Below are 115343 nucleotides of genomic sequence, written 5' to 3'. Positions count from 1 at the left end.
TCGACGTCTTGACAGCGAGCCGAATCTGAATCAGATTCTCATTCATGTTACGCGGACGGACCACGGGAAAGCGACCCGGGCGCACGGCAGTTGACCCGGTACCCGCGCCGCCGCCGCTCGGGCGGCGCTTCGCGCTCGTCTGGGCGTCGGTGACGATATCGGCTCTCGGCGACGGGATGCGGTTCGTCGCGCTGCCGTTGCTGGCCAGCCGCCTCACCTCGGACCCGCGGCAGATCGCGGCGGTCGCGCTGGCCGAGCAACTGCCCTGGCTGGTGATCGGATTGCCGTCCGGCGCGCTCGCCGACCGGGTGGACCGGCGGCGCGTCCTGTGGGTCACCGACAGCTGCCGTGCGCTGGTCGCCGCGGTGCTCGCGGTCGCCGTCGCCACCGGCCGGGACTCGGTCGCGCTCCTGGTCGGCTCGGGGATCCCGCTGGGCTGCGGGCAGGCGCTCTACAACGGCGCCTGGGCGGGCATCGTGCCCGCGCTGGTGCCGCGGTCCCAGTTCGCCCGGGCCAACGCCCGCATTCTCGCGGGCGTGCTGACCGCCGAGACGCTGCTCGGCACACTGCTGGGCGCCGTGGTGTTCGGGGCGGCCGCGTCCTTGCCGTTCTTCGTCGACAGCGGGTCGTTCGGGGCCGCGGCGGGGCTGGCGCTGCTGGTCGGGGGAAGCTTCCGGCCCCGGGGCGGCGCGGGGGACCCGGAAGGCCCCGAGCCGGAACCCGAGACCGGCGGGCCCCGCGGAACCGGGGAGGCGGCCGCGGACACCGGTACGCCGTCCGCCGGGCGGACGCTCCGGCAGGATGTCGCCGAAGGGGTGCGCTGGCTGCTCCGGCACCCGACGCTGCGGCTGCTGTGCGCCGTCGCGGGGCTGCTCAACCTGGCCAACGGCGGGATGGTCGCGATCCTCGTGGTCTACGCGCGGCAGGCGGTCGGCCTGGGATCCGTCGGCTTCGCCCTCCTCGTCGCCGGGTACGCGGTCGGCGGGCTCGGCGGAACCGCCGGGGCCGCGCGGCTGACCGGGCGGTTCGGCCCGACCCGCGTCCTCCCGTGCGCGATGGCCGTGGCGGTGGCCGCCATCGCCGTGGTGAGCGGGGCGCGTTCCGCCGCGATCGCCGCCGTCGCGATCGCCGTGTTCGGCGCGGCCGATCTGCTGTGGAACGTCACGGCGGTGTCGTTGCGGCAGTCGCTCGTGCCGCACGCGATGCTCGGGCGGGTCACCATGGCCTACCAGCTCGTCACCAACGCCTCGGGGGCACTCGGCGCGCTCGGCGCGGGATACCTCGCCCACGGCCTCGGGGTCCGCGCGCCCTTCTGGTGCGCGGCCCTCGTCCTGGGCGCCGCCACCGTCATCCAGCTGCCGTTGCGCGGAGCGCAGTTCGCGACTTCCGGCACCAGATCCGAGTAGCGCGCGACCCGGTGGCCCCGGGGAGGCGGCTCCCCCGCGTACCGGGGGCCGACCGCCCCGCGCCGTAGGGCTATTCGTCGGGCTGGGGGCGGAGCAGCTGCTCCAGGAGGCGCTCGTCGGCGGCGGAGAGTTCGGAGACGAATCGGCTCAGCACGGCCGCGCGGTCGCCGACCTGGTCGAGCAGGTCGCGCATCCCGGCGGCGGCGTGGCCCGCCTCGTCGCGGACGGGTTCGTACAGGTGGGTGCGGCCGCTGGGGCGGCGGGTGAGCAGGCCCTTGGCGTGCAGCCGGGTCAGGATGGTGAGCACCGTGGTGTGGGCGGGGTCGCCGGCGAGCTGCTCGCGGACCGCGGCGGCGCTGAGCGGCTCGCCCGCCGCCCACAGCGCGGCCAGCACGGCGGCCTCCAGTTCGCCGCGGGCCCGCCGTCCGGCCGCCGGGCCGTCCGCTCCGTCGCGCACGTCGCTCGCTCCCCTCGCCGTCGGCTCGCCAAAGGACCTCACGATACTACGGAGCGGAGAGCGCCATCTCGGCCGCGGCGGCCCGTTCGGCCCGCTCGCGCGCCGCGAGCCACGTGACGAGTGCCGCGATCAGGACGGCCAGGACCAGGCTGACGGGTCCGGTGCCCCAACCGAGGCCGCCGTGCTCCCTGGACGCCCCCATCCAGTCGGCGAACGAGGCGCCGAGCGGCCGGGTCAGCACGTACGCGGCCCAGAAGGTGGCGACCGCGTTGAGCCGGAAGCCGAGCCCGGCGATGGCCGGCACCGCGATCAGCGCCGCGAACATCACGCCGGAGGAGAAGTAGCCCAGGTGCAGGCCGCCCGCGGTGAGGTCGCCGACCGCGGTGCCCAGCGCGAAGGTCGCCAGCACGGTGCCCCAGTAGAACCGCTCGCGCCGCCGGGTGCGGATGCTGTGGATCGACAAGGTGCCCTCGCTGCGGTACCAGGCGACCAGGACGACGGTCAGGATCACCGCGAAGGCGACCGTGGAGACCGCGTACGGGACACCCGCCACCACGTGCACGACGTCGGCGGCCATGGTGCCGAACACGCTCACCATGACGATCGCCGACCAGTACGTCCAGGCCGAGTAGCGGGGGGCCCGGAACTGGAGCATCAGCAGGCCGACCAGCCCGAACAACCCGATGGCGCCGGCCCCGACCGGGCCCAGGACCCGGGCGAGGAAGTCCGACGTGGTCTCGCCCATGCCGGTGGTGAGCACCTTGGTCACCCAGAACAGTGCGGTCACCTCGGGCACCTTGCTCAGCGCCGCACCCGACACCGCGCCTGCCGCGCCGCCGCTCGCGTTCCCCGCCGGTCGGCGGTGCCGGGCCGGCGCGGCGCCGCCCACCTCGGTCCCGACCGCGCCACCGCCGTGGTGTCCGGGCTGCTCCACGATGCCGCCACCTTCCTGGCGCCACGCGGCGCCCGTTCTGCCGTCTCCACGACCCATAATTGACTACAAGACTGTAGACGGTATGGCGCCGATGTGCGTTCCCGCACCTGGCTCCGCACGGTGTCGAACTCCCGCGGCCGGCCCGGTGCGGGGGACGTCAGGCGTCCCGGCGCCCGAGCAGCACCGCGGAAGCGGCCAGCGCGACCACCGCGTACACGCAGAAGACCGTGAACCCGGTCCAGGGGGCGAGCGGGTGCGCCTCGCGGGGCAGCGAGATCAGCGCCTGGCCGGCGTTGCCCGGGAGGTAGGGGCCGAACCGGTTGCCCCAGGAGGAGGGCAGCGCCTCCGCGAGCGCGGGCAGGACCAGCAGCACGCCGAAGAGCGTGGCGATGCCGCCCGCGGTGTTGCGGATCAGCGCGCCGATGGCGACGCCGAGCAGCCCGACGACCGTGAGGTACAGACCCGTGCCCAGCACCATGCGGGTCACTCCGGGGGCCGACAGCGAGGTGCCGAGGTGCCGGGAGGACAGCACGCCCTGCCCGATCAGGAAGGCGGCCAGCGCGCCGACGGTCATCAGCACCCAGGTGACCAGCGAGTACAGCGCGGCCTTGGCCCACAGCACGGGCAGCCGGCGCGGGACCGCCGCGAGTGTGGCGCGGATCATCCCCGTGGCGTACTCCCCGGTGATCACCAGGACGCCGAGCACGCCGACGGCGAGCTGGGCGAGGAAGTAGCCGCGCAGGCTGGTGAGGGCGGGGTCGAAGCCCGCCTTGTCGCCCGCGCTCATGTGCGGCCAGCGGTTGGCGGTGATCGCGCAGAACAGCGCGCCGAAGCCGATCAGCGAGACGGTCGCGGCGATCAGCGTCCAGAACGTGGACCGCAGCGTCCGGAGCTTGATCCACTCGGAGTGCAGCACCCGGCGCTGGGTGACGCGGGAGTGCACGGTGGCGGCGGGACCGGGGGCCGCAGCCGCCGGGGATGACGTCATGGCGCTCACGCAGGCTGTCCTTCCGAGGTCGGGACGGGAGCCGGATCGAGGTCCCTGGCGGGCGGGCGGAACTCCACGTCGTCGCGGGTGAGTTCCATGAACGCCTGCTCCAGGGACGCCTGCTGCGGGGTGAGTTCGGACAGCGCGATGGCGTGCTGCGCGGCGATCCGGCCGATCCGCTCGCTGGTCAGCCCGGTCACCTCCAGCACCCCTCCGCCCAGTGCGGCCACGTCCACGTCGGGTCCGGCCAGCAGCGCGGTCAGCGCCACCGCGTCGTCGCACCGCACCCGGACGGATCCGCCGGGGGTGGCGCGGACGAACTCGCTGACGGAGGTGTCGGCGATGAGGCGGCCGCGGCCGATGATGATGAGGTGTTCGGCGGTGAGGGCCATTTCGGACATGAGGTGGGAGGAGAGGAGGACGGTTCTGCCTTCGGCGGCGAGGTCCTTGAGGAGGGTGCGGATCCAGAGGACGCCTTCGGGGTCGAGGCCGTTGACGGGTTCGTCGAGGACGAGGGTGGCGGGGTCGCCGAGCAGGGCGGTGGCGATGCCGAGGCGTTGGCCCATGCCGAGGGAGAAGCGGCCGACGCGGGTGCGGGCGGCGTCCTGCAGGCCGACGGTGTCGATGACCTCGTCGACGCGGCGGCGGGGGATGCCGGTGGTGGCGGCGAGGGCGAGCAGGTGGTTGCGGGCGCTGCGGCCGGTGTGGATGGCGCGGGCTTCGAGCATGGCGCCGACCTCGTGCAGGGGGGCGGGGTGGTCGGCGTAGCGGCGGCCGTTGACGGTGACCTGTCCGGAGGTGGGGGCGTCCAGTCCGAGGATCATCCGCATGGTGGTGGACTTGCCGGCACCGTTGGGGCCCAGGAACCCGGTCACCGCGCCCGGCCGCACGGTGAAACTCAGGTCGGAGACCGCAACACGCTCGCCGTAGCGCTTGGACAGGGCATGGGCTTCGATCATCTGCGTTCCTCGGGTGGTCGGGGCAGACTGGGCCGCGGCGGGCGCGCACGGTCGGCGACGACCGCCGCCGCCAAGCTACTACACCTTGTAGGAGGCGGCTCGCCGGAGCGCGCCGCCATCGGGGTGCCCCGGCCCCGCCCGGCGCCCCCTCCCCCTACCTGAGCACCGGGTGCGGGCGCCTCGACGCGGCCGCCGCCGCGCGGGTCTGCCGCCGGACCACGACGGTGGCCGCAGCGGTGTCGAACGTGCTCTGGTGGTAAGGGCGTTCGCGGAGCACCCCGCCCAGCCGGGCGAGGACGACGGCGACGTTCAGCAACGGGACCAGCCAGCCCATCACCGCGAGGAAGCGGGCCCGCCGCACCGCCTGCCGCCACCCCGGCCGCGTGTGGCCCTCCCAGGCGCGGGCCACCCGCAGCCCGGTGAGCAGCAGCCCGGGCGTGCCGCCGCACAGGACCACGAAGGCGGCGCCGTAGAGCGTCAGCCAGACGAAGCCGAGCATCCAGAGCGCGAGCAGGAAGCAGATCCGGCCGCCGGGCTCCACCGCGCACTGGACCGCGCAGGCGAACGGCGCGGGCACCGCGAGGGAACACGCGGCGAGTGCCAGGTCGACCACCGCGGCGGTGAAGCGGCGCCCGACCGGGGCGAGTTCGACCACGACGGCGTCGCCCGCGGCGGGCAGATGACCGGCCACCCCGGTACAGACGTAGGCCGTCTGGAATCCCTTCGGCGGCACCGCCGTGAGCGGGTTCCGCCGCCACCGCGTCTCATGAGCCGGCTCCATCCGCGCAGTCTGGCGCGTCCGGCCGGTGGAAGCCCACCCGTCCTCCCACGTCTCCATCGTCCCCACCCTTGACGCCACAGACGGTGCACATTTTGCTCCGCGTCGCCGGCTGGAGATCCTGACATGATCTTGCTGCCGCGCACACCATGAGCGCGCCAAGAGTGCGCCACGTCCCGCCCCGGGACCGGGGGAGCGCCCCGGAAGAGGGTGGGGCGCGAGGTTCGACACGGGGTCCGGGGCCCGATCCGGTGCCGGGTCGGACGTCGGGTGCGGCCACGGAGTTCGGCACGGGATTCGACGCGGAGTTAGGGGGTGGATCACCGCGGAGTTCGGGCGTGGAACGCGCCGCGGAGTTCGGGCCGAGCAGATTTCACACAGCCGTCATGAAGGAACTCATTGCCAGTGGCCCGCCGCCCGAATAGTTTCGTACCGTGCGTCAAAGGACGAGGCTGGTCACCCGCGTTCATGTCGACCTGATGCGGTCGGCCACCGCGCTGTGTCGTTAGTTCCCGCGTTTTTCCGCCCCTTCGCACCCCACCCCCGAACCGTCGTCGTGCCTGCGTGTGCGGCCTGAGGGCATCCCTCCGGTTCGGCCGCCGGCCCCTCGCGCGCCGGGCCCGCACGGTTCCGTACCAGAATTCCGCCATCCCGGAACCGCGCGGCCCGGCTCGCGCCCGGCACCGCAGAGAATCGGAGTTCTGACATGAGTGCGGAATATCTCTGGTACATCCCCAACACGGTCGAACCCGGCCACCGGGGCGACGACACGACCCACGGCTGGGGAACCCTCGAATTCTCCACCGAACTCGCCCGCGCGGCCGAGGACCACGGCTGGGGCGGCGCCCTCATCGGTACGGGGTGGGGCCGGCCGGACACCTTCACCGTCGCCACCGCGCTGGCCGCACGCACCACCACCTTCAAACCCCTGGTGGCCGTCCGGCCCGGCTACTGGCGGCCCGCGCACTTCGCCGCCGCCGCGGCCACCCTCGACCGGCTCAGCGGCGGGCGCCTGCTGGTGAACATCGTCAGCGGCCTGGACAACCCCGGCGCCTACGGCGACGGCGAGAGCGAGCCGGCCCGACGCTACGACCGCACGCGGGAGTTCCTGCACCTCGTGCGCCGGCTGTGGACCGAGGAGAACGTCACGTTCCGCGGCGAGTTCTTCGGCGTCGAGGAGTCGACGGTGAGCCCGCGGCCGCACGACGCCGGCAGCGGCAGGACCCCGCGGCTCTACTTCGGCGGCGCCTCCGCGGCGGCGGAGCGGGTCTCGGCCGCCGAGGCGGACGTCCAGCTCTTCTGGGGCGAACCGCTGGACGGCGTCGCCGAGCGGATCGACCGGCTCAAGGCGCTCAGCGCGTCCGTCGGCAGGGCCCACGCCCCGCTGGAGTTCGGCCTGCGCATCACCACCCTGGTCCGCGACACGACCGAACAGGCCTGGCACGACGCCCAGGAGAAGGTCGCCGCGATGGCGGACCGCGCCGCCGACTCGACCCTGACCGCGCAACGGCGCCTCGCCGTCGGCCAGCAGCGGCTCTACGATCTCGCGCGGCGCGGCGAGGTGCTGGACTCCTGCCTCTACACCGCGCCCGGGCGGTTCGGCGGAGGCGGCGCGGGCAGCACCTGGCTGGTCGGCTCGCCCGACGACGTGGCCGCGGCGCTGCGCGCCTACCGCGACCTCGGAATCACCCACTTCGTGCTGTCCGACACCCCGTACCGGTCGGAGATCGTCCGCGTCGGGGACGAGTTGCTCAGCCGGCTGCGGGAGCCGAGCCCGGTGTGAGGCCACGCGGTGGGTCCCGCGACGGCGCGGAGCCCGCCGCGTCCGCCCGGGACTCCACGTGCGTGGGGCCCACGTCCGTGGGCTCGATGTCCGCCGTCCGCGGACGGAGTTCTCCCGCGGCCCTCAACTCTGAGTCGGCTCATCGACGTTCATCCGCGGAGACCTCCCGTGGTGTCCTCCGGCAGCGGACCCTGGCGGAACGCGAGGGGTGGCGCTACGCTTCCCGCGATGATGACTCCTCGCAGATTGGGGGACCCGTCCGCGCAAGGTGAGTGCTGATGCACTCCGAGATCGCGCACGGGGATACCCGTCCTTCCTTCTGGCCGCGCGTGCGCGAGTTCGCCGTGCCGCCCTCCATGATCGAGACTGCGACCGCCCGCCGGCATGCCGGTGACTGGGCCGGGGCATGCGCCGCCGCCCGGGTCGACGTCGATCTCGATCTGCGCTCCGTGGCCCGTACGCACGGCCACGACCTCGCCGCCCGGATCCGGGCCGACCTTCGCCATCTGGCTCCCGACCTGCTGCGCTGGCACCTGCCCCGGATCGCCCCCGACGGGTTGCTGCGCCCGGGCCTGACCCTGGCCCTCGCGCGGTACGCCAACGGGCCCGGGGACACGCCCGATACGGGCGCCGGCCCGCCCGGCGAGCACCCGGTGCACCTCGTGGTCCGTACCCCGCCCGCCTGGGCGGACGCCGGGCAGCGGATCAGCCTCGCGCTGTGGGCCGGGCCGGGCGCCGAACTCGGCGCCGAACACTGCCCGCACCCCCGCCCCCGCCCCCATCCGCGGTTCCGGCTCGACCTGCACCGCCACCTGTGGGACGCGCGCAGGAGCGGGGAGTTGCGGGTGCGGTCCGGGGCCGATCAGCCGACAACGCGGGGCGGTTCCGGCCTCCTCGCGGCTCCGCCGGACTTGGCGGACGACGCGCCGTCGACGCTCGGCGCGGCCACCGCGGAGCCGCACTGGGCGGTGGACCGGTGGGCGGCCGAGGCGGCGATCCTGCTCCGCGCCGAGGGACGGGCCGCCGGAACCGTCGCCGTACGCCTCGGAGTTCGGCAACGGCTCCTTCTGGCGGTGGACTTGGACGACGAATCCACGTCGTCCACGGACCCAGGACTCGCGGGCGAGGCGTCCTACGTCCACGAGGCCCACCTCCAAGGCGCTTTCGACCACGGCGCGTTCGGCGCGCGGATCGTGCCCGAGGGAGCGGAGAGCGGCGGGGCGCTGCCGGTCCTGCCCGACGCGGCCACGTGGGTGCCGCCCGATCTGGCGCTGCTCCGCGCCGGGTTGACCGAGCTGGACCGGCTGCACCCGTTGGTCGCCGCCGCGTTGGCACCGGACGGATACGGTCCGGCAGCCGATGCCCCTGCCGTGCGCGGCGGGACAGCTGTGTCCGAGGGCCGGCCGCGCCTCGTCGAGTGCCGTGGAGCCCTGCACCGGATCGGCCTGGTCGACGGGGTGCTGTCCGCGCTCGACCACGACCCGGCCGAGATCGCACGGGAAGAGCTGCTCGCCTCGCTGACCGGTACCGCGCTTCCGTGCCTGCGGGCGATCGACGACGCGCACCGCCGACCCGCGTGCCTGCCCGACGTCCGCGCCCGCCTCGACCACGGCGACCTCGCCGGAGCGCTGGCCGCGGTCGAGGCGCTGCTCGGCCCGGAGGCCCGGCTGCGCGGCGGCGCCCTGCGGGACGAGCTCGAAGCGGCCGCCCGGCGCAGGATCTCCCACGGCCTGTTCCGCGCGGGCCTGTTCGGACCCGGGCCGGGGCCCATGCGCGGCCCCGTGCCCTCACCCGCCCCCGCCGCTGTCCCGCGCAACCGCCGTACCCCCCGACCAGGACGCGCCCACCCGCGCCACACGTTCCTCCGCTGACCCGGCCCGCCGACCGTCCCGGGTGCGCCCGCGCGCCCATGTCCACGGCGACGTCCGGGCCCGCACCCGCACCCGTACGCCCTCCGACATGCCCTCACGAACCCCAAAGGTGACCACATATGCCTACTTGCACCCCGTCCTTCCGTTCCGAGGCCGACCTCCTCTCCCCCGCCGACACCCCCTCCGGAGTCGCCCCCTCCGGAGCCTTCCACGGCTCCCAACTCGACGTCGCGGACGCCCTGCTGACCCTGCTGGGCGCGACCGGCACCGAACCCCGCCCCGACGTCCAACTGGAGGCGCTCACCCTGGCCGTGGCCGCCGACCTGCCCGTCCTGCTGTGGGGGGAGCCCGGGATCGGCAAGACGGCGGCGCTCACCCAGCTCGCCGCCGCGCTGGATCTGCCGCTGACCACGGTGATCGCGAGCGTGCACGAACCGTCCGACTTCTCGGGCCTGCCCGTCATCGGTGACGACCCCGCGGAGCAGGGCGTGCCGATGGCCCCGCCGGACTGGGCGGTGCGCCTGGTCCGGGCCGGGCGGGGGCTGCTCTTCCTCGACGAGCTGTCCACCGCTCCCCCGGCCGTGCAGGCCGCGCTGCTCCGCCTCGTCCTGGAGCGGCGGATCGGGGCGTTGCGGTTGCCGCCCGCCGTCCGGATCGTGGCCGCCGCGAACCCGCGGTCCTCGGCGGCCGACGGATGGGAGCTGAGCGCGCCGCTGGCCAACCGGTTCGTCCACCTGCAGTGGACCCACGACCATGACGTCGTCGTCCGCGGCCTCGGCGGCACCTGGCCCCGGGCGGCACTGCCCCGGCTCGACCCCGAGGAGCTGCCCGCCGCGGTGGACTTCGCCCGCCGTGCCGTGACCGGGTTCCTGACCGCGCGCCCCACCCTCGTCCACCAGCTGCCCGCCAACGAGGCCCGGCGCGGCGGTGCCTGGCCGTCGCCGCGCAGCTGGGAGATGACGCTGCGCCTGATCGCCTTCGCGACCGCGGCCGGCTCCTCCCGCGAGGTGCTGGCCCTGCTGGTGCGGGGCACGGTGGGGGACGGTCCCGGCCTGGAACTGCTCGCCGCCGTGGACCGGATGGACCTGCCGGACCCCGAGTCGCTGCTCGCCGACCCGGCGGGCGCCGTCCTGCCCGAGCGGGGGGACCTGCGGCAGGCGGTCCTCGACGGCGTGGTGGACGCGGTCCGCAAACGCCCGGAGCGCACCCGCTGGGACGCGGCCTGGGCGCTGCTCGCCCGGGCGATGGAGACCGGCGCGCCGGACCTGGTGGTCGTTCCCGCCACCACGCTGGCCACGCTGCGCCGCGAGGACTGGGACGTCCCGGCGTCGATCGAGCGGCTCTCCGGCGCGGTGGCCCTGTCCCGGCGGGCGGATCGCGCGGCGGCGCGGATCGCCGGCGCGGCGAAGGCGGGAACGGCGAAGGCGGGCCGATGAGTACGGACCACGCAGGGGCGAAGGCGGCCGCGGAGGAGGCCCGGCCGGGGAAGGCCACGGGCGCACCCCGGCACGAACCCCGGCCCGGGCCCCGGCACGGACCGGTCCTCGACCTCCCCCTCGACCTCGACAAGCTCTTCGCCGCGCGGCTCCAGGCGGTCCGGGCCCGCCCCTACCTCGCGGCGGCGCTCTTCGCCCTGCACACCGTGGAGTCCCCCCGGGTACCCACGATGGCCGTCGACCGCCACTGGAGGTGCTACGTCTCCCCGGCCTTCGTGGCCCGCACCTCCGTGGAGGATCTCGCCGCCGTCTGGGTGCACGAGGTGTCGCACCTGCTGCGCGACCACCACGGCCGCAGCGAACGCCTCGTAAGGGAACGGGGGTTGACCGGCCCCGCGGAACGGCTGCGGATGAACATCGCCGCGGACTTCGAGATCAACGACGACGCGTTCGGGGACGGGCTGGCCCTGCCGGAGGACGCCGTCCATCCGGCGAAGCTCGGGCTGCCCGAGGGCCATCTGATGGAGGACTACCTGCGCTGGTTCCAACTCGGCCCGCGCACGCACGACCTGGCCTGGCTGGAGTGCGGCAGCGGCGCCGACGGCCTGGACCGGGACTGGGAATGGGGGCCCGACGGCGCGGACGGGCTCAGCACGCAGGAACGCGACGCGGTCCGCTTCCGGGTCGCGCAGGGCATCAACGGCCGCCCGGGCAGCGCCTCGCGGGGGTGGCGGCGCTGGGCGGAGGAGGCGTTCCATCCCCCGCAGCCCTGGCGGCAGTTGCTGGGTGCCGCGATCCGCTCGGCGGTGTCCGGCGGCGGGGCCGGCGAGGACTACACGTACGGCCGGCCGTCCCGCCGCTCCGCGGGGGTGCCCGGCGCGGTCCTGCCGAGCCTGCGCCGCCGGCCGCCCCGGGTCTGCATCGTCATCGACACCTCCGGATCGGTCAGCGACGCGGAACTCGGCAGCGCGCTGCTCGAGGTCACCGCGATATCGCGCGCCGTGGGCGGCCGCCGCGACCTGGTCACCGTGGTCCCCTGCGACGCCGTCGCGCAGCTGGCGCACCCGCTGTGCCGCAGCGAGGGCATCCCCCTGACCGGCGGTGGGGGCACGGACCTCAGGAGCGGGTTCGCCCGCGCCCTCAGGACACGGCCGGGCCCGGACGTCATCGTCGTGCTGACCGACGGGTACACCCGCTGGCCCGCCGCGCGGCCGCCCTGCCGGACCGTCGTCGGCCTCTTCCCCCGCCTGCCGCCCACCGGCTCCTGGGACGAGGACGATCCCGCCTACATCCCCGACCGCCCGCCGGAGTGGGCGCGGACGGTCACGCTCGGCGCCGCCGCGGCGCCGCGCTGACCCGTCCGCCGGTAAGCGTGCGGCCAGTGACGACGGTGACGCCGGACCGTTGGGGTGGCGCCCCATGGGGACAGCGATCATCACCGTCGCACCGGCGTTCGCGGGCCGACTCGTCACCTATCCGAACAGCCAGCGACTCACGCAGCGGCAGGCGGCGCTTCTGGGAGACCGCCGGGCCCGCGCCTGACCCGGTCCCGGCCCTGTCCGCGGTCACGCGGACCCGCCCGCACGGAGACGGTCAGGGTGCGGTCAGGACCGCGATCAGGACTGGAGGAACGCCAGGACCGCCAGGACGCGGCGGTGGGTCTCCTCGGCCGGCGGGAGGTCGAGTTTGGTGAGGATGTTGCCGATGTGCTTGCCCACGGCAGCCTCGGAGACGACGAGGGCGCGCGCGATCGCCGCGTTGGAACGCCCCTCGGCGACCAGGGCGAGCACCTCGCGCTCGCGCGGGGTCAGCCGCTCCAGCGGATCGCGGCGGTGGCGCAGGAGTTGCCGGACCACCTCGGGGTCGACCACGGTGCCGCCGTCCGCGACCTGGTGGAGCGCGGTGAGGAACTCCTCGACCCTGCCGACCCGGTCCTTGAGGAGGTAGCCGATCCCGGTGCCGTCGCCGGTCTCCAGCAGCTCGGTGACATAGCTGCGCTGGACGTACTGGCTGAGCACGAGGACCGGCAGCTCCGGCGCTCTGCGGCGCAGTGCGACGGCCGCGCGCAGCCCCTCGTCGGTGAAGGTGGGCGGCATGCGGACGTCGGTCACCACGAGGTCCGGGCGGTGGGCGGCGACGGCGGATTCCAGCGCGTCCGCGTCGGAGACGGCGGCGACCACCTCGTGGCCGAAGCGGGCCAGCAGCCCGGTCAGGCCCTCCCGCAACAGCACGCTGTCCTCGGCCAGCACTAGCCGGAGGTGACGGTCGGCAGCGTCATCTCGCACGGAAGCTCCACACGCAGCAGGGTCGGTCCGCCGGGCGGGCTGGACAGTTCGAGTCTGCCATCCACCACGGAGACCCGGTCGGCCAGGCCCACCAGGCCCGATCCCTTCCCGGCCGAGGCGCCGCCGCGCCCGTTGTCGCTCACCGCGACGGTGAGGCGCCCGTCGGCGTAGCCGCCCACGACGGTGGCGCGCGTCGCCCCGCTGTGCCGGGCGATGTTCGTCAGCGCCTCGCACACCACGAAGTACGCGGTGGCCTCGACCGCGTCCGGCATCCGGCCCGGCAGTTCGACCCGGACGTCCACCGGCACCGACGACCGCTCCGCGACGTCCGGGATCGCCGCCGCCAGCCCGTAGTCGGCCAGCACCTTCGGGTGGATGCCGCGGATCAACTCCCGCAGTGAGACCAACACTTCGCCGGCCTCGTCGTGGGCCTTGGCGATCAGGTCGGCGACCGGTCCCGGCGGCGCGTCCAGCCGGGCCAGGCCGAGGGTCACGGTCAGCGCGACGAGCCGCTGCTGCGCGCCGTCGTGCAGGTCCCGCTCGATCCTGCGCCGCTCCGCCTCGAAGGCGTCCACCAACCGGCCCCGGGAACGGGTCAGTTCGTTGATCCGCCGGCCGAGGGCGTCCTCGCGGGGCGAGGTCAGCAACCGGGTCAGCGCGCCGCGCGCACCCGCCAGCGGACCGAGCACGTATCCCGCGACGCCCAGCAGGACCAGGCCCAGCAGGGCCAGCGCGAACGCCTCGGGGTACGACGACACGGTCCACGTCTTGAGCACGGTGCCGCCGTGCCCGTGCCCGAACGTCGCCATCAGGACGGGGGTCGCGACCAGGCCCAGCGGGAGCGACAGCGCGATGCCCGCGGTCAGCAGGTCCAGCGGCCACAGCACCACCGCGAACAGCAGCGCGTAGGCCAGCTCCCACCAGGTCGCCTGCTCCCGGTACCGGGTGCGCAGCAGGGCGACGAGGCCGGGCCGGTCGGGCATCCGGTGCCCGCCGGGGGCCGGGTCGGTGTCGATCAGGCGCAGCCGCCACCGCTCGACGGCCGCGACCGGCAGTCCCGCCAGGCCGAGGAGGGCCAGCAGCGGCAGCCCGACCACCACGAGGGACAGTCCCCCGGCGATCCCCGTGGCCACCAGCATCCCGACCAGCGTGACCAGCCCGACCGGGGCGCTGCTCAGCAGGTACCCGGCCGACCGCCACGGCCAGGAGGTCAGCAGGAAGTCCGGCCGGGCCAGGGCCTGCCAGACGGTACGGGAGGTCATGCGCCCACCGTAGAAGCGGCTGCGCCGCCGCGGCCAACCCGCTGGGCCGACCTCCGGGGTAGTGCCTGCCCCACCCCGCAGCGGGTGGGCCGGGCCCACCCGAGGACACCCTCCTGCCCTCCTGCGGCCGGCCGCGCCCGGCGGTTGGCTGGACGGCATGGAGATCGATGCGATGCAACTGCGCTCGGTGAGCAGGACGTACGGGTCCGGGGACACCGTGGTGACCGCGCTCGACGGCGTGACGCTGGGCTTTCCGACCGGGAGTTTCACGGCGGTCATGGGGCCGTCCGGGTCGGGCAAGTCGACGCTGCTGCAGTGCGCGGCGGGGCTCGACCGGCCCACCTCCGGCAGCGTCCTGCTCGGCGGCACCGACCTGACCGGGCTGAGCGGGACCCGGCTGACCCTGCTGCGCCGGCAGCGGATCGGCTTCGTCTTCCAGTCGTTCAACCTGCTGCCCTCGCTGACCGCGGAGCAGAACGTGGCGCTGCCGCTGCGGCTGTCCGGGCGGCGCCCGGCGAAGGGAGCCGTGCGGGACGCGCTGGCCCGGGTCGGCCTTGCCGACCGGGCCCGGCACCGCCCCTCCGAGCTGTCCGGCGGGCAGCAGCAACGGGTGGCGCTGGCCCGGGCGTTGATCACTGAACCGGAGGTGCTCTTCGGCGACGAGCCGACCGGTGCGCTGGACTCCGCGGCGGGCCGCCGGGTGCTGTCGGTCCTGCGCGGCATGGCCGACGAGGACGGCCGGACCGTGGTCATGGTCACCCACGACCCGGTCGCCGCGTCCTTCGCCGACCGGGTGCTCTTCCTCGCCGACGGGCGGCTGAGCGGCGAACTGCGCGCCCCCACCGCGGAGTCGGTCGCCGCCGGCATGGCGCGGCTGGAGGCGGTGTCGTGCTGAGCGTCGCGCTGCGGACCCTGCGGACCCGCTGGACCGCCTTCGCCGCGAGCTTCGTGGCCCTCGCCCTCGGAGTCGGGCTGATCACCATGATGGGCCTGGTGCTCGCGTCGAGCGCGCACGCACCGCAGCACGCCCCGGAGCGCTTCCGGGCCGCGCCGGTGGTCGTGCACGGCGCCGACACCCTGCGGGTGCGGACGCCGTCCGGGGTACGCACGGCGCCGCTGTCCCCACCCCGCCCGGTCCCGGCCGGGTTGGTCGCCAGGCTGGGCCGGATCGGTGCGGTGACCGCGGACCGGTCCTTCGCGGTGAGTCCGGCCGGCGGCCCCTCCGGTACGAACGGGTCCGCCCGAGCGGCGGATCGGACCGGGCTGACCGGCCATCCGTGGGCGTCCGCGGGCTTCGCCGGCTACCGGCTGACCGCCGGGCACCCGCCGGCCGCACCGGACCAGGTGGTCGTCGCGGGCGCCTGGGCCCACCCAGGTCAGCGGGTCGCGCTGCGCGCGGCCGGGGGGACCGTACGGGACTGGACCGTGGTCGGCACGGTCGCCGCCCTCCCCTTCGAGCGGGCCGTGTTCTTCACCGGCGCGGAGGCCGCCCGGCTGTCCCCGGCGTCCCCCCGCGACGTGGTGGTGGACGCGCCCGCCGCCGCCGTGACCGCCGCGGTCGCCGCGGACCCGGCCGCCACCGGCGTCCGCGTGCTCACCGGCGACGACCGGCGCCTGGCCGACCCCGACCGGGACGGTGACCACGAGGCGCTGGTCACCGTCGACGCGCTGCTGGGCACCGCGGGCGGCGTCACCTGCTTCGTGTCGGTGTACGTGGTCGCGTCGACGTTCGCCTTCTCCGTCGCCCAGCGCCGGCGCGAGTGGGGCCTGCTGCGGACGGCCGGGGCGACCCCGCGGCAGGTCCGCCGGATCGTGCATGCCGAGGCCCTCGTGGTCGGTTCGTCGGCGTCCGCCACCGGGTGCGTGCTCGGCCGGTACGGCGCCCCGAGACTCGCCGGGGCACTGGTCCAACGACACGTCGCACCCGTGTGGTTCGGGATCGGCGGCGCCACCTGGCCCTACTGGACGGCCTTCGGCACCGGCCTCCTCGTCGCCCTGGCCGGGGTGTGGGCGGCCGGCCGGCGGGCCGGGCGGGTCCCGCCGGCCGAGGCGCTGCGGGACGCGGCCGTCGACAGCAACGCGATGGCTCCCGGACGCCTGCTGGCGGGCGGCGCGCTCCTGCTGGGCAGCGGCTACCTGGCGGTGTCCGCGCTGGTCGCCGACCCGGGTGAGGTGTTGCACCGCAAGACGTACACCGTGCAGCCCATGGTGCTGGTCACCGCGGCCGCCCTCCTCGCGCCGCTGCTCGTCCGGCCGCTGGCCCGGCTCCTGGCGTGGCTTCCCGCCCAACTGCTCGGCGCGACCGGCATGCTGGCCGGGGAGAACACCGCGACCGCCGTCCGGCGCACCACGGCCGTCGCGGCGCCCGTGCTGGTGAGCGTGGCGCTCGCCGGGTCGCTCCTGGGCACTACTGCGACGATCAACGCGGCCAAGGCGGCGGAGCTGCGCGGCCGGACCGGGGCCGACTTCGTGATCACCGCCGGCGGGGCCGGGTTCACCCCGGCGACGGTCGCCCGGGTCGCGGCGGTGCCCGGCACCGACACCGCCGCGTTCGCCGCCACGACCGTGCACACCCTGGAGGACCAGGTGGCCCTCACCGGTTCCCCCGCCGAGGCCGCCTCCCCCGCCGCGCTGGCGACGGTGACCCGACTGCCCGTCGTCGCGGGCAGGTTGGGCGATCTCGACGACCACGGCATCGTCGTCAACCAGGAGTGGGCCCGGCACACGGTGGGCCAGTACGTCCGGGTGTGGCTCGGCGACGGCACGCCCCGGACGCTGCGGATCGTGGCGGTGCTGCGCCAGGGAACCGGCGACAACGGCGCGTACGTGACCCCTGCCAACGCCCGCGGCGCAGCCGTGGACCGGATCGACGTGGCGCTGCGCCCGGGCGCGGACCGGACCACCGCCGCGGCGTCGCTCCGGAACGCCGTCGCCCCCTCCGGCGGGCTCGTCTTGACGGACCGTCAGTGGGTCGCAGCGCAGCACCCGACGACGAGCCGGCAGACCCGGATCGGATTCTGGCTGGTGCTGGGCATCGCCCTGCTCTACACCGCCATCGCGCTGGCCGGGACCATGGTCATGGCGACCTCCGAGCGGACCCGCGACCTGGCCGTGCTGCGGCTGGCCGGCGCGACGGTACGTCAGGTGCTGCGCCTGCTGGGCGCGGAGGCGGTGCTGGCCGTCACCGTCGGCGCGGTCATGGGCGCCATGGTGACGGGCGTCGACCTGGCCGTCGTCCGGGTGGCGCTCGCGCTCCTCTCGGTGCCGGGCCCGGTCACGGTGCCCTGGGCCGCCCTCGGCGCGGTGACGGGGACGTGCGCGGTGGTCGCCGTGACCTGCGCGGTGGTGCCGGGCGCGCTGATGCTGCGCCGCCGGGGTCCGGCCCCGGTCCGCGCGTGAACAGGGCGCGGGCCGCTCCGTACGCCCCCGGGAGCGCGCCGGCCCGCCGGGCGCCGCCCCTCCGCGGGTCCGGCGGAGCGGCGCACCGTACGGTCGGGTCAGTGATCGACGCGCGCGCCCGGGAGGCCGCCGATCATCAGGCCGAGGGTGAAGTCGAAGCGGTCGTCCACGGTTCCGGCGGTGAGCTCGGCGGCGTAGCGCTTGGTCCGGGGGAAGGTGTCGGGCAGCGCGGCGAACCGGCGCAGCAACTCGTCGCGGCTGACCACCCATTCGTCGTCCTTGCGGTCGAGCCGCCGGTCCGCCAGGGAGACTTCGAGACTGTAGGCGTTGACGTAGAGCGCCAGGGAGTCGACCGCCCAGGCGGCGGCCTGCGGCTCGATGCCGCCGGCGAGCAGGATGGCGAGCATCCCCTCGGCGACCCGCAGGGTGTCGAGGTTGGACGGGGCGGCGGCGAAGGCCGCCCGGGAGATGCCCGGGAACCGCAGGTACTGGTCCCGCAGTTGGGTGCAGACGCTGATGATCTGCCGGCGCCAGGTGGCGGGGTCCGGCTCGGGCAGCTCGATCTCGGCACACAGCCGGCCGATGAGCAGCTCGTCCAGGTCCTCCTTGTTGACCACGTGGGCGTAGAGCGACGACGGTCCCGTCTCCAGGGCGGTGGCCACGCGCCGCATCGTCAGGGCCTCGTACCCCTCGCTCGCCACGATGCCGAACGCGGTGCCGATGATCGCGTCGACGGTGATCGGCTTCTTCCGACCGCCGGAGGGTCCTCGCCGGGCCGCGGGTGCGCTCGCGCCGGTGTCGAGCTGGTGCCGAGCTGCACGCCGTTCCTGCGGGGTCGGTGACATAGGAGCAGTCTAGCGGCCTGGGGAACGGTGTTCCACGTCATGAGGAACATCGTTCGCCTTGCTCAGAACATCGATCGCCTGTAGAACAGTGTTCGTGTCCGTCATCCAGCGCCCGTCCGAGGCGCCCACCACCGCGACCACGCTGCCGCTGCGCACCGCGGCGCTCGTCCTGGCCGTCGTCTTCCTGGCCGACCTCATGGACCTGATCGACTCCAGCGTCGCCAACCTCGCCGGCCCGTCCATCCGCGCCGAGCTCGGAGGCGGCCAGGTGACCGTCCAGTGGGTGCTCAGCGCCTACACCGCGGCCTTCGCGCTCGGCCTGGTCACCTCGGGCCGGCTCGGCGACCTGCTCGGGCGCCGGCGGCTGTTCCTGCTCGGCATGACCGGCTTCACCCTGGCCTCGCTGGCCTGCGGCCTCGCGCCGAACGTGGGCTTCCTGATCGTCGCCCGCACGCTGCAGGGACTGTGCGGGTCGGTCATGATCCCGCAAGGCCTGGCCCTGGTGAAGGTGGTCTTCCCGCCCCAGCACCTGCGCAAGGCGCTGACCCCGATCGGCCCGCTGATGGGCCTGGCCACCGTCGCCGGCCCCATCCTGGCCGGCTGGCTGCTGCACCTGAACCTGTTCGGCAGCCAGTGGCGCTCCATCTTCCTGATCAACGTGCCGTTCGGCGTCGTCGCGGCCGCGATCGGCCGGCGCGTGCTGCCCCACCGCGGCGGGGAGGACCCGACCGCCCGCCTCGACCTGGCCGGTATCGGCCTGCTCACGGCGGCCTCGGCGCTGCTCATCATCCCGCTCATCCAGGGACGCGACCTCGGCTGGCCCGCCTGGACCTACGCCATGATGGCCGCGGCGGTCGTGCTGCTCGCCCTGTTCGTCGTCTCCGAACGACACAGCGCGCACCCGGTCATCGCGCCCTCGCTCTTCCGCAAGCGCAGTTTCGTCGTCGGCCTGGCGATCGTCGCCGGGTTCTACGCGTCGCTCAGCTCGTTCGTGCTCGTGCTCAACCTGACGCTCCAACTGGGCCTGCACTGGTCGCCGTTGCACACCGGCCTCACGCTGATCCCCTGGGCCGTCGGGACCGCCGTCGCCGTCCTGCTCGCCGGCGCCGTGCTCGCCGAGAAACTGGGCCGCGCCACCCTGCACCTCGGGCTGTCCCTCGCCGTCCTCGGCCTGCTCGCCGTGTGGTGGTCCCTCGCCCACTGGGGCAGCGGCGTCACCGTCTGGACGCTCGCCCCCGCGCTGCTGCTCACCGGGTTCGGCTCCGGGCTGGTGTTCGTCCCTCTGGTCGATTTCATCATCGGCGACGCCACCACCGAGGAGGTCGGCACCGGAGCGGGCATGCTCAACGCCGTCCAGCAGTTCGCCGGGGCCATCGGCGTGGCCGCCCTCGGCACGGTGTTCTTCGCCCGGGCCGGGCATCTTTCCGCCCACTCCTCCCTGTCGGCGGCGGAGTTGGTGTTCGGGATCACCGCGGGGGTGAACGTCCTGACCCTCCTCCTGGTGGGCTTCCTCCCCCGGCACTCCCAGCAGGCCCACGGTTGAGAGCCGCCCCTTGCCGGGGGCGGTACGGGCGGGCGCGGGTGGGGAGTCGGGGCGCGGCGGGAGTCGGGCGCCGCGGGGTCACTCCTCGTCGCTCTCCAACTCGGGCCTCGGACGGGGTCGTTCCACCTGCGGGCGGGCGCCCCGTCCCGGCCCCCGCCGTCGGGTGGCGAGCCAGTAGACCAGCGCCGCGGGGGGAAACGTGCAGGACAGGATGATCAGCAGCCGCCGGTCCTCCCCGTTCGCGGCCCTCCCGCGCTCCCGCCACCCCGGCAGATCGGCCAGCACCGCTTCGAGTTGCTCCTGGGTGCGCGCCTCGTAGGCGAGGGCCACCCGCGATTCGAGTTCGGGCAGGGTCAATCGGCCCACCGAGTAGTGGTGTTGCAACCACCCCTCCACCCGGCGCCGTTCGGCGTCGGATACGCGCATCGGCTGGCTCGGCACGTGCTCGGCCGGTTCGTTCACGGCGACCCCCGAGGTGGGCGGCTACATCCGGACGAGGCGGCCCGGCGCTGCCACCGGGTGACCGTCCCGGAGCCCCGCGGCGGCGAACTCCCGCGACGGCCGGCACGTCGTACGAGGATGGGCGTCCCGCCCCGCACCGCTCACCCCCACCCCATTGTTCCCCCGGCCCACCGCGGGCGACGCCGCTTCGCGTGAACCGCGACCGCCTCTTCACCCCGCGCCGGGTCCGGCGCCCGAGCCCGCGCGGGCGCACGCCGACCGGGACGGCGGCTCAGGGGGCGATGACCAGCCGGCTGATCAGGTCCCCGTCGAGCGTGAACCCGTACCGGAGGAGGACGGTGTTGCCGGGGAAGTCGCCGTCGAGCCGCTGCACGACGGTCCAGCGGTCCGTCCCCTCCCGCACGGCGTCCACATAGGTGGTCGTGTAGGTGTACTCCGAGGAGGCGCGGCCGAGCCACTTCTCGATGGCGGGCAGCCCGGAGTGGGTGCGCCCGTCATCGGTGACCTGCGCGTCCGGCGTCATGAGCGCCGCGGAGGCAACGGCGTCACCGGAGTTGTGCGCGTCCAGGTAGCGCAGGATCGTGCCGGGCAGCGCGTCGCGCTCCACGGGGGTCGAGGATGCCGGGTCGGTCATCGGAGTCCCGCTTTCCGGGGGCCGGAGTTCCGGGGCAGCCTTCAGGACGCACCCCGGTCACTGCTAAAATAGAACCTAGTGACTTTTACTTTAGCAGTAACTCGGAAGGATGTGTCGCCATGGCGAGCCGGATCAGGCTGGAGGACCGGGAGTGCCCGCTGTCGACCACGGTGCAGCACGTCGGCGAGTGGTGGACGCTGCTGATCCTTCACGACGCCTTCGACGGGTACACGCGGTTCGACCAGTTCCAGCAGAGCCTCGGCATCTCCACGAGCATGCTCACCGCGCGGCTGAAGACCCTGGTGTCCGACGGACTGCTGGAGCGGCGGCCGTACCGGACCCACCCGGTGCGCCACGAGTACGTGCTCACGGAGCGCGGCCGCTCCCTGCGCCCGGTGATCGTCGCCCTCGCGGCCTGGGGCAACCAGCACCTCGCACCCGAGGAGCGGTCGATGGTCCTGGTCGACGTCGCCACCGGCGAGGAGGTCGAGCCGGTCGTGGTGGACGCCCGCAGCGGACGTCCCCTGCACGACAGCGAGGCGTTCGCCTTCACCGCGGGACCGGCCGCCGGTCCCGGCATGCGCGCCCGGTACACCGAACTGGGCCGCGATCGCCGCGCGTCGGCGACCGAATAAGGGGACGCGGCCGCCCGCCCGATCGGCGGGCACCGCGCCCGGGTCGGGCACGGCGCACACTGGGGCCCACCGGCCCCGAGCAGGCCGCCGTACCGCCGTACGGCTGCGACGGACATCACGAGGAGTTCCCATGCGCGCGCTCGTCCTGACGGCGTTCGACACCCCGTTGGAGCTGCGGGAGATCACGACACCGGCCGCCGGCCCGGGCCAGGTGCTGGTCAAGGTGCGCGCGAGCGGCGTGAACCCCCTGGACACCAAGATCCGGGCCGGCAAGGCGGCCCACGCGCGGACCGTCCTGCCGGCCGTCCTCGGTCTCGACCTCGCCGGCGTCGTCGAGGCGGTCGGCGAGGGCGTCACCGGCTTCGCCCCCGGGGACGAGGTGTACGGACTCACCGGCGGGGTCGGCGACCTGCAGGGATCGCTGGCCGAGTACGCGGCCGTCGACGCCCGCCTCCTGGCGGCCAAGCCGGCCGCGCTGAGCATGCGCGAGGCTGCGGTGCTGCCCCTGGTGACCATCACCGCCTGGGAGGGACTGGTGGATCGGGCGGGAGTGGAGCAAGGACAGAAGGTGCTCGTCCACGGCGGGGCGGGCGGCATCGGCCACGTGGCGATCCAGATCGCCCGGGCACGCGGCGCCGAGGTGTTCGCCACGGGTTCGCCCGGCAGCCTCGCCGCCATCGAGGGCCTCGGCGCCACGCCGATCGACCGCACCACCGCGACCGTGCAGGAGTACGTCGACGCGCACACCGCGGGCGAGGGTTTCGACGTGGTCGTCGACACCGTGGGCGGGGCCACCCTGGACGCGTCCTTCACGGCCGTGCGCCACTACACCGGCCACGTGGTCAGCGCGCTCGGCTGGGGCACGCACGCCCTGGCCCCGCTCTCCTTCCGCGGCGCGACGTACTCCGGCGTCTTCACCCTGCTGCCGATGCTCACCGGCCGGGGCCGGGACCACCACGGGGAGATCCTGGCGCAGGCAGCAGCACTGGTGGACAAGGGCCTGCTCGCGCCGCGGGTGGATCCCCGCCACTTCACCCTGGAGACGGTCGCGGACGCCCACCGGGCCGTGGAGACCGGTGGCACGCGCGGCAAGGTCGCGGTCGACGTCGCCTGACGGTCCCGCGGTCCGGATCCGGACACGCCTACCGGCGGCTCCGGCCCTCCGGCCGCCGCGCCCCCGCCCGGCGGACCGCGCCCCGTGGATCAGGGGTATCGAGGCTCCAGCGGTTGCGGCGCCCGCCCCCTCGCCCTCCCATGGGAGAGGGCAAGGAGGAGGCGCTGATGACGTACGGCGCAGGGCTGCGCAGTGGTCGTGACCAGGGCGGACGGGGTGTTCCCGGTTGTGACGTCCCCGCCCGGGGCGATCTCGGCCGGGCAGGGCAGGGAGCCGCGTGATGGCGCAGGCGTCCCCGTACCGGGTGACACCCAATCTCTTCGGCATCGGGTTCGGGACGGCCGGCCTCGCCCAGGCCTGGACGGCGGCGGAGGACACCGTGGACGCGCCGTCGTGGCCGGCGTCCTGCCTGTGGATCCTGGCCGCGGTCATCTGGCTGGCGACGCTGGCCGGCTATCTCCGCAACGCGGCCGCCCACGGACGGCTGCGCACCGACCCGGCGGATCCGGTGCTCGGGCCGTTCACCGCCTTGGCGGTCATCGTTCCGATGCTGCTCGGCGTCGCCCTGGCACCCCACGCGAGGACCGCGGGCGAGGTCGTCTACGCCGTCGGGCTCGTCCTCACCGTGCTGCTGGGCTCCTGGCTGACCGGCTGGTGGATCCGCGCGGACACGCAGCTCGCCCAATGGCACCCCGGCTACTTCCTGCCCACCGTCGCCGGCGGGCTGATCGCGGCGGGCGGCAGCGCGGCACTGGGCTGGCGGACCCTGTCGCACGTCATGTTCGGCTACGGCCTGGTGTGCTGGCTGGTACTGGGCTCCATCATCCTGGTCCGGCTCTTCACCCAGCCCATGCTGCCGCCGCCCCTGCTGCCCACCATCGCGATCGAGATCGCCCCGCCCGTCGTCGCGGGCAACGCCTGGTTCGCGATCAACGGTTCCCGGCTCGGCCTCGGCGCGGAACTGCTGGCGGGCTACGCCGCGTTGATGGCGCTGGTGCAGATCGCGATGGTGGGCACGTACCGCAGGGCGCCGTTCGGGCCGGGCTTCTGGGCCTTCGCCTTCTCCTACGCTGCGGCCTTCACCTTCGGCATCCACTGGCTCGACGTCGAGCACGTCCACGGGCAGAAGGGGCTGACCTACCTGCTGCTGGGCATCGCCACCCTCGCGATGGCGGCACTCGCCGCCCGGACCCTCGTCGGCCTGCGCCGGCGCACCTTCCTGCCCCGGGTCCCGGCCCCGGACACCGCGCCGACCCGCTGAATCCCCCCTCCGCATCGGGGGATTCAGTCGCTGCAGAACGCCGAGCCGTCCGCCACGTTCTGCGGGCCGATCGCGCCCGACCTGACCCGGGAGATCATCCAGGCCGCGTTGACCAGGCCGACGTGGCTGAACGCCTGGGGGAAGTTGCCCAGCAACTCCCCGGTCCTGGTGTCGACTTCCTCCGCCATCAGGCCGACGTCGTTCGCTGTCGCGGCCGCCCGCTCGAACACCCGCTCCGCCTCGTCGACCTCACCCGCCAGGGCCAGCGCGCCCGCCAGCCAGAACGTGCACAGCAGGAACGTCCCCTCGCCGCCGTCCAGTCCGTCGTCCATGGCCGCGTAGCGGTACACCATGCCGCGCGCGTCCGTGAGGTGCGCGTGGATCGCGTGGATGGTGGCCAGCATCCGCGGATCGTCGGCCGGCGCGAAGCCCACCAGCGGCATCATCAGCGTCGAGGCGTCGAGCACGCGGGAGCCGAACGCCTGTGTGTACGCGCCCACTTCGTCGTTCCAGCCCTGCTCCTCGATCGCGGCACGGATCTCGTCCCCGACCCGGCGCCAGTACGGCACCCGGTCCTCCGCACCGAGCAGATCGGCCATCTGGATCCCGCAGCGCGTGGCCATCCAGCACATCAGCTTGGAGTAGACGAAGTGCCGCCGCCCGCTGCGCACTTCCCAGATGCCCTCGTCCGGCTCCTTCCACCGCGCGCACGCGGTGTCCACCAGCGAGGCGAGGAAGTGCAAGGTCGTGGCGTCGGCACGCGGCAGGTACGCGCGCAGGCGGTGTGCCGCGCAGAGGAGTTCCCCGTAGACGTCGAGTTGTCTCTGCTGCCAGGCGTCGTTCCCGATCCGGACCGGGCTGCTGTCCCGCCATCCCGGAAGATGCCCCAACTCCCGCTCGGTCAGGTCGCATTCGCCACGGACCCCGAACACGATCTGCAGGTCGCGCCCGGCCCGGGGATCGGCCGCGGCGGCCTGCGCCATCCAGTCGAAGAAGGCCACGGCCTCGTCCGGGCAGGCCGCGGTCCACAGGGCGTTGAGGGCGAAGGCGGCGTCACGGACCCAGGAGTAGCGGTAGTCCCAGTTGCGGGGACCGCCCATCGCCTCGGGAAGGGAGGTGGTCGGGGCGGCGACGATCGCGCCCGAGGGCCGGTAGGTGAGGGCCTGCAGCACCCGGCCGCTGTGGTGGACCTCGTCCTGCCAGGCGCCCCGGTACCGCTCGTGGAGGGCGGACCAGCCGCGCCAGGCGCCGAGGGTCTCGGCCAGCAGGTCCTCGGTCTCCTCCGGAGTCCTCAGCCGCGGTGTCTGGCCGGCCAGCACGTAGTCCAGGGCGAAGGCGATCCGCTCCCCCGGGCGGACGGTGAACCGCGCGTGCGCGCAGTCGCTGACGTCGAGGGGCACCGGCGAGGAGAGGCCGAGGGCGTGGGGTCCGCCGTGGCACCGCAGCCCGCCGTCCACCGGGATCAGCAGCTGCCGGACCAGCCCGTACTCCGGCCGCGGGGCGAACTCGGCCTCGATCTCGACGTCCCCCCGGATGCCCTCCAGCACGCGGACCAGCACGTGGGGTGCGTCGGCACCGAGCTCGTGCCCTCCCGCGTTCGGCCCGGTGGCGAGGGCGTCGGTGACGGCGACCTCCCCGGCGGGGGTGCGGTACTCGGTGCGCAGCACCAACGACCCCGCCAGGTAGGAGCGTCGGGGCGCGCTCTCCCCCCGCGGGGCGATGGACCAGTGCCCCGCGTCCTCACCGAGCACCCGGGCGAAGACCGCGCGGGAGTCGAAACAGGGCAGGCACAGCCAGTCGATCGCCCCGCCCTTGCTCACCAGCGCCGCCGTCTGGCAGTCCGACAGCAGTGCGTAGTCGCCGATCGCAGTGCGCATCCGACGCGACCCCTCTCCCCGGCCGAGCAGCGTTCACGGGGACATTTCCCACGGTAGAGCGCGGGCGGAGGTCTCGCAGTCCGGCACCCCTGGGATGCGCCGTCTCAGCGGCGGTTGCGCTGCCGGGGAGCCCGGCGCGGCGTGGCGCCCTCGGAACCACCACCCCTGGCCATGGTGTACACCACGCTGGTCAGCACGCCGCCGACGATGATCACGGCGATCCCGACGGTGGTGCTGATGAGGAAGCCCCCGAGGATGAGCAAGGCGTAGATCGGCGGGGTGGCGTTGCGGACGTTTCGGTTCACGGCGGGGGTCCTTCTGGGGGGTTGGCTCCGCGGGCGGAGTCGGCGGGGGTGGCTAGGCTGTGTGGGGAACCGCGATCGGCTGAACCGTCTCCCGTTCCGGCAGGCGTTGGACATCGAGCCGCATGCCGACGTCGTGGAGCGGGCGTCCGCTGCCGTGCCAGACCGAGAGCGAGTACGCGCTGAAGGGGTAGCGGGTTCTCGCCTCGGGCACCTCGATCCGGCCGTGCACCAGACTTTCGCCGGAAGTGGCGGCGGGGGCGCCGCCCGGCACGTCTCCGTACGACCTCAGCAGGTCGAACAGCGCTTCCGGCAGGGCGAAGTCGTGCTGCTCCGCCTTCCCGTGGATTCCCGCGCGGAACACCGCTGCCGCCGCCAGATCCAGACCGGTGACCATGTCGAGGTCGGTGCGGTCCGGCAAGGGGCGCCCTTGGGAGGTGAGCTCTTCGTACAGGAAATCCACGGCAGCCCGAGCATAGCGGGCGGCGCGGTCCTCATCGCCTACCATGCGCCGCAGAATTGCCTGGTAGTGGAGCTCCTCGTGGATCACGGGCCGCCCGATGTTCCGGTACAGCATGTCCCGGTCGAAGCTCTCGGGCTCCCGCCAGACACGGTCGTAGTCAGCCATCAGGAAGGAGATCAGCGGGTCCTCCACCGCCCCCTCGCGCAGGAACGTGCCGAGGAGTTCGACCAGATCCACCGTGCGCGTACCCGAGGTCTCGGCGAGGACCCGCAGGGTCGAGCGGAGCAGGCACTTGTGGAAGAGCGTCAGCGGAATCCGGAAGGCCATCCCGCTCACCCAGTCCTCGAACGTCACCCGGGAGTGCTCGATGACCACGTCCGCCATGAGGTCCGTGTTTCCGGGGTCGCAGGGCAGGTGCCTGGTGCGCAGGCCGTGATCCTCCCGGAAGCGGTCATGCGTGTAGTCGGTGTTGTTGAGCAGCAGCAGCGGGTAGATGACCGGTGATCCGCCCGAGGTGATCGCCTCCTCGATCCCGGTCATGTGGGTGGCGCGCGACTCGCCGGGCAGACCCCAGATGAGGTCGGTGTACGTGGGGATGTTCTGCGCCCGGAACTGGGTCTGCATGCGCCGGTAGTTGTCGACGCGGATGTTGCGGCGGTTGGCGATCTGCAGGACCTCGGCGTCGAAGGACTGTGCCGACAGGGTGATGGCCCCGGTCAGTCCGGCCCGGTAGAGGATCCCCGCGATCTCCACCACCCGGCCGTTGGTGTTCTTCGCCCAGTTCGTCATCACCAGCAGACGCTTGTTGTGGCGCCGGCACAGCTCCACGATGTGGCGCGCGATGTCGACGTCGCGCGCGACGATGCCGAAGTTGGCGTCGGCGATGAAGAGTTGGGTGCCGTTGGCGGCGACCCGGACGATGCGGTCCAGCTCGCTCAGGATCCGTTCCATGGGGAACTGGCGGATCTTGGAGTTGGTGGCCCCGCCCCAGTAGCAGAAGGCGCAGGAGTAGGGGCAGCCACGGTTGGTCTCGTACACCAGCATCCGGGACTGCGCGATGTCCTCGTCGGCCCAGGTGGTCCCGAGCAGCGGCGAGGGCAGTTCGGCGAGGTCCTCGATCCGGGGGGCCGCGGCGGTGGTGACCACCTCGCCGTCGGCGCGGCGATAGCTGATGCCGGGCAGGGTGCCCAACTCGGTGTCGGCGGCGGCCGGTTCCGCGTGGCGCAGGAAGACGTGCAGCAGGTCGCGGAACCGCATCTCGCCCTCGCCGTGGACGAGGACGTCCACCCAGGGGGCCTCGTCGAACACCACCGGCTGGTGCGTCACGTCGTTGCCGCCCACCACGATGCGGCAGCGCGGCCAGCGTTCCTTGATCCGGCGGGCCAGTTCGAGCGTGCCGGGCCGGTTCCAGAAGTAGACGGTGAACGCGACCGCCAGCGGGTCGTCCAGCGCGTCCAGCACCTTGGTGCAGGCGGTCTCGAAGGCGTCCCCGCCCTGCATGTACACGTGCTTGGCGAAGGAGCAGGCCTCGGCGATCTCCGGGTCCGCCTCGGCGGCGGCCTGCAGGTAGCCGAGTACGGCGCTGTAGCGGACACCGGGCATCACGGTCAGCTCGACCAGGTGCACTTGGCGCCGTGCAGCCGGTGCAGAAGGCGCACTGGGCCCGGCCGGGAGGTCGGCTGACGTCATTTCTCGAACCCTTCTGAACGTTCGGTTGCTTGACCGGCGCCGCCGGAATCGCCCGGCCATGACGGACGAGGAGCTCGTCCGTCACGACCGACCGATTCCGGCGGCCACCTTCGGATCAGGTGCAGGTGCAGCAGGGCGAGCAGCAGCAGCAGTAGCTGTCGCCGCCGGCCACGGCCTCAAGGTCGGCCTCGGACAGCTCGCGGTCCTCGATCTGGGGCGACGTCGGCACCCGCAGCTCGTACACACCGGTCGACTTGCCGGCGCCCCAGAGGGTCACCTGGGACTCCAGGTCGGGGTCGCCCCCGATGTCCCGGACGATGCGCACGGTGGCTTCCGCCGGCAGCTCCAGGCCCTGCTCGGCAAGCGCCGTACGCGGGTTGGCCTCGAGCCGGGCCACGTAGGCCTCGTCCGACCATGCAGCGGTCAGCACCTTGGTGTAGGCGCTGACGAACGCTGACCTCTCTCGCGGTTCCATGGATCTCCTTCTTGATCACTACCGGCGTCGCAGTCGACGTCCGGAACATCCCCGCCGGTGAGGCCGGGACGATCCCTGCCGGGAAGGCCGGGAGTTCTGGGGTACGGGCCGCAGGAACGGGGACCTATCCGTCGACAGACAGCAGATAGTCGCTGAAGCCGAGGAGTTGGACCCCGGGGCCCGGTGTGGAGGCGGGCGGGATGACGCTGAGGTACACCTCGAGCCGGTCGATCACGTACTGCGAGGAGTGCGCGCCCTGGGGGCTGCCCGCCATGGCCGCCTCCGGGCTGCCGGGGTCGAGGGCGACCTCGCCCGAGGAGGAGGTCATGGTGTCCTGCACTTTGACCGCGCTGAACGCCAGCACCCCTCCGTCCCGGGTGCGCAGCATGTAGGACGGGTAGTCGTGCGACAGCAGGACGCGGTTCAGCACGCCGCCCCGGGACTTCAACTCCTGTGAGATCGCGTTGAAGTTGCCGGCGAGATCGACGGTGAGCGCCTGGCTCGGAGCCAGTGGCACGTCGGCGTCCTTGTGGCCCCGCGCGAAGTCGTTGTACGCGGCGGCCAGTTCGCCGGGCGGTGCCAGCAGGCCCTTGCTGCTGGTGACTTCCGGCGCGCCGTCGGAGCTGTCCTCTTCCAGCGTCGGCGGCCCGGTGGTGGTGTCAGTGGCCAAGGGGTAGTAGGCGACGCGGTACTTCGCCGACGGCTTGTCCTGGACGAACAGCGTGTACACCGGCTCCGGGGTGACCCGGTCGGACTGGAGCATGGGGGCGATCGCCAGGAAGTAGTGCGGGTAGCTCGTGACGCGCGGGAAGACGAACCGTGGCGTGACGAAGCTTCGGTCCGTCACCGGTATCTTCTGCGCCTTCGCGACCGTCAGGCCGGCCTTGCTCGCCACGGAAGCCGGCGGCTCCTCGATGGTGGACAGCTTGTTGACGTTCCCGACGGTGATCGCGTTGCTGGTCGCCGAGTACTGCTCCAGCAACTTGGTCGCCAGGGGCACGCCGACCGGCGGGGGCGGCGCGGGAGGAGTGGTGGCCTTGGGAGTGGACGAGCCGCTGCCGCATCCGGCGACGAGCACCGCGAGACCTGCCACGGCCGTCCACGTTCTTATCCTGCCGAGCGCGTTCATTTCTTGGCACGCCCCCACTTGAAGGTCGCCAGGCAGAGCAGGAGCCCGGCCAGGCACCACCCGCCGAGCACCAGGGCCGTACGCCCGTGCTCCCAGCTGCCGGCCGCCTCGGACTGCTGGAAGGAGTCGGACAGGAACGCCGACCGCAGCCCCTGGGCCATCCATTTGAGCGGGAAGCATCCCGCGATCACCTGCATGAAGCCCGGGAGGGAGGTGAACACGAAGAACACGCCCGAGATCAGCTGCAGCCCGAGATAGGGCAGTTGCACCACCGGTGCGGCGGCACGCGCGTTGGGTGCCACCCGGCTGTAGGCGATGCCGAGGAAGGAGCAGGCGACGATGCCGAGGACGACCACCCACACGAAGGTGAACCAGCGTGCCCCGGTGTCCGGAAGATGCAGGCCGAACAGGCCCACGCCGACGGCCAGCAGCACCACGGTCTCGAGCACCCCGGTGACGAATGCCTGGGCGACCTTGCCCAGGAAGTACGACACCGGCGACATGGGCGTCGCGGCCAGCCGGCGCAGGGTGCCGTCGTCGCGCTCGACCGCGATGGCGACCGCGAGGCTGGAGAAGGTGGTGCTCATGATGCCGGAGGCGATGATTCCGGCGATCAGCACCTGCTTCATGGGGGTGTGGGTGCCGGGGGCGTTGCCGGAGTAGATGGCGCCGAAGATCAGCAGCAGCACGAGCGGCAGGGCGAAGGTGAAGACCACCGCCTGCCGGTTGCGGAAGTAGCTCCTCAGCTCGATGCCGGCGCGGGCCGCCGCCACCCTGCCGATCGAAGGCGCCCACCGCTCGGGCGTGCGGGACTCGGACCGGTACTCCAGGGCCGTGGTTTCCGTTCCACCGGTCATGCGACGTGCTCCAGTTCGGGTTCGGACGCCGGGGTCGCGGCGTCGGCCGCGATCATCCGGAGGTAGACGTCCTCCAGCGTGGGCCTGGTGACCGTCAGTCCCGGCAGGTCGAAACTGCCCAGCCGGGCGGACCACTCGAGCAGGACACGCAAGGTGGCGGCCGGTGCCGCGGTGCCGATCCGGACCTGGCCCTCCGCCCGTCCGAGCGAGGCGCCGACCTGTTGGACGGTCGGCAGTTCGGCCCCGCGCAGGGGGCCTTCCGCCTGGAACTCGATGACGGCCTCACCGTGGGCGCGCCCGCCGATGTCCGCGGGTGCGCCCTGTTCGGCGACCTTTCCGCGCAGCAGGATCGCGACCCGGTCGCAGAGCACCTCGACCTCGTCGAGGTAGTGGGTGGTGAGCATCACCGTGGTGCCGTCCGCCGCCAGCGCCCGGATCAGGTCCCAGGTGCCGCGCCGGGCCTGCGGGTCCAGGCCCGTGGTGGGTTCGTCGAGGAAGACCAGTTCGGGGCGTCCGACGATGCCGAGCGCGATGTCCAGGCGGCGGCGCTGACCACCGGAGAGCCGGCTGGTGCGTTCGTTCGCCTTCCCGCCGAGTCCGGTCCGCTCGATCACGCTGCCGACCGGCAAGGGGTCGGGGTACAGGGAGGCGAAGTGCGAGACGACCTCCTTGACGGTGAGCTGGTCGAACGAGCCCATGTCCTGGGGGACGATGCCGATACGGGCGCGCCACCGCGACCCCGCACCCGCGGGATCCTCGCCGAGGACGCTGACCGACCCCGCGCTGCGGCTGCTGAAGCCCGTGAGGATCTCCTGCGTGGTGGTCTTTCCCGCACCGTTCGGGCCGAGCAGGGCGAAGATCTCACCGCGTCCCACGTGGAGGTCGACCCCGTGCAGCACGGGTACGGCTCCGTAGGACTTGCGTAGTCCGGACACTCCGATCACTTCCGGTCCGGGCATGGGTATCACCTCGAGGTTCCGCGGGTCTGCTCTGGCGTGTGCTGTGCGCGATCGAAGGACGAAGGTGAAGGGCGCCGCGACTCCACCGGTCGCCGCGACGCCCTCCCCGTCAGGTGCAGGTGCAGCAGGGGCAGCAGCAGCAGCAGTAGGTGTTGTCGCCGCCGGAGACCGCTTCCAGGTCGGCCTCCGACAGTTCGCGGTCCTCGATCTGGGGCGAGGCGGGGACCCTCAGCTCGTACACCCCGCTCTTCGCGCCGGCACCCCAGAGCGCGACCTGAGCCTCCAGGTCGGGATCGCCGCCGACATCCCGGACCACGTGCACCGCGGCATTCGCGGGCAGTTCCAGACCCTGCTCGGCCAGCGCGGTACGCGGGTCCGCCTGCAGCCGCGACACGTAGTCCTCGTTCGACCATGCAGCCGTCAGCACCTTGGTGTAGGCGCTGACAAATGCCGACCTTTCCCTGGGCTCCATGAGCCCCCCTTACTTGTCGATTTTGGCATCAAGCCAGCTTCGAGTTGATGCGGAAATCATCCAGAGCCGACCACCCGCAAGTCAACTGCGCTCTTTGCATTTCGATCCGATTCTTTTTACAGCCGCCCCCGCACCTGCAGAACCTGCCACCTCGTACGGTTCCCGCAGCTCAGAGTGGTCTTAAGGAGGGGACCCGTACGGCTAGGAGGCGACCCCCCTACAGATAAGAAGGCACCCCCGACGGGGGGAAGTCGAGAGCACCGAAAAGATAGCCGGCGGTCACCTTGACTTCCTTGCTCTACCCATCCCAGCGGGTATTAAAGTGTTCGACCAAGTCAAATAATTTTTGGAGGTCGCGGTGGATCTGCCCCGCTTCAAGGCACATCTTGTCCCGCAGGTCGTCGGCTCGGATCGGGTCTTTCTCGTGTCGGAGGAAGGCCACTACCTGGTCCAGGGAAAGGCGGTGGCCGATGTCGTGCCTTTCCTGGACGGAACCCACACGATCGCCGAGATAGCCCAGAAGCTCTCCGACCGATTCACGCTGGGTGAAGTCGTCTTCGCCGTGAGCAAGTACCAGCGGTTCAACCACCTCGCGGAGGGTCCGGTCGGGACCGACCGCGCCGCGGTGGCCGTCTGGGAGTCCCGGGGCGTGGACGCCGCCGAGGCCGCCCGGCGACTGGACGAGGCCCAGGTGGAGATCACCTCGGTGGGCGCGGTGGACGAGGCGGAGGTGGTGTCCGCGCTGCGGACCACCGGCATCAAGGTGCGGCCGGTCACCGCCGCCAAGGCCGGCGCCGCCGCTCCGACCATGGTCGTCGTGCTCGCCGACGACTACTGCAACCCCGAACTCGAAGCCGTGGACGCCCGCCTGCGCGAAGCCGGCATCCCCTGGATGCTGGCCAAGCCCAACGGCGCCGACATCTGGACCGGCCCGTACATGGTGCCCGAGGTCACCGGATGCTGGCGCTGCCTGGCCCAACGCCTCGACGGCAACCGGCAGGTGGAGGCGTACCTCAAGCGCAAGCGGGGCGACAACGCTCCGCTCCTCACCTCGCTGGCGGCCTCTCCCTGGTCGGTGGGGCTCTCGGCGCAGCTGGTCGCCAGCGCCGTGGCCGGCATCATCGGGGCCGAGGCGTCCGACCACCAGGGTGTCCTGGTCTCGGTGCACGTCCCGACCATGCGCACCGAGCGCCACCAGCTGATCCGGCAGCCGCAGTGTCCCGGCTGCGGTGACCCCGCGGTCCTGCACATCGACCCGCGGATCGAACCGGTCGAGCAGACCGTGCGGTTCAGCGCGGACGGCGGGCACCGGACGATGCGCCCCGACGACACCTACAAGCGGCTGGAGAAGCACATCAGCCGGCTGACCGGCGCGGTCAGCTCGCTGCGGCTGCTCAACGACGTCGACAACGGTGTCACCTACAGCTACTCGGCCGGCCACAACTTCGCGATGCCCGGCGACAACCTGGCCATGCTGCGCCGCAACCTGCGCGGCCAGAGCGGCGGCAAGGGCCGCAGCGACATCCAGGCGCGCGTCAGCGGCGTGTGCGAGGCCATCGAGCGGTACTCGGGCGTGTGGCGCGGTGACCGCCGCACCCGCCGTGCCAGCTTCGACGCGCTCGGTCCGGACCTGGCGGTGCACGCCAACGACCTGCTGCAGTACTCCGAGGCGCAGTACACCGGCCGGGAGGTGTGGAACCACACCGGCGCGGGCCGGCTGCACATCGTGCCCGACCCGTTCGACACCAGCCGCGAGATCGAGTGGACGTCGGCGTGGTCGCTGACCCACGACCGGGAGCGCCTGGTGCCGGCGGGATACGCCTGGTTCGGCCACCCCGACCTGGTGGACAACTTCTACTGCTTCAGCGACGGCAACGGCAACGCCGCCGGCAACACCCTGGAGGAGGCGATCCTCCAGGCGTTCTACGAGATCGCCGAGCGCGACGCGGTCGCCCTGTGGTGGTACAACCGGGTGCTGCGACCCGGCTTCGACCTCGACAGCCTGCGCGAGCCGTACATCGACACCCTGCGCGACTTCTACACCGGCATGAACCGCAGCCTGGAGGTGGTGGACATCACCACCGACCTCGGCATCCCCACCTTCGCCGCGGTCTCGCGCCGGACCGACCACCCGGTGGAGGACGTGCTCCTGGGCTTCGGTTCGCACTTCGACGTGCGGATCGCCGTCCTGCGGGCCCTGACCGAGGTCAACCAGTTCCTTCCGGCGGTGATCAACCGCAACGCGGACGGTTCCACCGACTACTGGGAGGACGACCCCGACACGCTCGCGTGGCTGAAGCAGGTGACGGTCGCCCAGGACCCGTGGGTCGCTCCGGCCGCCGACCTCGCCACCACGTCGGCCAGTACCTACGCCGGCCTGTTCTCCGGCGACCTGGCCAAGGACATCCGCAACGGTGTCGAGCGGGTCGAGAAGGCGGGCCACGAAGTGATCGTCCTCGACCAGAGCCTGCCCGACCTGGAGTTGAAGGTCGCCAAGGTCATGGTCCCGGGCATGCGCCACTTCTGGCGCCGGCTGGCTCCGGGCCGACTCTACGACGTGCCGGTGAAGCTGGGCTGGCTGTCCGAGGCGACCGCCGAGGACCAGATGAACCCCCGCAGCGTCTTCTTCTGATCGGTCGGGTCCGTCGGTCCGTCGGTCCGTCGGTCCGTCGGTCCGTCGATCCGTCGATCCCTCGGTCCTGATCCGTTGATCCGTCTCTCATGCCGTCGTCCCGAGCGGGCTCCCGCCGGGGTGGCGGCCTGAACGTCATGGCCTTGCCCAGTAACAGGGCTTTCCCCACCGCAGTCTCCCTGGAGATGACATGACTGGTCCCGACGCCTCCGGCGTCATCAGCAACCACCCACCCGCACCGGTGCGGGTCGGTGAACTCCTGCGGCTCCACCCGGGCGCTCGGGTCGTCCCCGTCCCCAGCGGCGCGACCCAGATCTTCATCGGGCAGCGCGGCACCTCGCTGGGTGCCCTGTCGCCGGGACTGGCGGCGGCCGTCGAACTGCTCGGCACCAAGCCGGTCAGCAGCGACGAGCTGCTGGACGTCGTCCGGAGCCACGAGGGCGAGCTCGGCATGCTCAAGACGCCCAAGCTGCTCCAGCGGCTGCGCGCGGGCGGCTGGCTGGCGGTCACCCTGGAGGCCGCGGGGGAGCCGCTGTTGACGTTCCGGCCGCTCGGCCCCGCCGTCCCGCCCGCTCTCAAGCACGACGGTGACCCGGCCGAGCTGCGGATGTCCCGCTTCGCCGTCCTGCGCGCCGAGAGCGCCGGCATGGTGCTGGAGTCGCCGCTGGCGCACGTCGCCGTCGAACTGCACGATCCCGCGCTCGCCGGGCTGCTGGCCTCGCTGCCCACGCAGCAGGCTTCCCCCGACACCGAGGGTGCGCGGACCCGCCTGCTTGACCAGCCGGAAGTGGTCTCCGGGCTGCTGAGCGCGCTGGCCCGGCACGGCTTCCTGGTGCCGCGGAGCGGTGCCGCCGAGGAGGACTTCCGCTTCGCCCAGTGGTCGCCGCACGAGCTGTGGTTCCACAGCCGGACCCGCGTCGGACGCCACGACCTTCCGTACGGCGGCACGTACTGGGCCAAGGGCACCGCCGAGCCGCTGCCCGCGGTCCGGCCGTCCTTCGAAGGCGTCTCGGTGGAACTGCCCCGGGTGGACCTGGAGGCGTTGCGCGCGAGCGACCGGACCCTCACCGAGGTACTGGAGGACCGGCACTCGCTGCGGGTGCACGACAGCGCCTCGCCCCTCACCGCCGCGCAGTTGGGCGAGTTCCTGTACCGGAGCGCACGCAACCGGGCCCAGTACGACGACGGTTCCCAGCAACTCGGCGACCGCCCCTATCCGTCCGGCGGCCGGGCGTACGAGCTGGAGATCTATCCGCTGATCGACCAGGTGGACGGTGTGGCACCGGGCCTGTACCACTACGACCCCGAGGGGCACCGGCTGGAACTGGTCGCCGAGCCCGGGCCGGCACTGACCCGCCTCACCGAGATGTCCCGCGCGACCGCGCAGATGTCCGCCGCCCCGCAGGTGACCCTGCTGGTCACGGCGCGCTTCGGGCGGGTGATGTGGAAGTACTCCACGATGGGTTACGCCCTGGTGCTCAAGCACGTGGGGGTGCTGTACCAGGTGATGTACAGCGTCGCCACCGCGATGGGGCTCGCGGGCTGCGGGCTCGGCGGCGGCGACTCCGACGCCTTCGCCGCCGCTTCCGGGGTGCCCTGGGAGAGCGAGTCCACCGTCGGCGAGTTCCTGCTCGGCAGCCGCGGAGAGGAGGGCGGCAGTGGAGTTCCGGCGTAAGGCACTGGAGAACCTGCGCGCACCCGACGACCTGGACAGCCCCGTGCGCCTGGCCCGGCCGCGGGCCTGGGCGGTGCTGGCACTCGTGGCGGTGCTCATCGCGGGCGGCCTGGTGTGGTCCTTCAACGGCGACCTGGCCCGCAACGTGAACGTGCCGGGCATCCTCACGCATCCGCTGGGGGTGTCCAAGGTCGAGAGTCCGCAGAGCGGGCTGGTGTCCGACGTCTTCGCCCAGACCGGGAACCCGGTGACCAAGGGCGCTCCGGTGCTGTCGCTGGTCGACGCGCACGGTGCCACCCAGATCGTCCGGGCCCCCTTCTCCGGCCGGACGATCGCCCTGCTGGTCGACAACGGGCAGTACGTCAACGCGGGCGCGACGTTCATGACGGTGGAGCGCACCGACGACAAGAACGACCGGCTGGTGGCCGTGCTGTTCGCCCCCGCCGACAAGGCGGGCCAGCTGCAGATCGGCGACGACGTGGACATGGACGTGTCGTCGGCCCCCGCGCAGGCGTTCGGCCTGATGCGCGGCCACGTCACCGCGGTGGACGCCTTCCCGCAGACCGAGCAGCAGGTGCTGGACTTCCTGGGCGGAAACCAGCTGCTGTCCACGCAACTCCTGGACAAGGGCGGACCGGTCCGCATCACCGTCGACCTGGACACCGACTCCAAGGTCACCAGCGGCTACCGCTGGACCTCCAATTCGGGCCCCCCGTTCCGGATCAACTCGTGGACCCAGGTCACCGGTTACGGACGCCTGCCCGGTGAGCGTCCCATCGATTGGCTGCTGCCGAAATGACGACTCAATCCACGCCCCCCCTGCCCGCACCCGGCCGGAAGGCCGACTCGAAGGCGGCGGCCGGACCGCCGTCCCGCGGCCGCGGACGCCGGCGCGATCGCAGCGAGCGCGCCCGGAACCGGATGCGCGTCAAGACCCCCACCGTGATCCAGCTGGAGGCGGTCGAATGCGGCGCCGCCTCACTGAGCATGGTGCTGGGCTTCTTCGGGCGCTTCGTCCAGCTGGAGGAGCTGCGCACTGCCTGCGGCGTCTCCCGTGACGGCGCCAAGGCCGTCAACCTGCTCCGCGCGGCCAGGAGTTACGGCCTGCTCGCCAGCGGCCGGCAGATGGAGGTGGAGAAGCTCAAGAAGCTGCGGCCGCCGACGATCCTGTTCTGGAACTTCAACCACTTCGTGGTCTACGAGGGCATGGGCACGCGGCTCGGCCGGCCGGTGGTCCACCTCAACGACCCGGCCTCCGGCAAGCGCACGGTCACCATGGAGGAGTTCGACAAGAGCTTCACCGGCGTCGTCCTGACCTTCGAGCGCGGGCCCGACTTCAAGCGCGGCGGACGCCCCCCGCGCATATCCACCGACCTCTACTCCCGCTACCGCCGCAACGGCGGGGCGCTGATGCTCGCGCTCCTCGCCAGCATCCTGCTGATCATCCCCGGCGTGGCGGTTCCCGCGTTCACGCGGGCCTTCATCGACCGGGTGCTGACCAACGGCGACCACTCCTTCATCACCCCGCTGATCGGCGCGATGGCCGTGGCCTCGGTGCTGACCGTGGTGCTGACCCTGCTCCAACAGACGCATCTGCTGCGGGTGGAGTCGTCGACGGCGATCCGAAGTTCCGCCCGGGTCGTACGGCACCTGCTACGCCTACCCGTGGTCTTCTTCACCCAGCGCAACCCGGCGGAGATCTCCCAACGGGTCGCCTCCAACGACAGGATCGCCGAGATCCTGTCCCGGGACGTGGCGACCGCAGCGGTCAGCGCGCTGCTGGTGGTCTTCTACGCGATCCTGTTGTGGACCTACGACGTCCAACTGACCCTGATCGGCGTCGGTGTGGCCCTGCTGAACATCGTGGTGCTGCGCCTGGTGGCCCGGCTCCGCAGCGACGCGGTGTCCAAACTCCGGGCCGACCGTGCGCGGTTGACCGCGGCGTCGTTCAACGGCCTGCAGCTCATCGAGACGATGAAGGCGTCGGGTTCCGAGAACGACTACTTCGGGCGCTGGGCGGGCTTCCAGGCCAAGGTGGCGTCAGGGTCGCAGGTCCTGGGCACTCCCACCGCGCTGCTCGCCGTCGTACCGCCGTTCCTGGCGGCGGTGGACAGCGGCTGCATCCTGCTGATCGGCGGGCACAAGGCGATCGACGGGCAGATCTCCATCGGTCTCCTGGTCGCCTTCCAGACGCTGGTCACGAACTTCACCCGCCCCGTCTCCCAGTTGAGCAACCTGGGGCCGCGGGTGCAGGACGTGGCCGCCGACATCAACCGGCTCAAGGACATCGAACGGTTCCCGCTGGCCTCCGACTTCACCAACAAGGTGCTCGACGCCGCCCCGGCCGGCGGAGCAGGCCAGGCACCGGTGCCGCAGGATCCGCAGGGGCAGTACGGGCAACACGGCGCAGGCCAACCCGCACCGCGCAAGTCCTCCCGCCGGCCCACCAGCGTGGCCAGCGTGAAGATGATCGATGTCACCTTCGGCTACAGCCCGTTGGGGGATCCGCTGCTGCGCGACTTCGACCTGACCGTGCTGCCCGGCCAGCGGGTGGCGCTGGTGGGCGGCTCGGGCAGCGGAAAGTCCACGGTGAGCCGGCTCATCGCCGGCCTGTACGAGCCGCGGTCCGGTCAGATCCTCTTCGACGGCCGGGAACGCCGGACCTACACCCGCGACACCCTCGGCAACTCGGTGGCCTTCGTCGACCAGGACATCTTCCTCTTCGAGGGAACCGTCCGGGAGAACGTCACCCTGTGGGACACCTCCATCCCCGACGAGCGGATCGTCGCGGCCCTGCGCGACGCGGCCGTCTACGACGTCGTGGCCTCCCGGCCCGGCACCCTCAACAGCCTTGTCTCCGAGGGCGGCACCAACTTCTCGGGCGGTCAGCGGCAACGTCTGGAGATCGCCCGCGCACTGGTGCGCGGGCCCAGCGTCATGGTGCTCGACGAGGCCACGAGCGCCCTCGACGCGGAGACCGAGAAACGCATCGACGACAACCTCCGCCGGCTCGGCTGCGCTTGCGTGATCATCGCCCACCGGCTGTCGACGATCCGGGACAGCGACGAGATCCTCGTGCTCGATCACGGCCGGGTCGTGCAGCGCGGCACGCACCACGCCCTTGCCAAGGCAGAAGGACTGTACGCCGACCTGATCCGGGAGCAGTGACGCAGTGACCACATCCCACTTCTCGATCAAGTACGGCCCTGACGCGATGGATCTGCCCGAACTCGCGGCCGTCCTCACCCCTCGGACCGATGGCGTCTTCGCGCTGGCCGACCCCGGGCGCATCTGGTTCGTCACCGAGGGCATGCTCGACCTCTTCGCCGCCAGCGAGGAGGAGGGCGGGCGCTGGACCTTCCTGTGCCGGGTCGGGACCGGCAGCGTGCTGTGCGGCGCCCGGCTGGACGGCCCGACCCTGGTCGGCAAACCGCTGCCCGGGGGCGCCGTGCAGTCCTGCATGCTGGGCGAGGCGCTCGACGTCGCACTCCCCCGGGTCGGATACGGTGCCGGTGAGCCGACGAGCCGGCTGGCGAAGCAACTGGCGGACGGACTGGACGCCGGGTTCGTCGCACTGGCCGACGCCGTGCGGACCGAGCTGCCGCCGCGGGAGTTCGTCCCGCTGGAAACGGACAGCGCCAGCGGGTCGCGACGCGCCCTGCTGCCGCCCGGGGCCATGGCACGCTCGGTCGACGGTGTGGTGTGGATCGAGGTGATCCGCGGTTCCGTCGCACTGGCGCTGACCGACTTCGACGAGACCGACGGGTCCGCCCGGCCCGCCGCTCCCCCGGCACCGCCCGCACCGCCCGCACAGCCCGCGCCGCCCGCACCGCCCGCTCGGCCCGCACCGCCCGCCCATGACCCGTTCGCCACCATAGGCTGGCCCGGCCGGGGCGTCACCAAGCGGTTCCTGGTCACCGAGTCGGACTGGGTGCGTTCCGCGGACGGCGCGACGGTGGGCGTCCTGCGTACCCCGGAGGTCATGGTCGATCCGGGCTTCGCCGAAGAGGTGCTGTCCCAGCAGCGCCTCCTCATGCGCCGGTTGACCGATCGGATGCACAGCCGACGGTCCACGGCCCGCCGCGAGATGAACCAGCGGCGGAAACTGGACGCCGAGACGCTCCAGCGTTCCTCGCAGGCTCTGGCATCGGTGCTCGACCCGTTCCGGCTGTCGGGGAGCGGCGATTTCGACCCGGCCGACCAGGACGCCTACCTGGCGGTGGCCCGCGTCGTCGGGCACGCCTCGGGTGTCGAGGTCACCCGGACCTCCACGTCGGAGGCGTCGGACGCCCGGCTGGGCGCCGTGGAGCGGATCGCGGTGTCCTCGCGCTTCCGCACCCGCGAGGTCCGCCTGGACGGCGACTGGTGGCGAACGGACCTGGGCCCGCTCTTCGCCCACCTCGGTTCGGATGCGACCGAGGGGCCCGGGGGGCCGTCGGACATCAACGTCAGCAAGCGCACCCCGGTGGCGCTGATCTGGCACCGTGGCCGGTACCAGGTCCGGGAGCCGGGCGGCAGGACCACGAGGGTCGGCCGCTCCTACGCCGCCCGGTTGGAGCCGATCGCGTGGATGTTCTACCCGCCGCTGCCGGACGAGCCCCTGGACCGGCGCGCGCTGATCCGTTTCGGGCTGCGCGGCAGCGCCCGGGACGCGGCGGTGATGATCGGGCTCGGGCTGGCCGCGGCACTGCTCGGCCTGCTGGTCCCGGTGCTCACCGGTAAGGTGCTCGGCGTCCTGGTGCCCCATGCCGACCGGGGGCCCCTGACGCAGGTGTGCGTGGTCCTGTTCGCCGCGGCCCTGCTCTCGGCGGTCCTGTCGGCGGTGCAGAACCTGTCGCTGCTGCGGCTGGAGGGACGGTTCGAGGCGCGGGCCCAAGCCGCGGTGTGGGACCGGCTGTTGCGGCTTCCCACCTCGTTCTTCAACAAGGTCTCCACCGGAGAGCTGAGCAACTCCGCGATGGGCATCAGCACCATCCGGGACGTGCTGTCCGGCATCACCACCCAAGTGGTGCTGGGCTGCCTGATGTTCATCACCAACATGAGCCTGCTGTTCTTCTACAGCGTCCCGCTCGCCCTGATGGCGCTGGCCCTGGCACTCGGCGGCGGCCTGATCTGCCTGATCGTGGGGATCAAGCAGATCAGGTGGCAGAAGCTGCTGACCGAGCACGACCACAAGCTGGCCGGCATCCTCTTCCAGATGCTCGGCGGTCTGTCCAAGCTGCGCGTCGCCGTGGCGGAGGACCGGGCGTTCTCCCACTGGGCACTGGGATTCGCCGGCTCACGGCGGCTGTCGTCCCGCGCCCGCCGCTTGCAGAACGTGGTCACGATCTTCAACTCCGGCTATCTGCTGGTGTGTACGTTGCTGCTGTTCGCGCTCGTCGGCGGTCCGGCCAGTCACCAGCTGTCCACCAGCGCGTTCCTGACCTTCAACAGCGCCTACGGCATGATGCTGGCGGCCTGCATCCAGATCACCGGGAGCGTCACCATGGCGTCGGCCGTGGGACCGCTCTTCGACGGCCTGCAGCCGGTGATCTCCGAGGTGCCGGAGGTGTCGTCCGCCAAGGAGTCGCCCGGCGACCTCTACGGCGAGATCGAGGTCAGCAACGTCAGTTTCCGCTACCACGACGACCAGCCGCCGGTGCTGCACGATGTCAGCTTCCAGGCCAGGCCCGGTGAGTTCGTCGCCATCGTCGGGCCGACGGGGTGCGGGAAGTCGACGCTGCTGCGGCTGCTGATCGGTTTCGACGAGCCCACCACCGGAGCTGTCCTCTACGACGGCATGGACCTGTCGTCGCTCGACGTGACGGCCGTCCGCCGGCAGTGCGGCGTCGTGCTGCAGAACGGGCAGCTGTTCGCCGGCAGCATCCTGTCCAACATCTGCGGCATGGGCAACTACTCGCTCGACGAGGCATGGGAGGCCGCCGAGATGGCCGGCCTCGACGAGGATCTCGGACGGATGCCGATGGGCATGCACACCGTCCTGTCCGAAGGGGCGACGACGCTGTCGGCCGGCCAGCGGCAGCGGCTCATGATCGCCCGTGCGTTGATCGGCCGGCCCCGCATCCTCTTCTTCGACGAGGCCACCAGCGCGCTGGACAACCGCACGCAGGAGATCGTCACCCAGAGCATGCGGCGGCTGAACGCGAGCCGCATCGTGATCGCCCACCGGCTGTCGACGGTGATGCGGGCCGACCGGGTGCTGGTGCTGGACGCCGGCCGGCTCGTGCAGTCCGGCAGCCCGGACGAACTGCTGCAGGACAAGGACGGCATGTTCTACCGCCTCGTCCAGCGGCAGATGTCCTGACCTGCTGCCATCTGCGGCCTGCCCGGTCCCGCCGGCACGGCCCGCGGCGCCGCCAGCGCCGGCATGCGGCCCCCGAGCCGTCGTGCCGGCGCCCGGCACCGCCGGTGCCGTGGCCGGCCGTGCCGGGCGCCTTCTCCCCGACCTGCCCGTTCCGAAGGAGACTTGTCATGCCCCGCCCCTCCACGTCCGGCGTCATCCCGGCAGCCGGCTCCGACGATCGCCCGCCAGGACCGGCCGAGGACCTGGAGCTTGCCGGCATCCGTGCGGACCCGCTCATCTTTCTGCAGGACCTGGTCGGCGAGTACGGCGACCTGTGCAGCCATCGCACCCGCGGCCAGAACGTGTGGTTCGCCAATACGCCCGAACTCGTCCAGCACATTCTCAAGGACAACTACACCAACTACACCAAGGCCGGCACGCCGGACGACTTCATGCTGACCCCGCTGCTCGGGAAGGGGCTGCTCACCAGCAACGGCGCGCAGTGGGAACGCCAGCGGCGGCTGTCCGCGCCGTCCTTCCGGCGGGTGGCCGTCGAGTCGTTCGACGGCCTGATGGTCGAGGCGGCCGACGACCTGGCCACCGCCTGGGGCGAGGCGGCCGACCGGGGCGAGGCCGTGCGCGTGGACCACGACTTCACGGCGCTGACCCTGCGGGTGGTGGCCTCCGCGCTGCTCGGCTCCGAACTGACGGCGGCCGGCCGCGGGTTCGGGCAGGCTGTCGACGACATCAACCGGTTCATCGGCCACTTCGACGGGACCCCGCCCCAGGACGCGGACTTCCGGGCCCGGCTCCGGGCGTACACGGGCGCGAAGGGCTTCCTGGACCGGGTGGTCCGCACCATGATCGGGGCCCGGCGGCTGACCGGCTCCGACGGGCATCACGGGGACCTGCTGGACGCGATGCTGGGCGCCCGGGACGAGCACGCCAACGCCTTCTCCGACCAGGAGTTGCACGACCAGGTCCTGACCATGGTGATGGCCGGTCACGAGACGACCGCCAAGGCCCTCAGCTGGACGCTCCACCTGCTCGACCGGCATCCCGAGCACGCGGCGCGGGTCCGGGAGGAGATCGACCGGGTCGTGGGGACGCGGCTGCCGACCGCCGCGGACCTGTCCGGACTCGTCTACACCAGGCAGTGCCTCGACGAGGCCATCCGCCTGTTCCCGCCCGTATGGCTGATCTCCCGGCTCGCGGTGGACGACGACATGCTCGGCGGGTTCCGTATCCCCGCCGGCACGCTGGTGTGCGTCAGCCCCTGGACGCTGCACCGGCATCCGGACCACTGGGAGGCGCCGGAGGAGTACCGGCCGGAGCGGTTCGAGCCCGAGCAGCAGCATGCCCGCGCCGGCCACGCGTACCTGCCGTTCGGCGGTGGACCCCGGGTCTGCATCGGGCAGGCGTTCGCCACGACCGAGGCGATGCTCGTGCTGACGGTCGTCCTGCAACGGCTCCGGCTGACCCAGGCACCCGGCACCACGGTCGTCCCCGAGGCGCTGGTGACCTTGCGGCCGCGTGACGGCCTGCTGATGACGGTGGAGCGGCGCCATGGATGACGCGGCACAGCAGGCGGGACCGGCCGCTCGCAGCTACCGTCCCGAAGAGGAACTGGGCGGCTTCGAGCAGGAGGTCGCGCGGTTGGACCACCAGGCCGCGCTGACCTGGGCCCACGAGTGGCGCATCCTGCGGCCCCTGGCGCCTTCCGGCGGCGGGGCGGTGCTGGATGCGGGCTGCGGAAACGGCGCGGTGACCGCGGAGTTGAGTGCCGCGCTGCCGGGAACCCGGATCGTCGGCCTGGACGCGCACCCCGGACTCCTGGAGCGGGCGGGTGCCCGCGGGACGGGCGGACCGGAACCGGAGCTGCTCCTGGGCGACGTCGGCGACACCCCGTTCGCGGACGAGACGTTCGACCTGGTGCTCTCCCGGTACGTCTTCCAGCACCTGCCCGAGCCGATCGGCGTCGCGCGGGAACTGCGCCGGGTCCTGCGCCCCGGCGGGCACCTTGCCGTGATCGACGTCGATGCCGGACTGTGGGGGACGGCGGAGCCCGATCTGTCCGGCTTCTCGGAAGAGGCGTACCGCGCCCTCGGCGCGACGCAGTCCGCGGACGGCGGGGACCGGCTGATCGCCCGGCGGCTGCCCCGCATCCTCAGGGACGCCGGTTTCACGGACGTGACCGTGCAGCCGTTCGCCTACACCAGCGACGAAGTGGGGCTCGCCGCCCTGGCGCCGCAGCTCTCCCCCGAGCGGCTGCTGCCGCTGGTCGAGCGGGGCACGCTCAGCCTGACCGCGTACCTCCGGGCGATGACCGCCTGGCAGAACTTCGTGGCGCGGGACGGCTTCGTCCTGCTGCTGGGGTTCGCCGTGGTCGGACGGCGGTAGGCCCGGGGCGGCCGGAAAGGGCCCGGCGGGCGCGAGCCGGTCGGGCCCGGACGGTGCGGTCCGGCCATGCCCGCGAACCGCATACCGTCAGGACGTGACGCGCTTGTTCCCGCTCCCGGCGCAGTCGACGCCGAGGGCCTCGGCCAGGGCGGTCCGTCCCCGTATGGACAATTTGCCGTAGACGCGGGTGAGATGGACCTCGACGGTGCGCGGGGTGATGTGCAGCAGGTCGGCGATGCCCTTGTTGGTCCGCCCCCGGGCGGCGTGCATGGCGACGCGGTGCTCGGTCGGCGTCAGGGCCGGCACTCCGGACGCCGGGGTGCGGCGAAGCCGTCCCCCCGCCGCGAGCAGCGATTTGCGCGCCTCGGTGGTGAGCCAGTTCGCCCCCGACTCCTCGGCGAGCAGCATCCCCCGGTGCAGCGCTCGCCTGGCCTGCGCGAGAGAGCCGTTGTCCCCGTACGCCTGGCCCGCCGCGACGAGCGAGAGCGCCAACTGGAGCCGGGCGTCGGTCTGTTCGAGCAGGTCCACGGACTCGGCGAAGGCGCGCTCCGACACCGCACCCGAACTCACCTCCCCCAGCGAGCGCAAGGACCGGCCGATCACCGCGGGATCGCCCCAGCGGCGCGCCAGTTCGACCTCCGCCTCCACGAGCTCGCGAGCCTCCTTGTCGTTGCCGAGCCGTTTCCACGCCCGCGCGGCGAGGCTGCGCCAGTCGCTCAGGGCGGGGTTGACGATCCCCAGTGCGTCCAGCCGGTGCCCGCACTCCATCAGGTCCGCGAGTGCGCCCCGCAGGTCACCCAGGTGCAGGCGGAACATCCCCCGGACGCCCAGGCTGCTCGCGGGCAGGTCGTGAAGTCCTTGCAGGAGGCCGACGGCCCCCGCGTAGTTGCCGATCGCCCCGCGCGCCCTGGCGACCTCGGTCACCGCGACGGCACGGCAGCTCTTCACCTCGTGATGCTCGGTGGTGAGCGCCAGCGCCCGCTCGGCCTCGGCGAGCGCCATCGGAAGGTCGCCCATCAGCAACGCGATCTTCGCGCGCTGGCAGAGGGCGATCACCCGCGGGAAGAGCGCGTCCGTGTCCAGCGCTCCGGTCAGCATGTGATCGGCCCAGCGCTGTGCTTCCCGCAGATGGCCCGCCCACGTCAGTACGGTGATACATCGCAGCAACAGCACCATCGAAGCGCTGCCGGACGGCCGCTCGCCCGCCAGCGCCCGGTGCACCAGCTCCAACGGGACGTCGTAGGGCTCGGATCTGCACGCGAGATCGCCGGCGATGGAGGCGAGCAACTCCCGCTCGCCGGGGGTGACACCGAGGTTGTCGCTCAGGGTGGGACCACCGAGCGCCTCCAGTGCCGCCGCCCTGCCCTCGGCGGGGACCGTGTGGGTCAGGGACTGCACGCTCAGGCACAGTTCGGAGTCACCGAGCTCGGCGAACGCCTTGTGGTCGACATGGGCGAGTACGGTCCGGGGCGGGCGCAGCGCCGACTCGGCACTGCCCTGCCGCAGGACCCGCGCGTGGGCACGTTCCACGATCGCCCCCGCCTGGAGCGCGGGATCCGAGAACAGCCGTGCGGCCTCGTCGAGATGGCGGTCGGCGGCCGCGGGCGCGAAGAGCGCCTCGGCGCGGCCCAGCAGCCAGAGCACCTCCGCGCGCTCCTCGTCCGGAATCCTGTCCCGGAGCACGCGCCGCGCGTACTTGGCGCACGTCTTGGGGTCGCCGGTCTTCAGGGCGTCGTCGGCCGCTTCCTTCAGGACGCCGCAGGCCCACGCGTCGTCGGCCATGTCGGCCTGGAGCAGGTGCTCGGCGACCTGCGCCAGCGGGGCCCCCAGATCGCTCAGCCGCCGGGCGGTCCGCATGTGCAGGGAGCGCCGCGCATCGGCCGACATGTCACGGTGGATCAGGCTCCGCAGCTCCGCGCTGCTGAAGCGGTACCGGCCGGGGACGCCCGTCTCGCGAAAGATCTCCACCGGGGTGAGCTCCGCTATGAGCCCGCCGATCGCGTCCCCGTAGAGGTTCAGCATGTCCGCGATCACCGCGCAGTCGCCTTCTTCGCCGAGCACCGTCGCGACCTCGGCGACCTCCCGGAGGTGGACGGGCTGGCGCAGCAGCCGGTCGGCAGCGGCCTCGGCCTCTATGCGTACACCGCAGTGCCGTACCAGATCGACCTGCGACGCCCGAGGGGGCACGAATTCGGCGGTCAGGGACGCCAATAGCCGGTCCAGGCGGGAAGGGCGTCCGCGGGAGGTCTCGGCGCAGACCCGCACGAACTCGTCGTCGCACCCCTGCCCGGGATAGGCGGCCTCGACCACCTCGCGCACGCTGTGGGACGAGAGCGGGCTGAGGGTGAGGGTGAAGCACTGGTCGCGCTTGGATATGTCGTCGGTCAGCTTGCGGTCGACCGGGGTCTCGTCGGTCCGGTAGGCCAGGACCAGCAGGACCGGCAGATTGCTCAAGTGACGTACCAGATAGCCGAACCAGCGCAGGGTGGTCTCGTCCATCCACTGGATGTGATCGATGACGATGACCAGGGGCTGCCGGCGTGCGCCTCGCGCGAAGACTCCCCGCAGGGCTTCGAAGAGCTGATGGTCGATCGGGCCGGCGCCTTCGAGCACGCCGTGCAGGAACTCCTCGTCCTCGGTGGCCCGGTCCTTGTTGGCGACCTCAAGTGCGGCGGCCACGAGCTGCCGAACAACCCCGAGCTCGCTGTGCGCGTCCGAAGGGGAACAGGAAGTGCTCAGTACCATGCTGCCCAAGCGCCGTACCCGTTCGGCTAATTCGCCGAGGAACGCGGAACATCGCATGCCCGAGACGGACCTGACCAGCACGGTGTTGCCCTTGCCCGCCCTGGCACTGCGCGCACGGGTCAGGAGGTCGGAGAGTTCCGACACACGTTCAGGCTGCACGGCGCCTCCTCACCTCAAACCCTGTTGCTCCGTACGCGATGGGGGGACCGGCCGCGATGTTCTTCACTCCGGAAGTACGGACGGCTGCGACGGCGAGTTCACACCATGTGGCCGTCATGCGGAACGTGTTGCCGGTCCACAGGAGAGAGGCGTCGTCAGCCAGGATGTTTTCGCGAACACGGTGCAGGGTCTCGATCTTCCAATGGTCACGGACGAGTTCGGCGGGCTGAAGCGGGTGGCCTGCACGCCGTCAGGACGGGTCCCTCACCATAGGTTGTCATGATGACGGTCCGGCTGTCCCATGGCTACGCGCTCAAGAACCACGCAAAATCTCCTTGATTTGATCACGAAGTGATCGTTTCCGGTGATGCCGGGGGGAGCGCGACTTCGCCCACCGCCCGCCCGGCAAGTGGAAGATCTCCGGACGGGCGAGAAGCCGCCCCCCGTGCCGTCCGCACGGGGGCGACCTCTCACCGGGTTCGGCGATGGGCGGCTACTGCTGAGAGGGCGGGTAGCCGTAGCCCTGTTGCGGGTTGGGCGGCGGATACTGCCCGGGATATCCCGGCTGGCCGGGCTGGCCGGGCTGACCGGATTCCGGGCCGGGGTAGCCGGGCTGCCCCGGCATCGGCGGCGCCTGCGCGGGCGGTGGGTTGGTGCCGTGTTGTGTCCACAGCCCCTGTGCCTGCTGGGCGCGGATGAAGTCCTCGGCGACCATGGCGGAGAGGTTGAAGTACGCCTCGCGGGTCTTGGGCCGCATCATGTCGAGGTCGACCTCGGCGCCTGCTGCCAGGTGCTCGTCGAACGGCACGACCAGCACGCCGCGGCAGCGGGTCTGGAAGTGCGCGACGATGTCGTCCACCTTGATCATCTTGCCGGTCTCGCGGACCCCGGAGATGACGGTGATACTGCGCGCGACCAGTTCGGCATAGCCGTGTGCGGAGAGCCAGTCGAGGGTGGTGCTGGCGCTGGACGCGCCGTCCACGGACGGTGTGGAGACGATGATGAGCTGGTCGGCCAGGTCCAGTACGCCGCGCATGGCGCTGTAGAGCAGGCCGGTGCCGGAGTCGGTGAGGATCACCGGGTACTGGCGGCCCAGCACGTCGATGGCACGCCGGTAGTCCTCGTCGTTGAACGCCGTCGAGACCGCCGGGTCCACGTCGTTGGCGATGATCTCCAGACCCGACGGCGCCTGCGAGGTGAACCGCCGGATGTCCATGTAGCTGTTGAGGTACGGGATCGCCTGCACCAGATCGCGGATGGTCGCACCCGTCTCCCGCCGCACGCGCCGACCGAGCGTGCCCGCGTCGGGGTTGGCGTCGATCGCCAGGATCTTGTCCTGCCGCTCACCCGCGAGCGTGGCACCCAGCGCGGTGGTGGTCGTCGTCTTGCCGACACCGCCCTTGAGGCTGATGACCGCGATCCGGTAGCAGGAGAGCACCGGGGTACGGATCAGCTCCAACTTCCGCTGCCGCTCCGCCTCCTCCTTCTTGCCGCCGAGCTTGAACCGGGACGGCTGCGCGTTCGCGCCGGGCTTCTTCGGCCTCGGCTGATTGCGCAGCAACCGGTCCGAACTCAGCTCCACCGCCGCCGTGTGACCGAGCGGCGCACCCCCTTGCGCGGTGCGTTGACGCTGGTCGGGCGTCACGGTCGGCCAGCCACCGTCCCGGGGATCCAGGGGAGGACCGAACCCCTGCGGGGCTGCGGGCTGCTCGGTCCGCGGGTCGCCGGGCGTGGCAGCCGGCTGCGGGGTGGGCGTCGGTGATTGCGGGGGGCCGGAAGGTGCGGGTGTCGCGGGCGCGTGGGCAGCGGGCATTGCGGGAGCGGCGGGCGCAGCGGGCGGGCCGGGCGCCACCTGAGCCGCCTGCGGGCCGGGCGGCGTTGAAGCCACGGGAGCCGCGGGCCGGTCCGACTGCGGGAACCCGTACCCGCTCTGCGCGGGCAGCGACTGCGGCGCTTCCGCGGTCCCGTACTGCGGCTGCTGGTCAGGGGGTAAACCCGCACCGCCCCGAAGGAGGGGATGGCGCAGAACCTGCGTGCGCGGCTCCTCCTCTTCCTCTTCCTGCTGCGACTGCTGCTCCTGCGGTGCGGCCGCGGGCACTGACGGCGCCGCCCCGGACGTCCCGGGCCCGGGCGCCGCGTCCTCGGGCTCCTCGCTGTCCGGCTCGGCGGTGTCCGGCGCGCTCACCATGTACCAGGTGGGCAGCCGCGATCTGATCGTCAACTCGCTGGTGCGATCGGACTCTGACAGGTCGTCGACAGGGCCGCCCCCGCCTGCCCGGTTGTAGTCCCGATCGCTGCTCACGCTGCCTCCTGGTCTGCTGTTCTCAAGCGCCCCGCACCTTTTCGAACGGTCCGTCGCCGCCCCTGCCCCGTTCAGGGGAAGCCTAGGCAACCGATCGTGAACATCACAGGCCCGAGCATCGCCGTTTGTGTTATAGCGGACGATCATGCGGGAGGGAAGCGCCCTACGGCGGCTGCAAAGTCTTGATCGTTGGGGGGTCTACGCAGGTCGGGTGGGTTGCTGGGGGGATGCGGACGACGACCGTGACCATGAACGTATGTGACGACGGGCAAGATCAGGTGGTCGTGCAGGCCACGATAGCCGGGTAGAGGTGGACGAGAGCCTTCGGGGCGTTGAACTCCGCGTTCTCCGGGTGCTTTCCGCCGTGCGGTGCGCGGCCACGGGGTACGGGGTACGGGGTACGGGGTACGGGTGGACCCGACTCCGTCAGCGCACCGCCGCCGGCCGGCCGTCCCCGGTCCGGGCCGGGACCGGCACGAACCGCGCCGCACTCTCTTACCGGCAGTCGACACAGCCCACGCTGAGCGGGTCCACGCGGGCACGGCCGGGTGCGGCAAGACCGCGCTCGCGTAGACCGTCTTCGACGAAGCCGTCCGGCCCCGCCGTAAAAGGTGGCCGACGGACAGGAGGCTTCCTCAGCGATGCGATCAGTTGATCGGCCCGCGGGCGTCCCCATAGGCATCGCTGACATAGACCCTGGCGGAGTGACCCGGGCCGTCGTAGTACCAGCCACGCGCGATGGTCCCCGGGGTGACGATGAATTCGCTCTCGATCGTGTGAGATTGCGGATGATCTCGGCTTTGCAGCCAATAGCGTTACCATCGGTCACCCAACGGATGCAGTCATGCTTCGGTGATCCCCCAACTCGATCTGCTCGGACCATCGTGCAGCCTTCGAGGCCGTCCTACGGGGGGAGGTCGCACGGTCCACAGGATGGGTGGCGCGCATCACCGGACTCGATCCGAAGTACGAAGTCAAGCGCACATTCCTCGACCGCGGGCGACAGAAGGCGTGGGTGCGCTACAAGCTCACCGAGCGAGGATTGCACGAGTACAGGGTCATCGGCGAGGACGAAGCGGCGGGCCTCAATCGTGATCGACGGGACGTTAGGTCGCAGGCTCCGGTCTCTTGATCGCTCCCAGGCACTGTCCACGCACGAATGAAGGATGGCGCCTGAGCTCCGAGGTGACTGCATCAGCCACCCGACACGGAAGCACTCTTGCGCCGGGCGATGTGGGCGCCCCGGTCCTGCAGTTGATGTCGGCCGCGGCGGGACAGGCCGACGCACACACGAAACACGTCGGCCGATAGACGTTGGCGCAGAACCTCGTCGGCCGGATCACCGTGGGCGAGTGGCTGGACCAGTGGCTCGCCGCCAAGCGCATACGCAAGTCGGGGATCAGCCGGTACGAGACCGACATCCGCATCCACCTCAAGCCGCGCATCGGGCATCTCCGTCTCGACCGGCTCCGTGTCAGCCACCTCAGCGACATGTTCACCGCCATCGCCGACGGCAACGCCGAGGTCCTGGAGCAGAACGCCCAGCGGAAAGCTGCGGTAGCCGAACTGGCCACCGTTCCGTGGAAAGGAGCCGAGCATCGTGCACGCCGCAAAGCGATGAAGGAAGCGATCGACGCCATGCCGGCGATTCGGCGGGTGACTGGTCCGACGACGGGGCTACACGTCAAGGCCACTCTGCGGGCGGCGCTCAACGACGCCATCAGCCAGCAGATCATCACCTTCAACCCGGCCGCCCACGTCGAGATCGACCCCGTACGCAAGCCCAAGGCCCTTGTGTGGACGGACGAGCGGGTCGAGAAGTGGCGCGGGAGCGGCGAAAAGCCGTCCCCCGTCATGGTCTGGACGCCCCAGCAGACCGGCGCGTTCCTGGACTCCGTCGCCGAGGACCGGCTGTACGCGATGTGGCACCTCATCGCGTTCCGCGGGCTGCGGCGAGGCGAGGCGTGCGGTCAGCCCTGGTCGGAGACCAACCTCGACGCGCACCCCCTCACCGTCTCCGCCCAACTCGTCCAGGACGGCTGGCAGGTCGAGACTTCGGAGCCCAAGACGGACAGCGGGTTCCGCGTGATCGCCCTGGACGACGACACCGTGGAAGTGCTGAAAGGGCACCGCGAGCGGCAGGAAGCTGACCGCGAGGAGTGGGCATAGGCCTGGGTAGACACGGGCCTCGTCTTCACACAGGAGGACGGCTCCTGGCTGCACCCCGGCAAGGTCACCGACCTGTTCGAGCGGCTCGTCGCCGCCTCCGGTCTGCCGCCGATCCGGCTGCACGACCTCCGCCACGGCGCGGCCACGCTCATACTCGTCGCCGGCGTCGACGTGAAGGTCGTCTCCGACACCCTCGGGCACAGCGACACCCGGATCACGCGAGACATCTACCAGAGCGTCCTCCTGAGGTCGGCAAGCGCGCAGCCGAAGCCACCGCCAAGCTCGTCCCCCTCCAGCGCAAGACCGAGGCCGAGCAGGCCCGGAAGGCCGCGAAGAAGGCCAAGGAAGCACAGGCCCGGGCCATGAAGAAGGACAAGCGCAAGAAGCCCAAGAAGTAGGTCCACGGGCGACTTCTCTCAAGTAGTCAATCTCAGGGCGCCCAGCCATGTCACGCCGGGACGCCCCGAACATCACAGAGGTCCGGCTCTACCTAGAGGACGATCACGAGGACGATGATCGCCACAATGCCCGCCAGCAGAACCAGGTAGCCCCCGAGCGTCCTCCAGAGCAACGTCCTGCAGAGTCTCTTCGAGGCGCCGATCAGGCCGTGCGGGGACCTGCCGTGCGACCACGCCTCCCAGACGTAGGCCCAGACCGAGAAGGCGATCTGCCGGACCAGCCACCCTCTGTCTCTGGTCGCCCACCGCAGGCTGGAGTCGCCGGCTGCTTTCACCGTCGCGCGGCGGTTGTCGTCAAGCAGCTGCGCATTTGTATTCTTCTTCAGCTGCGCCAGGCTGTCGCGGACCGAGGCGATGGCCGCGTCGGCCGAACGACCTGTCTCGGCTTTCAGGATGGCCCTTTGGAGTTCCATCTCCTTGGCCAGGACGTCGCACTCAGGCATCAGAAGCGGCAGCAGGTGGTGGACCGCGTCCATCCGCCCCCACAAGAAGTCCGACTTCCGCCACTCGTCGTCGATGAACGCGCCGAAGTGGTGGAACCGGGTGCCGTAGAGCTTTCGGTCGCCCAGGTCCTCCGCCCAGTCCTCGTTGAACAGGGGCCCGACGCTGTCGGGCCCCAGACGCAGGAACTCGAAGCGGGGGGTGAGCTTGCCGAACACCTTGGCCGGGGGCGCGAAGGTCTGGGTCAGCACCTCCACCCGCAGCGCGAGGGAGATCACCTGCTTATCGCTCCACTTCGTCGGCGGGGCCGCAAGCGTGGCACCGTCACCGCCCGCGGAGGGTGTCGGGCCGGCCTTCCTCAGCGCCTGCGCGAACTGATTGGCCGCATCCCACACGAGCTCACCGGTCTCGCAGTTCACGTTCATGTCATGGAAGACGTCTTCAACCAGCCGCACCACCTGCTCCTCGCTCAGATCGATGCCGACCGGACGTCTCCGGGCCTCCTCGGCGATCACAGCCTCCGTGATCGCGATCACGCGGCGAAGATGTCTGTCGATGACTTCTGCCTTCTCCATGAGGACCTTCCGGGTGTCCCCGTGCTCGCGTCGCCCCTTCGCGTCGGAAGTACGTTGGAGGCGGGCCTGCAGGTGGTTGCCGAACGTCTGCAGGACTCGTTCTGCCACGATCAGCCCCCACCGCCAGAACTTCGTGTCGCCTCTGCCAGGGTTCGCGATCTCCGCGGGATGGTTTGAGGGGCACCACCGCCACTCCTTCCCCTCGTCGAGGATGGCCGTCAGCGCCTGCGGGCTCGGTGTCTGCGGAGCGGCCAGGACGGTCGCAGCATCCGTATCGGTTCCGACGGCTGGCCGGAGAGCCAGCAGCAGGGCGGCGAGCCGGCTGCGCCGATATTCGCCCAAGAGCCCCTGCGCTTCCGCCAATCTGGGGGGCTCGGGGTCCAGGGCGGCATGCTTCGTCCAGCCGACACCGTCGCCATTCGCGGCTTCCGCGAGAATGAGCCGCTCGAAGAGCTCGTCACGGCCGGCCAGCCCGCTCGTGGCAAGCCGGTCCTCGAGTTCTTCCACGCTGGCACGGAAGTTGGCCTCCTTGGGGTAGTTCGTAGCACTCCACAGTGTCGCGCCGAGGGAGATCTCACCGCTTCGCAGGCCCTTGGCCCGCTCCTCGGCCACCTGGCCGCTGGAGGGTACGACGTAGACGACCACGCGCTGCACGGCGCGCGAGGCCACGCGCTTGGTGATGGCTTCCAGGACGGATCCGAAGGGTTCGTTGTTCAGCACGCCGCCGTCCATCACGCTGCTCGCCGGATACCGCCGGACGTCGTCCGGAATGATTCGGCGGTCGAGTAGCGGGGACTCGTCAACGGGCTGAAACGCGCCGGGGAAGCTCGCTGTTGCACGACCGGCAAGCGTCAGCTGCGGCTCGGCCTCTCTGTCGAAATGATTCTTCTCCCCCTTCTCACAGGGGCCGAACGCGTAGCAGCCGTCCTGCTGCTTCCGGTACGCATATTCTCCCGGTTTGCTCTCGAAGCGATAGACCCGCCGGTGGTCCGCGACGCTGAAGATCCGACCGTAGCCGTCCCGGTAGTTCCTGCAGCGGCCGTCCAGAGCGGTGGCGGTGATGAACAGCGTGACGTCGCCGCCGTCTCTATCGGAACCGTCCCCGATGGACTTCAGTGCCTTGCCGATCTCCTGCTCGAAGTACTGTCCGTTCAGTACGGCGTTTTCCTCCGCAGTAGCCCCCGCCAGTTTCTGTTTCAGCTTCGACGGCCGCTTCAGGAGTTTGTCCAGTGAGGCCGAGGACTGCCACATGTCCCGCAGGTCGGGGAGGGTGGCATTGCGGGCTGTCGCGGTGGCGAGGAAGAGGCCGTTGAGGCCGCCCGCGGAGGTTCCTGACACGATGTCGATCCGTACCTCCTTGTCCATGGACCCGGCCAGGTCATGCCAGATCTTGAATACTGCACTGTCCCGTGTGGTCACCTCGCCTTCGGAATCGCCGGGTCTGGACGCGCGCTGCAGCAAGTCGAGCTCGTGCGTCACGCCGCCCATCCAGACCGCGAGGCTGACGCCACCGTTCATCACCAGCGCGAGACGGATCTGAGTGCCGCGTGGCTGCGCCTGCGTGTTGTTCTCGTCGCTCACGGGAGGCCCTTCTTGGGGAATCGTGCCCGCTCAGGAGGCCCTTCGACCGTCGCAGACAGGTGACGGGCCCGCACCGCGGAAGCTCCCAGGACTCGGCTATTGGGCGGAGCGGCCGACGCGGATCCGCCCGCCAACCCCGCTTCGCGGTCCCCTGCTGGTTGCCGACCTGCTCCCGGGCGACCTCATAGGTCTTGCAAGACCATGAGGCTGACGGTTGGTCGTCGGAGCCCATCTCCAGCCGGGTGGCGCCATCTCGTTGAGGCTGCGGGACCCACCATGCTCCGGGTGTGCCAGCAGGACCAGGAGGCGACGGCCGGGGCTTGTGCAAGAGCAACGTGCGAACGGCCGGACGTTTAGCGGGGGCGAGGGCACACCTTCTCCCGCAGGTTCGCACCGGGAATCGTCGCGAATCTCGTTCCCGCACGGGTCAAACTGCGACCTCGACACCACGCGCAGAACCAAGATCGCCGGACCCGCTCACGCATCTCTCACGCAAGCCGTTCGCCGCCGTCCGAACGGCCGGACGCGACACCCCCCAGAAATGCCAAAAGGCCAGGTCACGGGCTATGTGACCTGGCCTTTGCCGGAGCCGCCTTCGGGATTCGAACCCGAGACCTACGCATTACGAGTGCGTTGCTCTGGCCAACTGAGCTAAGGCGGCTTGGTGCGGGGTGCGCCACTGGGCACAAGGGTGTCAGCAGCAGCGGGGGAAAGTCTACAGGGTTCGGGAGGGTGCTCGGGACCGCGGGGGGATCATGGGGAAGGCCAGGTCAGGAGCACTTCTTGCCGGCAGGGGGGACGGTACCCGCCAGGAGGTACGCGTTGACGGCGGAGTCGATGCAGGCCGATCCACGGGCGTAGGCGGTGTGGCCGTCGCCGTTGTAGGTGAGGAGGTGGCCGGAGCTGAGCTGGGACGCGAGGGACTGGGCCCAGGCGTAGGGGGTGGCGGGGTCGCGGGTGGTGCCGACGACCAGGATGGGGCCCGCTCCGTTCGCCGTGATCTTGGCGGCGTGGCCGGTCGCGGCGACCGGCCAGTAGGCGCAGCCGAGGGAGGACCAGGCCAGCGTGGTGCCGAAGAGGGGGGACGCCTTCCGGAAGGACGGCAGGGCCTTCTCGACCTCGGCCGGGGACTTGAAGGCCGGCGGCAGGTCGAGGCAGTTGACCGCGGCGTTGGCGTACATGAGGTTGCTGTACTTGCCGGAGTCGTCGCGCTCGTAGTAGCTGTCGGACAGCTTGAGGAGGGCGTCGCCCTCGCCCTTGGTCGCGTCGGTGAGGGCGTCGCGCAGGCTCGGCCAGGCGGACTGGTCGTACATCGCGGAGATCACACCGGTGGTGCCGAGGGCCTCGGTGAGGGGGCGGGCCGGGGTGCCGGTCTTCAGGGGGTGCGCGTCGAGGGACTTGAAGAGCGCGGTCAGGCGCTTGCCGGCGACGGCGACGGACTTGGTGCCGAGGGGGCAGTCGGCGCGGGCGACGCAGTCCTTGGCGAACGCGTCGAAGGCGACCTCGAAGCCGCCGGCCTGGGTGCGGCTGCTCTCGAGCGAGCTGATGGAGGGGTCCATCGCGCCGTCGAGCACGACGTGGCCGACGTTCTTGGGGAACAGCCCGGCGTAGGTGGCGCCGAGGAAGGTGCCGTACGACTTGCCGACGTAGTTGAGCTTCGGGTCGCCGAGGATGCCGCGCAGGACGTCCATGTCGCGGGCGGAGTCGACGGTGGAGACGTGGCCGAGCAGCTTGCCGGAGCGGCGGTTGCAGGCGGCGTCGAAGGTGCGGTCCGCGGCGGTGAGGGCCTTGATCTCGGCGGTGTTGTCGGGGGTGGTGTCGACGGCGGTGTACGTGTCCATCTGCTTGTCGGTCAGGCACTCCACGGGCTCGCTGCGGGCGACGCCGCGCGGGTCGACGGCGACCATGTCGTAGCGCGAGGTGACCTCGGAGGGGTAGCCGAGGGCCGCGTACTGGAGGTAGTCGATCGCGGAGCCGCCGGGGCCGCCGGGGTTGACCAGGAGGGAGCCGAGCTTCTTGCCCTTGCCGGTGGCCTTCTTCCGGGCGACGGCGAGCTTGATGTCGTCGGCGGCCACGGGGTGGGCGTAGTCCAGCGGGACCGTCATGGTGCCGCAGTCGAACCCGGCCACGCCGCAGCTCTTCCAGGTGATCTTCTGCTTGTAGTACGAGGTCAGGTCCACGGAGGTGCTGGACGCCGACGGCGCGGCCGAGCCGGCCACGGAGGAGGACGTGGAGGCGCCGGGCGAGGACGCGGCGGCCTTGTGGCCGCTCCCTCCCGAGCATGCGGTCAGCATCAGTCCCGCCACCGCCAGCACGGTGGCGGGGACACGGAGCAGTCGCGTGGGGTGCTTGGCGGCGGGCATCGGCGGCTCGGATCCTCCCGTTGGGTGACAGCGAGCGTATCCGGCGTGAGGGGCCCGCGACCGTCAACCCTGTCGCCTTTTGAGTGATTCCGGGTTCTACGGGTGGATTCCGGGTGTGGCGCGGGGTCTGCCGGGCATCGTGGAGGTGTGCGGGTGCGGTGAAGGGTGGGGTGAAGGGGTGCGGGGCGCGGCCCGCGGGGTTCGCCGGGGTGCGGATGTGGGTGCGGTGGCGGGTTTGTGGACGGGTGCCGGCGGGTGGGTGGTGTGTGCGGAGGAGTGCGGGGAGGCCACGGGAGTGCGCGTCCGTTCGCGGGCCGACCGGGAGGTCGGCGCGGTGACGGAATGGGGTGCGCTCGGGGACGTGCCGGTGGTCGCGGTGCCGTGCGGGGTGCCGTCGGCGGGTCCGGTTCCGGTGGGTACGGCGGTCGGTGCGGCCGACGTGCCCGGTGCGGTGGGCGCCGGGGTGAGGTGCGCCGTCGGGGTGCGGGCCGGGCCGTCCAGTTTCTCGGTGAGGTACGCGGCGACCTGGGCCAGTAGGTCCTGCGCCCGGGGCACCCCGTCGAGCAGGCGGACCTGGTCGCCGGTGGGCCGGAGGGACGTCCGCAGCCGTACGCCGGACGCGCGCTGCCCGGCCTCGGAGGCGGTGGATGCCAGCAGGAGGGAGGGATAGCGGCCGGTCGGCCGGGTGAGGGAGGGATAGCTGCCGGAGATGCCGGCGGCGGCCGCGTAGCGCCCCGGATGGGACAGCGCCTCGCGGACGGCGCAGGGTGCCTGGGTGCCGATCCCGATCACGCCGCGCGCGGCCCGGCCGGTCAGGGTCCGGTAGTGGGCGGCCACTTCGGTGAGCACGGCAGCGGAGTCGGTGCCGCAGGCGGGAGGAGTGACGAGCAGGAAGGAGTTGGCGAGGTGGTGGGCCGCCTGGCCGGCGAAGGCCGAGTAGAGCGCCGTATCGACGAAGGAGGCGGCGGAAGCGGCGGAGGGGGAGACCGAGGTGGAGGCCGAGGGGGAGGAGTCGTGGACGACAACGACGGGATAGGCGATGTCGGCCGCGGCCGGGGTCGTGTAGTGGCGCGGCAGCCAGACGCGGGTGCCGTCGCGGAGTTCCTGCAGGGTGCCGCCGCCGGGGCGGCCGAGGGTGCGCAGTTCCGGCGGCGGGGGCGCGGGTTCGGGCGTGCGCGCGGGTGGTGACGGTCGGCCGCCGGGCTTGCGCGCGGCCACCGCGCGGGTGCGGACCGGGCCGGAGGCAGCGTCGTGCAGCAGCGGTACGGCGACGGTCGCGGCGACCAGCGCGGCCACACTCGACGCGCCCGCGCGCAGCAGGGTGCCGCGATGGTCGACCGGCAGCTCGTACACGCGGCCGGCTCGCTCGCCGTACCAGTGCCGCAGGGCCCGCAGCGCCAGCACCGCGCTCGCACCGGCGGCCAGCAGCAGGAGGAGGACGAGTACGGCGTCGGGCACGGCGGAGCCCCTTCGGGACGGCTGCGGCCCCGCGGGGACACGGCGAGCGGCGGGGACGCTGCATGCACCTTGCATCCGCGGGCGCCCGGCGGGCGGGACCCGGGTGCGCGGGGGGCGCGTGATCACCCGAAGGCAGCACAACGGGGCAGGTCGCGGCCTACCGAGGCGTGCCGTCGTGCCATGCGGACCCCGTCGCCCCGACCCGTACCGGGCGGACCCGTCGTGCCAGCCCGTGCCGTCCGTTCCGGGCCGTTCCGCGCCTACCCGCCCTTCCGGTCAGCCGGAGACGGGCTCGGGGGCGGGGCGGGACGCGTAGTCCTGGCGGGCGGTGAGGATGTCGGCCATGTGGTGCTCGGCCCGCACGCGCATCGACTCGAGCAGGGCGGCAGAGTCGCGGCCCGAATCGGTGAGGGCGTACTCGCCCCGGCGCGGGATGGTCGGGTGGACGGTGCGGATGACCAGGCCGTCGCCTTCGGGGTTGCGCAGCCCTTGGGTGGGGGACTTCTGGGTGATGCCGTCGAGGCGGCGGCGCAGCTCGCCGGACCGGACCGGGCTGGAGGCGCTGGCCGCGCTGGTGGACGAGGGCAGCCGCACGTCTCGGCGACGTTCCCGTTGCGGGACGCGGCGAAGGCGCACGCGGAGCTGGAGTCGGGAAAAGGTGGTGCTGACCGTGAGGTGAGCCCCGCGGTGCCGGAGTGGGGCTCGGCCGACGGAACGGCGGGACATCCCGGGAGCGGTCAACCGGCGCGCAGGGCCAGCGTCATGGCCTCGACGGCGAGGAGCGGCGCCACGTTGCGGTCGAGGGCGTCACGGCAGGCCAGGACCGCGTCGATGCGCCGCAGGCTGTGCTCGGGACGGGAGGCCCCGGCGATCTGCTCGATGCCGTCGAGCACCTCGACGTTGGCCACCCGGTCGCGGGAACCGCCGAGTTGGAGGTTGAGCACGTCGCGGTAGAAGCCGGCCAGGTCGGTCAGGGCGAGGTCGAGGGTGTCGCGCTGGGTGCGGGTCGAACGGCGCTTCTGGCGGTCGGCGAGGTCCTTCATCACGCCGGCGGTGCCGCGCGGCATCCGCCCACCGGTGCCGGCCGCGGCGCCGAGGGCCGTGCGCAGCTCCTCGGTCTCCTTCGCGTCGACCTCCTCCGCGACGGCCTTCGCGTCCTCCCCGGCGGCGTCCACCAGTTCCTGGGCCGCGCGCAGACAGCCGCCGATGTCGGCGACGCGCATCGGCAGGCGCAGGACGTTCGCGCGGCGGGCCCGGGCGGACTCGTCGGTGGCCAGCCGGCGGGCCCGGCCGATGTGGCCCTGGGTGGAGCGCGCCACGCGGGCGGCGAGGTCAGGGTCGATGCCGTCCCTGCGGGTCAGGACGTCGGCGACCGCCTCCGGAGAGGGGGTGCGCAGGGTGAGGAGCCGGCAGCGGGAGCGGATGGTGGGCAGCGCGTCCTCCACGGACGGCGCGCACAGCAGCCACACCGTCCGGGGGGCGGGCTCCTCGATCGCCTTGAGCAGCACGTTCGCCGCGCCCTCGGTGAGACGGTCGGCGTCCTCCAGGACGATCACCTGCCAGCGGCCGCCGGCCGGGGAGAGCGAGGCGCGGCGGACCAGGTCGCGAGTGTCCTTCACGCCGATGGTGAGCAGGTCGGTGCGGACGTACTCCACGTCGGCGTGGGTGCCGATCATCGCGGTGTGGCAGCCGTCGCAGAAGCCGCAGCCGGGGGGCGCGCCCAGCTTCTTGTCCGGGCTGACGCACTGGAGCGCCGCCGCGAACGCCTTCGCCGCGGTGGCGCGGCCGGAGCCGGGTGGGCCGGTGAAGAGCCAGGCGTGGGTCATCCGCGAGGCGTTGGCGGCGGCGCCGGCGGGCCGCTCGTCGCCGTGGTCGGCCGCCACGAGCGCGTCCGCGGCCTCCGCGGCCGAGGCCAGTTCGGCCACCACGCCGGGCTGCCCCACCACGTCGTCCCACACGGCCATCGTGCCCGCACCTCGCCTCGCGTCCGGCATCCGCCCGGCCGGCGTCTGCTCACCTTGTGCCGCTGCCTGCGGCGCCCCGCGTCCGTGGGCGGCCGCACCCGCTCCCCCATTCTGCGGGATGCCCGCGGCCGCCGGGACGGGTACCCGATGTCCGGCTCCGCGTGTTCACGGGTGCACGCCTCTGCGTGTCCACGGGTGCACGACCGCGGCTCCCCCACGCCCCCAGGTGGACAGGTGCAAAGGTCCGCCCGTCGGCCGCGAGCCCACCCGGCTGCCGGCCGCGGCTCCACCCGCACGCACCCACCCGCACGGACGCTCCGCCCCCGCCCGGACCGGCAACCGGGCTCGCCCGGGCACGCGAACCCCCAGGCGCGCGAACCCCCGGGCACCCCGGCAACCACCCGCCCCACCCGCAACGCCCCGCCCTCACAACGAAAGCCGCTGCACCCCTTCGGCCAGCGCGCGCTGCTCCGGCGCGTCCGCCCCCGTCCAGCACGAACCCCGCCGCCCCAGCAGCCGGCGCAGCCAGACCTCGGTGGCGACGATCTCGCCGAGCCCTTCCAGCGCGAGCACCTCACCGATCCCGGCGCCCCGCCCGTCCGCCGAGGCGGCTGCCGCGGCCGCCGAGGCCGCCGCGCGGAACCCTCCGCGCAGCACCCGCGCGTCGACCAGCCCCGCGTCCGCCAGCAGCGGTGCCTCGAACAGGTCGAGCAGCGGGTCGAGCGCGGCGCGCAGCCCCACCCGGGTCGCCGACGACCAGGCGGCCCCCGGCGAACTGCTCCCCCAGCCCGCCGGCAGGCCGTGCACGCCGGCACCGGACAGCGCCACCCGCAGCACCTCCGCGCGGGCCCCCGGGCGGACCCGGAGCGCGCCCGGCAGCGCCTGGCAGGCCCGTACCACCTGGTTGTCGAGGAACGGCGCGTGCAGCCGCTGGCTCGGTACGGTCGCGGCCTGCTCCAGCACCCGGTAGTCCGCGGCGTGCCGGGCCAGCGCGGCGCGGGCGCGGCGCTCGCCGGGGCGTTCCAGCGGCCAGGGCCGGCGCGCCGCCTCCTGGAGGCGAACCGATACTTCGGCCAGTGCCTCGCCGGTGAGCCAGCGCGCCGCCGGCCCGGACCGTACCCAGACCATCGCGGCCAGCGACGCGGTGAGCGCGCCGCCGCCCGGGCCCTCCGGCCCGCCGAGCCCGAAGTCCCGCCGCAGCAGCGCCGCCGCGACGTCCTCGACGCCCTGCCGGTACGGGGTACGGGCCAGCCGTCGCGCGGCGCGGTAGACGGTGACCGGGACGGTCACGGAGGTGAGCGAGCCGGAGAGGGTGCCGCCGCCGTCCGCCCGGGTGAGCGCGGCCACCGGGCGCAGCAGGTGCCGGCGGCGCCGGTCCATCAACAGGTCGGCCAGGCGCGCCGGGTGGGCGTCGAGCACCTGCCGGGCGCCGTGGCCGATCAGGTGGTCGGCGCCGCCCGCGGCGAGCCGGCGCCGGTGGCGTTCGGCGCTGACCAGCGCGGGGCCGGGCTCGTCGGTGAGCGCGCCGATCCCGCCGGAGCCGTCGGACCACCCGGAGAGGAGGTCGGCGTACGGCAGCGCCTCCGGGCCGCCGGGGACGACGATGTGCCGCAGCCGGGGGTCGGCGGCCATCTCCCGGGCCCGTTCGAGTTCGGCCGCCGCGCCGTGCGGCCCGTCGGCGCCGCCGCCGGCCAGGTCGTTGAAGGTGACCGCGAGCAGCCGCTCCCCGGCCAGCGACCCGGGCGCACCGGGCAGGGTGCCGGGCATGCCGGGCAGCCCGGCGGCGAGCAGCGCCAGCGTGGAGGACGCGATGCCGCCGGACAGGTCGGCGCCGATGCCCGGCGCCGGTCCGATCCCGTCCAGGGCGCCGTCGGGCACGAAGCGGGGCTGCGCCAGCCGGACCCGCACCGCGTCCAGCAGCGCGTCGCGCACGCCCTCCACGGCGGCCAATCCCTCGGCGGCGCTGGCCGGTTGATGGCCGGCGGCCAGCGACGCGGTGGGCTCGTAACCGGTGATCTCGGGTGCGCCGTCGCGCAGGATGAGCGCGTGCCCGGGCGGCACCCGGCGCACGCCCAGGTACGGCGTCCCGTCGATCAGCGCCTCGGGTGCGTCCGGGCAGGCCAGGGTGGCCGCGAGGTGGGTGACGTCGAGACCGGCCTCGATCAGGTCGGCCAGCGGAAGGGCGGCCGTGGCGTAGGCGGTGCCGTGCTGCCAGCGGGTGTGGAAGACCGGAAGGGCACCGGCAAGGTCACCCAACACGGTGATGCGGCGGCCGAGTTGGAGTACCGCGGCGTAGCTGCCCGGCCAGGCGGTGACATGCCGCAGCGCGCCGCCCCGGGCCGCGACCAGGCCGAGCCGCAGCTCGGCGTCGGTGGCACCGCACCGCCCGAGCACGGCGAGCCGGGCCACGCCCTGCGAACTTCCGTACGGGGCACCGTTCGTGCCGCGGCGCGTTGCACCGCCGTACCCGTCTCCGTACGGGTCGGCACCTGCGCCGTGGGCACCCGAACCGCGCGCCGGGGCACGTCCGTTGAGGTTCGTGCCGGCGTCGGCGTGCACCACCCGCACCTCGTCGGGGCGCCAATCCCCCACCGCCCACAGCGGATCGGGGTCACCCCACAGGAGTTGGGCGCCGACGGGCTGGAGCGCACGCGACCGCGCGCCGGGCAGTGGACCCGCAGTGGCACTGCTCCACCCCACCAACCACCGCATCGCCGCCTCCACAGGCTGTGGACAGCCGGCGTGGCTCGGCTCCGCTCCCAGTGCCGCTCACCCCGCCGGGCCGCCACGTCTGACGTCCGAAAGACCATGCTGCCACGAGGAAGCGCGCGAGGAGACGCATGGGTGCACCAAGGGGCACCGGGTCGCATGCCCGGGCCGGGTGCGAACCCACCCGGAAACAGCGGGCGGGCCGGCCGGCGGCGGACCGGGGCGAAACGTCTGGTTCGCGCCAAAGTCCGCGGCACATGCCGCAGTTGATATGCCTCGCGGGTGCGGGACGAGCCGTCCCCGGGCGGTCGGGAACGGTCACCGAACGTGTCTCGGGCCGATCATGCGCCCGGGAAACACCTTTACAGAATCGGCCACGGGGTCAACGGCCCGGGAGGCGTTCGGACGCCGCCCGGGCCGGTCCGCCACCCGCGGGGATTGTGGCAGCGGAACCCCGTGGCCCGCTCCACCCCGGCATAGCCGCCTGCCGTGGCCCGCGGGCCGACCCATGGGCCCATGCAAGCGGCACGGCACCGAACGGCACAGAGCGCACGGCCGGGCGCACGGCCACATATACCGGGAGCACACGCCGGATCGTGCGCGCATCGCACGCCGGGCGCCCGGGGGCACCCGACCGTTTCCGGCCATCCGGCACAAGCCTCTTAACGGTCGGGATGCGGCGAACTACGCTGGGTGTACCCGGTTCGCACCCGTACGCGCGGCTCGGGTGTCCGGCACAGGCACCGCACCCGCCGCACCGCGGCTTCCGCGGTGGCTGAATCGGGCGCCAGGGGAGGGTGACCCCCGTACCCCATGACATCACCAGGCCGGGCCGGCCTGCCCCCAGCGGCATCACGAGGTGAACCGCAGTGAACAGAGAACACCGCGGGCCGAACGAGAAGCTCGGCACCCTTCTCGCCATGGCGGGCATCAGCAACGCCGGACTCGCCCGCAGGGTCAACGACCTAGGTGCGCAACGTGGTCTGACGCTGCGTTATGACAAGACCTCGGTGGCCCGCTGGGTCACCAAGGGCATGGTGCCGCAGGGCGCGGCGCCCCACCTGATAGCCGCGGCCATCGCGGGCAAGCTCGGCCGCCCCGTCCCCCTGCACGAGATAGGGCTCGCCGACGCCGACCCCGCACCGGAGGTCGGGCTCGCCTTCCCGCGCGACGTCGGGGAGGCGGTGAAATCGGCCACCGACCTGTGGCGGCTCGATCTCGCCGGGCGGCGCGGTCCCGGTGGCGCGGGGATCTGGCAGAGCTTGGCCGGATCCTTCGCAGTGAGCGCTTACGTCACCCCCGCCTCGCGCTGGCTGATCACCCCGGCCGACGCGACCGTCGCCCGCGACGCCCCCGCGCCCGGCATGGCGCACGTCGGCCACACCGATGTCACCAAGCTCCGCGAGGCCGCGGACGACGCGCGCCGCTGGGACTCCAAGTACGGCGGCGGCGACTGGCGTTCGGGCATGGTGCCGGAGTGCCTGCGGGTCGAGGCCGCGCCCCTGCTGCTCGGCTCCTACAGCGACGACGTGGGCCGCGCGCTGTTCGGCGCGACCGCCGAACTCACCCGGCTGGCCGGGTGGATGGCCTTCGACACCGGCCAGCAGGAGGCGGCGCAGCGCTACTACATCCAGGCGCTGCGGCTGGCCCGCGCCGCCGCGGACGTCCCGCTCGGCGGCTACGTCCTGGCGTCGATGTCGCTGCAGGCCACCTACCGCAACTTCGCGGACGAAGGCGTCGACCTCGCGCAGGCCGCCCTCGAGCGCAACCGGGGCCTGGCCACCGCCCGCACCATGAGCTTCTTCCACCTCGTCGAGGCACGCGCGCACGCCAAGGCCGGCGAGGCCGCCGCCTGCGGTGCCTCGCTGGCCGCCGCCGAGGCGCTGCTGGAGCGGGCCCGCGCCGGGGACACCGACCCGAGCTGGCTCGGCTTCTACTCCTACGACCGGCTCGCCGCCGACGCCGCCGAGTGCTACCGCGACCTGCGCCTCCCGCGCCAGGTCCAGCGCTTCACCGAGCAGGCCCTGGCCCGGCCCACCGAGGAGTTCGTCCGCTCGCACGGCCTGCGCCTGGTGGTCTCGGCGGTCGCCGAGCTGGAGTCCGGCAACCTGGACGCGTGCTGCGCGGCCGGCGTCAAGGCGGTCGAGGTGGCCGGGCGGATCTCCTCCGCCCGCACCACGGAGTACGTCCGCGACCTCCTGCACCGCCTGGAGCCGTACAACGACGACCCCCAGGTGCTCGACCTGCGCGAGCGCGCCCGCCCCCTCCTGGCGGCCCCCGCGTAGGCACGACGGGGCGCCGCGGCGGGCTCCCCCCGTGATCCGCGTCTCGGCCGCCTCCCGCGCCGCCCCCGTAGAATCGGCGGCATTGTGTCGACGTCATCCCCTGCCCCCGCACCTGCCCCCGCCCCCTCCGTGAAGTTCCCGTCCGGTCCCGCCCCCGATCCCGCCGGGTCACGGGGTGAGCACCGCATCCGGAGCTTCCACGCCCGGCGCGGGCGGATCACGCAGGCGCAGGCCGCGGCGATCGACCGGCTCTGGTCGCGGTGGGGGGTGGAGCTGGACGGCTCCGCGCTGGACCCGGGCCGGCTGTTCCCGGCCGGCGAGGGCGGCTCCCGCACCCCGGTCGTCCTCGAGATCGGCTTCGGCATGGGCGACGCCACCGCCGCGATGGCCGCCGCCGACCCGTCGACCGGCATCCTCGCGGTGGACGTGCACACCCCCGGCCAGGGGAACCTGCTGGCGCTCGCCGACCGGGCCGGGCTGACGAACATACGGGTGGCCAACGGCGACGCGATCGTGCTGCTGCGCGACATGCTGCCGCCGGCCTCGCTGGACGGGCTGCGGGTGTACTTCCCCGACCCCTGGCCGAAGGCCAAGCACCACAAGCGGCGGCTGATCCAGCCGGAGTTCGTGACCCTGGTCACCCCGCTGCTGCGGCCCGGCGCGGTGGTGCACTGCGCCACCGACTGGGAGCCCTACGCCGAGCAGATGCTGGAGGTGCTGACCGCGGCCCCGGGTCTCGCCAACCGGTACGGTGCCGGGTTCGCGCCGCGGCCGGACTTCCGGCCGATGACGAAGTTCGAACGGGCCGGGCTCGCCAAGGGCCACGCGGTGCGCGACCTGCTGTTCGTACGGACCTGAGCCGGGTTCCCCCGTACCCTCGCGCGGCGCCGCCCCGCCCCCGTACTGTCGTCATGGTGACGACGTTTTCGTACCCTTCCGCCCCCGACTCCCCCGCCGGGGATGCCGCGGCGGGGGAGCCCACCACGGTGCACTACGGGCCGCGGCGCGCCTTCTGGGAGAGCCGGGCGGTACGAACGGGCGCGCTGTTCACCGCGCTCGCGGTGTGCGGGGTGGTGATCCTCGGGGTGCTGCGGCACCACATCGGCACCGAGCCGTTCCTGGTCGGGATGGCCCTCGCGCTGCTGCCGGTACCGCTGATCGTGTGGGCGTACCTGTGGTTCGACCACGTGGCGCCCAGCCCGTGGCAGAACGTCGTCTTCGCCTTCTCCTGGGGCGCCTGCGCGGCCACGCTGGTGGCGATCTTCGCCAACGAGTACGGCGCCAAGCTGCTGGCCACGGCGTTCTCCGCGTCGCAGACGCAGTCCGACCGGTGGGGCGCGACCTTCGTCGCGCCGCTGGTCGAGGAGACCGCCAAGGGCAGCGCGCTGCTGCTGCTCTACCTCTTCCGCCGCCGCCACATCGAGTCGCTGCTCGACGGGATCGTGCTGGCCGGACTGACCGCGACCGGTTTCGCGTTCACCGAGAACATCCTCTACCTCGGCACCGCCTTCGACCAGGACAAGACGCTGGGCGACGGCGGGATCGGCACCACCGTGGCGACGTTCATCGTGCGGGTGCTGATGACGCCCTTCGCGCACCCGCTGTTCACGTCGATGACCGGCATCGGCTTCGCGCTGGCGGCCACCCTGCGCCCGGGGGTGCACTGGCGCTGGCGCTGGGTGCCGCCGGTGTGCGGCTGGCTGATGGCGATGGTGCTGCACGGCTCGTGGAACGGCAGCTCCGAGCTGTCCCCGATCGGCTTCCTGACGATGTACGTCTCGGTGATGGTGCCGGTGTTCGGGCTGGTGGTGTGGCTGGCGTTCTGGGCCCGCTCCGACGAGCTGCGCACGGTCCGCCGCCACCTGCCGCCGTACGCCGCCGCGGGCTGGCTGCCGGTCGGCGAGCCGAACGCGCTGGGCACCATGCGGATACGCGCGGAGGCCCGGCGCGAGGCCAAACGGCTGGTGGGCGAGCAGGCGGCCCGGGCGGTCCGCGACTACACCACCTTCGCCACCCACCTCGCGTTCCTGCGAGCGGCCGCCGAACGCGGCGCCCCCGAGCCCGACTTCGCCGCGCGGGAGGCCGAACTCCTCTCCCACCTGTGGCACCGCAGGGCGCTGGCGCAGCCCGCGCTGGCCCACGCGGTCGCGCTGGACCGGCCCGCCGTCCGGCAGGGGCCGCCGCCGATCCCGCCGCCCCGCGTCCACGGCTGGGTCCCGCCCGCGCAGTTCGCCGGATGGCCCCCGCAGATGGCGCCGGGCGGGCAGCAGTTCGGGATTCCGGGGCCGACTGGGCAGCCGGCCGACCGGCCGGTGTACGCGCCGCAGCCCCCCGGCGGGCCCGGGCCGTACCCGCCGCCGCCGTACGGCCCGCCGCAGCAGACGCGGCACGAACCGAAGCACCTCTGAACCGTGCTCCGTACGGGACCGTGCGGGCGGTCCCTCACCGCCCGCCGGTCGGGCGCCTCCCTGTCGCGGATGTGCGGGTCGCCGGCGCGGTCCGGGCGAGACGCGGGGGCCGTGGTGCGCGCGCGGCGGCGGGTACGGGCGAGCCGTCGTTCGTGTCCCCGACACTCCCGGCCTCTCCGAGCTCCCCGAACTCCCCCGGCTCCATGAAGACGTCGGGCACCTCGTTGGCGTGCACCAGGCGCCCGAGCAGTACGGCCAGGGCGGCGCGGTCCGGCTCGGCCAGCTCCTCGGGCAACCGCTCGAGCTGGCGGCAGGTCTCGGCGTGGAACCGCTGGGCGAGCGCCGCGCCGCGCTCGGTGAGCTCCACCCGCACCACCCGCCGGTCGACCGGGTCGACCCTGCGCCGCACCAGGCCGCGCCGGGCGGTGCGGTCCACCAGCCCGGTCAGGCTCGACTTCGCCAGCCCCAGCGTCGCTCCGAGCTCGCCCATCCCGTAGGGCTGCGGCATCAGCACGCACAGCAACTGCCCTTGCTGGGGCGTCAGTCCGTAGGTCCGCCCGGACTCGGTGTACACGGCGTTCACCAGGAACGAGGAGCGGACCAGCGCGGTGACGATCCCCATCCGCCCGCCCGCTTCCTTCCCCATCCGGCCAGCGTACGACAGCGCCCGGAGGCGGGGCGGGCCCGCGAAGGCGAAGGCCGCCCGCAGGATGGGGAGATTCCGTGTACGGCGGGACCGCGAGGTGTCCGCACCACGAGCAGGAGGCCACAGTGGTGCGTGCGGGACATGTGAGGCGCGTGGGACGCCGACCGGCACATGAGCCCCCGAGCGCCGCACCATACGCCCCCACTTCACCACTGGAGAGTACTTTCGGGGGATTGATTTCCTGGACGGATTGGGCCTGGAAATCCAGTGATGCCGCTGTAACACTCTGTGCCTGATGGGTCGATTCTCGTCCCACGGGGGGCTCGTGCGCGCGGGGGGACGCCGCTAACGGCAACGCGCGGTGAGCGAGGGAGGTCAGGCCAGATGCATTCCGATTCCGGCGACGATCCGAAGTCCGGGCCAGGCACCGGACACCACACCGAGCCGGTGGGCGACTTGAGGGAAGTCCTGCACGCGGCCACGCATGTCGGGTACCGGCTGGCCATCAACTCCAACCGCCCGGGGGGCTGGAGGAGCACGGAGGCGCACCCGCGCACCGGGACGGACCCGGACGCCGGAGCCGGCACGAGCACGGGGTCGCACCGGTCCTCCGGACAACAGACCGCCGCGGTCGACCAGTTCAGCGGGCCGTACGCCGGCGCGCTGATCCTGCGGGAACTGGCGGCCGGGCTGAGCGAGTCCGTGGACACGCTCTACCAGGTCCCGCCGCCCCTGGACCGGACCGGTGCGCAGTGGCGGCTGGAGGCCGACGCGGCACCCGCCCGGCGCGGGGTACGGGTCCGCGCGCTGTACCCCCGCGCGGTGCTCGGCGACCCGGCGGGCGCCCGGTTCCTCCAGGAACTGTCCGAGGCGGGCGTCATCGTCCGGGTGGTCGACCACACCGCGCACGACATGCTGATCTTCGACCGGCACACCGTCTGCCTGCCTGCGGAGTATCCGTCCGCGGCGCCTGCGGGGCCGGGCTCGCCGGTTCCGCTGCGCCCGGCGCGTCCGGTCGGCCCGGCGGGAACACCCGGCGCGCCCGGCCCCTCCCTGCTCCGGGTCCGCGGCTCCGCCCTGGTCCGCTCGTTCACCGCGATCTACGAGTCGTACTGGCAGCGGGCCACCCCGCTGCCGCTGGCCGGCGCCCGGCTGCGGCAGGCGGCGCTGGGCGAGTTGGAGCGGGCGGTGATCCGGCTGATGACCAACGGGTACGGGGACGACCGGATCGCCCGCAGACTCGGCATCGAGCGGCGCACGGTGGAGGATGTGATGGCCGCGCTGATGGAACGCCTCGGTGCCGGCAGTCGTTTCGAGGTCGGATACAAGCTCGCCCGCGCGCTGGACCCGTCCGAGCTCTCGCCCGGGGCCGGATGAGGGGCCCGGTGGGCGACGTCGGTGGAGGGGGACGCCGTTGCGCGACCGTCAGGCCATGCGCATCCTGCTCGCCCGGGCGCGCGCCCGCCAGGACCCGGGCGCCCTCGGCCTCACGCCGCGCGCCGAACCGCGCGGCCGCAAGGTGGCGGGGCTCACCCACGAGCACATGACGCGCCTGCTGGGCTGGCCCGAGCACAAGTACGGCTACGTGGAGCGCGGCAGGCTCGCCACCATCGACGCCGAGGTCCTCGAACCGATCGCCCGGACGCTGCGCCTGACCGAGCAGGAGTGGGAGGCGCTGGTGCTGTACGCGACCGGCGCCCCGCCCGCCTTCCCGCTCGACCCCGAGGTCGGCCGGGTCGTCCCGCGGCCGTGGCGGCGGGTGCTGGCCGGCACCCCGGAGATCGCGTACGTCAGCGACGCGGCGTGGGACCTCGTCGCGTACAACTCCGCCTTCGCGCGGCTGTTCGGGCGACAGGGGGTGCCGGGCAACATCATGCGGTGGATGCTCCTGGACGCCCGCGCCCGGGAGATCCTCGTCGACTGGGAGAACAGCTGGTTGTCGCTGCTGGTCCCGCAGTTACGGGCGGGGATCACCGCGCGCCCGGCCGACCCGACCCTGCGGCGACTGCTCGCCGACCTGCGGCGCGACCCGGTGGTCGGCCCCCGCTACGACTCCCCGACGACGGAGTACGTCCAGCCGCGCGCCGAAGGCGCCAGACCGCTGCTGCACCCCGAACTCGGGCCCGGATGGGCGACGATGTGCGCGGCGGGACCGTTCGGGGTGCCCGGCGGGCGGCTGATGTTCGTGCTCTTCGACCAGGGCGAGCGGCCGGTGCCGCAGCCGCCGATGCAGGCACCGGCGACCGGTCCGGTCGACCCCGACCCCGACCCCGCCCGTGCCTCCGGCTCCGACGTCCCCGGCCCCGATATCGAACCCCCGACCGATCCGCGAACCGCACCCAGTGAGGCGACATGACCATCGAACCCCCGCGCCGGCTGCACGCGTTGACCCCCGCCGTCCACGCGTGGCTGCCCGACGGGCACGGCACCTGGGGCCTGGCCAACTGCGTCCTGGTCGCCGGCGAGGGCACCGCGCTCCTGGTCGACACCCCCTACACCGCCGACCTGACCCGCCACCTGATGCGCCTGTCCGCCCGCGTCCTCCGGCCCGGCACCGAGATCACCACGGTCGTCAACACCCATGGGAACGGTGACCATTCGTACGGCAACGGGCTGTTCACGGCGACCGGCGCCGAGGTGATCAGCACGGACGCCAACACCGAGCACCTGTGCAAGGAGCCGAGTCCGGCCCAACTGGCCGCCCTGGTCGCCGGAAGCGACCCGGGCACCCCGCTCGGCGCCTATGTCACGCGGCACTTCGGCCGCTACGGCGACTTCGGGGTCAGCGAGGCGGTGCCGCCGACCCGTACCTTCGGAGGCCGGCTGGACCTCGATGTCAGCGGTGTCGCGGTGGAGTTGATCGAGGTCGGCCCGGCGCACACGGTCGGCGACCTCATCGTCCATCTGCCGACCGAGGGCGTGGTCTGCGCCGGCGACGTCATCTTCTGCGACGACCACCCCGTGCACTGGGCCGGGCCGCTCGACGAGGTGCACCGGGCGGTCCAGCGCGTCCTCGCGTGCGACCCGCAGGTCGTGGTGCCCGGGCACGGTCCGCTCATGACGCCCGCGGACGTCGGTGTCTACGCGGACTACCTGCTCCAGACCCGCGACCGCATCCACACCGCCCACGCCGCCGGCCACCCGCTCGCCCAGGCCGCCGCGGAGGTGATCGCCGGCGACACCCACCCCCACTGGAAACTCGCGGAGCGCCTGGCCATCCTCACCGCCGTCGAGTACCGCGCCCTGGACGGCGACACCGCCCCGGTCGACCTGATCTCCCTGGTGGACCTGGCGGCCCGCCACACCGACCCGGTCGCCCTCTAGCGCGGACCGCGCCCCCGCGCTCAACGCCCGCGCCGCGGCGCCCTATTGGCCGTCCGGGACGCGGGGGTCCGGGTGCCCGCGAAGGCCGACGGCCCTGGCGCCGGGGGGGATGGTCGCCAGGGCCGCCGGGGCGGTGGAGCGGGGCGCCGCGGGGTCAGGTCCCCGGCGCCGCCGACCCTCAGACGGTGACGTCGTGGGCGCGCAGCCATGGCAGCGGGTCCACCGGGGCGCCGCCGTCGGGGCGGACCTCCAGGTGGAGGTGCGGCGCGGGCACGTTACCCGTCGCGCCCACGCGGCCGATCGTGTCGCCGGTGGTGACACGGCCCTCGGTGACGACCATGGTCGACAGGTGGCAGTACCTCAACTCGGTGCCGTCGTCGAGGGTGAGCACGACCCGGTAGCCGTCGCTGCCGGCCCATCCCGCGGAGGTGACGGTCCCGCCGTGCACGGCGTGCACGGGGGTGCCGGTCGGCGCGGTGAAGTCCTGGCCGTTGTGCAGGTTGGCCCAGGGGTCGGTCTCGCCGAAGCCCGCGCCGAGCGTGGCGCAGGCGACGGGCTTGATGTACGAAGCGGCCAGCAGGGCGAGGCGTTCGGCTTCGGCGCGGGCCGCCGCGGCGGCCTCCTCGCGGGCCTTTTCCTCGGCCGCGGCCTTCGCCGCGGCGACCTGCTCGCGGACCTTGCGCTCGGCGGCCTCGCGGGCGGCCTGCTCGGCGGCGGCCCTCTCGGCCGCCTCCCGCTCGGCGCGGGCCGCGGCCTCGCGCTGGGCGGTGGCCTGGCCGAGGATGCGGGCGCACAGCGCGGTACCGGGGTCGACGGGCTCGGCGACGGTCCCGGTGGTGTCCGCGACCTCCGCGACCTCCGCGACCTCCACGGGCTCGGGGTCCACAACGGGCCGCGTGAGCAGCGCGGTTGACGCCGCGTCGGCTACCGGTGCGGCAGCGGAGGTGGAGAAGGCCGAGGGGGCGGTGAGCGCCGTCGGGTCGTAGGCGGGGACACCGGCCAGCGACGCGCCGCCGCCCGGTACGGCGTCCGGCAGCGGGATCTTCGCGGGGCGCGCGGCGGGCTCGACGGTGGGAGCCGGGGCCAGTCCGGCCGCGCCCGCGTGGGCGAAGGCGGCGAACGCCGGAGTGGCCGTCGCGCCGGGGGCACCTTGCGCCGCAAGGGCGTTGGAGCGCTGGCGCGGAAGTCGGAAGTCGTCCCGCTCCTGGGCGGTGTCGCCCTCGGGCCGGACGGGGGCGTAGGCAAGCTGGTCGGACGCCACGACGGGCGCTCTCCTTTCCTTCCCTCTCGCCTACCGGGTTAGCTGACGGGTTCGGAGGAAGAAGGTCTCCTACGGGCCTGACTACTGCCCGATTCACCCCATTTTCTCGGGTCCCCGGTTCCCGCGGACGGGATTCGGCAAGCGCGCGGTCCGCCGTCCTGGCGGCGGCGGTGACGACCGCGCTGCGTTATCGAACGTTAATAGAGCCGGAGACGTTTTCCAAGCCGAATCGGAGAGTTGGGCGTAGGAACAAAACGCGCAGGGTATACCCAGAGCAGGCAAACCGGTCAGTCGATGTGGCCGGGCGGTGATGTGAGCGTGCATCAGTCGTTATCCGGACGGGGACAGCATGACTACGTTGGGTGAGTGGACGATCTCGGCCCGCAGGCAGCTGGGGCGGGCCGTGCGGCGGGTCCGCCAGTGGCATGGACCTCTGCCATTGCGCGAAGTGCTTGGCAGGCCGCGAACCGGGGCCCCACGATGGGCGAGCCCGACGTTCTTGTCATGGACTCGACCACCCCGCGACCTCTCAGGGAGCCCGCCATGGAACGCCCCAGCAGCCCCCGACTCCCCCACACCCGCCGGTCCTTGCTGCGCGGTGGCCTCGCGCTGGGCGCCGCTGCGGGTACCGCGCTCGCCGGCGAGCTGTGGACCGGCGGCGGCCGGGCCTCGGCGGCCACCACCGTCGACTACCCAGGCGCCGTCTGGGCCCCGGCCAGCACCGCCAACTACACCGCGTCCAACCGCCCCACCACCTACGCGATCGACATGGTCGTCATCCACGTCACCCAGGAGACCTTCGCCGACACCATCACCCTCTTCCAGGACCCGGCCCACGCCGCCGCGGCGCACTACGTCGTGCGGTCCGCCGACGGCGCCATCGACCAGTGCGTGCACGAGCACGACGTGGCCTGGCACGCCGGCAACTGGGACTACAACACCCGCAGCATCGGCATCGAGCACGAGGGCTGGGTCGACGACGCGTCCTGGTTCACCGACGCGATGTACCACGCGTCGGCCGCACTCACCGCCGAGATCTGCGGCAAGTACGGCATCCCGAAGGACCGCGAGCACATCATCGGCCATGTCCAGGTGCCGGGCACCGACCACACCGACCCGGGCCCCAACTGGGACTGGGTGCGCTACATCCGCCTGGTCAACGGCGGCTGACCTCGGCCCGCCCTGCCGTCGGCAGCGGGAAGAGCGCGCTCAGCCGCGGAAGCCTGCGGGCGCACTCCGCCTCGTCGAGGGCGCTCCAGCGGCGCCCCCACGGCCCGTCGGGCCCGGGGGCCGCCGCGTCCGCCGCCACCGCCCCCACGTCCGCCTCAGCCGCCAGCAGCCGCTCGACCGCGGTGCAGAACGACCCGCGCCAGTCGTCCCGGGCGGCGCCGGTCGCGTCGGCGTAGGCGCGGTGCGCCAGTTCGGCCAGCGCGTCCCAGCGCGGCCGGTCCTCGCCCGTCCAGTCCGCGCGGGGCAGCTCGGACAACCGGCGCACCTCCGGCGCCCGCGCGAGGGCGTCGGGGTCGGAGACGGCCGCCTCGTAGACCGGCCGGCCGAGCCCGACCAGCCACCACAGGAAGCAGCAGAACGCGTCGTCGGAGCACCAGCCGCCGAAGATGCGGTCGGCGGCGGCCCAGAGGTTCCAGGTGTGACCCTCGTCGGTGACACACTCCAGGCACGCCTGGAAGCGGACGATGCGCCGGGCCGGGAGCCGGGTGAGCGCGTCGCGGAGCCACGCGGTCCGCCGGGCGGTGCCGGACCCGTGCGTACGGCAGTCCTCGATCAGAGCCCAGAAGGAGTCGGTCTCCATGGCCCCGGACTATGTCAGGGGCCCCGCTGCCGCACGCACAATTCCATGGGGTGGAACACGAGTTGACCGTGCGTCAGGAAGCCTTCCTGCCTCGTGACCGTGTGCGGTCAGCGTTCCCGCCGCCGCGGGGCCGGGGTGCTCCCCCGGGCGCGTGACACGCCCCGGTGTGTCACGGCGCCGGACGGGGAGCCGAGGGCGGTGTTCGCCTTCACGGTCTCCCCGGCCGGCCGGGTGCGCGCGATCGGCGGGGTGGCGGACCCGGAGCAGGTCGCCGCGCTGGAGGTGGCGCTGCTCCCGGAGTGGGGTGACCCGCACCTCCCCCCGCCTCATCCGGTCAGGGTGCGGCGACCTTGGGAGTGGAGACCACCATCCAGTCCAGCACCGGAGTGCTCTGGAGGTACACGAGCAGGCACATGAAGGCCACGAAGCCGATGCTCCACACGAACACCCGGCGGAAGATGATCCCTTCGCGGCCCTGGTAGCCGACCGCGGCGGCCGCGATCGCCAGGTTCTGCGGGGAGATCATCTTGCCGAGCACGCCGCCGGAGGAGTTCGCCGCGGCCATGAGAACCGGGGAGAGGCCGGCCTGGTGGGCGGCGGTGACCTGGAGGGTGCCGAACAGGGAGTTGGAGGAGGTGTCGGAGCCGGTGACCGCGGTGCCGAGCCAGCCGAGCAGCGGCGACAGGAGGGCGAAGGCACCGCCCGCGCCGGCCGCCCAGAGTCCCAGCGTCGTGGTCTCGCCGGACTCGTTCATGATGTAGCCGAGCGCCAGGACGAGCATCACCGTCAGGATGGCGAACTTCAGCTGGTCCAGGGTGCGGCCGTAGGCGGCCAGCGCCCGGCGCGCCCCGACGCCGAGCAGCGCCATGCTGAGCAGGCCCGAGATGAGCAGCAGGCTGCCGGCCGCCGAGAGGTAGTTCAGCTTGAAGGTGGTGGCGACCGCGGCGCCGCTGGCGTTGGTGATGTGCAGGCCGGGCCAGTTGACGATGTGCGTGATCGACTCGATGCCGGAGCCGGTGGCGCCGGCCTTGGCGGGCGGCTTGCCGGTGATCGCGGGGACCCTGGTGGCCAGGACGAACACCACGATGATCGCCAGGTAGGGCGCGTAGGCCCGGAAGATGTCCAGCCGCGAGTCGGCGGGTCGGGGTTCCGGCCCGGAGGCGACCCGGGTCAGTACGAGGGAGTCGGTGTGCCCGGCGCCCGCGGCCCCGCCGGCTCCGTCGACGCCGCCGCCGGCCGGGCCCATCCCGGTCCCGTCGGTGCCGTCGGTGGCCTCGGGCCCCTCGCTGCCGGTGCCGCCGAGGCCATCCCCCTCGGCGATCTCCTCCTCCTGGTAGGGCTCCTTGGCGTGCCACACCCGGGTCAGTGCCAGCAGTGCGAGCGCGGAGGCCAGCGAGGCGATGATGTCGGCCAGTTGGACGGACCAGAAGTTCGACGACAGGTACTGGAAGACCGCGAAGACGACCCCGCACAGGACCGCCGGCTGCCAGGTCTGGCGCAGCCCGCGCCGCCCGTCCACGATGAACACCAGGGCCAGCGGCACGAACAGCGCCAGGATCGGGGTCTGCCGGCCGACCATGGAGCCGAGGTCGTCCACCGGCATGCCGGTGACCCCGGCCAGGGTGGTGATCGGCACCGCGATCGCGCCGAACGCGACCGGCGCGGTGTTGGCCACCAGCGCGACGGTGGCGGCCTTCAACGGCCGGAAGCCCAGCGTCACCAGCATCACGGAGCACATCGCGACCGGGGTGCCGAACCCGGCCAGCGCCTCCATCAGCGCGCCGAAGCAGAACGCGATGATGACCGCCTGCACCCGCTGGTCGTCGCTCACGGACGCGAACGAGCGCCGCAGCACGTCGAAGTGGCCGGTGCCCACCGTGAGGTTGTAGACCCAGATCGCGTTGATGACGATCCACATGATCGGGAAGAAGCCGAACGCGGCGCCGAGCAGGCCGCTGTTGAGGGCGTCACCGACCGGCATCGAGTAGACCGCGCAGGCGAGCACCAGGGCGACCGCCAGCCCGATCAGGGACGCGAGCCACGCTCGCATGCGCAGCACGCCCAGCAGCACGAACAGCACCAGCAGCGGGAGGATCGCGATCAGCGAGGAGAGCCCGAGGGAGTGCCCGACCGGGCGGTAGTCCTGTTGGTAGTCGGCGAGTCGGAGGAGGGCGGGGTGAGCGGCGAGGGACATGAGAACCCCTTCGTTCTATGACGACGCCTGGGGGGACGGATCGGCGCCGCCGGTGCCGGGGAGCGGCCCGGTGGCGGCCGGAGGGGACGTACGGGGCGGGCCGGACGACGGGGGCGCGAGCGGTGTTCCGGGACCGTCGAGGGCCTGCGCGAGGAGCCGTTCGACGGGCACGCCGCGGATCGCGGCGTCGAGCACCTGCACGGTGTGGGCGACGGGCATCCGCTCCCCCATGCCGGCGAGCGTGGTGGCGACCTGCATCCAGCAGCCCGGGTTGGCGGTGACCATCAGCCGGGCGCCGGTGGACAGCACCGCGCGGGCCTTCCGCTCACCCAACTCCCTTGCCGGCTCCGGGTGCAGCAGGTTGTACGTCCCCGCGCTGCCGCAGCAGATCTCCGCCTCGGGCAGCTCGCGCAGTTCCACCCCGGGTACGCCGCGCAGCAGCCTGCGGGGCTGGTCGCGTACGGCCTGGGCGTGCGCGAGATGGCAGGCGTCCTGGTAGGCGACGGTGACCGGCAGCGGATGGCGGGGGGCGACCGGGCCGAGTTCGTCGAGGAGTTCGGTGATGTCGCGGACCTTGGCCGCCAACGCCCCCGCCCGAGCTGGCCAGTCACCGCCCTCGTCACGCAACAGGTGGGCGTACTCCTTGAGATGGGAGCCGCAGCCGGCCGCGTTGACCACGACGGTGTCGACGCCGGACGCCTCGAAGGTCTCGATGGCGTGCCGGGCGAACCGCACCGCCTCCGGGGCGCGCCCGGCGTGCGCGGACAGCGCACCGCAGCAGCCCTGCCGGCGCGGGACGACGACGTCGCAGCCCTCGGCGGTCAGCACCCGTACGGTGGCGGCGTTGACGTCGGGGAAGAAGGTGCCCTGGACGCAGCCGGTGAGCAGCCCGACCGTCCGGCGCCGGGTGCCGCTCGCCGGGATGCGGGCGGGCAGCGCGGGAGCCGGTCCCAGCCTGGGGGCCAGCGCCTCCATCGCCCGGAGCGCGGCCGGCAGCCGGCGCAGCAGCCCGGTGCGGGCGAGCAGGGTCCGCAGGCCCGAGGACTGGTAGGCGCGCAGCGGGCCGCGCAGCACGCGCAGCCGGCGGGGGTGCGGGAACAGGCCGTAGACCAGGGCCCGGAGCAGCCGTTCGCGGCGCGGGCGGGTGGTGCGGCGTTCCAGCTGGGCGCGGGTGGCCTCGATCAGCCGGTCGTACTGCACGCCCGAGGGGCAGGCGGTCACGCAGGCCATGCAGCCCAGGCACTGGTCGAGGTGGCGGACCGCGGCGGCGTCGAACGCCTCGCCCTCCAGGCCGCCCTTGATGAGGTCGATCCGGCCGCGCGGGCTGTCCATCTCCTCGCCCCACAGCACGTAGGTGGGGCAGCTCGGCAGGCAGAACCCGCAGTGCACGCAGTCGCCGACCAGTGCGGCGTCCGGCGGCTGGTGGGCGTCGAACGCGCCGCCGGGCGCGCCGAACCCGGGCATGCCGAGGCCGATCGTGGGCCGGGCCCCGCCGGCCGTCGCCGCGTCCGCGCTGGCCGCGACCGTGGCACCGAGCGGCGGCGCGGGCGGGCGCGCGCCCTCGCCCGACCCGGGCGGGCCATCCGGCCTGGCCTTCTGCCCACCCGGGTCGTCCGGTGCCGTCGCTGCCGTCATCACAGTCCTCCCAGCAGTCGTCCGGGGGAGAGGCGCCGCTCCGGGTCGAACCGGTCCTTGACCCGGGTCATCAGGCCGAACGCGTCGCCGGTCGGCCCCCAGTGGTCCAGCCCCGGGCGCAGCTCCGGGTCCGCGGCGAGCACGACGGCCGATCCGTCCCAGCGGGCCAGGGCCGCGCGCAGGGCGGCGAGGTCGATGGCGGGCGGCACCGCCGCGTACGCCACGCCCACCGCGGCGGAGGCGGTGCCGCGGGAGCCCGGCGGCAGCGCGTCGAGGACGTACGGCAGCGCGGACGGCGCGAAGGCCAACCGCAACACCAGCTGTCCGACGGGACGTTCACCGAACCACGCGGGGGGCGCGGCACCGATGCGCACGGCCTCGTCTCCCCGGGTGGTCCGCGCCTCGGGGTCCGCCGCCTCGCTGCCACGGCCCGCATCCTCCTCGGCCAGCAGCGCGGCGCAGCGCGGCGCCTGGTCGCGGACCGACGCCGGGATGCTCTCGAAGAGGGCCACCAGCTCTCCCGTGGTGCCCGACTCCCCGCGCTGCCAGCGCAGTTCGAGGGCGGTCGGGGTCAGGGTGGAGCGGGCGACGCGGGCGGTGAGCCGTCCGGCCGCCGCGCTGCCGCGCACCGGGGCGGTGACGGTGGCGGCGGCCGGGGGCCGCGGGTGCAGCCGCCAGGTGGTGGAGACGACGATGCCGAGGCCGCCGTGCGCACCGGTGTGGAGCTTGCCGAGGTCGTAGCCGGCGACGTTCTTGACCACCTTCCCGCCGGAGCGGGCGACGGTCCCGTCGGCGAGCACCACGGTGACGCCGATCAGCAGGTCGCGCACGGTGCCGTAGCGCAGCCGCCGCGGCCCGGAGGCGTTGGCGGCCAGGATCCCGCCCAGCGTGGCGCCCTGCTCGGGCGGGTCGAGGGCCAGCATCTGCCCGTGCGTGGCGAGTTGCTCCTGCAGCGCGGCCAGCGGCACGCCCGCCTCCGCCACGACCACGAGGTCCCCCGGGGCGTACTCGGTGACGCGGTCCAGTCCGGTGGTGCGCAGCAGCAGGTCGCAGGAGGTGGCGGGAGCGGCCCAGCCGGTCTTGGTGCCGGCGCCCACCGGTACGACGGTGCCGGTGGTGGACCGGAGCAGTTCGGCGACCTCGCCCGCCGAACCGGGCGCGGCGACCTCGCCCGCCGAACCGGGCACGACCGGCGTCGGGTCGGCCGAACCGCGCACGCCGGCCGGGGAGTCGGGGTCCGGCATCTCAGAACACCTCGCCCAGCGCGGGGTCGTGGTCCTCGCTCGCGGCCGTACGCACCCCCGGACGCTCCCCGCACAGCCGCGGGGTGGGGAACTGCTTGCCGGGGTTGGCCAGTCCGGCCGGGTCGAAGGCGCACCGAAGCCGGTGCATGGTGTCCAGGTCGTCGGCGCTGAACTGCACGGCCATCCTGGACTTCTTCTCCACCCCGACGCCGTGCTCGCCGGTGATCGAGCCGCCCGAGGCCACGCACAGGTCGAGGATGGCGAAGCCGAGCTGCTCGGCGGCGTGCGCGGCGCCCTCGACCTTGTCGTCGAAGAGGATCAGCGGGTGCAGGTTCCCGTCGCCGGCGTGGAAGACGTTCGCCACCCGGATGCCGGCGGCGTCCGCCAACCTGCCCACCTCGTCGAGGACTTCGGGCAGCTTGGTGCGCGGGATCACCCCGTCCTGCACGTAGTAGGCGGGGCTGATCCGGCCGACGGCGGCGAACGCGGACTTGCGGCCCTTCCACATCAGCGCCCGCTCGTCCTCGTCGCGGGCGATCCGGGTCTCGAAGGCGTGCCGGGCCGCCGCGATCCGCTCGACCTGCAGGAACTGCTCGTCCACCTCCACGCGCGGGCCGTCGAGTTCGATCACCAGGACGGCCACCGCGCCCTGCGGGTAGCCGCAGCGCACCGCCGCCTCGGCCGCCTCGATCGCCAGGGCGTCCATCATCTCGACCGCCGCGGGCAGGATGCCGCCGGCGATGATGTCGCTCACGGTGCCGGCCGCGTCGGCGACGCTGTGGAAGCCGACCAGCATGGTCCGCACCGACTCCGGTGCCTGGACGGTCCGGACGGTGACCTCGGTGGCGATGCCGAGGGTGCCCTCGCTGCCGACGAACGCGCCCAGCAGGTCGAAGCCGGGGTGCTCGGGCGCGATCCCGCCGAGGTGCACCACCTCCCCGTCGGGCAGCACCACTTCGGCGCCCATGACGTGGTTGACGGTGAAGCCGTACTTCAGGCAGTGCGCGCCGCCCGCGTTCTCGGCGACGTTGCCGCCGATCGAGCAGACCTGCTGGGACGACGGGTCGGGCGCGTACGCCTGGCCGTAGGGCGCGGCCTCGCGGGTCACCCACAGGTTGATCACGCCGGGTTCGACCACCACCCGGGCGTTGCCGGGGTCGACCGAGCGGACCGCGCGCAGGCGGGAGAGCACGATGAGTACGCCGTCGGCCACCGGCACCGCGCCGCCGGACAGCCCGGTGCCGGAGCCGCGCGCCACGAACGGCACGCCCGCCCCGGCGCACAGCCGTACCGCCGCGACGACGTCCTCGCGCCGCTCGGCCAGCACCACGACCGAGGGCGTCACCCGCACCGTGGCCAGCCCGTCGCACGCGTAGGTGCGCAACTGGGCGGGGTCGGTCAGCACCTTGGCGGCGCCGACGGCGGCACGGAGCCGGTCGGCCAGCGCGCCGGCCCGCGCGCCGTCGTTGGCGTCTTCTCGTAGGGGGCGGCGGCCTGGACGATCCTGACGAGTTGACGACACGGATTCCACCTGTCGGTAGGTTCCTATCGAATGGTGGAACGATGCGCGCGTCCTCGCGAGCATGTCAATAACTCGTACCTGATCTCCGCCGATCTTCTGCCGATCTCCCGATTTCCCCGTTCCCTCCGATCCCCCCGGGTTCCCGTCCGATCGCCGCCGCGCCGTCGCCGCTGCCCGCCCGGCCCGCGCCGCCGAGCCGCCGCCGAGCCCGCCCGGCCCGCGCGGAGCGGCCCGGCACCTCACACCCGCCCCGCGCTGCCTGTGCAGCGGGTGTAACCGGGCCCGCTTCGCGCGCGTGACGGCGGCGAAACGGGCCGTTCGTACGGTGCGACGGTCAGTCGTTCGCGAGAGGGGAGACGCGTGTCCAAGGTGCGGACGGTCTGCTCGTACTGCGGGGTGGGCTGCGGGATCGTGCTGGACGTGGCGGCCGGGCCCGACGGGCGGCGCAAGGTGCTCAAGGCGTCCGGCGACAAGGAGCACCCGGCGAACTTCGGGCGGCTGTGCACCAAGGGCGCCACCACCGCGGACATGCTCGCCGCGCCGGGCCGGCTGACCACCGCACTCGTACGCGACGAGCGCGGCGGCGCGGCGACCCCGGTACCGGTCGCCGACGCGGTGGCCCGCACCGCCGAGCGGCTGCGGGCGATCGTCGACGAGCACGGCCCGGACGCGGTCGCCTTCTACGTCTCGGGACAGATGAGCCTGGAGGCGCAGTACCTGGCGAACAAGCTCGCCAAGGGCTTCGTGCGCACCAACCAGATCGAGTCCAACTCCCGTCTGTGCATGGCCAGTGCGGGCAGCGGCTACAAGCTCTCGCTCGGCGCGGACGGGCCGCCCGGCTCGTACCGCGACTTCGAGCGGGCCGACGTCTTCCTGGTGATCGGCTCCAACATGGCCGACTGCCACCCGATCCTGTTCCTGCGGATGATGGACCGGGTCAAGGCGGGCGCCAAGCTGATCGTGGTCGATCCGCGGCGCACCGCGACCGCCGCCAAGGCGGACGTGTTCCTCCAACTCAGGCCCGGCACCGACCTGGCGCTCCTCAACGGGCTGCTGCACCTGCTGGTGGCCGACGGCCGCACCGACCCGGAGTTCATCGCCGCGCACACCGAGGGCTGGGAGGCAATGCCGGACCTGCTCGCCGACTACCCGCCCGCCGCCGTGGCCGGGTTGACCGGGATCGCCGAGGACGACCTGCGGGCCGCGGCCCGGTTGATCGGCGACGCGCGGGAGTGGATGAGCTGCTGGACGATGGGCCTGAACCAGTCCACGCACGGCACCTGGAACACCAACGCCCTGATCAACCTGCACCTGGCCACCGGCGCCATCTGCCGCCCCGGCAGCGGCCCCTTCTCGCTGACCGGGCAGCCCAACGCGATGGGCGGCCGCGAGATGGGCTACATGGGCCCGGGGCTGCCCGGGCAGCGGTCGGTGCTGGTCGCCGGGGACCGCGCGGCCACCGAGGAGTTGTGGGGGCTGCCGCCCGGCACCATCCGCGGCGACGGCTCCGGGACCGGCACCGTGGAGATGTTCCGGCGGATGGCGGCCGGGGACATCAAGGCGTGCTGGATCATCTGCACCAACCCGGTCGCGTCCGTCGCCAACCGCCGGACGGTCATCGAGGGCCTGGAGGCGGCCGAACTCGTCGTCGTCCAGGACGTGTTCGCCGACACCGAGACCACCGGGTACGCCGACGTGGTGCTGCCCGGCGCGATGTGGACCGAGGCCGAGGGCGTACTGGTCAACAGCGAGCGCAACCTCACCCTGGCCCGGCCCGCGCTCGACCCGCCCGGCGAGGCCACCGCCGACTGGCGGCTGATCGCCGACGTGGCCCGCGCGATGGGCTGGGCCGACGCCTTCTCCTACGCCGGCCCCGAGGAGGTCTTCGAGGAGCTGAAGGGCGCCTGGAACCCGACGACCGGCTACGACCTGCGCGGGGTGAGCTACGCCCGGCTGCGCGACACCCCCGTGCAGTGGCCGGCCGCCGACCCGGACGGGCCGGACCGCAACCCGATCCGCTACGCCGGGCCGGACGGACCGCGCTTCCCGACCGCGAGCGGGCGTGCCGCCTTCTTCCCGCGCCCGCACCTGCCGCCGGCCGAACTCCCCGACGACGACTATCCGTTCGCGCTCAACACCGGGCGGCTGCCGCACCAGTGGCACACCCTCACCAAGACCGGGAAGGTGGCGAAGCTGAACCGGCTCGACCCGGCGCCGTTCGTGGAGGTGCACCCCACGGACGCGGAGCGGCTCGGCATCGCCGCGGGCGACACCGTCGAGGTGTCCTCGCGGCGCGGCCGGGCGGTGCTGCCCGCGGTGGTCACCGACCGGGTGCTGCCGGGCTGCTGCTTCGCCCCCTTCCACTGGAACGACCTGTTCGGGGAGTACCGGTGCGTCAACGCGGTCACCAACGACGCGGTCGACCCGATCTCCTTCCAGCCGGAGTTCAAGGTCTGCGCGGTGGCGCTGGCCAAGGTGGCCGCCCCCGCGGCGGACCCCTCGCCGCCGGAGCAGGGGACGCCGCCGCTCTCCCAGGAGGCGGCCTCCTTGCGGAGCCCGACGGGACCCGGGACCGGGCCCGTTCCGGCGGTCGGCGACCACATGGCGGGCGCCGTCGGGCTGTTCGGGCTCACCGATCCGCCGCCGGTGCTGGCGCCGGACGAACGGCAGTACCTCGTCGGCTTCCTGGCCGGGCTGGAGTCCGGTGCCCCCGGGGTTCCGGTGCTGCCGCCGGACGCGCCCTTCTCACCGGCGCACGCGCGGTGGGTCAACGGCGTGCTCGCGGGGATGTACTCGCGGGTGCCGCAGTCCGTGCCGGCGGCCCGCACGGAGAACGGGGTCGCGGCGCCCGACCAACCCCCCTCCTCCACACGGGAGATCGTGGTGCTGTGGGCGTCACAGACCGGCACCGCCGAGGAGTTCGCCGCCGCCGCGGTCGATCGCCTGGCCGGCGAGGGCCACCGTCCGGTGCTCACCGGCATGGACCGGGCCGATCCCCGTGCGCTCCCCGACGCCGCCGACCTGCTCCTGATCACCAGCACCTTCGGCGACGGCGACGCCCCCGACAACGGCTCGGGCTTCTGGGAGGCCCTGGCCGGGCCCGACGCGCCCCGGCTGGAGGGCCGCCGCTATTCGGTGCTGGCCTTCGGCGACTCGTCGTACGACGACTTCTGCGGCCACGGCCGCCGGCTCGACCGGCGGCTGGGCGAGCTCGGCGCGGTGCGGCTGGCCCCCCGCGCGGACTGCGAGCCCGACGGCGAGGACACCGCCGCGGGATGGCTGGACGGCGTGCTGGAGTCCCTCGTGGCGGAGGTGACGGAGGTGGGGGTGGACGCAGCGGCGCGCCCCGCCGGCCCCGGACTGCCCGCCGCCTCACCGCGGCCCGACGACGCGGCGCGGCCCGACGACGCGCCTCTCGACGCCCACGCGAGGACAAACGGTGCGCCGCTCCCCGCTCCCGCCCGGCACGCCGGCTCCCCGCGACCCGGCCCGGTCACCGCGCTGCTGACCGGGAACCGGCTGCTCAGCCGCCCGGGCGCCGCCAAGGAAGTCCGCCGGTTCGCCTTCGACACCACTGGGTGCGCGGTGCCGTTCCGCTACGAGGCGGGTGACGCGTTGAGTGTCAGCCCGGTCAACTCCCCCGGCCTGGTCGCGGAATGGCTCGCCGTGACCGGGCTGGACGCCGCCTCACCCGTGCCGGTCGCCTCGCCCGGCGAACGGGCCGGCAGTGCCGAACTCCCCCTCGGCGACGCGCTGCACCGCCACTTCGACATCACCCGCATCACCCCGGCCCTGCTGCACTTCGTCGCCGACCGTACGCGCGACCGCCACCTCAAGACCCTGCTGCGGGCCGAGGGCGACGACCGGCTCGCGCAGTGGTGCTGGGGACGCCAGGCGGTCGACGTCATCGCCGAACACCCCGTGTCCGCCTCCGCGGAGGAGTGGGCGGGGGTCCTCAAGCGGCTCCAGCCGCGCCAGTACTCCATCTCGTCCAGCCCGCTCGCCGACCCGTACGAAGTCGCGCTGACCGTGGCGGTGATCCGCTACGACACGCCGCTCGGGGGGCGCCGGCAGGGCGTCTGCTCGCCCTTCCTCGCCGACGCGGCGCACGGCACGCCGGTCCCCGTCGCGCTGCGCCGTGCCCCGCACTTCCGGCCGCCGGCCGACCCGTCCACCCCGATGGTGATGATCGGCCCGGGCACCGGCGTCGCGCCCTTCGTCGGCTTCCTCGACGAGCGCCGCGCCCGCGGCGACCGCGCCCCGAACTGGCTCTTCTTCGGCGAGCAGCACCGCGCCACCGACTTCTACTACGAGGAGGAGTTGGCCGCCCATCTCGCCGGCGGCACCCTCGCCCGCCTCGACACCGCCTTCTCCCGCGACCAGCGCGCCAAGGTCTACGTGCAGGACCGGATGCGCGAGCACGGCCCCCGGTTGTGGAGCTGGCTCCAGGACGGCGCCCACGTGTACGTGTGCGGTGACGCGTCGCGGATGGCCAAGGACGTCGACCGGGCGCTGCGCGACGTCGTGGTCGCCCACGGCGGGCTGAGCCCGGAGGCGGCGGCCGTGTACGTCAAGCAACTGGCCGCCGAGAAGCGGTACGTGCGGGACGTGTACTGAGCGGCCCCCGGCCGGCTCCCGGAGCGTACGGCCCGGCCCGACGCATCCCCGTACGGCGCAGCCCCGTGCCGCACGGCGAAAGGTCCGTTGGGGGGCGGTCAGCTGAGGCTCTGCACCGCGAGCGCGTAGTCCTCCGCCTCGGCCGTGGTGAGCACCTGGGAGACCCGGATCAGCGAGTTGCCCAGGTAGTAGTGGTACTCGCCCGCGCTCGCCGAGCCCTGGGCGCCGGCCTCGATGGACTTCGCGCGCGCGTGGGCCTGCGCGACGGTGGCGAACGTCTCGACGCTGCCGCCGCGCACGATCGCGTCGGACTTGGTGCCCTCCACGTCGGCCGGCTGCACCCGGGAGTCGGAGAACGCGACCTTGGACAGGTAGCCCTTGGCCTTGCCGAGCAGGTGGTCGGGGTCGGTCGCCGCCGTGTAGACCACCGTCGTCGTCATGGTGGACACGCTCTCCTCCAGCGTCGACGCCACCTGCTCCGCCGACGTCAGCCCCACCGCGACCGGTTGCTGCGAGGACGACGCGCTCCCCCCGTTCCCTCCGCTCCCGCTCGACGAACACCCCGCCAGCAGGACGCAAGAGGCGACCACCGCCGCGGCAGCGCTGATACGGATGGTGCGAAAGGTGGTGCAGATGCGCATGTTCCCCCCAGATCGGGACGCGAGGGGCACACGGTAACGCCGCCGTCCCGTATCCGGGGGCCTCGGAAAGGCATCCGGTCAGTCAAGACCTCATAACGGTGCGTCGACCACCGACTCCGGGGCGGCACCCGGACGAGGGGGTCCGCACGCCGGCGACCGTCCCGTCACCAGGAAGATCAGCAGGCCGGCGGGTATCAGCGGGGGGCAGGTCGGCGCGGGGCAGCTCAGCTCCGCAGCGGCGCGGCCATCGCCTTCCGCACCCGCGCCCGGGTGAGCAGCCGCCGCGTCTCCCGCTTGCCGGGCTCGTGGTAGATGACGAAGTCGTCGAACCGGTGCACGCCGGGCTTGCCGGCGACGGACCGGGCGGCGTCGCGCACCGCGACCAGTTGGGCGGGCGTCATCCCCGGGGCCCGCTCGCCGGGCTGGAAGGTGGCGCCGAGCGGGAAGTCACGGCCCGGCCGGCGGTGCATCTCGACGTGGCAGCCCAGCACATGGGTCACCCGGTGGGCCTCGGCGAACTCCACCAAGCGGTCCAGCGTGGCGAGGAAGGCCGGGAAGTCGGCGGCATAGAGCCGGCCCGGGAGCACGGTGTCACCGGTGAACAGGATGCCGGACCAGCGGTCGTGGAACGTGACGGCGGAGTCGTGGTGGCCGGGGGAGCCCAGCACGTCGAGCACCCGGCCGCCGAGATCGAAGGTGACCCGGCCGGTGGGCCAGCTCCCGCCGAAGCCGAAGAAGTCCCGCACCGCCGCTGCCTCCTTGGGCACCACGGTGGTCGCGGGGCGGTCGGCGAACTGGACGTCCCCGGCGACGTGGTCGCCGTGCGCGTGGGTGTGCGCCACCACGAGTGCGTAGTCCGCCGCGTGGTCCGCGCGCGGATGCGCGGCCAGCCAGTCGTCGATCAGCCCGTCCACGGTCGCGCGCAACGGGCACAGCAGCGGGTCCCCGGTGGCGCCGGTGTCCAGCAGCAGCGCCCGGTCGTTGCCGAAGAGGAGGAAGACGAAGGGCGCCTCGTAGTTCACCGCCTTGCTCTGCCGCAGCACCAGGGTGTGCTCGTCGTACCGGTGCACCTGGAGGGGCGGCTCGGACCGCTGCCATCTGGTGCGGACGCCGTGCCTCCAGGCCACGTCGAGCGAGCCGGGCCCGGGTGCCCCCGTCACGAAGTCCACCGCGGTGTCACTTCCCGCCATCACGGTCCCCCTTCCCCGCGGACTCGGCCGCGGACTCGTGCGTCGAATCGGGCTCGGGCTCCGGATCGGGCCCGGCCGGCGCCGGATCGGGCCCGGCAGCGGCCGGGTACCCCGTCATCGCATCCGGTGCGGCAAGAGGTGTCGCCGCCATGAAGTACCGCACGAGCCGCCGCTCGGGCTCCCTCGCGCCCTCCGCCGGCCCCTCGGGCGAACCACCGGACGCGGACCGGCCCTCGCCGTCCCCCGCGCGCCGGGCGTCCGCCCGCACGACGTAGGGCGCCAGCAGCTCGGTCCACTTGCGCTCGATCTCGGACAGGTCCTCCGCGGAGACGACCGCGAGCGCGCTCACCATGCCGGCCCTCCCCCGCCACTCCGGGCCCTCCTCGGCGCGGCGTCCCGCGTACTCGAGGATCGCCGCCATCTCCCGCTCCACCACGGTGCGCTCCACCTGCCGCGCGACCGCACCCGCGGCGACCGCCTCACGCGCGGCGACCCCACCCGCACCCGCACCCTCACCCGCGGCCGCCTCCGCACCGGACAGGTCGAAGCGGAACTCCCGGTCCCCCTCGACGAGCCGCCACTTGCGCTCCCGCCGGTCCGTCCCGGAATCCGCCTCCTCCACGAATCCGTACTTGGCCAGCTGCCGCAGGTGGAACGAGCAGTTCGCCTGGGGAACGCCGAGCGCGCGCCCGCACCACGCGGCCGTCGCCGGCCCCGCCGTCGAGAGCACTTCCAGCAGGTCCAGCCGCAACGGGTGCGCCAGCGCCCGCATCGCCTGGGGATCGCTCATCCTCATACTCCAAAGAATACTTTGACATCGTGAGATGTCAACGCCTTCTTTGGAATGTGCCCCGGCGGTGAAGCGGTTACAGCACGGTCACGGCCATCGGCACGCGGCGCGGGGTCGGGCAGGGTGTCGGGATGCGTACCCGTATCGCCGCCGCGGCCGTGGCCGCCGCCGCACTCGCCCTGTTCTGCGCGACCGCGTGCTCGTCCGGCAGCGGCGACAAGGACGCGCCCCCGACGCACGCCACGACCGGGGCAGCCGCCCCGACCACCTCGGCCGCCCCTGCCACCGGCTCACCCCTGCCCCGACCGCCGGCGCCGAAGGGCGCGTCCCGGCAGACCTACCTGGCCGCGCTGAAGGCGATCGACCCGTCCCTCGCGTCCGACCCGGACAAGGTGGTCGACGAGGGCCGCACCCAGTGCACCGAGATCAACACCGACACGCAGACCGCCGACCACCTCGCCGCGGAGCGGTTCGGCAGCCCGGGCCATCCGCTGACCGACGCGCAGGGCGCGGCGATCGACGCGGCGCTGAAACTGACCGTGTGCAAGAGCTGACCGCCGTCGCGCGGCGCCCGCACCGAAAGGCCCACCGAGAGCCGCACCGCAACCCGCGCCGAAAGCCACCCGGGAGCGGCGCCGCGCGCGGGCCGGACCTCCGACGGCCGCGTCACCCACCCGCCGCTGGCGGGAGCCGAGTTGCGCGTGAGGCACTCCGCCAGGTATCCACAAGCCCTAACGCTGCGGGAAGGTGACGCCATGGCAGGACTGACGGACGCCTGGAAGCGGTCCGCGATCGGGCGCTTGTGGAAGCAGGCCGCGCACATCGAACTGATGACCCGTGCGATGGGGTTCGCCGCGCTCGGCTTCGTCACGCTGATGCCGCTGCTCGTGGTGGTCGCCGCCGCGACCCCCTGGGAGAACCGCCCCGGCTTCGCCCAGTGGGTGATCGACGGCATGGGCCTGGACGCCCACGGCGCGCGCAGCATGCGCAGCCTGTTCGCGGCGCCCAACCGCGTGCTGAGCGCGACCGGCGCGTGGAGCCTCGCGTCGGCGGCGTACTTCGGGCTGTCGTTCGTGGCGAACGTCGAGACCGGCTACCGCAAGATCTGGGACCTGCCGTCCGGGCCGTGGCACCGCGACTGGCGCCGCGCGGTGTGGCTGGCGGTCCTCACCGCCTATCTGTTCTGCGAGTCGCAGAGCGCCGCCGTCCTGGGCAGCGGCCCGCTGCCGAGCGCGGTGCGCATCCTGCTCACCTTCGTGCTGGGCGTCCTGTTCTTCGCCTGGGGCCAGAACTTCCTGCTCTACGGCTCCGTCCGGGTGCGCACCGCCCTGCCCGGCGCGGTGCTCACCATGGTGGGCCTGGCCGGACTGCGCATCTTCTCCCACCTGTTCTTCGCGCCGCTCGTCGTCACCAACGCGCTCACCTACGGCCCGGTCGGCAGCGTCCTGACCGTGGTCACCTGGCTGGTCGGCGTCGGCTTCGTGGTCTTCGGCGGCGCGCTCGTCGGCCGCCACGTCCGCGACGGCCGCACCCTGCGCCGAGGCGGCGAGATACCGCGACCGCCGGACCCCAAGGGCTGGTACGAGGTGCCCGAGGAGACCGTCCCCGGCCTGCCCTGGCGCTCGGACGGCGGGGGCGGAACGATCGACTGAGCCGGCCGGACCCGGCTCGGATCACCTGCCGAACGGGCCGGCGGCGCACCGCCGTCGGCCCGTTCCGCGCACCGCCGTGCCCCCGCCGTCCGGGGCACCGGCGAAGCCGCGACGAGGCACAACTCCATTCGTATGCACGGTCATCCGCATGAGACGCTGTCGTCAGCCGGACGTTCGCGGGGGAGGCAGACGTCCTGTCATGTGCTGAGAGGAGCGCATCGTGACCCGGAACGGCTTCCGCGCCGAGGAGATCGACACCAGCAGGCCGCATCCCGCGCGGATCTACGACTACCTGCTGGGGGGCAAGGACAACTACGAGGTCGACCGCGAGGCCGGCGACCGGCTGGTCGACGTCGCCCCCGAGGCGCGGATCGGGGTTCAGGCCAACCGCGCCTTCCTGCAGCGGGCCGTCCGGCACGTGGTCGGTGCGGGCGTCCGGCAGATCCTCGACATAGGCACCGGCCTGCCCACCTCGCCCAACGTCCATGAGGTCGCCCAGGAGGTGGCCCCCGACGTGCGGATCGCGTACGTCGACAACGACCCGATCGTCAACACGCACGCCAACACGCTCCTCACGCGTTCCGCCGCGACCAGCGTCGTCCTCGCCGACCTGCGCGAGCCGCGGGCGATCCTGGACCACCCCGACGTCCACCGGGTCATCGACTTCGACCAGCCGGTCGCCCTGCTCCTCGTCGCGATCCTGCACTTCCTGTCCGAGGCGGACCACCCAGGGCAGATCGTCGCCACCCTCCGCGACGCGCTCCCGGCCGGCAGCTACCTCGTGCTGTCCCACGCCACCGGCGACTTCGCCGACCGCACCGACACCGAAGAGGTCTACAAGAACGCGACGGCAACGATGAACCTGCGCGACCGCGCCGAGGTCGAGCGCTTCTTCGACGGCTTCGAGCTGCTCGAACCCGGCGTCGCCCAGGCCCCGTTCTGGCGCCCGGATGCCACGCCCCCGCGCGGTTCCGCCGAGATCGGCTTCTACGCGGGCGTGGGCCGCAAAGCCCGCTGAACCGGTACGCCGCACCCGCGGTACGACGCTCGTCCCCGCTGCCCCGGTCACCCTCAAGTCGTCCTTGGCAGTACCCTCTTGAGCCTCACGGCCCCGCCTCTGCGGCCCCCGGGGGGTTCCCGGGCCTGCCCGGATCCCGGATGCCCGGCCCGCTTCCTCGGGGGGAGAGGCCACAGGGACGCCGTGAGCCCCGGCAGACCGGCCCGGCTGCCGGCGGGGTCCGGTGACGGAACAGGGCGTCGAGGGGTCGCGAACGGCACCCCTCCTCAAGGGGCAGCGCGAGGGACGGATTCAGGTGGACGACCACGACGGCAAGGGCGCGGACGCGGGCATACCCGGCGGGGACGGCAAGGCGGCCGCGGCACCGAAAGCGGCCGCGCCGGGCCGCCCCCTCGCGAAACCCGCGGTGAGGCCCCCGGCCCGGCCCGCGGCAAGGAAGTCGGCGCCGCGCAACGCGAAGGCTGGCACGGCCGCCTCGGAGGCGGCTCCGGACAGGAAGCCCGAGCCGGAGGCGAACGACGCCACGGTCGAACTGCGGGTCGTTCAGGCCGAGTCCCCGCAGCCCACGGAGCCCGAGGAGCCCGCAGCGCCCACGGAGCCCGCCGAGAACGCCGAGGCCGGTGAGCCCGCCGCGGCACCCCGGTCCACGCCCGGGCCGCAGGAACCCAAGACGGCGGGGACCCGGCTGCCCGCCCAGGGGAAGCGCAAGACGGCAGCGGCCGGGCCCGCCACACGCGGACCCAAGGCAACGCCGAACCGATCGGTCCCGCGGCAACGGACCGCCGGCGCCACGGAAGGGACCGGGAAGGCAGCCGGCCCCAAGGGAGCGGCGCCTGCCGAGCCGCCCAAGCCGGCGCAGTCCGAAGCAGCGCAGCCCAAAACGGCACAGCGCAAGGCAGCGCAGCCCACGACCGCACCGCCCACCGCGGCCGGGAAGCCGGCCGTGAAGACGACCAAGCAGCAGCCCTCCCCCGAGGCGGCCCCGCAATCCCCCGCCGCCGACGGCACGTCCCCGGACGGACCGACCGCGAAGCCGCCGGTGACCGTCGAGTCGCCCGCGCAAGGCGCCAGCGGCGAACCCACCGCACCGCAGCCCGCCCCCGGGGACGGCACCTGGCAGGTGCCCGGCTACCTGCACGAGTCGGACCTCGGCGCCGGACCCTGCGGCCGGACGGTGCGGGCACGGTCCGAGGCGGACGGCACCGCCGTCGCGATCACGTACCTGTCCCCGGAGCTCGCCGAGGACCCCGCCTTCCGCGAGGCGTTCCCGGCCGAGGCCGAACGGCTCGCCGCGCTCGAATCGCCGTACGTCGCACGGCTGTACGCGTTCGTCGCGGACGGCCCGCACGCGGCGGTCGTGCGGGAGCCGGTGGAGGGCGCCGGGCTGGACGCCCTGCTCCGGGAGTCGGGCCCGGCCTCCCCCGAGGCGGCCCTGGCCGTCCTCAAGGGGTCGCTGCGGGGGCTCGCCGCGGTGCACGAGGCCGGTGTCGTCCACGGCGCCGCCCACGAGCCCGCGAACGTGGTGGTCGGCGCCGACGGCGGCGTCCACCTCGTCGAGGTCGGTGTGGCGGCGCGCGGCGCGGACAGCGGCGTGCCCGAGGGCGCCGCCCCGTACACCGCACCCGAGCGCTGGGCCGGCGCCCCGGCCGCCCCGGCGTCCGACCTCTACGCGGCGACGGCCGTCTTCCACGCGCACCTCACCGGCGCGCCTCCGTACCAGGGCGGCACCGCGGACGAACTCGCCTCCCTGCACGCCGAGGCGCCGGTCCCGGCCGACCGGGTCCCCGAACCGGTACGGTCCCTGGTCGTCCGGGGGTTGGCGAAGGTCCCGGCCGAACGCCACCAGAGCGCAGCGGACTTCGCGGTCGAGCTGGAGGCGGTGGCCGTCGCGGCCTACGGCGAGGACTGGGAGGAGCGCGGGCGGGCCGAACTCGGCGCGCTGGCGGCGCCGTTGCTGGCAGCAGCGGCAGCGGAGGAGGCCGACCCCGCGACCGCCCCGGCCGCGACCGTCGCCGCGCCCCTTCCTCCGCCGGCCCCGCAGGCGGCACCGGCGTACTCCGGAACGGGTGCGGGCGCAGGCATCGGCGAAGGCGTGGACGGAGCCGAGCGCGAGCCCCGGTTCGGCCGGCGCGGCAAGATTCTCGCGCTCGCGGTCGCGGCGGTCCTCGTCGCCGGCGCCCTCACGGTCACGGCCGTGGCCACCGGCGGCAAGCACGACGCCGCCGCCGCGGATCCGACGCCGACCGCGACGGTCTCGCCCACCGCTTCCCCGGCCGCCACCTCGGCGTCCCCCTCGGCCGCGCCGACCGCCTCCCCGACGGCCACCACCCCGTCCCCGACCGCCACTTCGGCGGCCCCGTCCACCACGCCCGCCTCGACCCCGTCCACGGCCCCCACCACGGCCGCTGCGACGCACAAGGCCGCTCCGCCGAAGCTCCCGAAGCCGCCCGCCGGGTCGCACGTCACCTCGGTCGCCGTCACCGGCTTCGAGTGCTCCCCGGACGGCCGCACGGCGAGCGCCACGGTCAGCGTCCGCTACGACGGCACCACCGGCGGCACGCTGCACGCCACCTGGTGGCGCAGCGCCAACGGCACCCCGCAGGGCGCGATCACCATGACCTCGCCGCAGGCCGGCCACTTCCCCAAGGGCTCGACCAGCTTCACCTTCACCGACAAGCTGTCCTTCACCCCCGACCCGGCCCACCCCTACATCGGCCTCAGCGTCTCCACCGACCCGGCCGCGAAGTTCGGCGACCACTCCTTCCGCGCCGGCTGCCGCTGACCGGCCCGCACGACCCGCCGCGCCCGCCACCGGGCGCACGCCGGCCCGCCCGCCCAGATCCGCGCGGGCGGGCCGGTGCGGCGTCGGACGCAGGTCAGCGCGGCGACAGCCGGTAGAGCGCTCCCCCGCCGGCCGCGAGCTCCACGCGCAGGGTGGCCGGGCGGCCGAGGCTGCGGTAGGTGCCGGTGGCGGGCGCGAACTGCGCGACGGTGCCGATGTTCGCCTGGTTGACGCCGAGTTGCACCGAGGCGGCGGCGTCCGGGTTCCGGTTGGCGACGAGCAGGAAGCGGGTGCCGTCGTCCTGCGGGTTCCTGAAGAGCCCGAGGACGCTCGCGTCGCCGGTGGCCGCCGTCAGCTGGTCGCCGGGCGTGAAGGCGACGGTGCTGGGCGGCAGCGGGTCGTCGTTGGCGTGCTGGACGGACTCCGAGACCAGCGGCTTGAGTTGGGCGCCGACGGGCTGGAGCCAGCCGCGGTTCAGCTTCCGGGCCGCGCCGTACAGCGGGGTCTGCTTGCCGTCGACGGTGATCAGCGCCTTGGTGAAGCCCTCGCCGCGGGCCGGGTCGGGCGTCCAGTAGGTGAAGTACTGGATGCCCTTGCAGCCGTACGCCAGGCTGATGTTGACCTGCCACGCGAGTTCCGCGGCGGTCGGTACCCGGTGGTTGTTGTAGCCGACGGACTGGATGTAGGTCCAGGCGGGCAGGCCGGACGCGAGGGAGGCGTCGCGGTAGATCGCCCAGTTGTCGAAGTAGTTGAGGTCGATCCCGTCGGTGAGGATCGGGTAGCGGTCGAAGGAGATCAGCGGCGGCTGCACGGTCTCGATGTAGTCCTGGAGCAGCGCCGCGTACCCGGCACCGTTGCCCGGCACGAGGTTGGAGTACGGCAGCAGGCCCGGCGCGACCTGGCGCAGGATGCCGGTCAGTGCCGCCACCGTGGGGAATCTGGACTGGGCCGGCTCGTCGAAGACGTTGAATCCCGCGAACGACGCGTGGCCGGAGTAACCGGCCAGCGCGGAGTTCACCCACGAGGTGGCGTCGGCGGTGGTGAGGGAGGAGGGCACGGTGCGGTCGTCGGTGACCGCCATGTACTGCGCGATCGCCTCCATCCGCGGATCGCCGGCGATCAGCACCTTCAGACCGGTCTGGTCGGCCATCTGGAGCGCGTAGCCGCCGCTTTGGGTGTCGAACTGGTAGTTGCCGGTGATCAGGAAGGTGAAGCCGGCGTCGGCGATCTCCTGGTAGCGGTCGAGCGTCGTCTCGTACGGGTGCGGGGGCCAGAACAGCCCGATCGGGAAGTCCGGTCCGCCGGTCAGCGGAAGGTCCGCGCTGCTCGCGGCGGCCGACACAGTGGATGCCGTACCGGCCGAACTCGCCTCCGTCGCACGGGACTCGGCACTCGCCGGCTCGGCCGACGCCCGGCCCGCGGCCATCCCGCCCGCGGCGATCACCCCCGCCCCCAGGCCCGCGGCCTGGAGCAGCGTTCGGCGGTGCATCGCGTGCGAAGTGCCCGAGGAGGCAGGGGGGTTCTGCTCTGACATGGCCAACTCCGATCGTTGGAACGCGGTAACGAGGAGGGTGGCTCCAGGCTGGCAGACAGGTGATGGTTCAAACAACCACCGTGCGCGCAATCGGTGAATGAATCATGCAGAAGGCAGGGCGGGACTCAGCGCGGACGGCGGCCCTTGACCACGTGCTGGCCGGCGATGTGCCCGGTGAGCGCCATGGACGCGCTCGCTCGGCCGTAGGACAACTGCGCCACGCGCACGTAGAGGCAGTCGATGAGCACCAGCACCGAGTGGCGGGCGCCGATGCTGCCGGCGCGGAAGGACGTCTCCGCGGTCGTGGAGATCAGCCGGACCTCCGCGGCACGCGCCAGCGGCGACTTCGGGTCGGCGGTGATCGCCACGGTGGTCGCGCCCCGCTCCCGGGCCAGCTCGAAGGGCTCGATCGTCTCCCTGGTCGACCCGGAGTGGGAGATGCCGATGGCGGCGTCTGCGGGCGTGAGGAGGGCGGCGGACGTCTTGGCGGCGTGCACCTCGTTCCACCCGCGCACCGCGCATCCGATGCCGAACAGCCGCAGTTCGGTCTCCACAGCCACGGCGCCGCTGCCGCCGACGCCGTACACGTCGATCCTGCGCGCCCGGGCGATGGCCTGGGCCGCGCGTTCCAGCGCGGCGAGGTCGATGGTGTCCAGGGTCCGCTGGACCGCGCCGAGGTCCGCCTGGCCCACGACGGTGACGACCCGGCCGAGGTCGTCGTCCGGCGAGATGTCCGGGCCGATCTCGGAGGAGCCCCAGCTGGCGTCGTCGCCCCGCGCGCCCTCGCGGGCCAGCTCGATCAGCAGGTGCTGGTAGGAGTCGAGCCCCACCGCCCGGCAGAAACGGGTCACCGTCGGCTGCGAGGTGCCGGTGCGCCGCCCCAACTCGGCGGCGGAGCAGCCGATGACGGAGCCGGGGTCGGCGAGGACGAGGTCGGCGACCTTCCGCAGCGAGCCCGTCAGATGCGGCAACTCGGCCCGGATCAGTGCCGTGACGTCCGCGCGTGCGCCGGGGTGGCCGAAGCCCTTGGCATCCATGCGGCTCCCTGATCACTCACGCCTGACGGCACGGCCGTTCGGAGGTCCATGATGTCACGCGATTGCGTCATTCAAACCCCGCGGTCCGCGTGGATTCCACCATTCATCCCGCGGGGCGGCCGGAGCGCCCGGCGGCCGGGAGCGACCCCATCGGCCGCTCCCGGCCGCCGAGTTCGGCACGGCCGGTCAGTGCTCCGTCGGCGGCAACGGCACCCCGCGGCGGGCGAGAAGCGCCTTGAGGGACTGGATGATCGGGAAGACCTCGTTGTTGAGGTCGGCGCCCTGGGCCTCGTAGGCGCGCTGCTCGGCCTCGACGATCGCGCGGTCCTGGCCGAATATCCCCTCGGTGAACAGGGTGATGACCGGCCACAGCAGGTGGATCACCCCGGGGATCGGGGGCTTCTGCACCATGATCAGGCCGTAGGTGTGGTTGTGGTTCTGCGCCCGGTCGGTGGGGACGTAGGCGTTCCACAGGTCCAGGGCCGGCGGTTCCTCGCGCTTGCCGTCGGTCCAGTAGCGCAGCGTCTGGTACGGGTAGCCGGTGCGGATCGTCATCAGGTCCGCGTACTTGTCGGTGCTGGAACTGCCGATGATCAGCCGCTCGCCCAGGGACTGCTTCCCCTCGGTGCGGGAGAAGGAGTAGTCCGCCTCCAGCCAGTCCTCGCCCTCGCGGACGTCCAGCAGCTTGGCGCGTATCCGGCCCATCAGACTGCGGTGCAGGAACTGGTGGTTCATGTCCATCAGGTTCTCGTGCATGAACGAGTAGTGGCACGCGATGTCCCGGTCGAGCACGCGCGTCTTGTACCGGCGGTCGCCGTGGTACGGCAACTCCGGTACGGGGGTGGCCTGCGCCAGTTCCTGGTTGCCCGGGAAGACGAACACGAAGCCGTACGCCTCACGGCACGCGTAGCCGCGGACGCCGTTGGGCAGCGTCCGTCCGCGGTCGAGGTAGGGGATGCTCACGCACGCCCCGGTCCGGTCGTACGCCCAGCAGTGGTAGCCGCACTGCAGTTGCTCGCCCTTCACCACCCCCATGCTGAGCGGGACCTGGCGGTGGGCGCACCGGTCCTCCAGGGCGTACGGCTCGCCCTGCTCCGGCCGCACCAGGGCGATCTCCGTGCCGGCGAACCTGACGGCCAGGGTCTTGCCCGGCTTCAGGTCGCGGGACCGGGCGAAGGGGTACCAGAAGTCGGGGTCGAGTCCGGTGGTGCGGGTGGTGGGGACATCACCCTCGGGGGCCACGTCGCGGTATTTGCGCAGTGGAGGCTTGGTCTTCGGGAGCGTCATGCCGCCGAACGTACCGGCGGTCCCAGATCTCGATCCGCCCACCGTTGCGTATGGAGTTGGTCAAATCTGGTGCGGATCGCGCTCCAGGGCGACCACCGCCATGTCGTCGTTCAGCCCTGCCGCCGCGTGCGCCTCGAGGTCGTCGGTCACCGCCTGGACGAGCAGTGGCGGGTGGTGCGCGGTCCAGCCGGGCGCCCGCTCCAGCAGCGGATAGAAGTCGCCGTTCGCGTCCCGGGCCTCGGTGACCCCGTCGGTGTACATCAGCAGCCGGTCGCCCGGTCCGAAGGCGAAGGTGGTCGGGGTGTAGCCGCCGTCGGCCAGCGCGCCCAGGCCCAGCGGGGGCGCGGGATCCGTGACGTCGAGCGGGGTGACCTTCTCCCGGTGGAAGAGCAGCGGCGGCAGGTGGCCGCAGCTGATCACGTGCACCCAGGGCTCGTGGTCGGGGATCTCGATGACCGCCGCCGTGACGAACCGCTCCGCGGCGTCCGCTCCGTCGGCGGCGTCCCAGTGCTCGTTCAGGCCCCAGCGGACGCTGCCCTCCAGCGAGGCGACCAGCTCGGGCAGCGGCGACTGGCGGTGGGCCGCGGCACGGAAGGCGCCCAGGACCAGCTCGGTGTCGCCGATCGACGCGAGGCCCTTGCCCCGCACGTCGCCGATCAGCAGCCGGGTGGAGTCGGCGGTCCGCGCCACGGCGTACAGGTCGCCGCCGATCGGCGTCCCGACCTCGGCGGCACGGTAGGCGGACGCGATGGAGATCGGCCCGGAACGCGGGGGCAGCGGTCTCAGTACCGCCTCCGACACCCGGCGCAGGCCGGCCAGTTCGAGGCGGCGCCGCTCCAGCAGGCGACTGACCCCCACCAGCACCACCGACAGCAGCACCAGCGAGCCGAGTTGCACGAGCACGTCCTCGGTGGCGAGGGTCATCCGCTCGGCGCCTGCGACGACCAGGGCCAGCACCGCCAGTCCGGCCGTCAGGGCCGCACGCCGCGAACCGACGAGGACCGCGGTCAGCGCGACGGGCAGGACCAGCGCATGGGCGAGGTGGACGTCCGGCGGGACGAAGAGGTCCAGGAGGGGCACCAGCACGATCAGCACGATCGCCGTGGCGGTCCAGGCGCGCTCGCGCCCACCGGTGAGCTTCTCCGACGGCATCTGCCGTCGCCGGTCGCGCGGACGGACTTCTTCCGGGGTCCTCATGGCCCTGACCATGGTCGGCACAGCGCGCACCTCCAGTCAAATATTCCGATTCCGTGACAAATGCCCACCCCTTCTCCCGTTCGATGAGTGAGAAGAACGTCGCAGCAAGTGACATCCGCACGAGGGCCCGCGGCCCCTCCGCGCCCCGTCGGCAGCCACTTCGACGATCCGTGCAACCACTTCGGCCGATCCGGGAGTGAGTAGGTCGGAGAGGGCCCCTCCGCCGGAAAACGAGCGACGCGGGAGGCGCCGGACCCGGCGCCCGGCGGCCTGCCGGACCGGGTTCGGGCGCACGCCACGCGGCGCCGCCGAACTGAGAACGCCGAGGAGCACGATGTACCCGAGCAAGATCGTCACCGCCGCCGTCCTGGCCGCCGCGACCGCCGCCACCCTGGCCACCGCGGGCACCGCGACCGCGGCGGCCGCCCGTACCGGGAACCAGCCGGTCGAGGTGGTCCGCCCCGGCCAGGTGGTGGACACCGGCCACGGCGTCGACCTGCAACTCAACCGGACCGACCGCTGCCTCGGCACCCCCGTGGCGTGGAGCTGCAAGAGCGTCGTCGACGGCAACCAGCCCCCCGGCACCGTCAGCGTGCAGACCCAGGGCGACGCCACCGGCACCGTCTACTCCCCGCTCTACATCGGCTCCGGCAAGGCCGCCCGGATGACCGTGACCGAGGACGGCGTGACCTACGACGTCCAGGTCGTCACCCTCCCCGGAAGCCCGGGCTACGCCACCGGCTGGGCGTGGGGCGCCCCGCAGAGCGACCTGAACGACATCCCGCAGGTGACCGTGTTCGACAGGTCGGGCGCGGTTCTTGCCCAGTCCTGACGCCCCGTCACTGGGGCTGCCGGCCCGGAGCGCCCAGCGCCCCGGGCCGGCGGCCCCGCCCCCGTCCGCGGCGCGGGCGGGAGAGGGGCGCCGCCCGCGTGATCCCGCCGCACCCGCCGCCACGGAACGGACCGGGGCCGGCTGGGACTTCGACAGCTACGCGGCGGCGCGCTGGCCCACGCTCGTGCACACCGCCTACCTGCTCACCGGCGACCGCCACGAGGCGGAGGACGTCGTCCAGGCCACCCTCGCCAAGGTGTACCTGGCCTGGAACCGGATCAGCCGGCTCGACGAACCCGACGCCTACGTCCACCGCGCCCTGGTCAACAACAACCTCAGCCGCTTCCGCAAGCGCCGCGTCGTCCAGCTGCTGACCTCCGTCATCCCCGACCGCCCGCGCGAACCGCCACAGGACCAGGTCGAGGAGCGCGCCTTACTCGTCTCGGCGCTCGCCACCCTGCCGCCACGGCAGCGCGCGGCGGTCGTCCTGCGCTACTGGGAGGACCTCAGCGAGCACCAGGTCGCCGAGATCCTCGGCTGCAGTACAGGCAACGTGAAGAGCCAGGCCAGCCGCGGCCTGCGCAAGCTACGGGAACACCCGGCACTGGCCGCCCTGGCCCATGGAGAGGGGTGACAGGCGTTGAGCACACCACCGCCCGACGGCACGGCAGCGCCCCACGGCCCCCGCGCCGCCTCCAACCGGGAACCCGGCGGCACGTCCGACCCGCGGTCCCGCGGCATGTCCGCCGAGGACCGGGTCCGGGCCGCCCTGCACGACGCCGTACGCGCCGTCGAGCCGTCCCCCTGGCGGTCGGCCGCGGTCAGGCAGCGGGCCGCACGGCTCCGCCGGGCCCGCAGGATCGCCGCGACACTCCCCGTGGTCACCGCGGTCGCGGCCTGCGCCGTCGTCATGGCGGCGGCGAGCCACGACCGGGCGCCCGACAGGCCGGCCCCGCCCGCCGTGTCCACCAGCGCGCCGACCCCGAGCCCCCTGCCCACGACCCCGGCACCCGCCGTGCGCGTCGTCCAGCCGGGGCGGCCCTTCTCCGTCGGCGACGGTGAGCGGATGAAACTGGAACCCACCCGGCGCTGCATCGCCGAGAGCGGCGACGTCTGGCAGTGCGACGACCTCGGCGGAGGCAACCACCCCGCCGGCAGCCTGAGTTCGCAGAACCGCGGCGACGCGCACCACGTCGTCCTCGCCCCGCTGTACACCGGACCCGTGCTTCCGGCGCGGATGACCGTCACGATCGAGGGCCGGAGGTATCCGGTCCGGCTCGTCACCCTGCCCGGCCACCCCGGTTACGCCTCCGGCTACCTCATCGGCCCGCCCCCGCCGGGCCCCGACACGATGCCCGCGATGACGCTCCGGGCCTTCGACGCCGACGGCACCCTCATGGCGACCCTCGTCTCCCCCGCCTCGGGCTCCTCCACCGGCACCCGCTCCTGAACGGACCGCGGGTTGCGTACGGCGGTACCGCGCGTACGGCGCCTCAGGTCACTGCGCGCGTCCCGCGATGCGGAAGGGCGCGGACGGATACACCCCGAGCAGCCGCACCTCGGAGGAGAAGAACTCCAGTTCCTCCAGGGCGAGGGTGACCCGGGCCTCCTGGGGGTGGCCCTCGATCTCGATGTAGAAGCGGCTGGGATACAGCCCCGCGCCCATCTGGTAGCTCTCGATCTTGGTGATGTTCACGGCGTTGCTGGCGAAGCCGCCCAGCGCCTTGTAGAGCGCGCTCGGGATGTTCCGCACGCAGAAGAACAGGCTCGACATGGTGGGGGCGCCGGTGTCCTCGGGCAGGACGGCCTCCCGGGACAGCACGACGAAGCGGGTGGTGTTGTCCGGGTCGTCCTCGACACCGGCCCGCACCACGTCCAGGCCGTACGTACGCGCGGCAGCGGGCGGGGCCAGCGCCGCGTGCCGGGGGTCACCGAGTTCGGCCACCTCGCGCGCGGCGCCCGCCGTGTCCTGCGTGACCAGCGTCCGCCAGCCGCCCTCGCGCAGGACCTTGCGGCACTGGCCCAGCGCGTGCACGTGGCTGCGGACGCACTCGATCCCCTCCCGGGTGCCGCCGGGCACGACGACCAGGTCGAAGCGGATGGGCAGGAAGTACTCCCCGATGATGGACAGGCCCGACTCGGGCAGCAGGTGGTGCACGTCCGCGACGCGCCCGGCGGCCGAGTTGTCCACCGGGATCACCGCGAGGTCCGCGCTGCCGAGCGTCACCGCCTCCAGCGCCTGCTCGAAACTGGTGCAGGGCAGGCCGGTGCTGCCGGGGTAGAGATCGGCGGTCGCGGCGGCCGAGTTGGATCCCGGCTCCCCCTGGTAGGCAATGGTGGTCATGCTGCTGGCTCTCCTGCCCGTTCATCGGTCGCCCCGGTCACCGGCGCCCGCCCATGTTCCCCGGTCACGGTCGCGGCCTCCAACTCCTCTTCCTTCACGCGGTGCCGCGGCCGGCCCCGCGAGGACCTCCGGACCGCCTCTGCGGCCGCCCCGTCAGGGGCGCAGCAGGGTGTCGCCGGCCAGGGCGGCGGCGCCGTCACCGGACTCCCGCACCCGCGCGACGGTCTCCTCGGCTCCCGAGGCGGTCACGCCGGTGCCGACGTTCTCGCGCAGGATCTCGGCCTTGCCGCCCGCGCTCGCGTACACGGTCTTCACCGCGATCCCCGCCTCGCGGGCGATATCGGGGACGGTGACCTGTGCGTATCCCCGCTCCAGGAACAGCCGCCGGGCCGCGTCCACGATGTCGTGCCGCGTGGCGGCGGCAGCCTCGGCGCGTCGCGGGGAGTGGTACGGGCGGCTCACGGACACCTCCGCAGCCTACGCTGTGAGCCGTTGACCTGGTCCGGGCCCGGGCCCCAGGTGAGCGGGCAGGACGCGGTGGGCCGGCCCGCCGCGTACCCGCGACGGCAGCGCTCTCCCTGGCCGTCTCGGCGCCCGGGTCCCTCCCCGCGACCGCGGTCGCGCAGGACGCCGGGCCGACCGCCGGCGACACCGGGGTACGCGGTGGGCCGGCCCGCCGCGTACTCCGCGCTCACCCGGGCCCCGGAGCGGCCTCAGGCGGCGGCGTCGATCACCACGCGGAAGCGGGCCTGCCCGGCGAGCATGCGCGCATACCCCTTCGGGGCGTCCGCGAGGGGGACGGTCTCGATCCGCGGCCGGATCCCGTTGGCGACGCTGAAGGCGAGGTTGTCCTCGTTCTGGATCGGCGTGCCGGTGAGGTGGCCCAGCAGGCTGCGCGAACCGAAGATCAGCTCGGTGGTCCGCACCTCCAGCGGGTCCGGAGCGGCGCCGAGGACGACGAGCCGCCCGCGCGGGGCGAGCCCTGCGACCAGGGGGCTCATGGACGCGCCGCTCGACGCGGTCGCCAGCACCGCCGCCGCACCGCCGAGCGCCTGCAGGGCCGCGGCCGGGTCCTGCGCGCTGCTGTCGATGTAGTGGTGGGCGCCGAGCCCGAGGGCCAACTCCTCCTTCTCGGCGCCCCGGGCGATCGCCGCCACCCGGTGGCCGAGGCTGCGCGCGTACTGCAGGGCGAGGTGGCCGAGTCCGCCGATGCCCTGGACCGCGACGAGCGAACCCGGGGAGGCGCCGGCCTGCTGCAGCCCGGTGAAGGTGGTCAGGCCGGCGCACAGCAGCGGGGCCGCCTCGGCGGGAGCGATGCCCTCGGGCACGCGGACCAGGCCGCTGGTCCGGGCGTGCACGTACTCGGCGTAGCCGCCGTCGACGGTGGTCCCGGTCTGCTCCTGGTCGGTGCAGTTGACGAAGTCGCCGCGGCGGCAGGGGTCGCACTCGCCGCAGTGGCCGGCGAGGAAGCCGACGCCGACCCGCTCGCCGACGTGCCAGGCGCGCACGCCGGGGCCGACGGCGTCGATGACGCCCACGATCTCGTGGCCGGGCACCACCGGCCGGCTCGGGTCGGCCCGCAGGCCCTCGACGGCGAGCACGTCGGTGTGGCACACCCCGCAGTACTCGACCCGGACCCGCACCTCGTGCGGGGCGGGTTCGCGCAGTTCGCGCGCGACGAGCCGGAAGTCGTGGGAGCCGGTGACTTCCAGTGCACGGTAGGTGTTCATGACTGTCCCTCTGTCGGTCGGACGTGGTTCCCCGTTTCAATATGACCGACCATCTTTAAATCCGCAAACGGCTCGGCCGTGGGTCGACGGTGGTGGGTGGCCGAGGGCCATGGAGGACCGCGGAGGCCCGTAGAGGGCGGCGCGGGGCAGCACGGAGGGCTGCCGGGAAGTGTCGGGACCGCCGGGAAGCGCCGGGGACCGCCGAGGGTGCGGGAGCCCCCGACCTCCGCCTCAGCGCAGGACGACCTCGAAGACCGTGCGGAAGAACGCCTCGAAGGGGGCGTACGACTTCTCCGCGCGGGCGGTGAGCAGGGTGCCCTCCCAGGCGCTGAGGAGGAACAGCGAGGTGGCCGCGATGTCCAGCCCGGGCGCGATGTCCCCGGCCTCCCGGGCCTCGGCCAGCACTTGGCGGATGTGCCCGGCCCACGTCGCGAAGCCGTCGCGGAGCGCGCCCCGCAACTCGTCGTTGTGGTCGCCCACTTCGGCGCTGAGGTTGCCCATCAGGCAGCCCTGGGCGTAGCCGCTCTCGACGGTCTCGGCGCCCAGGTGCTCGAAGTGCGCCCGCAGCCGCTGCAGCGGGGGGCGCCCCGGGGCGGTGAGCATGTCGAAGCGCCGGCTCTCGCCGTACCGGCCGATCGCCTCGGCCGCGCTCTCCTCCTTGCTGGAGAAGTGGTTGTAGAACGACCCCTTCGGCACCCCGGCCGCCGTGGTGATGTCGGCGATGCCGGTGGCGTGGAAACCCTGCGCGTGGAACCGCTGCAGGGCTGCCCTGGCGATCTCCTCGCGCTTCGACGGACGCGCCATGACGGCACACCTCCCTCGATCGACTGCCCAATATGGCCGGTCGCCTTCACAAACGCAAACCCGGGCGCTCCGGGCGCACGGGTCCCCCCGGGACGGGGCCGCCCACCTCCTCTCCTCGGCCCCGCCCCAGGGGAGGGTTCAGCGTTTGAGGGTGAAGGTGAAGTCGCCGGAGAGCCGTCCGCCCAGCCGGACCGCCGAGACGATCCTCCCCTCCGCGATCAGCCTCTCGACCTCGGCTCGCGGAAGCGCGCAGCCCTCGGCGATCAGCCGGACCGGCCGGACCGGGATTCGCGCCGCGAACCGCACCGAGACGTCGATCACCTCGCGGTCCAGGTGATCCGATCCGCCGGTGTCGAGGCACCAGGCGCCGTCCCAGTCCAGGGCGATGCGGTTGCGGCGCCGCACGACCGGATCCTGGAGCAACTCGGCCGCCAGGGCGAGGTCGTTGCCATGGAGCCGGTCCAGCAGGTCGGCCGGCACGGAGCGGACGTTGACCCGCTCCAGGACCGTGAGTTTCGCCGTCTCCCCGCAGGCGGTGCACAGCACCAGGAGCCAGACGTCGAGGAGTTTGTGGTGGGCGTTGACACGGAATTTTCCGCCGGCCCGGAAGCGCCCCGACGGGCACGTACGGCAGCGCCGGAGGACGAGAGGCAGGCAGGTGGGCATGACCACCCAGTTTTCGAGCACGGGAGTACACCGGTTCCAGTGAGAAGTCCGCAGCAAAAAGCAGCGCGGCGCGCAGGCGCGACGCGCGACCGATCAGCGCTCGGGAGGTCTCACACGGTGTACAACGGCATGTCCTTGCCTGGACGACGTGGTTCGGCGGCACGCTAGCGGCGCGCGACGGCGGCGTTCCACCGGTTTTCCGGCGCCGGGTCGGAGCAGGGCGGGGCAGGGCGGGGCAGGGCGGGGCGCCGGGCCCCTCGCTCACCGGGTGGGGGCGCTCCCCGGGGCCGCCCCGGCGTGGTGGGCCAGCGCGGCATGGGAGTCCGCGCTGCTCGCTCCGGTCAGGACGGTCCGGCCGTGCTCGACATGCTCGGCGAGCACGGTGTGGCCGGCGGGCTCGGTGTGGTCGGTGTGCACGGTCGCCGCCGTCAGCCGCGGAACGGCGTGGATCAGGGCGTGTTCGGCGTCCACGGCCAAGGCGTGCGCGCGCACCACGGTCAGCTCGGGGTCGACGACGATGTCGGCCTCCGCCCGCAGGGCATGGCCGATCCAGCGCATCCGCACCTGCCCGACGCCCCGCACGCCCGCGACGCCGCGCAGCGCCTCCTCGGCGGCGTCGACCAGCGCGGGGTCGACGGAGTCCATCAGCCGGCGGCAGACCTCGCGGGCAGCGTCCTTGAGGACCGTCAGGATGGCCAGCGTGATGAGCAGGCCGACGGCGGGGTCGGCCCACCGCCAGCCGATCGCGGCGCCGCCGGCGCCCAGGAGCACGGCCAGCGAGGTGAAGCCGTCGGTACGGGCGTGCAGGCCGTCGGCCACCAGCGCGGCCGAGCCGATCCGCCGCCCGGTCCGGATCCGGTAGCGCGCGACCCACTCGTTGCCGGCGCACCCGGCGCCCGCCGCGATCGCCACCGCCCACAGGTGGGTGACGTCCTGGGGGTGCACGAACCGGTCGACGGCCTCGTAGGCGGCCGCCGCGGACGAGGCGGCGACCGTCAGCAGGATCGCGACGCCCGCCAGGTCCTCCGCGCGCCCGTACCCGTAGGTGTAACGGCGGGTCGCGGCCCTGCGGCCGAGCAGGAAGGCGATGCCCAGCGGGACGGCCGTCAGCGCGTCCGCGACGTTGTGGACGGTGTCCCCGAGCAGGGCGACCGAGCCGGAGACGGCGACGATCACGGCCTGGACGAGCGCGGTCGAGCCGAGGACGGCCAGCGAGATCCACAGGGTGCGCAGGCCCTCGCGCGAGGTCTCCAGCGCGGAGTCGACCTTGTCCCTCGCCTCGTGGCTGTGCGGCCTGAGGACGTGTGCGATCCGGTGCCGCAGACGGGACCAGCGCCGCGAGGTGTGCGGGTGGTCGGCGTGCGGGTGGTCGTGATCGTGCGAGTGGCCGTGGCCGTTCGGGTGGTCGTGGCCGCCGTGCGGGTCGGCGTGGCCCCCCGGAACGTGGCCGTGGCCGTGGCCGTGCGGTTCGTGGGTCCGCGGCTGCTCGCTCACCGTGCCACCTTCCGACGCGCGTCGGCCCGGACTGGACCTCCGGCTCCCATCAAACCATCATGTGCGTATGGATGCACGCATGCACTTGTCAGGTGCGCATGATGCGCAACAGCGCGAGGACGGCGATCGGCTGGCCGCGGCCGTCGAGGTACTCGGCCTCCTGGCCGACCGGACCCGGCTGGTGCTCCTGCGCCGCCTCGGCGAGGGCGAGGCGGACGTCACCACGCTGACCGAATCCGCCGGCGGGGCGACGCGGACCTCGGTCAGCCAACACCTGGCCCGGCTGCGGCTGGCCGGGCTGGTCACCACCCGGAAGGACGGCCGCCGCGTCGTGTACGCGCTGCGCCACGGCCACCTGCGCCGCCTCGTCGACGAGGCGCTGAGCGTCGCGGACCACCAGCTCGGCCGGCTGCCCTCGCACGACTGACCGCCGGGGCCCCGCCCGGGCGGGCGCGGGTCACAGGCGCGCGGTCAGCGGGACAGTCGCGCGGTCACGCCGAAGGACGCGCAGGACCCTCGCCCCCGGGTGCGGCCGAACCGTGCGGCGCACCCGCCCGCACCACCGCCTCGACCTGGGCGAGCTGGTCCGCGAGGAGTTCCTCGAACACGGCACGGCGGTCGGCTCCGAGAGGGCGGATGTCGCGGGCGAAGTGGGCCAGGGCCGGGAAGCGCTCGGGGTCGGCGCCCAGGACCGCCACGCGGAACAGCTCCATCCCCTGCTCGTACTCGTCCGGCGTGATCGAGGCGACGCCCGCCTCGGAAGCGATCAACGCAGCGAGCAGGACCGCCATCCGGTGGTAGCGCACCGGGATCTCGGCGTCGGGCAGCCCCGACGCCCGCAGCGCCTCCAGCACTTCTTCCATCACCAGCCGGGAACCGGTACCGCCCGACGCGTAACGCCCCCAGACCGCGGCGAGTTGGGGCTGCCGGCCGAAGGCGTCCCGCAGCCGCAGGGCCAGCGCCATGATGCGCTGCTTCCAGTCGCCCTCCGCGCGGTGATCCTCCATCGCGGCGAGCAGCACCCGGTCCGCGACCGCGCGCAGGAGCTCGGTCTTGCTGCGGAAGTGCCGGTAGAGGCTGGAGGAGTCGGTCCCCAGCACCGCGGCCAGCCTGCGCACGCTGAACGAGTCCGCGTCGCTGGTGCGCAGCAGCTCCGCCGCCGCGTCCAGGATCTCCTCCGTCGACCAACGCCTCCGGCCAGCCATCGTCCTCCTCGTTCCGATGTCACCCTAACCCATGCACTTGGTGTTGCACGCACCGCGTGCATAATGGGGACATGGGGTGGCGCACGGCACTCGGGGGACGAGCGACCGTCCCCCGTACCCGGTGATCCGGGGTCGGGCGGCCCGTGCGCGGCACCCTTCGGACACGACGAAAGGACGCCTGACGTGAAGAGCACACTCGACACCGCCGCGCTGGACGCGGCCGTCGACTCCGTCCACCGGGCCGGGATACCGGGCCTGTTCGCCGAGGTGCGGGACGGCGACGCGATCTGGCGCGGCGCCGCCGGGGTCGCCGACCTCGCCACCGGCCGCCCCGTCACCGCCGACCTGCGGCACCGCGTCGGCAGCATCACCAAGACGTTCACCGCGGCCGCGGTCCTGCGGCAGGTCGAGGACGGCCGGATCGGCCTCGACGCGCCCGTCGGCCGGTACCTTCCGGAGCTGGTCCCCGGGGAGCGCGGGGAGGCGATCACCGTCCGGATGCTGCTGAACCACACCAGCGGCCTCGCCGAGTACCTGCCGTACGCCTATCCCTCCCTCAAGGCATTCCCCGACCTCGCGCGCACCGGGCCGGAGAGCCTGGAGGAGCACCGGCTCACCCGGTTCGACCCCGTCGACCTGATCGGCATGGGGGTCGGCGCGCTCGCCACCGGCGCCCCGGGCAGCACCCCGGGGCTGTACTCCAACACCAACTACCTGCTCCTCGCCCGCCTCCTGGAGGAGGTGACCGGCAGCACGGCCGAGGACTGCATCACCCGCGACGTCATCGAGCGCGCCGGCCTCCGGGACACCGCGTTCCCCACCGGCCCGTCGATCGAGGAACCGCACGCGCGGCTGTACGAGGCGTGGTTCGGCATGATCGACCCGCCGCGCGACCACAGCGTCCAGGACATGTCGTGGGTCGGGCCGTCGGCCTCGCTGACATCGACCGTCTCGGACCTCAACCGCTTCTACCGCCTGCTGCTGGCCGGCGAGATCGTCGCCCCGTCCTCGCTGGCGCAGATGCGGCGTACGGTCCGCGTCGTCTCCCAGGAGGGACGGACGATCGAGTACGGTCTCGGGCTGCACCCGATGGAGGGTGCCGGCCAGGACGCGTTCTGGGGCCACGGCGGCACGGTCTGGGGTGGCGGGGCGCTGGCCATGACCCGTGCCGACGGCCGGCGGCAGCTGGCGGTCGCGGTCAACCTGCAGCGGTGGAACCGGCTCGACTCCTCCGGCAGGCCGCAGCCCCACCCGATCGACGCGGCGCTCGGGCGGCTGTACCGGGTGGCGTTGCTCGGCTGAGGTCCTCCCGCTTCCCCGCTCGGGAGGCGGCCCGGTCCGAGATGCGCGCGCCGCGGTGCGGGGCGACGATGACGGCATCCCCAGCCGATCGACCCGGGAGAGTGCGCCATGGCCGGCCTGGTCCGCAAGAACTTCGACGACCCGGAGGACGTCCGCCTGTTCGAGGAGGGCAAGGGCAGGCTCGACCTCGTCGGCTTCGACACCGGTCCGGTCGGCCGGGCGGTGTTCGAACCCGGGTGGAAGTGGTCCCGGCACGTCAAACCGATCGCGGGGACCGACAGTTGCCAGGCCGCCCACATGGGCTACTTCGTGGCGGGCCGCATGAGGATCGCCATGGACGACGGCGAGGAGGCGGAGTTCGGCCCGGGCGACTTCGCCGTGATCCCGCCCGGCCACGATGCCTGGACGGTGGGCGACGAGCCGTGCGTCTTCATCGACTGGCAGGGCTTCGCCGACTACGCGAAGCGGTGACACCCTCCCGCCCCGGGGAGCCGCTAGGGTGCGCGAGGTGAACCATGCCTCTCCTCTCCCCCGCACCTTCCGGCTCATCGTCACCGGAGGTGGGACCGGCGGCCACACCTACCCGGCCCTGACCGCCATCCGCACGCTGCAGGCCCGGCTCGCCGCCGGCGGCGGCGCACTCGACGTCCTGTGGATCGGTACCGACAACGGCCTGGAGGCGCGGGTCGCCCCGGCCGAGGGCATCGCCTTCAGCACCGTCGCCACGGGCAAGATCCGCCGCTCCGCCAACCCGCTGAAGATGGTGTCGCCGGCGAACGTCCGCGACATGGCACGCGTGCCGCTCGGCGTCGCGCAGGCCAGGAGGATCATCGCCCGCTTCCGGCCGGACGTCGTGCTCGCCACCGGCGGGTACGTCGCCGTCCCCGCCGGCCTGGCCACCCGCATGTGCCACCGCCCGCTGGTGCTGCACGAGCAGACCGTGCGCCTGGGGCTGGCCAACCGCCGGCTCGCGGGGTCGGCGACGCGGATCGCGGTCTCGTCGGAGTCCTCGCTGCCACTGCTGCCGGAGTCCGTACGGGACGTCGCGGTGGTGACGGGCAACCCGATCCGCCCGGAGGTGCTGACCGGCCACGCGGACAAGGCGATCGCCGCGCTGGGGTCGTACGGCTTCGATCCGCGGCTCCCGACCCTGTACGTCACCGGTGGCGCCCAGGGCTCGCAGCAGATCAACGAGGTGGTCGGGGCAGCCCTGCCGTGGCTGCTGGAACGGGCGAACGTCATCCACCAGTGCGGGCCGGCCCACGTCGACGACCTGCGGCGCCATGCGGCCCTGCTCCGCCCGGAGTTGGCGGAGCGGTACCACCTGACGGGCTTCGTCGGACCGGAGTTGCCGGATGTCCTGGCGCTGGCGGACCTGGTGGTCTCCCGGAGCGGCGCCGGCACGCTCGCCGAGCTGACCGCCCTCGGCAAGCCCGCGGTCTTCATCCCGCTGGCTTCGTCGGCCGGGAACGAACAGGCGCACAACGCACGGCACTTGGCGGACAGCGGGGCGGCCGTCGCGCTGCTCGGCGAGGTGACCGCCGACACGTTGCGCGAGGCGGCGGGCCCGCTCCTGACCGATCCCGCGCGGCGGGCGGCGATGGCGGAGCGGGCGAGGTCGCACGGCCGCCCGGACGCGGCGGACCGGCTGGTGGACGTGATCCTTTCCGCGGCGTCCGGCTGACCCGCCCGGCCGCGCGGCCGGCCGGGCCGGTGGGACAGGGCGGACGGTTCCCGGGGGTTGGACAGGATGGTGAGACGGATATCGACATAGAGCCATGTCGAAACAAGCGGCGGCGGAGGCACTCGGGAACTCCTCCCGGATCAGCCCTGACCACGTGACGGCGAGCAGGCACGCAGGCAGCGAACGGATGATCGCTACCGGCTCATCCAGGTTCCGAACCCTTCCAACAGGCCGGCGTAGAACGTCTCATCCGGTACGGCCTCGGGGTTCTTGCTGGCCTCGAAGAAGGCCACGTTCGCGAACCGGGCGGACGTGGAAGCGTTGAGGTTCTTGAAGAAGGCGAGCTTTCCGTGCCCGAAGCCCACGAACAGCCAGAACACACCCGAGTCGGAGGTGTTCTGCAGCACGGAACGGAACTCCGACTTGTCCCAGGGTTCGTCCCCGACGTGCACGATGACGAACGCGGGATCCTCGGCGCCGGACTCCTGATAGTGGTCGACGGCGGTGCGCATGGCCGTGCCGACGTCACCCCAGCCCCAGCCGACCTGCGTGTGCAACCGCCCGATCCGGCCAGGATAGTTGTCGAGTCGGATCTCCTCCAGGAACGGCTCCTTCCCGCTGGAGAAGATCACCGGCACGGTCCCGTCGTCGTCGAGGTTCACCGACAGGGCGAGGACCCGCTCGGCGAACGCCTGTACCGCGAACGACTCGTACAGCTCCTTCGTGGCCCAGTCGTGGTCGAGGATGAGGTACACCGCCGCATGCCTGCCGGCTGCTCCGGAGCGCGCCAGCGCCTGCGTTGCCTGGCGCGTGGTCGCGAGCAGAGCCGGAGCCTGTGCCGCGACCTTCGACAGGCTCGCTTGATCCACGTCCGAAACGGTGGTCGATGTTCCCGGGCCGCGGGGCCGCGGCAGTGACGTCGACGGCTCCGGATCCACGTGGACGCCGTAATCGGTGGCGAGACCGGCCAGCCCTGAGGCGTAGCCCTGCCCTACGGCCCGCACCTTCCAGCCTCCCGAGCGGCGGTAGATCTCGACGAGTACGACGACCGTCTCCCCCGCCGCGAAGTCCGGTGGGGTGAAGGCCAGTCCGGTGCCGTCCGCCTGGGTGGCGGTGAGGACGGGTGCCGTGGTGAACACCGTCCCCGGACGGGACGGGTCCACGCTGGCGACGACCACCACGGTGCCGACATCCGCGGGGATACGCGGGAGGTCAGCGGTGACGGTCCCGCCACTGAGGCTTACGCCGCTTTGCTCCGGGTGGTTGTAGAAGACCAGGTCGTCATCGCTCCGGACCTTGCCGTTCGCGCCGAGAAGGAGCGCCGAGACATCCGCGGGCGTCCCCCTCGTCGCCACCTGCAACGCCACGGACTGCGACTCGAGAGCCGCGTTCCCACCCTTGCTCAGCGACAGTGCTTCCATGCGCCTCGGACATCCCCTCATCCACCCGTTCCCGGCCCACCGTTCACGAACGGTAGCAACGTGATCACCACCGTGAAAGAGCACGACAGAACGCTGGATTCGAAGCGTCGGGCAACAGCGACTAAAATGATGGTGGCTGCCGATCCGCAGGGCGCGTTGATGTGTGTCCCGCCCTCTCGCGGATCGATGTACTCGGGAACATCGGCCCCCCTCGGGCTCCGAAGACGATGGGTTCGATCGAAGGAGTAGCCATGGAAGCCCCCACTCCCGCGCTGGTCGTGCAACCCGGTGAGGCGGCCGGTGCGACGTTGTCGGACGGCGCGTTCGAGCTCCTCGCCGACGGGGGTGCGGTCAGCGCCAGCCGACTCACCCTGACCACCGGTGCCGACGGGGCGCCCCCGCACCACCACAAGCTCTCCCACGAGGTTTTCTACGTGCTGGGCGGGACGATGCTCTTCCGCCTCGGTGACACGCTGACCACGGTGGGCAAGGGCGGGCTCGTCATCATTCCACCGGGCCTGCCGCACGTCTTCGGGGCCGCGGAGGGCCAGGAGGCAGACGTGTACGTCGTCCTCAGCCCCGGTATCGAGCGCTTCGGCTACTTCGAGCGGCTGGCCGAGATCAGCCGCGGTGAGGCGGAATTCGCCTCGCTGATGCCCGAGCAGGACCGTTACGACGTGCACTTCGACGACATCCCCGACTGGCGGTCCGCCCCGTCGTCGTAGGGCGCGGCCCCCTCTCCCGCCACGGTCCCGGTGCGCATCAGCCCACTTCGAGGACCGTCGCGTTCCCCTCACGCGTCTCTCACGCACCGCTCACGCATTCAGCGGCCGCGATCTCGACATGGCGGGCGACCCGGAGCAGATCCTGGGTCCGGAAGAAGGCTGCCGTGTCGTCCGCCCAGGCAGCAGGGGTTTGCCGCTCCCGGAGCCGGCGGACGCAGTCGGCCAGCAGATGGTGCTGCTCGGGCCCCAAGGGCCCACCGGATGCGAGACAGGCGGCCACGCAGCGTTCCAGGTCCCCGGCAACCGGGTCACCGGCGGTCATGGGGACCCACCGCCGCCGGACCAGGAACGTCAGAGCGTGCAACGCCCCCTCCCGCGGAGCTCCCGACCACCACAACTCCCGGTAGGGATTCCGCTCCGCCTGCCGCGGCCGGCGTTCCCCCTGCCCCTTGGCGGCGCTTCGCGCCTCGTCGAACGCCCGCAGCTCCGCGTGCCATGCCGCCCGACTCGCCTCCAGCACGCCAAGCGCTCGGAGCAGGGCACCCTCGTCCCGGCTGAAGCGACCCGCTTTGGCCTCGAGCAGGCTCAACGTCGCGTGAAAGCCGATCGGTCGGTACAACTGCACGCACGACCGGAGCCGCGCCACCCGGAGACCGTGGGGCAGTTCGGCGTCGCGGACCTTCCTCGCGATGGTGTTGAAGCTCACCCGGATAGCGTAGGCAGCTCGAGCCTATCCACCGCCGAGTCCCGAAGTCGGTGCTCGTCGGGCCGCCGCGGCGAGCCGCGCCCGTACGACCGACTCCGCCAACGGCCACAAGCGGTACGCCGAGGCCGAGAAACCTCCCTGCCCCGTAGTGTCCGTCGCCCGGTCCC

Annotated in this window: 90 protein-coding genes, 1 tRNA gene, 2 pseudogenes and 1 riboswitch (1 of these 94 only partly in view); of the genes and pseudogenes, 43 read left to right on the top strand and 50 right to left on the bottom strand. The window is 73.1% G+C overall.

Annotated features, from left to right (window positions below; all coding sequences use genetic code 11):
* Nucleotides 1–44 precede the first annotated feature (44 nt).
* Entirely contained in the window at nucleotides 45–1406 is a 1362-nt protein-coding gene (locus C4U44_RS10855) for an MFS transporter (protein ID WP_103885493.1), read from the top strand.
* Nucleotides 1407–1476: 70 nt separating this feature from the next.
* On the opposite strand, the gene C4U44_RS10850 is transcribed toward C4U44_RS10855, so the two are convergent.
* The 5 genes from C4U44_RS10850 to C4U44_RS10830 all read right to left on the bottom strand — a co-directional run bounded on the left by C4U44_RS10850 (nucleotide 1477) and on the right by C4U44_RS10830 (nucleotide 5525).
* Nucleotides 1477–1863 carry a BlaI/MecI/CopY family transcriptional regulator gene (locus C4U44_RS10850; RefSeq protein WP_103885492.1) on the bottom strand — a complete coding sequence of 129 codons (387 nt, stop codon included), beginning with the start codon at nucleotides 1861–1863 and terminating at the stop codon, nucleotides 1477–1479.
* Nucleotides 1864–1909: 46 nt separating this feature from the next.
* Nucleotides 1910–2797: a COG4705 family protein gene (locus C4U44_RS10845; RefSeq protein WP_407642819.1), complete on the bottom strand. Its 888-nt coding sequence runs from the start codon at nucleotides 2795–2797 to the stop codon at nucleotides 1910–1912.
* Nucleotides 2798–2954: 157 nt separating this feature from the next.
* Nucleotides 2955–3785, bottom strand: a complete 831-nt coding sequence (locus C4U44_RS10840; RefSeq protein ID WP_103885804.1) for an ABC transporter permease subunit — start codon at nucleotides 3783–3785, stop codon at nucleotides 2955–2957.
* 5 nt (nucleotides 3786–3790) lie between these two features.
* Entirely contained in the window at nucleotides 3791–4744 is a 954-nt protein-coding gene (locus tag C4U44_RS10835) for an ABC transporter ATP-binding protein (RefSeq protein ID WP_103885490.1), read from the bottom strand.
* Nucleotides 4745–4898: 154 nt separating this feature from the next.
* Nucleotides 4899–5525, bottom strand: a complete 627-nt coding sequence (locus C4U44_RS10830) for an RDD family protein (protein ID WP_160145013.1) — start codon at nucleotides 5523–5525, stop codon at nucleotides 4899–4901.
* 431 nt (nucleotides 5526–5956) lie between these two features.
* On the opposite strand from C4U44_RS10830, the gene C4U44_RS43585 reads away from it, so the two are divergent.
* From C4U44_RS43585 to C4U44_RS43220, 6 genes are all read left to right on the top strand, one after another.
* Entirely contained in the window at nucleotides 5957–6031 is a 75-nt protein-coding gene (locus tag C4U44_RS43585; RefSeq protein WP_407642827.1) for a putative leader peptide, read from the top strand.
* Between the two features lie 197 nt (nucleotides 6032–6228).
* The gene (locus C4U44_RS10825) at nucleotides 6229–7305 is read left to right on the top strand and encodes an LLM class flavin-dependent oxidoreductase (RefSeq protein ID WP_103885488.1); all 1077 of its coding nucleotides are present in this window, start codon (nucleotides 6229–6231) and stop codon (nucleotides 7303–7305) included.
* Between the two features lie 278 nt (nucleotides 7306–7583).
* Nucleotides 7584–9176: a hypothetical protein gene (locus tag C4U44_RS10815; RefSeq protein ID WP_103885486.1), complete on the top strand. Its 1593-nt coding sequence runs from the start codon at nucleotides 7584–7586 to the stop codon at nucleotides 9174–9176.
* Nucleotides 9177–9295: 119 nt separating this feature from the next.
* Nucleotides 9296–10612: an AAA family ATPase gene (locus C4U44_RS10810; protein WP_103885485.1), complete on the top strand. Its 1317-nt coding sequence runs from the start codon at nucleotides 9296–9298 to the stop codon at nucleotides 10610–10612.
* Nucleotides 10609–11967 carry a vWA domain-containing protein gene (locus tag C4U44_RS10805; RefSeq protein ID WP_103885484.1) on the top strand — a complete coding sequence of 453 codons (1359 nt, stop codon included), beginning with the start codon at nucleotides 10609–10611 and terminating at the stop codon, nucleotides 11965–11967. The genes C4U44_RS10810 and C4U44_RS10805 overlap by 4 nt, the downstream gene beginning before the upstream one ends.
* A 64-nt stretch (nucleotides 11968–12031) precedes the next feature.
* Complete coding sequence (locus C4U44_RS43220; RefSeq protein WP_265737317.1) at nucleotides 12032–12154, top strand: hypothetical protein; 123 nt, start codon at nucleotides 12032–12034, stop codon at nucleotides 12152–12154.
* Between the two features lie 74 nt (nucleotides 12155–12228).
* Here C4U44_RS43220 and C4U44_RS10800 read toward each other — a convergent pair whose 3' ends face one another.
* Together C4U44_RS10800 and C4U44_RS10795 are read right to left on the bottom strand one after the other, a co-directional pair.
* Nucleotides 12229–12861 carry a response regulator gene (locus C4U44_RS10800; protein ID WP_103885483.1) on the bottom strand — a complete coding sequence of 211 codons (633 nt, stop codon included), beginning with the start codon at nucleotides 12859–12861 and terminating at the stop codon, nucleotides 12229–12231.
* Nucleotides 12861–14159 (bottom strand): sensor histidine kinase, encoded by a 1299-nt coding sequence (locus C4U44_RS10795; protein WP_200823210.1) that lies wholly within the window; start codon nucleotides 14157–14159, stop codon nucleotides 12861–12863. The genes C4U44_RS10800 and C4U44_RS10795 overlap by 1 nt, the downstream gene beginning before the upstream one ends.
* A 157-nt stretch (nucleotides 14160–14316) precedes the next feature.
* Here C4U44_RS10795 and C4U44_RS10790 point away from each other — a divergent pair, with 157 nt between their 5' ends.
* Both C4U44_RS10790 and C4U44_RS10785 read left to right on the top strand, forming a co-directional pair.
* Entirely contained in the window at nucleotides 14317–15054 is a 738-nt protein-coding gene (locus C4U44_RS10790) for an ABC transporter ATP-binding protein (RefSeq protein WP_103885482.1), read from the top strand.
* Complete coding sequence (locus C4U44_RS10785; protein ID WP_103885481.1) at nucleotides 15048–17558, top strand: ABC transporter permease; 2511 nt, start codon at nucleotides 15048–15050, stop codon at nucleotides 17556–17558. Before C4U44_RS10790 ends, C4U44_RS10785 begins: the two co-directional genes overlap by 7 nt.
* A gap of 98 nt (nucleotides 17559–17656) precedes the next feature.
* On the opposite strand, the gene C4U44_RS10780 is transcribed toward C4U44_RS10785, so the two are convergent.
* Entirely contained in the window at nucleotides 17657–18403 is a 747-nt protein-coding gene (locus tag C4U44_RS10780; protein WP_103885480.1) for a TetR/AcrR family transcriptional regulator, read from the bottom strand.
* 94 nt (nucleotides 18404–18497) lie between these two features.
* Between C4U44_RS10780 and C4U44_RS10775 the strand changes: the two genes are divergently transcribed.
* On the top strand, nucleotides 18498–19946 hold the full coding sequence (locus C4U44_RS10775; RefSeq protein WP_235031972.1) for an MFS transporter: 1449 nt from the start codon (nucleotides 18498–18500) through the stop codon (nucleotides 19944–19946).
* A gap of 78 nt (nucleotides 19947–20024) precedes the next feature.
* Here C4U44_RS10775 and C4U44_RS10770 read toward each other — a convergent pair whose 3' ends face one another.
* Nucleotides 20025–20408: a DUF1707 SHOCT-like domain-containing protein gene (locus C4U44_RS10770; protein ID WP_146088237.1), complete on the bottom strand. Its 384-nt coding sequence runs from the start codon at nucleotides 20406–20408 to the stop codon at nucleotides 20025–20027.
* A 271-nt stretch (nucleotides 20409–20679) separates the two neighbouring features.
* Entirely contained in the window at nucleotides 20680–21042 is a 363-nt protein-coding gene (locus tag C4U44_RS10765) for a nuclear transport factor 2 family protein (RefSeq protein WP_200823209.1), read from the bottom strand.
* A 119-nt stretch (nucleotides 21043–21161) separates the two neighbouring features.
* Here C4U44_RS10765 and C4U44_RS10760 point away from each other — a divergent pair, with 119 nt between their 5' ends.
* The 3 genes from C4U44_RS10760 to C4U44_RS10750 all read left to right on the top strand — a co-directional run bounded on the left by C4U44_RS10760 (nucleotide 21162) and on the right by C4U44_RS10750 (nucleotide 24052).
* Nucleotides 21162–21677: a winged helix-turn-helix transcriptional regulator gene (locus C4U44_RS10760; RefSeq protein WP_103885478.1), complete on the top strand. Its 516-nt coding sequence runs from the start codon at nucleotides 21162–21164 to the stop codon at nucleotides 21675–21677.
* Nucleotides 21678–21807: 130 nt separating this feature from the next.
* Entirely contained in the window at nucleotides 21808–22791 is a 984-nt protein-coding gene (locus tag C4U44_RS10755) for a zinc-dependent alcohol dehydrogenase family protein (protein WP_103885477.1), read from the top strand.
* Between the two features lie 280 nt (nucleotides 22792–23071).
* Complete coding sequence (locus C4U44_RS10750; protein WP_103885476.1) at nucleotides 23072–24052, top strand: SLAC1 family transporter; 981 nt, start codon at nucleotides 23072–23074, stop codon at nucleotides 24050–24052.
* A 23-nt stretch (nucleotides 24053–24075) separates the two neighbouring features.
* On the opposite strand, the gene C4U44_RS10745 is transcribed toward C4U44_RS10750, so the two are convergent.
* The 8 genes from C4U44_RS10745 to C4U44_RS10710 form a co-directional block, all read right to left on the bottom strand.
* Nucleotides 24076–25929 carry a glycoside hydrolase family 15 protein gene (locus C4U44_RS10745; RefSeq protein WP_103885475.1) on the bottom strand — a complete coding sequence of 618 codons (1854 nt, stop codon included), beginning with the start codon at nucleotides 25927–25929 and terminating at the stop codon, nucleotides 24076–24078.
* 104 nt (nucleotides 25930–26033) lie between these two features.
* On the bottom strand, nucleotides 26034–26234 hold the full coding sequence (locus C4U44_RS10740; RefSeq protein ID WP_103885474.1) for a hypothetical protein: 201 nt from the start codon (nucleotides 26232–26234) through the stop codon (nucleotides 26034–26036).
* Between the two features lie 52 nt (nucleotides 26235–26286).
* Complete coding sequence (locus C4U44_RS10735) at nucleotides 26287–28383, bottom strand: radical SAM protein (RefSeq protein WP_160145012.1); 2097 nt, start codon at nucleotides 28381–28383, stop codon at nucleotides 26287–26289.
* Between the two features lie 115 nt (nucleotides 28384–28498).
* Entirely contained in the window at nucleotides 28499–28858 is a 360-nt protein-coding gene (locus C4U44_RS10730; protein ID WP_103885472.1) for a hypothetical protein, read from the bottom strand.
* Nucleotides 28859–28982: 124 nt separating this feature from the next.
* Nucleotides 28983–29951 carry a hypothetical protein gene (locus tag C4U44_RS10725; RefSeq protein WP_103885471.1) on the bottom strand — a complete coding sequence of 323 codons (969 nt, stop codon included), beginning with the start codon at nucleotides 29949–29951 and terminating at the stop codon, nucleotides 28983–28985.
* A gap of 32 nt (nucleotides 29952–29983) precedes the next feature.
* Nucleotides 29984–30844, bottom strand: a complete 861-nt coding sequence (locus C4U44_RS10720; RefSeq protein WP_103885470.1) for an ABC transporter permease — start codon at nucleotides 30842–30844, stop codon at nucleotides 29984–29986.
* Nucleotides 30841–31803, bottom strand: a complete 963-nt coding sequence (locus C4U44_RS10715) for an ABC transporter ATP-binding protein (protein ID WP_103885469.1) — start codon at nucleotides 31801–31803, stop codon at nucleotides 30841–30843. Before C4U44_RS10715 ends, C4U44_RS10720 begins: the two co-directional genes overlap by 4 nt.
* A 109-nt stretch (nucleotides 31804–31912) precedes the next feature.
* On the bottom strand, nucleotides 31913–32275 hold the full coding sequence (locus C4U44_RS10710) for a hypothetical protein (protein WP_103885468.1): 363 nt from the start codon (nucleotides 32273–32275) through the stop codon (nucleotides 31913–31915).
* A 358-nt stretch (nucleotides 32276–32633) separates the two neighbouring features.
* On the opposite strand from C4U44_RS10710, the gene C4U44_RS10705 reads away from it, so the two are divergent.
* The 7 genes from C4U44_RS10705 (at nucleotide 32634) to C4U44_RS10675 (ending at nucleotide 45265) form a co-directional block, all read left to right on the top strand.
* On the top strand, nucleotides 32634–34907 hold the full coding sequence (locus tag C4U44_RS10705; protein WP_146088236.1) for a TOMM precursor leader peptide-binding protein: 2274 nt from the start codon (nucleotides 32634–32636) through the stop codon (nucleotides 34905–34907).
* Between the two features lie 190 nt (nucleotides 34908–35097).
* Nucleotides 35098–36582, top strand: a complete 1485-nt coding sequence (locus C4U44_RS10700; RefSeq protein ID WP_103885466.1) for a SagB family peptide dehydrogenase — start codon at nucleotides 35098–35100, stop codon at nucleotides 36580–36582.
* Nucleotides 36566–37381, top strand: a complete 816-nt coding sequence (locus tag C4U44_RS10695; protein ID WP_103885465.1) for an HlyD family efflux transporter periplasmic adaptor subunit — start codon at nucleotides 36566–36568, stop codon at nucleotides 37379–37381. The genes C4U44_RS10700 and C4U44_RS10695 overlap by 17 nt, the downstream gene beginning before the upstream one ends.
* On the top strand, nucleotides 37378–39750 hold the full coding sequence (locus C4U44_RS10690) for an NHLP family bacteriocin export ABC transporter peptidase/permease/ATPase subunit (protein WP_103885464.1): 2373 nt from the start codon (nucleotides 37378–37380) through the stop codon (nucleotides 39748–39750). Before C4U44_RS10695 ends, C4U44_RS10690 begins: the two co-directional genes overlap by 4 nt.
* 4 nt (nucleotides 39751–39754) lie before the next feature.
* Nucleotides 39755–42886: an NHLP bacteriocin export ABC transporter permease/ATPase subunit gene (locus tag C4U44_RS10685; protein WP_103885463.1), complete on the top strand. Its 3132-nt coding sequence runs from the start codon at nucleotides 39755–39757 to the stop codon at nucleotides 42884–42886.
* 167 nt (nucleotides 42887–43053) lie between these two features.
* The gene (locus C4U44_RS10680) at nucleotides 43054–44439 is read left to right on the top strand and encodes a cytochrome P450 (protein WP_103885462.1); all 1386 of its coding nucleotides are present in this window, start codon (nucleotides 43054–43056) and stop codon (nucleotides 44437–44439) included.
* Nucleotides 44432–45265 (top strand): methyltransferase domain-containing protein, encoded by an 834-nt coding sequence (locus C4U44_RS10675; RefSeq protein ID WP_103885461.1) that lies wholly within the window; start codon nucleotides 44432–44434, stop codon nucleotides 45263–45265. Before C4U44_RS10680 ends, C4U44_RS10675 begins: the two co-directional genes overlap by 8 nt.
* An 87-nt stretch (nucleotides 45266–45352) precedes the next feature.
* On the opposite strand, the gene C4U44_RS10670 is transcribed toward C4U44_RS10675, so the two are convergent.
* Both C4U44_RS10670 and C4U44_RS10665 read right to left on the bottom strand, forming a co-directional pair.
* Nucleotides 45353–48154, bottom strand: coding sequence for an ATP-binding protein (locus tag C4U44_RS10670; RefSeq protein WP_235032014.1), 2802 nt, complete (start codon nucleotides 48152–48154; stop codon nucleotides 45353–45355).
* Nucleotides 48155–48662: 508 nt separating this feature from the next.
* Nucleotides 48663–50471: a MinD/ParA family ATP-binding protein gene (locus tag C4U44_RS10665; protein ID WP_235031970.1), complete on the bottom strand. Its 1809-nt coding sequence runs from the start codon at nucleotides 50469–50471 to the stop codon at nucleotides 48663–48665.
* 937 nt (nucleotides 50472–51408) lie between these two features.
* On the opposite strand from C4U44_RS10665, the gene C4U44_RS41090 reads away from it, so the two are divergent.
* Both C4U44_RS41090 and C4U44_RS10660 read left to right on the top strand, forming a co-directional pair.
* Nucleotides 51409–51603, top strand: a complete 195-nt coding sequence (locus C4U44_RS41090; RefSeq protein WP_146088235.1) for a hypothetical protein — start codon at nucleotides 51409–51411, stop codon at nucleotides 51601–51603.
* A 160-nt stretch (nucleotides 51604–51763) separates the two neighbouring features.
* Nucleotides 51764–53038: pseudogene (locus C4U44_RS10660) on the top strand (tyrosine-type recombinase/integrase); the annotation flags it as partial.
* 92 nt (nucleotides 53039–53130) lie between these two features.
* On the opposite strand, the gene C4U44_RS10655 reads toward C4U44_RS10660, so the two are convergent.
* The 7 genes from C4U44_RS10655 to C4U44_RS10625 form a co-directional block, all read right to left on the bottom strand.
* Nucleotides 53131–55695, bottom strand: coding sequence for a DUF3376 domain-containing protein (locus tag C4U44_RS10655; protein ID WP_103885459.1), 2565 nt, complete (start codon nucleotides 55693–55695; stop codon nucleotides 53131–53133).
* Between the two features lie 587 nt (nucleotides 55696–56282).
* Nucleotides 56283–56356 (bottom strand) — tRNA-Thr (locus tag C4U44_RS10650).
* Nucleotides 56357–56465: 109 nt separating this feature from the next.
* Nucleotides 56466–58058, bottom strand: a complete 1593-nt coding sequence (locus C4U44_RS10645) for an alpha/beta hydrolase (RefSeq protein WP_103885458.1) — start codon at nucleotides 58056–58058, stop codon at nucleotides 56466–56468.
* Between the two features lie 96 nt (nucleotides 58059–58154).
* Nucleotides 58155–59516, bottom strand: a complete 1362-nt coding sequence (locus tag C4U44_RS10640) for a hypothetical protein (RefSeq protein WP_103885457.1) — start codon at nucleotides 59514–59516, stop codon at nucleotides 58155–58157.
* Between the two features lie 276 nt (nucleotides 59517–59792).
* Nucleotides 59793–60110, bottom strand: coding sequence for a winged helix-turn-helix transcriptional regulator (locus tag C4U44_RS10635; protein ID WP_160145011.1), 318 nt, complete (start codon nucleotides 60108–60110; stop codon nucleotides 59793–59795).
* 143 nt (nucleotides 60111–60253) lie between these two features.
* Complete coding sequence (locus C4U44_RS10630) at nucleotides 60254–61480, bottom strand: DNA polymerase III subunit delta' (RefSeq protein WP_103885455.1); 1227 nt, start codon at nucleotides 61478–61480, stop codon at nucleotides 60254–60256.
* A 426-nt stretch (nucleotides 61481–61906) separates the two neighbouring features.
* Nucleotides 61907–64192 (bottom strand): asparagine synthase-related protein, encoded by a 2286-nt coding sequence (locus C4U44_RS10625; RefSeq protein ID WP_103885800.1) that lies wholly within the window; start codon nucleotides 64190–64192, stop codon nucleotides 61907–61909.
* A gap of 866 nt (nucleotides 64193–65058) precedes the next feature.
* Between C4U44_RS10625 and C4U44_RS10620 the strand changes: the two genes are divergently transcribed.
* From C4U44_RS10620 to C4U44_RS10610, 3 genes are all read left to right on the top strand, one after another.
* On the top strand, nucleotides 65059–66474 hold the full coding sequence (locus tag C4U44_RS10620; RefSeq protein WP_103885454.1) for an MFS transporter: 1416 nt from the start codon (nucleotides 65059–65061) through the stop codon (nucleotides 66472–66474).
* A gap of 81 nt (nucleotides 66475–66555) precedes the next feature.
* Nucleotides 66556–67332: a tRNA (guanosine(46)-N7)-methyltransferase TrmB gene (trmB, locus tag C4U44_RS10615; protein ID WP_235032013.1), complete on the top strand. Its 777-nt coding sequence runs from the start codon at nucleotides 66556–66558 to the stop codon at nucleotides 67330–67332.
* 53 nt (nucleotides 67333–67385) lie between these two features.
* Nucleotides 67386–68882, top strand: coding sequence for a PrsW family intramembrane metalloprotease (locus C4U44_RS10610; protein WP_103885452.1), 1497 nt, complete (start codon nucleotides 67386–67388; stop codon nucleotides 68880–68882).
* A 34-nt stretch (nucleotides 68883–68916) separates the two neighbouring features.
* Here the strand turns inward: C4U44_RS10610 and C4U44_RS10605 are convergent, their stop codons facing one another.
* Nucleotides 68917–69528: a MarR family winged helix-turn-helix transcriptional regulator gene (locus C4U44_RS10605; protein WP_103885451.1), complete on the bottom strand. Its 612-nt coding sequence runs from the start codon at nucleotides 69526–69528 to the stop codon at nucleotides 68917–68919.
* A gap of 384 nt (nucleotides 69529–69912) precedes the next feature.
* Here C4U44_RS10605 and C4U44_RS10600 point away from each other — a divergent pair, with 384 nt between their 5' ends.
* Genes C4U44_RS10600 through C4U44_RS10590 form a run of 3 tightly spaced genes read left to right on the top strand, consistent with a single transcriptional unit; the run spans nucleotide 69913 to nucleotide 72852 of the window.
* A complete protein-coding gene (locus tag C4U44_RS10600) occupies nucleotides 69913–70905 on the top strand; it encodes a helix-turn-helix transcriptional regulator (protein ID WP_103885450.1) in 993 nt (330 codons plus the stop codon).
* Between the two features lie 55 nt (nucleotides 70906–70960).
* Complete coding sequence (locus C4U44_RS10595) at nucleotides 70961–71884, top strand: MmyB family transcriptional regulator (RefSeq protein ID WP_103885449.1); 924 nt, start codon at nucleotides 70961–70963, stop codon at nucleotides 71882–71884.
* Complete coding sequence (locus tag C4U44_RS10590) at nucleotides 71881–72852, top strand: MBL fold metallo-hydrolase (RefSeq protein ID WP_103885448.1); 972 nt, start codon at nucleotides 71881–71883, stop codon at nucleotides 72850–72852. The genes C4U44_RS10595 and C4U44_RS10590 overlap by 4 nt, the downstream gene beginning before the upstream one ends.
* Before the next feature lie 178 nt (nucleotides 72853–73030).
* Here the strand turns inward: C4U44_RS10590 and C4U44_RS10585 are convergent, their stop codons facing one another.
* Entirely contained in the window at nucleotides 73031–74113 is a 1083-nt protein-coding gene (locus tag C4U44_RS10585) for a M23 family metallopeptidase (RefSeq protein ID WP_103885447.1), read from the bottom strand.
* A 12-nt stretch (nucleotides 74114–74125) separates the two neighbouring features.
* Nucleotides 74126–74263, bottom strand: a riboswitch (cyclic di-AMP (ydaO/yuaA leader).
* A 393-nt stretch (nucleotides 74264–74656) separates the two neighbouring features.
* Between C4U44_RS10585 and C4U44_RS10580 the strand changes: the two genes are divergently transcribed.
* Nucleotides 74657–75283 carry an N-acetylmuramoyl-L-alanine amidase gene (locus tag C4U44_RS10580; protein WP_103885446.1) on the top strand — a complete coding sequence of 209 codons (627 nt, stop codon included), beginning with the start codon at nucleotides 74657–74659 and terminating at the stop codon, nucleotides 75281–75283.
* Here C4U44_RS10580 and C4U44_RS10575 read toward each other — a convergent pair.
* From C4U44_RS10575 to C4U44_RS10555, 5 genes are all read right to left on the bottom strand, one after another.
* Nucleotides 75270–75923 (bottom strand): DUF4240 domain-containing protein, encoded by a 654-nt coding sequence (locus C4U44_RS10575; RefSeq protein ID WP_103885445.1) that lies wholly within the window; start codon nucleotides 75921–75923, stop codon nucleotides 75270–75272. The genes C4U44_RS10580 and C4U44_RS10575 overlap by 14 nt on opposite strands.
* A 334-nt stretch (nucleotides 75924–76257) precedes the next feature.
* Entirely contained in the window at nucleotides 76258–78117 is a 1860-nt protein-coding gene (locus tag C4U44_RS10570; RefSeq protein WP_103885444.1) for an L-lactate permease, read from the bottom strand.
* A 15-nt stretch (nucleotides 78118–78132) separates the two neighbouring features.
* Nucleotides 78133–79752 carry a (Fe-S)-binding protein gene (locus C4U44_RS10565; RefSeq protein WP_200823208.1) on the bottom strand — a complete coding sequence of 540 codons (1620 nt, stop codon included), beginning with the start codon at nucleotides 79750–79752 and terminating at the stop codon, nucleotides 78133–78135.
* The gene (locus tag C4U44_RS10560) at nucleotides 79752–80996 is read right to left on the bottom strand and encodes an FAD-binding oxidoreductase (protein ID WP_103885443.1); all 1245 of its coding nucleotides are present in this window, start codon (nucleotides 80994–80996) and stop codon (nucleotides 79752–79754) included. The genes C4U44_RS10565 and C4U44_RS10560 overlap by 1 nt, the downstream gene beginning before the upstream one ends.
* Before the next feature lies 1 nt (nucleotide 80997).
* Nucleotides 80998–82518 (bottom strand): FAD-linked oxidase C-terminal domain-containing protein, encoded by a 1521-nt coding sequence (locus tag C4U44_RS10555; protein ID WP_200823207.1) that lies wholly within the window; start codon nucleotides 82516–82518, stop codon nucleotides 80998–81000.
* Nucleotides 82519–82887: 369 nt separating this feature from the next.
* On the opposite strand from C4U44_RS10555, the gene C4U44_RS10550 reads away from it, so the two are divergent.
* The gene (locus C4U44_RS10550) at nucleotides 82888–87135 is read left to right on the top strand and encodes a molybdopterin-dependent oxidoreductase (RefSeq protein WP_200823221.1); all 4248 of its coding nucleotides are present in this window, start codon (nucleotides 82888–82890) and stop codon (nucleotides 87133–87135) included.
* A 98-nt stretch (nucleotides 87136–87233) separates the two neighbouring features.
* Here C4U44_RS10550 and C4U44_RS10545 read toward each other — a convergent pair whose 3' ends face one another.
* From C4U44_RS10545 to C4U44_RS10530, 3 genes are all read right to left on the bottom strand, one after another.
* Nucleotides 87234–87632, bottom strand: a complete 399-nt coding sequence (locus C4U44_RS10545) for a hypothetical protein (RefSeq protein ID WP_146088234.1) — start codon at nucleotides 87630–87632, stop codon at nucleotides 87234–87236.
* A 368-nt stretch (nucleotides 87633–88000) separates the two neighbouring features.
* Complete coding sequence (locus C4U44_RS10535) at nucleotides 88001–88966, bottom strand: MBL fold metallo-hydrolase (RefSeq protein ID WP_103885438.1); 966 nt, start codon at nucleotides 88964–88966, stop codon at nucleotides 88001–88003.
* The gene (locus C4U44_RS10530; RefSeq protein WP_160145010.1) at nucleotides 88953–89756 is read right to left on the bottom strand and encodes an ArsR/SmtB family transcription factor; all 804 of its coding nucleotides are present in this window, start codon (nucleotides 89754–89756) and stop codon (nucleotides 88953–88955) included. Before C4U44_RS10530 ends, C4U44_RS10535 begins: the two co-directional genes overlap by 14 nt.
* Nucleotides 89757–89887: 131 nt before the next feature.
* On the opposite strand from C4U44_RS10530, the gene C4U44_RS10525 reads away from it, so the two are divergent.
* The 4 genes from C4U44_RS10525 (at nucleotide 89888) to C4U44_RS10510 (ending at nucleotide 95208) form a co-directional block, all read left to right on the top strand.
* Nucleotides 89888–90310 (top strand): hypothetical protein, encoded by a 423-nt coding sequence (locus C4U44_RS10525; RefSeq protein ID WP_103885436.1) that lies wholly within the window; start codon nucleotides 89888–89890, stop codon nucleotides 90308–90310.
* A gap of 201 nt (nucleotides 90311–90511) precedes the next feature.
* Complete coding sequence (locus C4U44_RS10520; protein WP_103885435.1) at nucleotides 90512–91408, top strand: YhjD/YihY/BrkB family envelope integrity protein; 897 nt, start codon at nucleotides 90512–90514, stop codon at nucleotides 91406–91408.
* Between the two features lie 220 nt (nucleotides 91409–91628).
* Entirely contained in the window at nucleotides 91629–92426 is a 798-nt protein-coding gene (locus tag C4U44_RS10515; RefSeq protein ID WP_103885434.1) for an SAM-dependent methyltransferase, read from the top strand.
* A gap of 295 nt (nucleotides 92427–92721) precedes the next feature.
* Entirely contained in the window at nucleotides 92722–95208 is a 2487-nt protein-coding gene (locus C4U44_RS10510; RefSeq protein ID WP_160145009.1) for a serine/threonine-protein kinase, read from the top strand.
* Between the two features lie 94 nt (nucleotides 95209–95302).
* Here C4U44_RS10510 and C4U44_RS10505 read toward each other — a convergent pair whose 3' ends face one another.
* The 4 genes from C4U44_RS10505 to C4U44_RS10490 all read right to left on the bottom strand — a co-directional run bounded on the left by C4U44_RS10505 (nucleotide 95303) and on the right by C4U44_RS10490 (nucleotide 100263).
* On the bottom strand, nucleotides 95303–96742 hold the full coding sequence (locus tag C4U44_RS10505) for a hypothetical protein (RefSeq protein ID WP_200823206.1): 1440 nt from the start codon (nucleotides 96740–96742) through the stop codon (nucleotides 95303–95305).
* Nucleotides 96743–96867: 125 nt separating this feature from the next.
* Complete coding sequence (locus C4U44_RS10500; protein WP_103885432.1) at nucleotides 96868–97779, bottom strand: MurR/RpiR family transcriptional regulator; 912 nt, start codon at nucleotides 97777–97779, stop codon at nucleotides 96868–96870.
* A gap of 186 nt (nucleotides 97780–97965) precedes the next feature.
* Nucleotides 97966–99066, bottom strand: a complete 1101-nt coding sequence (locus C4U44_RS10495; protein WP_103885431.1) for an aromatic ring-hydroxylating oxygenase subunit alpha — start codon at nucleotides 99064–99066, stop codon at nucleotides 97966–97968.
* A 60-nt stretch (nucleotides 99067–99126) separates the two neighbouring features.
* Nucleotides 99127–100263 (bottom strand): PP2C family protein-serine/threonine phosphatase, encoded by a 1137-nt coding sequence (locus tag C4U44_RS10490; RefSeq protein ID WP_146088233.1) that lies wholly within the window; start codon nucleotides 100261–100263, stop codon nucleotides 99127–99129.
* Nucleotides 100264–100597: 334 nt separating this feature from the next.
* Here C4U44_RS10490 and C4U44_RS10485 point away from each other — a divergent pair, with 334 nt between their 5' ends.
* Genes C4U44_RS10485 through C4U44_RS10475 form a run of 3 tightly spaced genes read left to right on the top strand, consistent with a single transcriptional unit; the run spans nucleotide 100598 to nucleotide 102545 of the window.
* Entirely contained in the window at nucleotides 100598–101095 is a 498-nt protein-coding gene (locus C4U44_RS10485) for a hypothetical protein (protein ID WP_103885429.1), read from the top strand.
* Nucleotides 101096–101105: 10 nt separating this feature from the next.
* Nucleotides 101106–101729 (top strand): SigE family RNA polymerase sigma factor, encoded by a 624-nt coding sequence (locus tag C4U44_RS10480; protein WP_407642826.1) that lies wholly within the window; start codon nucleotides 101106–101108, stop codon nucleotides 101727–101729.
* A gap of 6 nt (nucleotides 101730–101735) precedes the next feature.
* On the top strand, nucleotides 101736–102545 hold the full coding sequence (locus C4U44_RS10475; protein ID WP_103885428.1) for a hypothetical protein: 810 nt from the start codon (nucleotides 101736–101738) through the stop codon (nucleotides 102543–102545).
* 48 nt (nucleotides 102546–102593) lie between these two features.
* Here C4U44_RS10475 and C4U44_RS10470 read toward each other — a convergent pair whose 3' ends face one another.
* From C4U44_RS10470 to C4U44_RS10445, 6 genes are all read right to left on the bottom strand, one after another.
* The gene (locus tag C4U44_RS10470; protein WP_103885427.1) at nucleotides 102594–103439 is read right to left on the bottom strand and encodes a prephenate dehydratase; all 846 of its coding nucleotides are present in this window, start codon (nucleotides 103437–103439) and stop codon (nucleotides 102594–102596) included.
* Nucleotides 103440–103592: 153 nt separating this feature from the next.
* On the bottom strand, nucleotides 103593–103907 hold the full coding sequence (locus tag C4U44_RS10465; protein WP_235031969.1) for a helix-turn-helix domain-containing protein: 315 nt from the start codon (nucleotides 103905–103907) through the stop codon (nucleotides 103593–103595).
* Nucleotides 103908–104152: 245 nt separating this feature from the next.
* Complete coding sequence (locus tag C4U44_RS10460) at nucleotides 104153–105169, bottom strand: alcohol dehydrogenase catalytic domain-containing protein (protein ID WP_103885425.1); 1017 nt, start codon at nucleotides 105167–105169, stop codon at nucleotides 104153–104155.
* Nucleotides 105170–105400: 231 nt separating this feature from the next.
* On the bottom strand, nucleotides 105401–105973 hold the full coding sequence (locus C4U44_RS10455) for a TetR family transcriptional regulator C-terminal domain-containing protein (protein WP_103885424.1): 573 nt from the start codon (nucleotides 105971–105973) through the stop codon (nucleotides 105401–105403).
* Between the two features lie 138 nt (nucleotides 105974–106111).
* Nucleotides 106112–106660 carry a DUF1062 domain-containing protein gene (locus C4U44_RS10450; protein ID WP_103885423.1) on the bottom strand — a complete coding sequence of 183 codons (549 nt, stop codon included), beginning with the start codon at nucleotides 106658–106660 and terminating at the stop codon, nucleotides 106112–106114.
* Nucleotides 106661–106900: 240 nt separating this feature from the next.
* Complete coding sequence (locus C4U44_RS10445; protein ID WP_103885422.1) at nucleotides 106901–108133, bottom strand: cation diffusion facilitator family transporter; 1233 nt, start codon at nucleotides 108131–108133, stop codon at nucleotides 106901–106903.
* Nucleotides 108134–108200: 67 nt separating this feature from the next.
* Between C4U44_RS10445 and C4U44_RS10440 the strand changes: the two genes are divergently transcribed.
* Entirely contained in the window at nucleotides 108201–108560 is a 360-nt protein-coding gene (locus C4U44_RS10440) for a metalloregulator ArsR/SmtB family transcription factor (protein WP_103885421.1), read from the top strand.
* A 64-nt stretch (nucleotides 108561–108624) separates the two neighbouring features.
* On the opposite strand, the gene C4U44_RS10435 is transcribed toward C4U44_RS10440, so the two are convergent.
* Entirely contained in the window at nucleotides 108625–109338 is a 714-nt protein-coding gene (locus C4U44_RS10435; RefSeq protein WP_103885420.1) for a TetR/AcrR family transcriptional regulator, read from the bottom strand.
* 183 nt (nucleotides 109339–109521) lie between these two features.
* On the opposite strand from C4U44_RS10435, the gene C4U44_RS10430 reads away from it, so the two are divergent.
* From C4U44_RS10430 to C4U44_RS10420, 3 genes are all read left to right on the top strand, one after another.
* Nucleotides 109522–110640: a serine hydrolase domain-containing protein gene (locus C4U44_RS10430; protein ID WP_235031968.1), complete on the top strand. Its 1119-nt coding sequence runs from the start codon at nucleotides 109522–109524 to the stop codon at nucleotides 110638–110640.
* Between the two features lie 108 nt (nucleotides 110641–110748).
* Nucleotides 110749–111111, top strand: coding sequence for a cupin domain-containing protein (locus C4U44_RS10425; protein WP_103885418.1), 363 nt, complete (start codon nucleotides 110749–110751; stop codon nucleotides 111109–111111).
* Nucleotides 111112–111148: 37 nt separating this feature from the next.
* Nucleotides 111149–112324, top strand: coding sequence for a UDP-N-acetylglucosamine--N-acetylmuramyl-(pentapeptide) pyrophosphoryl-undecaprenol N-acetylglucosamine transferase (locus C4U44_RS10420; RefSeq protein WP_235032011.1), 1176 nt, complete (start codon nucleotides 111149–111151; stop codon nucleotides 112322–112324).
* A 194-nt stretch (nucleotides 112325–112518) separates the two neighbouring features.
* On the opposite strand, the gene C4U44_RS10415 is transcribed toward C4U44_RS10420, so the two are convergent.
* Complete coding sequence (locus C4U44_RS10415) at nucleotides 112519–113745, bottom strand: VWA domain-containing protein (protein WP_103885416.1); 1227 nt, start codon at nucleotides 113743–113745, stop codon at nucleotides 112519–112521.
* A gap of 251 nt (nucleotides 113746–113996) precedes the next feature.
* Between C4U44_RS10415 and C4U44_RS10410 the strand changes: the two genes are divergently transcribed.
* A complete protein-coding gene (locus C4U44_RS10410) occupies nucleotides 113997–114470 on the top strand; it encodes a cupin domain-containing protein (RefSeq protein WP_103885415.1) in 474 nt (157 codons plus the stop codon).
* Nucleotides 114471–114549: 79 nt separating this feature from the next.
* Here C4U44_RS10410 and C4U44_RS10405 read toward each other — a convergent pair whose 3' ends face one another.
* Complete coding sequence (locus tag C4U44_RS10405) at nucleotides 114550–115176, bottom strand: hypothetical protein (protein WP_103885414.1); 627 nt, start codon at nucleotides 115174–115176, stop codon at nucleotides 114550–114552.
* 91 nt (nucleotides 115177–115267) lie between these two features.
* On the opposite strand from C4U44_RS10405, the pseudogene C4U44_RS10400 reads away from it, so the two are divergent.
* Nucleotides 115268–115343, top strand: a pseudogene (locus C4U44_RS10400) (NAD(P)-dependent oxidoreductase); its annotated part runs 458 nt beyond the window's last position; the annotation flags it as partial.

This window comes from Actinacidiphila yanglinensis (genome assembly GCF_900107965.1).
GTDB lineage: Bacteria > Actinomycetota > Actinomycetes > Streptomycetales > Streptomycetaceae > Actinacidiphila > Actinacidiphila yanglinensis.
Note: the sequence above shows the minus strand (reverse complement) of the source record. Positions and strands in the feature narration are given on the sequence as shown.

Coding starts and splice junctions, on each gene's coding strand:
- C4U44_RS10470 (WP_103885427.1), bottom strand. CDS start 103,439: ATGACCACCATTGCCTACCAGGGGGAGCCGGGATCCAACTCGGCCGCC.
- C4U44_RS10710 (WP_103885468.1), bottom strand. CDS start 32,275: ATGGAGCCCAGGGAAAGGTCGGCATTTGTCAGCGCCTACACCAAGGTG.
- C4U44_RS10780 (WP_103885480.1), bottom strand. CDS start 18,403: ATGTCACCGACCCCGCAGGAACGGCGTGCAGCTCGGCACCAGCTCGAC.
- C4U44_RS10795 (WP_200823210.1), bottom strand. CDS start 14,159: ATGACCTCCCGTACCGTCTGGCAGGCCCTGGCCCGGCCGGACTTCCTG.
- C4U44_RS10840 (WP_103885804.1), bottom strand. CDS start 3,785: ATGACGTCATCCCCGGCGGCTGCGGCCCCCGGTCCCGCCGCCACCGTG.
- C4U44_RS10755 (WP_103885477.1), top strand. CDS start 21,808: ATGCGCGCGCTCGTCCTGACGGCGTTCGACACCCCGTTGGAGCTGCGG.
- C4U44_RS10810 (WP_103885485.1), top strand. CDS start 9,296: ATGCCTACTTGCACCCCGTCCTTCCGTTCCGAGGCCGACCTCCTCTCC.
- C4U44_RS10750 (WP_103885476.1), top strand. CDS start 23,072: ATGGCGCAGGCGTCCCCGTACCGGGTGACACCCAATCTCTTCGGCATC.
- C4U44_RS10765 (WP_200823209.1), bottom strand. CDS start 21,042: ATGACCGACCCGGCATCCTCGACCCCCGTGGAGCGCGACGCGCTGCCC.
- C4U44_RS10570 (WP_103885444.1), bottom strand. CDS start 78,117: ATGTCCCTCGCCGCTCACCCCGCCCTCCTCCGACTCGCCGACTACCAA.
- C4U44_RS10520 (WP_103885435.1), top strand. CDS start 90,512: ATGGCAGGACTGACGGACGCCTGGAAGCGGTCCGCGATCGGGCGCTTG.
- C4U44_RS10535 (WP_103885438.1), bottom strand. CDS start 88,966: ATGGCGGGAAGTGACACCGCGGTGGACTTCGTGACGGGGGCACCCGGG.
- C4U44_RS10645 (WP_103885458.1), bottom strand. CDS start 58,058: ATGCCCGCCGCCAAGCACCCCACGCGACTGCTCCGTGTCCCCGCCACC.
- C4U44_RS10460 (WP_103885425.1), bottom strand. CDS start 105,169: ATGAACACCTACCGTGCACTGGAAGTCACCGGCTCCCACGACTTCCGG.
- C4U44_RS10630 (WP_103885455.1), bottom strand. CDS start 61,480: ATGGCCGTGTGGGACGACGTGGTGGGGCAGCCCGGCGTGGTGGCCGAA.
- C4U44_RS10425 (WP_103885418.1), top strand. CDS start 110,749: ATGGCCGGCCTGGTCCGCAAGAACTTCGACGACCCGGAGGACGTCCGC.
- C4U44_RS10525 (WP_103885436.1), top strand. CDS start 89,888: ATGCGTACCCGTATCGCCGCCGCGGCCGTGGCCGCCGCCGCACTCGCC.
- C4U44_RS10675 (WP_103885461.1), top strand. CDS start 44,432: ATGGATGACGCGGCACAGCAGGCGGGACCGGCCGCTCGCAGCTACCGT.
- C4U44_RS10595 (WP_103885449.1), top strand. CDS start 70,961: ATGCGCATCCTGCTCGCCCGGGCGCGCGCCCGCCAGGACCCGGGCGCC.
- C4U44_RS10575 (WP_103885445.1), bottom strand. CDS start 75,923: ATGGAGACCGACTCCTTCTGGGCTCTGATCGAGGACTGCCGTACGCAC.
- C4U44_RS10455 (WP_103885424.1), bottom strand. CDS start 105,973: ATGGCGCGTCCGTCGAAGCGCGAGGAGATCGCCAGGGCAGCCCTGCAG.
- C4U44_RS10490 (WP_146088233.1), bottom strand. CDS start 100,263: ATGAGGACCCCGGAAGAAGTCCGTCCGCGCGACCGGCGACGGCAGATG.
- C4U44_RS10610 (WP_103885452.1), top strand. CDS start 67,386: ATGGTGACGACGTTTTCGTACCCTTCCGCCCCCGACTCCCCCGCCGGG.
- C4U44_RS10580 (WP_103885446.1), top strand. CDS start 74,657: ATGGAACGCCCCAGCAGCCCCCGACTCCCCCACACCCGCCGGTCCTTG.
- C4U44_RS10830 (WP_160145013.1), bottom strand. CDS start 5,525: ATGGAGCCGGCTCATGAGACGCGGTGGCGGCGGAACCCGCTCACGGCG.
- C4U44_RS10855 (WP_103885493.1), top strand. CDS start 45: ATGTTACGCGGACGGACCACGGGAAAGCGACCCGGGCGCACGGCAGTT.
- C4U44_RS10560 (WP_103885443.1), bottom strand. CDS start 80,996: ATGCCGGACCCCGACTCCCCGGCCGGCGTGCGCGGTTCGGCCGACCCG.
- C4U44_RS10625 (WP_103885800.1), bottom strand. CDS start 64,192: ATGCGGTGGTTGGTGGGGTGGAGCAGTGCCACTGCGGGTCCACTGCCC.
- C4U44_RS10805 (WP_103885484.1), top strand. CDS start 10,609: ATGAGTACGGACCACGCAGGGGCGAAGGCGGCCGCGGAGGAGGCCCGG.
- C4U44_RS10435 (WP_103885420.1), bottom strand. CDS start 109,338: ATGGCTGGCCGGAGGCGTTGGTCGACGGAGGAGATCCTGGACGCGGCG.
- C4U44_RS10500 (WP_103885432.1), bottom strand. CDS start 97,779: ATGGATGCCAAGGGCTTCGGCCACCCCGGCGCACGCGCGGACGTCACG.
- C4U44_RS10735 (WP_160145012.1), bottom strand. CDS start 28,383: ATGACGTCAGCCGACCTCCCGGCCGGGCCCAGTGCGCCTTCTGCACCG.
- C4U44_RS10590 (WP_103885448.1), top strand. CDS start 71,881: ATGACCATCGAACCCCCGCGCCGGCTGCACGCGTTGACCCCCGCCGTC.
- C4U44_RS10410 (WP_103885415.1), top strand. CDS start 113,997: ATGGAAGCCCCCACTCCCGCGCTGGTCGTGCAACCCGGTGAGGCGGCC.
- C4U44_RS10825 (WP_103885488.1), top strand. CDS start 6,229: ATGAGTGCGGAATATCTCTGGTACATCCCCAACACGGTCGAACCCGGC.
- C4U44_RS10715 (WP_103885469.1), bottom strand. CDS start 31,803: ATGCCCGGACCGGAAGTGATCGGAGTGTCCGGACTACGCAAGTCCTAC.
- C4U44_RS10415 (WP_103885416.1), bottom strand. CDS start 113,745: ATGGAAGCACTGTCGCTGAGCAAGGGTGGGAACGCGGCTCTCGAGTCG.
- C4U44_RS10680 (WP_103885462.1), top strand. CDS start 43,054: ATGCCCCGCCCCTCCACGTCCGGCGTCATCCCGGCAGCCGGCTCCGAC.
- C4U44_RS10600 (WP_103885450.1), top strand. CDS start 69,913: ATGCATTCCGATTCCGGCGACGATCCGAAGTCCGGGCCAGGCACCGGA.
- C4U44_RS10790 (WP_103885482.1), top strand. CDS start 14,317: ATGGAGATCGATGCGATGCAACTGCGCTCGGTGAGCAGGACGTACGGG.
- C4U44_RS10720 (WP_103885470.1), bottom strand. CDS start 30,844: ATGACCGGTGGAACGGAAACCACGGCCCTGGAGTACCGGTCCGAGTCC.
- C4U44_RS10730 (WP_103885472.1), bottom strand. CDS start 28,858: ATGGAACCGCGAGAGAGGTCAGCGTTCGTCAGCGCCTACACCAAGGTG.
- C4U44_RS10745 (WP_103885475.1), bottom strand. CDS start 25,929: ATGCGCACTGCGATCGGCGACTACGCACTGCTGTCGGACTGCCAGACG.
- C4U44_RS43220 (WP_265737317.1), top strand. CDS start 12,032: ATGGGGACAGCGATCATCACCGTCGCACCGGCGTTCGCGGGCCGACTC.
- C4U44_RS10605 (WP_103885451.1), bottom strand. CDS start 69,528: ATGGGGAAGGAAGCGGGCGGGCGGATGGGGATCGTCACCGCGCTGGTC.
- C4U44_RS10815 (WP_103885486.1), top strand. CDS start 7,584: ATGCACTCCGAGATCGCGCACGGGGATACCCGTCCTTCCTTCTGGCCG.
- C4U44_RS10565 (WP_200823208.1), bottom strand. CDS start 79,752: ATGACGGCAGCGACGGCACCGGACGACCCGGGTGGGCAGAAGGCCAGG.
- C4U44_RS10760 (WP_103885478.1), top strand. CDS start 21,162: ATGGCGAGCCGGATCAGGCTGGAGGACCGGGAGTGCCCGCTGTCGACC.
- C4U44_RS10690 (WP_103885464.1), top strand. CDS start 37,378: ATGACGACTCAATCCACGCCCCCCCTGCCCGCACCCGGCCGGAAGGCC.
- C4U44_RS10495 (WP_103885431.1), bottom strand. CDS start 99,066: ATGACGCTCCCGAAGACCAAGCCTCCACTGCGCAAATACCGCGACGTG.
- C4U44_RS10835 (WP_103885490.1), bottom strand. CDS start 4,744: ATGATCGAAGCCCATGCCCTGTCCAAGCGCTACGGCGAGCGTGTTGCG.
- C4U44_RS10530 (WP_160145010.1), bottom strand. CDS start 89,756: ATGAGCGATCCCCAGGCGATGCGGGCGCTGGCGCACCCGTTGCGGCTG.
- C4U44_RS10440 (WP_103885421.1), top strand. CDS start 108,201: ATGGATGCACGCATGCACTTGTCAGGTGCGCATGATGCGCAACAGCGC.
- C4U44_RS10505 (WP_200823206.1), bottom strand. CDS start 96,742: ATGTCAGAGCAGAACCCCCCTGCCTCCTCGGGCACTTCGCACGCGATG.
- C4U44_RS10700 (WP_103885466.1), top strand. CDS start 35,098: ATGACTGGTCCCGACGCCTCCGGCGTCATCAGCAACCACCCACCCGCA.
- C4U44_RS10485 (WP_103885429.1), top strand. CDS start 100,598: ATGTACCCGAGCAAGATCGTCACCGCCGCCGTCCTGGCCGCCGCGACC.